98 protein-coding genes and 1 tRNA gene (1 of these 99 running past the window's edge) are annotated in these 115,343 nt (G+C 44.3%); 54 read left to right on the top strand and 45 right to left on the bottom strand.

Annotated features, from left to right (window positions below):
* The 3 genes from ACKX2L_RS07135 to ACKX2L_RS07125 all read left to right on the top strand — a co-directional run.
* Nucleotides 1-859, top strand: the 3' portion of a protein-coding gene (locus tag ACKX2L_RS07135; protein ID WP_497552143.1) for a cation diffusion facilitator family transporter. 332 nt of this gene lie to the left of the window's left edge; 859 of the gene's 1,191 nt are visible here — the last part of the coding sequence; its start codon lies beyond the left edge, outside the window; its stop codon occupies nucleotides 857-859.
* A 240-nt stretch (nucleotides 860-1,099) separates the two neighbouring features.
* The gene (locus ACKX2L_RS07130; protein WP_497552144.1) at nucleotides 1,100-2,389 is read left to right on the top strand and encodes a homoserine dehydrogenase; all 1,290 of its coding nucleotides are present in this window, start codon (nucleotides 1,100-1,102) and stop codon (nucleotides 2,387-2,389) included.
* A 6-nt stretch (nucleotides 2,390-2,395) separates the two neighbouring features.
* On the top strand, nucleotides 2,396-3,142 hold the full coding sequence (locus ACKX2L_RS07125) for an NUDIX hydrolase (protein ID WP_497552947.1): 747 nt from the start codon (nucleotides 2,396-2,398) through the stop codon (nucleotides 3,140-3,142).
* Nucleotides 3,143-3,232: 90 nt separating this feature from the next.
* Here ACKX2L_RS07125 and ACKX2L_RS07120 read toward each other — a convergent pair whose 3' ends face one another.
* Together ACKX2L_RS07120 and ACKX2L_RS07115 are read right to left on the bottom strand one after the other, a co-directional pair.
* Entirely contained in the window at nucleotides 3,233-4,021 is a 789-nt protein-coding gene (locus tag ACKX2L_RS07120) for an HAD family hydrolase (protein ID WP_497552946.1), read from the bottom strand.
* A 132-nt stretch (nucleotides 4,022-4,153) separates the two neighbouring features.
* Nucleotides 4,154-4,894 (bottom strand): YdcF family protein, encoded by a 741-nt coding sequence (locus ACKX2L_RS07115; protein WP_497552945.1) that lies wholly within the window; start codon nucleotides 4,892-4,894, stop codon nucleotides 4,154-4,156.
* Between the two features lie 185 nt (nucleotides 4,895-5,079).
* On the opposite strand from ACKX2L_RS07115, the gene ACKX2L_RS07110 reads away from it, so the two are divergent.
* The 11 genes from ACKX2L_RS07110 (at nucleotide 5,080) to ACKX2L_RS07060 (ending at nucleotide 18,105) form a co-directional block, all read left to right on the top strand.
* Nucleotides 5,080-5,667: a GNAT family N-acetyltransferase gene (locus ACKX2L_RS07110; protein WP_497552944.1), complete on the top strand. Its 588-nt coding sequence runs from the start codon at nucleotides 5,080-5,082 to the stop codon at nucleotides 5,665-5,667.
* 93 nt (nucleotides 5,668-5,760) lie between these two features.
* Entirely contained in the window at nucleotides 5,761-6,579 is an 819-nt protein-coding gene (locus ACKX2L_RS07105) for a zinc dependent phospholipase C family protein (RefSeq protein ID WP_497552943.1), read from the top strand.
* A 184-nt stretch (nucleotides 6,580-6,763) separates the two neighbouring features.
* Entirely contained in the window at nucleotides 6,764-8,656 is a 1,893-nt protein-coding gene (locus tag ACKX2L_RS07100) for an OPT family oligopeptide transporter (RefSeq protein ID WP_497551094.1), read from the top strand.
* On the top strand, nucleotides 8,643-9,002 hold the full coding sequence (locus ACKX2L_RS07095) for a PqqD family protein (RefSeq protein WP_497551095.1): 360 nt from the start codon (nucleotides 8,643-8,645) through the stop codon (nucleotides 9,000-9,002). The genes ACKX2L_RS07100 and ACKX2L_RS07095 overlap by 14 nt, the downstream gene beginning before the upstream one ends.
* A gap of 205 nt (nucleotides 9,003-9,207) precedes the next feature.
* Nucleotides 9,208-10,575, top strand: coding sequence for a sodium-dependent transporter (locus ACKX2L_RS07090; RefSeq protein ID WP_497551096.1), 1,368 nt, complete (start codon nucleotides 9,208-9,210; stop codon nucleotides 10,573-10,575).
* A 71-nt stretch (nucleotides 10,576-10,646) separates the two neighbouring features.
* Nucleotides 10,647-11,582 carry a carbohydrate kinase family protein gene (locus ACKX2L_RS07085; RefSeq protein WP_497551097.1) on the top strand — a complete coding sequence of 312 codons (936 nt, stop codon included), beginning with the start codon at nucleotides 10,647-10,649 and terminating at the stop codon, nucleotides 11,580-11,582.
* A gap of 25 nt (nucleotides 11,583-11,607) precedes the next feature.
* On the top strand, nucleotides 11,608-14,049 hold the full coding sequence (locus ACKX2L_RS07080) for an adenosine deaminase (protein ID WP_497552942.1): 2,442 nt from the start codon (nucleotides 11,608-11,610) through the stop codon (nucleotides 14,047-14,049).
* Between the two features lie 3 nt (nucleotides 14,050-14,052).
* Nucleotides 14,053-14,796 (top strand): NAD-dependent protein deacylase, encoded by a 744-nt coding sequence (locus ACKX2L_RS07075; protein WP_497552941.1) that lies wholly within the window; start codon nucleotides 14,053-14,055, stop codon nucleotides 14,794-14,796.
* 191 nt (nucleotides 14,797-14,987) lie between these two features.
* Entirely contained in the window at nucleotides 14,988-16,373 is a 1,386-nt protein-coding gene (locus tag ACKX2L_RS07070; RefSeq protein WP_497552940.1) for an MATE family efflux transporter, read from the top strand.
* Nucleotides 16,374-16,411: 38 nt separating this feature from the next.
* Nucleotides 16,412-16,927, top strand: coding sequence for a hypothetical protein (locus tag ACKX2L_RS07065; protein WP_497552939.1), 516 nt, complete (start codon nucleotides 16,412-16,414; stop codon nucleotides 16,925-16,927).
* A 41-nt stretch (nucleotides 16,928-16,968) separates the two neighbouring features.
* On the top strand, nucleotides 16,969-18,105 hold the full coding sequence (locus ACKX2L_RS07060; protein WP_497551102.1) for a DNA/RNA non-specific endonuclease: 1,137 nt from the start codon (nucleotides 16,969-16,971) through the stop codon (nucleotides 18,103-18,105).
* Between the two features lie 32 nt (nucleotides 18,106-18,137).
* Here the strand turns inward: ACKX2L_RS07060 and ACKX2L_RS07055 are convergent, their stop codons facing one another.
* Nucleotides 18,138-19,346 (bottom strand): aminotransferase-like domain-containing protein, encoded by a 1,209-nt coding sequence (locus ACKX2L_RS07055; RefSeq protein ID WP_497551103.1) that lies wholly within the window; start codon nucleotides 19,344-19,346, stop codon nucleotides 18,138-18,140.
* 278 nt (nucleotides 19,347-19,624) lie between these two features.
* Here ACKX2L_RS07055 and ACKX2L_RS07050 point away from each other — a divergent pair, with 278 nt between their 5' ends.
* The 10 genes from ACKX2L_RS07050 to ACKX2L_RS07005 all read left to right on the top strand — a co-directional run bounded on the left by ACKX2L_RS07050 (nucleotide 19,625) and on the right by ACKX2L_RS07005 (nucleotide 32,689).
* Nucleotides 19,625-20,176: an ECF-type riboflavin transporter substrate-binding protein gene (locus ACKX2L_RS07050; protein WP_497552938.1), complete on the top strand. Its 552-nt coding sequence runs from the start codon at nucleotides 19,625-19,627 to the stop codon at nucleotides 20,174-20,176.
* Nucleotides 20,177-20,227: 51 nt separating this feature from the next.
* Complete coding sequence (locus tag ACKX2L_RS07045) at nucleotides 20,228-21,982, top strand: ABC transporter ATP-binding protein (protein WP_497552937.1); 1,755 nt, start codon at nucleotides 20,228-20,230, stop codon at nucleotides 21,980-21,982.
* The gene (locus ACKX2L_RS07040) at nucleotides 21,979-22,806 is read left to right on the top strand and encodes an energy-coupling factor transporter transmembrane component T family protein (protein WP_497551106.1); all 828 of its coding nucleotides are present in this window, start codon (nucleotides 21,979-21,981) and stop codon (nucleotides 22,804-22,806) included. The genes ACKX2L_RS07045 and ACKX2L_RS07040 overlap by 4 nt, the downstream gene beginning before the upstream one ends.
* 729 nt (nucleotides 22,807-23,535) lie before the next feature.
* Nucleotides 23,536-23,706, top strand: coding sequence for a helix-turn-helix domain-containing protein (locus tag ACKX2L_RS07035; protein WP_497552936.1), 171 nt, complete (start codon nucleotides 23,536-23,538; stop codon nucleotides 23,704-23,706).
* A 23-nt stretch (nucleotides 23,707-23,729) separates the two neighbouring features.
* The gene (locus ACKX2L_RS07030) at nucleotides 23,730-25,307 is read left to right on the top strand and encodes a type I restriction-modification system subunit M (protein WP_497552935.1); all 1,578 of its coding nucleotides are present in this window, start codon (nucleotides 23,730-23,732) and stop codon (nucleotides 25,305-25,307) included.
* Nucleotides 25,304-26,635: a restriction endonuclease subunit S gene (locus tag ACKX2L_RS07025; protein WP_497552934.1), complete on the top strand. Its 1,332-nt coding sequence runs from the start codon at nucleotides 25,304-25,306 to the stop codon at nucleotides 26,633-26,635. Before ACKX2L_RS07030 ends, ACKX2L_RS07025 begins: the two co-directional genes overlap by 4 nt.
* Complete coding sequence (locus ACKX2L_RS07020) at nucleotides 26,632-27,267, top strand: restriction endonuclease subunit S (protein ID WP_497552962.1); 636 nt, start codon at nucleotides 26,632-26,634, stop codon at nucleotides 27,265-27,267. The genes ACKX2L_RS07025 and ACKX2L_RS07020 overlap by 4 nt, the downstream gene beginning before the upstream one ends.
* A gap of 28 nt (nucleotides 27,268-27,295) precedes the next feature.
* Complete coding sequence (locus tag ACKX2L_RS07015; protein WP_497551150.1) at nucleotides 27,296-28,375, top strand: Fic family protein; 1,080 nt, start codon at nucleotides 27,296-27,298, stop codon at nucleotides 28,373-28,375.
* A complete protein-coding gene (locus tag ACKX2L_RS07010; RefSeq protein ID WP_497551151.1) occupies nucleotides 28,375-31,512 on the top strand; it encodes a type I restriction endonuclease subunit R in 3,138 nt (1,045 codons plus the stop codon). Before ACKX2L_RS07015 ends, ACKX2L_RS07010 begins: the two co-directional genes overlap by 1 nt.
* A 271-nt stretch (nucleotides 31,513-31,783) precedes the next feature.
* Nucleotides 31,784-32,689, top strand: a complete 906-nt coding sequence (locus ACKX2L_RS07005) for an Rgg/GadR/MutR family transcriptional regulator (RefSeq protein ID WP_497551112.1) — start codon at nucleotides 31,784-31,786, stop codon at nucleotides 32,687-32,689.
* On the opposite strand, the gene ACKX2L_RS07000 is transcribed toward ACKX2L_RS07005, so the two are convergent.
* A complete protein-coding gene (locus ACKX2L_RS07000; RefSeq protein WP_497551113.1) occupies nucleotides 32,572-33,858 on the bottom strand; it encodes an MFS transporter in 1,287 nt (428 codons plus the stop codon). The genes ACKX2L_RS07005 and ACKX2L_RS07000 overlap by 118 nt on opposite strands.
* 488 nt (nucleotides 33,859-34,346) lie before the next feature.
* Here ACKX2L_RS07000 and ACKX2L_RS06995 point away from each other — a divergent pair, with 488 nt between their 5' ends.
* Genes ACKX2L_RS06995 through ACKX2L_RS06980 form a run of 4 tightly spaced genes read left to right on the top strand, consistent with a single transcriptional unit; the run spans nucleotide 34,347 to nucleotide 37,037 of the window.
* Complete coding sequence (locus ACKX2L_RS06995) at nucleotides 34,347-34,727, top strand: GntR family transcriptional regulator (protein ID WP_497551114.1); 381 nt, start codon at nucleotides 34,347-34,349, stop codon at nucleotides 34,725-34,727.
* Between the two features lie 38 nt (nucleotides 34,728-34,765).
* Nucleotides 34,766-35,677, top strand: coding sequence for an ATP-binding cassette domain-containing protein (locus ACKX2L_RS06990; RefSeq protein ID WP_497551115.1), 912 nt, complete (start codon nucleotides 34,766-34,768; stop codon nucleotides 35,675-35,677).
* A gap of 9 nt (nucleotides 35,678-35,686) precedes the next feature.
* A complete protein-coding gene (locus ACKX2L_RS06985) occupies nucleotides 35,687-36,343 on the top strand; it encodes a hypothetical protein (RefSeq protein ID WP_497551116.1) in 657 nt (218 codons plus the stop codon).
* Entirely contained in the window at nucleotides 36,330-37,037 is a 708-nt protein-coding gene (locus ACKX2L_RS06980) for a hypothetical protein (protein WP_497551117.1), read from the top strand. Before ACKX2L_RS06985 ends, ACKX2L_RS06980 begins: the two co-directional genes overlap by 14 nt.
* Nucleotides 37,038-37,158: 121 nt before the next feature.
* Here ACKX2L_RS06980 and ACKX2L_RS06975 read toward each other — a convergent pair whose 3' ends face one another.
* From ACKX2L_RS06975 to ACKX2L_RS06965, 3 genes are all read right to left on the bottom strand, one after another.
* Nucleotides 37,159-37,398 (bottom strand): helix-turn-helix domain-containing protein, encoded by a 240-nt coding sequence (locus ACKX2L_RS06975; protein ID WP_497551118.1) that lies wholly within the window; start codon nucleotides 37,396-37,398, stop codon nucleotides 37,159-37,161.
* Between the two features lie 114 nt (nucleotides 37,399-37,512).
* On the bottom strand, nucleotides 37,513-37,785 hold the full coding sequence (locus ACKX2L_RS06970) for a type II toxin-antitoxin system YafQ family toxin (RefSeq protein WP_497551119.1): 273 nt from the start codon (nucleotides 37,783-37,785) through the stop codon (nucleotides 37,513-37,515).
* On the bottom strand, nucleotides 37,778-38,074 hold the full coding sequence (locus ACKX2L_RS06965; RefSeq protein WP_497551120.1) for a type II toxin-antitoxin system RelB/DinJ family antitoxin: 297 nt from the start codon (nucleotides 38,072-38,074) through the stop codon (nucleotides 37,778-37,780). The genes ACKX2L_RS06970 and ACKX2L_RS06965 overlap by 8 nt, the downstream gene beginning before the upstream one ends.
* A gap of 271 nt (nucleotides 38,075-38,345) precedes the next feature.
* Here ACKX2L_RS06965 and ACKX2L_RS06960 point away from each other — a divergent pair, with 271 nt between their 5' ends.
* Entirely contained in the window at nucleotides 38,346-39,539 is a 1,194-nt protein-coding gene (locus ACKX2L_RS06960; protein ID WP_497551121.1) for a PucR family transcriptional regulator, read from the top strand.
* 144 nt (nucleotides 39,540-39,683) lie between these two features.
* The gene (locus ACKX2L_RS06955; RefSeq protein WP_497552933.1) at nucleotides 39,684-41,645 is read left to right on the top strand and encodes an oxidoreductase; all 1,962 of its coding nucleotides are present in this window, start codon (nucleotides 39,684-39,686) and stop codon (nucleotides 41,643-41,645) included.
* Between the two features lie 186 nt (nucleotides 41,646-41,831).
* On the opposite strand, the gene ACKX2L_RS06950 is transcribed toward ACKX2L_RS06955, so the two are convergent.
* The 4 genes from ACKX2L_RS06950 to ACKX2L_RS06935 are packed head-to-tail and all read right to left on the bottom strand — an operon-like array spanning nucleotide 41,832 to nucleotide 46,050.
* Nucleotides 41,832-43,094: an ABC transporter permease gene (locus ACKX2L_RS06950; protein WP_497552932.1), complete on the bottom strand. Its 1,263-nt coding sequence runs from the start codon at nucleotides 43,092-43,094 to the stop codon at nucleotides 41,832-41,834.
* Between the two features lie 16 nt (nucleotides 43,095-43,110).
* Entirely contained in the window at nucleotides 43,111-44,358 is a 1,248-nt protein-coding gene (locus tag ACKX2L_RS06945; RefSeq protein ID WP_497552931.1) for an HlyD family secretion protein, read from the bottom strand.
* Nucleotides 44,336-45,034: an ABC transporter ATP-binding protein gene (locus tag ACKX2L_RS06940; RefSeq protein ID WP_497551125.1), complete on the bottom strand. Its 699-nt coding sequence runs from the start codon at nucleotides 45,032-45,034 to the stop codon at nucleotides 44,336-44,338. The genes ACKX2L_RS06945 and ACKX2L_RS06940 overlap by 23 nt, the downstream gene beginning before the upstream one ends.
* A complete protein-coding gene (locus tag ACKX2L_RS06935) occupies nucleotides 45,031-46,050 on the bottom strand; it encodes an efflux RND transporter periplasmic adaptor subunit (protein WP_497551126.1) in 1,020 nt (339 codons plus the stop codon). The genes ACKX2L_RS06940 and ACKX2L_RS06935 overlap by 4 nt, the downstream gene beginning before the upstream one ends.
* Nucleotides 46,051-46,441: 391 nt before the next feature.
* On the opposite strand from ACKX2L_RS06935, the gene ACKX2L_RS06930 reads away from it, so the two are divergent.
* From ACKX2L_RS06930 to ACKX2L_RS06915, 4 genes are all read left to right on the top strand, one after another.
* Nucleotides 46,442-47,062, top strand: coding sequence for a DUF6088 family protein (locus ACKX2L_RS06930; protein ID WP_497551127.1), 621 nt, complete (start codon nucleotides 46,442-46,444; stop codon nucleotides 47,060-47,062).
* Nucleotides 47,049-47,957 carry a nucleotidyl transferase AbiEii/AbiGii toxin family protein gene (locus ACKX2L_RS06925; protein WP_497552930.1) on the top strand — a complete coding sequence of 303 codons (909 nt, stop codon included), beginning with the start codon at nucleotides 47,049-47,051 and terminating at the stop codon, nucleotides 47,955-47,957. The genes ACKX2L_RS06930 and ACKX2L_RS06925 overlap by 14 nt, the downstream gene beginning before the upstream one ends.
* A 257-nt stretch (nucleotides 47,958-48,214) precedes the next feature.
* On the top strand, nucleotides 48,215-48,994 hold the full coding sequence (locus ACKX2L_RS06920; RefSeq protein WP_497552929.1) for a ZIP family metal transporter: 780 nt from the start codon (nucleotides 48,215-48,217) through the stop codon (nucleotides 48,992-48,994).
* Nucleotides 48,995-49,078: 84 nt separating this feature from the next.
* Nucleotides 49,079-49,633 carry a phosphatase PAP2 family protein gene (locus ACKX2L_RS06915; RefSeq protein WP_497552928.1) on the top strand — a complete coding sequence of 185 codons (555 nt, stop codon included), beginning with the start codon at nucleotides 49,079-49,081 and terminating at the stop codon, nucleotides 49,631-49,633.
* A gap of 5 nt (nucleotides 49,634-49,638) precedes the next feature.
* On the opposite strand, the gene fliB is transcribed toward ACKX2L_RS06915, so the two are convergent.
* Nucleotides 49,639-50,700: a flagellin lysine-N-methylase gene (gene fliB / locus ACKX2L_RS06910; RefSeq protein ID WP_497552927.1), complete on the bottom strand. Its 1,062-nt coding sequence runs from the start codon at nucleotides 50,698-50,700 to the stop codon at nucleotides 49,639-49,641.
* A gap of 292 nt (nucleotides 50,701-50,992) precedes the next feature.
* Here fliB and ACKX2L_RS06905 point away from each other — a divergent pair, with 292 nt between their 5' ends.
* On the top strand, nucleotides 50,993-51,349 hold the full coding sequence (locus tag ACKX2L_RS06905; RefSeq protein ID WP_497552926.1) for a NifB/NifX family molybdenum-iron cluster-binding protein: 357 nt from the start codon (nucleotides 50,993-50,995) through the stop codon (nucleotides 51,347-51,349).
* 287 nt (nucleotides 51,350-51,636) lie between these two features.
* Here the strand turns inward: ACKX2L_RS06905 and ACKX2L_RS06900 are convergent, their stop codons facing one another.
* The 12 genes from ACKX2L_RS06900 to ACKX2L_RS06845 form a co-directional block, all read right to left on the bottom strand.
* Nucleotides 51,637-52,464: an exodeoxyribonuclease III gene (locus tag ACKX2L_RS06900; protein ID WP_497551133.1), complete on the bottom strand. Its 828-nt coding sequence runs from the start codon at nucleotides 52,462-52,464 to the stop codon at nucleotides 51,637-51,639.
* A gap of 95 nt (nucleotides 52,465-52,559) precedes the next feature.
* Nucleotides 52,560-53,465 carry a PPK2 family polyphosphate kinase gene (locus tag ACKX2L_RS06895; protein ID WP_497551134.1) on the bottom strand — a complete coding sequence of 302 codons (906 nt, stop codon included), beginning with the start codon at nucleotides 53,463-53,465 and terminating at the stop codon, nucleotides 52,560-52,562.
* Between the two features lie 102 nt (nucleotides 53,466-53,567).
* Nucleotides 53,568-54,695, bottom strand: a complete 1,128-nt coding sequence (locus ACKX2L_RS06890) for an aldo/keto reductase (protein WP_497551135.1) — start codon at nucleotides 54,693-54,695, stop codon at nucleotides 53,568-53,570.
* A 170-nt stretch (nucleotides 54,696-54,865) separates the two neighbouring features.
* Nucleotides 54,866-57,241 (bottom strand): ferrous iron transport protein B, encoded by a 2,376-nt coding sequence (gene feoB, locus ACKX2L_RS06885; RefSeq protein WP_497551136.1) that lies wholly within the window; start codon nucleotides 57,239-57,241, stop codon nucleotides 54,866-54,868.
* A gap of 359 nt (nucleotides 57,242-57,600) precedes the next feature.
* Complete coding sequence (locus ACKX2L_RS06880) at nucleotides 57,601-59,364, bottom strand: sensor histidine kinase (protein ID WP_497551137.1); 1,764 nt, start codon at nucleotides 59,362-59,364, stop codon at nucleotides 57,601-57,603.
* Entirely contained in the window at nucleotides 59,354-60,037 is a 684-nt protein-coding gene (locus tag ACKX2L_RS06875) for a response regulator transcription factor (protein WP_497551138.1), read from the bottom strand. Before ACKX2L_RS06875 ends, ACKX2L_RS06880 begins: the two co-directional genes overlap by 11 nt.
* On the bottom strand, nucleotides 60,034-60,720 hold the full coding sequence (phoU, locus tag ACKX2L_RS06870; RefSeq protein ID WP_497551139.1) for a phosphate signaling complex protein PhoU: 687 nt from the start codon (nucleotides 60,718-60,720) through the stop codon (nucleotides 60,034-60,036). The genes ACKX2L_RS06875 and phoU overlap by 4 nt, the downstream gene beginning before the upstream one ends.
* A complete protein-coding gene (gene pstB, locus ACKX2L_RS06865) occupies nucleotides 60,720-61,475 on the bottom strand; it encodes a phosphate ABC transporter ATP-binding protein PstB (protein WP_497551140.1) in 756 nt (251 codons plus the stop codon). Before pstB ends, phoU begins: the two co-directional genes overlap by 1 nt.
* Nucleotides 61,476-61,547: 72 nt before the next feature.
* Nucleotides 61,548-62,411, bottom strand: a complete 864-nt coding sequence (gene pstA / locus ACKX2L_RS06860; protein ID WP_497551152.1) for a phosphate ABC transporter permease PstA — start codon at nucleotides 62,409-62,411, stop codon at nucleotides 61,548-61,550.
* Nucleotides 62,412-62,511: 100 nt separating this feature from the next.
* Complete coding sequence (gene pstC, locus ACKX2L_RS06855; protein WP_497551141.1) at nucleotides 62,512-63,399, bottom strand: phosphate ABC transporter permease subunit PstC; 888 nt, start codon at nucleotides 63,397-63,399, stop codon at nucleotides 62,512-62,514.
* Between the two features lie 98 nt (nucleotides 63,400-63,497).
* A complete protein-coding gene (locus ACKX2L_RS06850) occupies nucleotides 63,498-64,406 on the bottom strand; it encodes a phosphate ABC transporter substrate-binding protein (protein WP_497551142.1) in 909 nt (302 codons plus the stop codon).
* A gap of 184 nt (nucleotides 64,407-64,590) precedes the next feature.
* Entirely contained in the window at nucleotides 64,591-65,097 is a 507-nt protein-coding gene (locus ACKX2L_RS06845; protein ID WP_497551143.1) for a tRNA (cytidine(34)-2'-O)-methyltransferase, read from the bottom strand.
* A 173-nt stretch (nucleotides 65,098-65,270) separates the two neighbouring features.
* Here ACKX2L_RS06845 and ACKX2L_RS06840 point away from each other — a divergent pair, with 173 nt between their 5' ends.
* Nucleotides 65,271-67,079, top strand: coding sequence for a hypothetical protein (locus ACKX2L_RS06840; RefSeq protein WP_497551144.1), 1,809 nt, complete (start codon nucleotides 65,271-65,273; stop codon nucleotides 67,077-67,079).
* Nucleotides 67,080-67,091: 12 nt separating this feature from the next.
* Here ACKX2L_RS06840 and ACKX2L_RS06835 read toward each other — a convergent pair whose 3' ends face one another.
* Complete coding sequence (locus ACKX2L_RS06835) at nucleotides 67,092-68,000, bottom strand: YitT family protein (RefSeq protein WP_497551145.1); 909 nt, start codon at nucleotides 67,998-68,000, stop codon at nucleotides 67,092-67,094.
* Nucleotides 68,001-68,206: 206 nt separating this feature from the next.
* On the opposite strand from ACKX2L_RS06835, the gene ACKX2L_RS06830 reads away from it, so the two are divergent.
* Nucleotides 68,207-69,619, top strand: a complete 1,413-nt coding sequence (locus ACKX2L_RS06830; RefSeq protein ID WP_497551146.1) for an alpha-amylase family glycosyl hydrolase — start codon at nucleotides 68,207-68,209, stop codon at nucleotides 69,617-69,619.
* Between the two features lie 116 nt (nucleotides 69,620-69,735).
* On the opposite strand, the gene ACKX2L_RS06825 is transcribed toward ACKX2L_RS06830, so the two are convergent.
* Nucleotides 69,736-70,776, bottom strand: a complete 1,041-nt coding sequence (locus tag ACKX2L_RS06825; protein ID WP_497551147.1) for an alpha-hydroxy-acid oxidizing protein — start codon at nucleotides 70,774-70,776, stop codon at nucleotides 69,736-69,738.
* Nucleotides 70,777-70,931: 155 nt separating this feature from the next.
* Between ACKX2L_RS06825 and ACKX2L_RS06820 the strand changes: the two genes are divergently transcribed.
* The 3 genes from ACKX2L_RS06820 to ACKX2L_RS06810 all read left to right on the top strand — a co-directional run bounded on the left by ACKX2L_RS06820 (nucleotide 70,932) and on the right by ACKX2L_RS06810 (nucleotide 72,819).
* Nucleotides 70,932-71,618: a methylated-DNA--[protein]-cysteine S-methyltransferase gene (locus ACKX2L_RS06820; RefSeq protein WP_497552925.1), complete on the top strand. Its 687-nt coding sequence runs from the start codon at nucleotides 70,932-70,934 to the stop codon at nucleotides 71,616-71,618.
* A 17-nt stretch (nucleotides 71,619-71,635) separates the two neighbouring features.
* A complete protein-coding gene (locus tag ACKX2L_RS06815) occupies nucleotides 71,636-72,130 on the top strand; it encodes a DNA-deoxyinosine glycosylase (protein ID WP_497551968.1) in 495 nt (164 codons plus the stop codon).
* Nucleotides 72,131-72,225: 95 nt separating this feature from the next.
* Entirely contained in the window at nucleotides 72,226-72,819 is a 594-nt protein-coding gene (locus ACKX2L_RS06810) for a biotin transporter BioY (RefSeq protein ID WP_497551969.1), read from the top strand.
* A gap of 54 nt (nucleotides 72,820-72,873) precedes the next feature.
* On the opposite strand, the gene rd is transcribed toward ACKX2L_RS06810, so the two are convergent.
* The 4 genes from rd to ACKX2L_RS06790 all read right to left on the bottom strand — a co-directional run bounded on the left by rd (nucleotide 72,874) and on the right by ACKX2L_RS06790 (nucleotide 75,894).
* Nucleotides 72,874-73,038, bottom strand: a complete 165-nt coding sequence (gene rd, locus ACKX2L_RS06805; RefSeq protein WP_497552924.1) for a rubredoxin — start codon at nucleotides 73,036-73,038, stop codon at nucleotides 72,874-72,876.
* A 103-nt stretch (nucleotides 73,039-73,141) separates the two neighbouring features.
* Nucleotides 73,142-74,575, bottom strand: coding sequence for an RsmB/NOP family class I SAM-dependent RNA methyltransferase (locus tag ACKX2L_RS06800; RefSeq protein WP_497552961.1), 1,434 nt, complete (start codon nucleotides 74,573-74,575; stop codon nucleotides 73,142-73,144).
* A gap of 26 nt (nucleotides 74,576-74,601) precedes the next feature.
* Entirely contained in the window at nucleotides 74,602-75,069 is a 468-nt protein-coding gene (locus ACKX2L_RS06795) for a C-GCAxxG-C-C family protein (protein ID WP_497552923.1), read from the bottom strand.
* 30 nt (nucleotides 75,070-75,099) lie between these two features.
* Nucleotides 75,100-75,894 carry a TraX family protein gene (locus ACKX2L_RS06790; protein ID WP_497552922.1) on the bottom strand — a complete coding sequence of 265 codons (795 nt, stop codon included), beginning with the start codon at nucleotides 75,892-75,894 and terminating at the stop codon, nucleotides 75,100-75,102.
* A gap of 168 nt (nucleotides 75,895-76,062) precedes the next feature.
* On the opposite strand from ACKX2L_RS06790, the gene ACKX2L_RS06785 reads away from it, so the two are divergent.
* The gene (locus tag ACKX2L_RS06785) at nucleotides 76,063-77,457 is read left to right on the top strand and encodes an MATE family efflux transporter (RefSeq protein ID WP_497552921.1); all 1,395 of its coding nucleotides are present in this window, start codon (nucleotides 76,063-76,065) and stop codon (nucleotides 77,455-77,457) included.
* A 49-nt stretch (nucleotides 77,458-77,506) separates the two neighbouring features.
* On the opposite strand, the gene ACKX2L_RS06780 is transcribed toward ACKX2L_RS06785, so the two are convergent.
* The 5 genes from ACKX2L_RS06780 to ACKX2L_RS06760 form a co-directional block, all read right to left on the bottom strand.
* Nucleotides 77,507-78,484 carry a C-terminal binding protein gene (locus ACKX2L_RS06780; protein ID WP_497552920.1) on the bottom strand — a complete coding sequence of 326 codons (978 nt, stop codon included), beginning with the start codon at nucleotides 78,482-78,484 and terminating at the stop codon, nucleotides 77,507-77,509.
* The gene (locus ACKX2L_RS06775; RefSeq protein ID WP_497552919.1) at nucleotides 78,481-80,160 is read right to left on the bottom strand and encodes a M20/M25/M40 family metallo-hydrolase; all 1,680 of its coding nucleotides are present in this window, start codon (nucleotides 80,158-80,160) and stop codon (nucleotides 78,481-78,483) included. The genes ACKX2L_RS06780 and ACKX2L_RS06775 overlap by 4 nt, the downstream gene beginning before the upstream one ends.
* 10 nt (nucleotides 80,161-80,170) lie before the next feature.
* A complete protein-coding gene (hisC, locus tag ACKX2L_RS06770) occupies nucleotides 80,171-81,244 on the bottom strand; it encodes a histidinol-phosphate transaminase (RefSeq protein WP_497552918.1) in 1,074 nt (357 codons plus the stop codon).
* Nucleotides 81,245-81,261: 17 nt separating this feature from the next.
* Complete coding sequence (locus tag ACKX2L_RS06765) at nucleotides 81,262-82,098, bottom strand: dimethylarginine dimethylaminohydrolase family protein (protein WP_497552917.1); 837 nt, start codon at nucleotides 82,096-82,098, stop codon at nucleotides 81,262-81,264.
* A 226-nt stretch (nucleotides 82,099-82,324) separates the two neighbouring features.
* Nucleotides 82,325-83,473: a PucR family transcriptional regulator gene (locus ACKX2L_RS06760; RefSeq protein WP_497552960.1), complete on the bottom strand. Its 1,149-nt coding sequence runs from the start codon at nucleotides 83,471-83,473 to the stop codon at nucleotides 82,325-82,327.
* A 299-nt stretch (nucleotides 83,474-83,772) separates the two neighbouring features.
* On the opposite strand from ACKX2L_RS06760, the gene ACKX2L_RS06755 reads away from it, so the two are divergent.
* The 3 genes from ACKX2L_RS06755 to ACKX2L_RS06745 all read left to right on the top strand — a co-directional run bounded on the left by ACKX2L_RS06755 (nucleotide 83,773) and on the right by ACKX2L_RS06745 (nucleotide 86,108).
* Nucleotides 83,773-84,579 carry a basic amino acid ABC transporter substrate-binding protein gene (locus tag ACKX2L_RS06755; protein ID WP_497552916.1) on the top strand — a complete coding sequence of 269 codons (807 nt, stop codon included), beginning with the start codon at nucleotides 83,773-83,775 and terminating at the stop codon, nucleotides 84,577-84,579.
* A gap of 100 nt (nucleotides 84,580-84,679) precedes the next feature.
* Nucleotides 84,680-85,387 carry an amino acid ABC transporter permease gene (locus ACKX2L_RS06750; protein ID WP_497552915.1) on the top strand — a complete coding sequence of 236 codons (708 nt, stop codon included), beginning with the start codon at nucleotides 84,680-84,682 and terminating at the stop codon, nucleotides 85,385-85,387.
* The gene (locus tag ACKX2L_RS06745; RefSeq protein ID WP_497551981.1) at nucleotides 85,374-86,108 is read left to right on the top strand and encodes an amino acid ABC transporter ATP-binding protein; all 735 of its coding nucleotides are present in this window, start codon (nucleotides 85,374-85,376) and stop codon (nucleotides 86,106-86,108) included. Before ACKX2L_RS06750 ends, ACKX2L_RS06745 begins: the two co-directional genes overlap by 14 nt.
* A gap of 132 nt (nucleotides 86,109-86,240) precedes the next feature.
* On the opposite strand, the gene ACKX2L_RS06740 is transcribed toward ACKX2L_RS06745, so the two are convergent.
* From ACKX2L_RS06740 to ACKX2L_RS06730, 3 genes are all read right to left on the bottom strand, one after another.
* Nucleotides 86,241-87,302 (bottom strand): GGDEF domain-containing protein, encoded by a 1,062-nt coding sequence (locus ACKX2L_RS06740; RefSeq protein ID WP_497551982.1) that lies wholly within the window; start codon nucleotides 87,300-87,302, stop codon nucleotides 86,241-86,243.
* 80 nt (nucleotides 87,303-87,382) lie between these two features.
* Nucleotides 87,383-88,783: a sodium-dependent transporter gene (locus tag ACKX2L_RS06735; protein WP_497551983.1), complete on the bottom strand. Its 1,401-nt coding sequence runs from the start codon at nucleotides 88,781-88,783 to the stop codon at nucleotides 87,383-87,385.
* A 111-nt stretch (nucleotides 88,784-88,894) separates the two neighbouring features.
* Nucleotides 88,895-90,892, bottom strand: coding sequence for a methyl-accepting chemotaxis protein (locus ACKX2L_RS06730; protein WP_497552914.1), 1,998 nt, complete (start codon nucleotides 90,890-90,892; stop codon nucleotides 88,895-88,897).
* A gap of 333 nt (nucleotides 90,893-91,225) precedes the next feature.
* On the opposite strand from ACKX2L_RS06730, the gene ACKX2L_RS06725 reads away from it, so the two are divergent.
* The gene (locus tag ACKX2L_RS06725) at nucleotides 91,226-92,413 is read left to right on the top strand and encodes an oxygen-binding di-iron domain-containing protein (RefSeq protein ID WP_497552913.1); all 1,188 of its coding nucleotides are present in this window, start codon (nucleotides 91,226-91,228) and stop codon (nucleotides 92,411-92,413) included.
* Between the two features lie 217 nt (nucleotides 92,414-92,630).
* Here ACKX2L_RS06725 and ACKX2L_RS06720 read toward each other — a convergent pair whose 3' ends face one another.
* The 3 genes from ACKX2L_RS06720 to ACKX2L_RS06710 form a co-directional block, all read right to left on the bottom strand.
* Nucleotides 92,631-93,569, bottom strand: a complete 939-nt coding sequence (locus ACKX2L_RS06720; RefSeq protein ID WP_497552912.1) for a hypothetical protein — start codon at nucleotides 93,567-93,569, stop codon at nucleotides 92,631-92,633.
* Nucleotides 93,562-94,326, bottom strand: a complete 765-nt coding sequence (locus tag ACKX2L_RS06715; RefSeq protein ID WP_497552911.1) for a ParA family protein — start codon at nucleotides 94,324-94,326, stop codon at nucleotides 93,562-93,564. The genes ACKX2L_RS06720 and ACKX2L_RS06715 overlap by 8 nt, the downstream gene beginning before the upstream one ends.
* A gap of 1,549 nt (nucleotides 94,327-95,875) precedes the next feature.
* Nucleotides 95,876-97,270, bottom strand: a complete 1,395-nt coding sequence (locus tag ACKX2L_RS06710; RefSeq protein ID WP_497552910.1) for a RepB family plasmid replication initiator protein — start codon at nucleotides 97,268-97,270, stop codon at nucleotides 95,876-95,878.
* A gap of 1,624 nt (nucleotides 97,271-98,894) precedes the next feature.
* Between ACKX2L_RS06710 and ACKX2L_RS06705 the strand changes: the two genes are divergently transcribed.
* The 5 genes from ACKX2L_RS06705 to ACKX2L_RS06685 all read left to right on the top strand — a co-directional run bounded on the left by ACKX2L_RS06705 (nucleotide 98,895) and on the right by ACKX2L_RS06685 (nucleotide 104,018).
* Nucleotides 98,895-99,374: an S-ribosylhomocysteine lyase gene (locus tag ACKX2L_RS06705; protein WP_497552909.1), complete on the top strand. Its 480-nt coding sequence runs from the start codon at nucleotides 98,895-98,897 to the stop codon at nucleotides 99,372-99,374.
* Between the two features lie 154 nt (nucleotides 99,375-99,528).
* Nucleotides 99,529-100,254: a 5'-methylthioadenosine/adenosylhomocysteine nucleosidase gene (locus ACKX2L_RS06700; protein WP_497551990.1), complete on the top strand. Its 726-nt coding sequence runs from the start codon at nucleotides 99,529-99,531 to the stop codon at nucleotides 100,252-100,254.
* Nucleotides 100,255-100,278: 24 nt separating this feature from the next.
* Nucleotides 100,279-100,449: a hypothetical protein gene (locus ACKX2L_RS06695; protein WP_497552908.1), complete on the top strand. Its 171-nt coding sequence runs from the start codon at nucleotides 100,279-100,281 to the stop codon at nucleotides 100,447-100,449.
* On the top strand, nucleotides 100,446-102,518 hold the full coding sequence (locus ACKX2L_RS06690) for a transglycosylase domain-containing protein (protein ID WP_497552907.1): 2,073 nt from the start codon (nucleotides 100,446-100,448) through the stop codon (nucleotides 102,516-102,518). The genes ACKX2L_RS06695 and ACKX2L_RS06690 overlap by 4 nt, the downstream gene beginning before the upstream one ends.
* Before the next feature lie 204 nt (nucleotides 102,519-102,722).
* Entirely contained in the window at nucleotides 102,723-104,018 is a 1,296-nt protein-coding gene (locus ACKX2L_RS06685; protein ID WP_497552906.1) for a C40 family peptidase, read from the top strand.
* 319 nt (nucleotides 104,019-104,337) lie between these two features.
* Here the strand turns inward: ACKX2L_RS06685 and ACKX2L_RS06680 are convergent, their stop codons facing one another.
* Both ACKX2L_RS06680 and ACKX2L_RS06675 read right to left on the bottom strand, forming a co-directional pair.
* Nucleotides 104,338-105,024, bottom strand: a complete 687-nt coding sequence (locus ACKX2L_RS06680; RefSeq protein WP_497551994.1) for a TatD family nuclease-associated radical SAM protein — start codon at nucleotides 105,022-105,024, stop codon at nucleotides 104,338-104,340.
* 437 nt (nucleotides 105,025-105,461) lie between these two features.
* On the bottom strand, nucleotides 105,462-106,355 hold the full coding sequence (locus tag ACKX2L_RS06675; RefSeq protein ID WP_497551995.1) for a pyridoxamine kinase: 894 nt from the start codon (nucleotides 106,353-106,355) through the stop codon (nucleotides 105,462-105,464).
* 739 nt (nucleotides 106,356-107,094) lie between these two features.
* Between ACKX2L_RS06675 and pdxR the strand changes: the two genes are divergently transcribed.
* Complete coding sequence (gene pdxR, locus ACKX2L_RS06670) at nucleotides 107,095-108,384, top strand: MocR-like pyridoxine biosynthesis transcription factor PdxR (RefSeq protein ID WP_497552905.1); 1,290 nt, start codon at nucleotides 107,095-107,097, stop codon at nucleotides 108,382-108,384.
* Between the two features lie 174 nt (nucleotides 108,385-108,558).
* On the opposite strand, the gene ACKX2L_RS06665 is transcribed toward pdxR, so the two are convergent.
* Both ACKX2L_RS06665 and ACKX2L_RS06660 read right to left on the bottom strand, forming a co-directional pair.
* The gene (locus ACKX2L_RS06665) at nucleotides 108,559-108,876 is read right to left on the bottom strand and encodes a rhodanese-like domain-containing protein (protein ID WP_497552904.1); all 318 of its coding nucleotides are present in this window, start codon (nucleotides 108,874-108,876) and stop codon (nucleotides 108,559-108,561) included.
* Between the two features lie 161 nt (nucleotides 108,877-109,037).
* Nucleotides 109,038-109,109, bottom strand: a tRNA-Glu gene (locus ACKX2L_RS06660).
* A gap of 707 nt (nucleotides 109,110-109,816) precedes the next feature.
* Here ACKX2L_RS06660 and ACKX2L_RS06655 point away from each other — a divergent pair.
* From ACKX2L_RS06655 to ACKX2L_RS06645, 3 genes are all read left to right on the top strand, one after another.
* Nucleotides 109,817-110,026, top strand: a complete 210-nt coding sequence (locus ACKX2L_RS06655; protein WP_497552903.1) for a hypothetical protein — start codon at nucleotides 109,817-109,819, stop codon at nucleotides 110,024-110,026.
* Between the two features lie 600 nt (nucleotides 110,027-110,626).
* A complete protein-coding gene (locus ACKX2L_RS06650; protein ID WP_497552902.1) occupies nucleotides 110,627-112,522 on the top strand; it encodes a hypothetical protein in 1,896 nt (631 codons plus the stop codon).
* Nucleotides 112,512-115,343 (top strand): Spy0128 family protein (locus ACKX2L_RS06645; RefSeq protein WP_497552901.1); only part of this gene is annotated, 2,832 nt, incomplete at its 3' end. The genes ACKX2L_RS06650 and ACKX2L_RS06645, both read left to right, overlap by 11 nt.

Raw genomic sequence — 115,343 nt, 5'->3', positions numbered from 1 at the left:
ATTAATCAAGGAGTCCCTTCTTCGCCTGATTCATCCCAAGGTTACGGTATTTTCGCCGATCTTGATTCTGGTTCTTTCTATGACCATTCTGGTGAAGTTTTATATGGCTTATTATAACCGGTCGATCGGACGAAAGATTCAGTCGCCGACCATCCAGGCAGTAGCAATTGACTCGCTCTCAGACTGTATCTCAACCAGTGTTGTCATCTTAACTACCTTATTATCACATTATTCGGGAATTCAATGGCTGGATGCAGTTGGCGGACTTTTTGTCGGTGTTTTTGTCCTCTTTGGCGGTGTGAAGTCGGCAAAGGATACCCTGAACCCCTTACTGGGGACTGCGCCGGATCCGGAATTTATCAAGGAAGTCCGCACCATCATGCGAGAGCAGGATAAAAGGATCACAGGAATTCACGATCTGATCGTGCATGATTACGGGCCCGGCCGCCGGATCGTTTCTCTCCATGCCGAAGTGCCGGCGGATGGGGATATTATCGAGCTTCATGACATCATTGATCATGCAGAGAGAGAACTGGAAAACAAGCTTCATTGTACCGCAACCATTCATATGGATCCGATTGTTACCGATGATCCAAGGGTATTAAAGCTTCAGGAACAGGTTCTTTCCATCCTGCAGGAGATCAGTCCGAGCCTTTCCATGCATGATTTTCGAACCGTTCCGGGATCCCTCCATACCACGCTGGTTTTTGATGTTCTGATGCCGTTTGGCTTTGAAATACCACCGGAGGAACTGGACCGGGAAATTCAACAAGAGGTTCACAGGACGATCGGGGAAAAATATATCTGCGATCTGCATTTTGACACGGACTATACCGTGCAGATGGTGAAGAGGAAGTAAGAGAATATCATGCAGATTGTGCAGAAGGGACAAATGCCGGCTGGGAAGCGCGAACTCCAGCGGTTTTACTATACAGAAATGTTCCTCTTGTAGTAAAATGATGAGAGGATTGTGAATCAGGGAAGCAATTTTCGGGCAAGATCAGTAATCAATATACTTTTGCCAGCCATACTGTAGAATAAAAAACAGGAAAAAGAAAAAGATCTCCATCAACAGAACCAAAGAATTGTGAGGACAGACATGAAGACTGTAAAAATCGGAATGCTTGGCATTGGAAATATAGGCCGTGGAACATATATGACCTTAGAGACGAATCGCCATAAAATCGAAGAAGCGACGGATCTCGATCTGCAGATCGTAAAGATCTTGAATCGTCATCCGGAAAAGGACCGCGGCATTGATATTCCCAAGGAAAAATATGTGACAGATATCCGGGATATCCTGGATGATCCTGAGATCCAGATCGTGATTGAACTGATCGGCGGTGTAGAGCCGGCCACAACCTATATGGCAGAAGCCCTAAAAGCCGGAAAGCATGTTGTCACAGCCAACAAGGCCGCCATTGCAAAGAATGGCAAGATGCTGCAGGAACTGGCTACCGAGAAACAATTAATGCTTCGTTTTGAAGCCAGTGTTGCGGGTGGTATTCCGATTTTAAATGCCATTACAAGTGCTTTGATCTGTAACGAATTTTCTTCCGTTCAAGGCATATTGAATGGAACCACGAACTATATTCTGACCCGGATGACCGAAGACGGCGCATCTTATGAAGACGTATTAAAAGATGCTCAGGCCAAGGGCTTTGCCGAGGCGGATCCGACAGCGGATGTCGAGGGCATCGATGCCGCAAATAAGCTGTCGATTTTGATCTCTCTGCTATTCGGTATCGGGGTAGCACCGGATGAGATCCCGACCCGGGGTATTTCGGATGTCAGCAGTAAGGATATCAATTTTGCCAGGGAATTCGGCTATACCATCAAGCTTCTGGCTTCTGCAGAGAGAAGAGATGGTGCCCTGACCTGCAATGTAGAGCCTTCTCTCGTGCCGATGGATCATCCCCTGGCAAATGTGAATAATGAATTCAATGCGGTCTACATTACCGGAAATGCAGTAGACAACCTGATGTTCTACGGACGTGGAGCCGGCCCCTTCCCGACCGGAAGTGCGGTCATCGGTGATGTGATTGGCGAAGCAAGAAAGATCGAGAAGGGCGCGGCCTATGATCTGACCCCGCATCTTCGCTATGATGCGGCTTTGGATTTTTTGGGGGAGGGACGGAATCCTTATTATATCCGCCTGAGCGCGGAGGACCGCCCCGGTGTGCTGGGACAGATCGCATCGACACTCGGCACTTATGAAATCAGCATCAAAACCATGACGCAGCAGACCGACCGGGAAGAGGACGGTATCGTATCGATCATTATTATTGTGCATGATGTGGAGCGCAATATCCTGGAAACTGCTATGGAAGTCCTGATGAAGAATCATTCGGTAAAAAATATTGACAATGTACTCCGTGTCTTGGAATAAATGCCTATGAATTTGAATCTTTTAACCTTAAGAAAACATACTCTGGAGCCGGTTGCCTGGGACCAGGGGAAAGCAGCCGTTTTGATTCCGCTTCTGCATGATACGCAGGTTCCGAAGGAGCTGAAATACCAGGAGTCCAAGGACGACCCGGACGAGACCTTCCATCTCCATCGGGAGAATGCCTACGCCGGCTTTGCCCAGCTTCTTCAGAAATCGGCTGACGATGACCATTCGACCGGCTACAATTTGCTTTTTGAAGTACGTTCGGAAAATATAAAGCAAGGCGGGGATATCTGTTTTCCAGGCGGGCATGTGGAAGAGGGCGAGAGTCCGGAAGATGCGGCATGCCGCGAAACGGAAGAAGAATTGGAGTTAAACCGGGTCAATGGACATAAGATCTGTATGATCTGCCCTATGCATGTCTTGCAGGGTCCCGGCGGGATCCAGGTAACTTCTTTTCTTGGAGAGCTGCAGAACTATCAGGGAAGTTTCTCAAAAGATGAGATCTCACGGGTCTTTGTTCTTCCCCTCGATTGGTTTCTGGAGCATGAGCCGGTGGTAGCAGGTGTGACCGCAAAGACCAGCCCGGATTCGGACTTTCCTTTCGATAAAATTCCGGGCGGCAGGGATCTGAAGTGGCGCGATGTACATCGGCCGGTTTATTTCTATGATACGCCGGAGGGCCTGATCTGGGGCCTGACAGCGGAGATCATCTGGAATCTCATGGAGGTCATTCGGCCCCGGCTGAAATAAGGGAATCAGGTCGGCCTGTCACGGCCCTACACCTAGAATGACTCGGAGAGCCTGTACTTTTCGACGGTCGCTGACATAGGACCCGTCTTATCACTTTCCCAAAATCACATCTACCATCTCATCCGGCCGGTCTACAATGACTCTGGAACCGAGGTCCTCCAGGAATTTCCTGCTCCGGAAGCCCCAGGTCACCGAAATGCAGTCGAGACCGGAATTTTTTGCTGTTCGAAAATCGATCTCCGTGTCTCCAATATAGACCGCATCGGAAGGATCGATATTCAGTGCTTTCAGGGACTGAAGCGTCATATCCGGAGCCGGTTTCCGCCGGGTCCCTTCCCTTTCACCCAAAGCGAAATCAAAGACACCCGGGAAATCAGAGGAAACCAGGCTCTGAACGGCAGGATCCGGTTTATTGGATACGACTGCGCAAGGAATACCAGCGGCGCGGAGTTTCTGAATGGATTCCGGAATGCCGGCATAAGGACCGGTCTTATCAGCACAATGTGCTTCATAATAGGGTTTATAGATGGCCTGAATGCGGTTCACTTCATTTTCATCAATGCCATCCACTTTATCATGACCGGTTGTGCCAATCAGCAGGAGATCCTGTTCGGCCATCCCATTTTCAATCGCCAGGGCTCTCTGAATGGCAACATGTACAGCGCTTCCGAAACAAAGAGCAGTTTGCTGCCGATCCAGGCGAATCTTATGCCCGCTTTTTTGCATGGCATAGTTTAAGGCATCCTTCAGATCCTCCAGGGTATCGAGAACTGTTCCATCCATGTCGAAAATCGCGGCCTTGTAGCGGGGGTGACGATCCATTTCTGTCTGCCTTTCCTTATTATTTTTATTGCTATCTGTTTGATTTTGAATCTTCATTTTTTTCTCCTTAGTAGCTCTTGTATTACATGAAATGCTTCGCCATCGTTACCTATCTCATGTGGGGCGTGTCAATAAGTCTGCTCACAGGGCATGCAAGCATGCCCTGTGGCAAGACTTTTGACACTGTAATCAAATATGCCCAACCATCTTATCCTTAATGATAGCCAGCGATTCGCGGAAGATGTTATTGGGAAGATACAGGGATTCGGTCGGCGCCGGCAAACCGGATACCTTGCGATATCCCTGTTTTTCGGCCAGTTTTACGCTCCGGAAGACATGGAAATTACTGGTGACAATGAAAACCCGGTCTGCATTTGGATCTAAAAGCCTCTGACTGAACAGGAGGTTCTCGTTCGTGTTCCGTGACCGGGTCTCGGCCTGGATCCGGGTCTTTGAAATGCCTCGGTCAAGGAGCCAGTTTTTCATGACTGTGGCTTCCGGCAGAGCTTCGTTGGAACCCTGGCCGCCGGAAACGATACACTTGGTCTTAGGATGCTCCTTCAAATAACTTTCTGCAGTTTCCAGGCGATGCAGGAGGACTCGGGAAGGCTTTCTGCCGCGGACCTGGGCGCCCAGAACGATGATGGTATCCGCTTCTGTCCCGGAAGGAGGCCGGAAGCCTGAGAAAATGCAGACCATGCTGGTTGCGATGAGAAAAACAAGGCAGACCAGAAGGATCCGATTCGTTCTACGGAGCCAGATGGGAATCCGGTCCAGCCAGTGGAAATGCAGGGCGAATCCATGGAAGAGGAAAAGCCCGCCGACAAGCAGCCAGACCAGAAAAAATCCGGTGCCGGAGCGGGCGGAGCCGATCAAGATTCCATAAAGAATGCAGATCGTGCCGAAAATCAGAAATAGAATGTATAGCATAGGTCAGTCACTCCATCATTTGAAAATTCATTTGAAAGATCTGGCATTTGCAGCCAGGAAAATGGCAAATCCTGCTCACAGGGTTCACAGGGCCTATAACAATAAGATACATCATTTCCCCTGAAATATGTTAAAATTTTCTTGTTTCCAGGAATGGGGAAATTTTGGAAGGAATTCTCTGATTTATGTGTACAAAAGAAAACGACATCACGGGAATTGTGATTCGCCCTGCGAAGATAACAGATGCGTCTGCAATCCTCGAAATCTACCGCTATTATGTTTTGAATACGGCGATCACTTTTGAATGGACCTGCCCTTCCTTGGAGGAATTTCAGGAACGGATGACAAAGACACTCCGTCGCTATCCTTATCTCGTAGCGGAAGAGGGCGGAAAGATTTTAGGTTATGCCTATGCCGGCCCTTTCTATGGGAGAAAGGCTTATGACTGGTCGGCAGAGAGCACGATCTATCTCGATCATACTCTTCGTCATCGGGGTCTGGGGAAGAAACTTCTCATGGCTTTGGAAGGTGCGCTTCAAGAAATGCATATCTTAAATGTTTATTCCTGTATCGCTTATCCTAAGACAGAAGATGAGACTTTGACAAAAAACAGCGCGGATTTTCATGCCAAAATGGGCTATCGCCTGATCGGATGTTTTCATGATTGCGGTTATAAATTCGATCGCTGGTATGACATGATCTGGATGGAGAAGATGCTGGGGCCTCATAGGGATGCACCGGATCCGCTTGTAGCATGGAAACCTGGAGAATAGACTGATATGAGTGGCAAAAGCCACTTTTGATACGTATATCATAGAATCATTTGAGGATAAAACCATCGGATCACATTGAAAGGAGCGTACTTTATGCCAGCAGGATTTGCACATACATTATTTGGGATTCGCGTTTTTCAGACGCTGCCGGATCCTTTGAAAGAAAGTATTCGTAGACATCGGGACCTCTATCTGGCAGGCCTCCAGGGGCCGGATATTCTTTTTTACTATCATCCTTTGAAGGCGAATGCTGTTTCCCGGCTCGGGAAAACCATGCATGAGAAGAGCGGGAAAAGATGGTTCTCGGATGCCTATCAGATGGAAGAGGGCGAAGACTATGAGGCCCGGCGGGTTTATCTCTACGGGGTGGTCTGTCATTTCACATTGGATGCCATGTGCCACGAATATATTGATTCGTATGCAGAGACAAGTTCCATCAGCCATTATGAAATCGAGGGCGAATTCGATCGAAGCCTTCTTGTAAAGGAAAAGAAGGATCCCCTGTCCTACAGCAGGATCCCCGGTTTTCCGTCAGATGCCTATACATCTGAAATCATCCAGGTCTTCTATCCCGGACTTTCTGCCGAAACGGTAAGAGAAGCCCTGGAGTCCTTTGTGAAATTTCATCAGCTTCTCCTTTGCCCCACAGATCATAAGAGAAACTTTATCTATTCGGCACTGCGTGTTTTGGGAAAGTACCAGACCTTGAAAGGACATATCATAAATAAGAAAGCAAATCTGTCCTGCGCTTCTTCCAATCAGGAGCTGACCCGGCATTTCGAAGAGGCCATACCCAAGGCAGCAAGCCTTATCCTTGGATTCTCTAAGGTTCTGTCGAAGGAGGAAAGCCTTGAAGACTGGGCAAAAGACCCGCTCCTTGAGAAGAATTTTGTCGGAAGATCGCTTATGTGAAACCAAATCGTGAAACCAATTCGTGAAACCAATTCACTTTAACGTGTTGACACATAAAAGAATCAGAATTATACTGTCTCTTGTATGTGAGATGGGAGGGGGAGAAATATAGACCGCTTTCATAGCGGTCTTTTTTCGTCTCTATCACAAGAGGAAGGTTTTAGAAAATAGAAAGGTTTTACAAATGACTAGTGAACAAAAGGAATTTAAACCCTTTGTTGCTGCAGACACAGCCATGCGGGAGTTGTCGCCGTTTTCCATTATCATCGGTATTCTTCTGGCAATTGTCTTCGGAGCAGCAAATGCTTATCTGGGATTGAAGATCGGAATGACGATTTCTGCATCCATTCCGGCCGCAGTAATCTCCATGGGTCTTATCCGTGTGATTTTGCACAGAGACTCCATTCTCGAAAACAATATGGTACAGACCATCGGTTCTGCAGGTGAGTCTGTTGCAGCAGGTGCAATTTTCACCTTACCTGCTATTTTTATGTGGGCAAATGATGGAAAGACTTCTTATCCTTCCTTTGCTCTGATTGCCGTCATCTGTATGGTCGGCGGTGTTCTGGGTGTGCTTTTCATGGTTCCCCTTCGGAATGCCCTGATCGTTCAGGAACATGGAACTCTTCCTTATCCGGAAGGAACTGCCTGCGCGGAAGTCCTTCAGGCCGGTGAAGAGGGCGGTGCTAATGCAAAGACCGTATTCTCCGGACTTGGGATCGCAGCTCTATTTAAATTCCTGGCAGATGGCCTGAAGATCTTCCCCAGTGAGATCACCTATGATTTTAAGAATTACAAAGGAGCCGGTATCGGTATGGATACCCTGCCTTCTCTTCTGGGTGTTGGTTTCATCTGCGGACCGAAGATCTCTTCTTACATGCTGACCGGTGGTCTGCTTGGATGGCTGGTTCTCATGCCTTTGATCTATGTTTTCGGCGGTGACATGGTTATCTATCCGGGAGCTGATCCGATCTCTTCCATGGCAGCACCTGTGCTCTGGAAATCTTATATCAAATACATCGGTGCCGGTGCCGTAGCATGCGGCGGTATTATCAGCCTTCTAAAATCTCTTCCCATGATGATCAGGGCTTTCTCCGGTTCTATCAAGGGATACGGCTCTAAGGTCGGTAATGCCATCCGTACCAATAAGGATATGCCGGCAAGAGCCCTGGTGATCGGTATCGTTATTGCAGCCCTTTTGATCTGGATCCTTCCGGTATTCCCGGTCGGCTTGGGCGGAACGATCCTTATCATTATCTTCGCTTTCTTCTTTGTAACGGTATCAGCCCGAATGGTCGGTATCGTCGGATCTTCCAATAACCCGGTTTCCGGTATGACCATTGCAACCCTTCTGATTGTTACCGCTATTCTGAAGGCAACCGGAAATGTCGGGATGAAGGGCATGACCGGTGCCATTGTCATTGCATCGATCATCTGTATCGCATCTGCCATTGCAGGCGATACCTCACAGGATCTGAAGACCGGTTATATCGTTGGAGCGACTCCCTGGAAACAGCAGATTGGTGAGATCATCGGTGTTCTGACATCTTCTGTTGCGATCGGAGGAACTCTCTATCTTCTGAACAGTGGAATGGGCTATGGCAGCCAGGCGCTTCCGGCTCCGCAGGCAGAACTCATGAAGATGGTCGTTGAGGGCGTTATGAAGGGAAATCTTCCCTGGGCTTTGATTTTTGCAGGCGTCTTCATCGGCGTGGTCGTTGAGATCATGGGCATTCCGGTTATGCCTTTTGCTGTAGGACTCTACCTGCCGATCTATATTTCCCTTCCGATGATGGTTGGCGGACTCATTCGTCTCTATGTTGATAAGAAGCGTACCCTGAGTGAAGAAGAGCGTAAGGCAGCGAATAACCGCGGTATCCTTTACTCCTCTGGTCTGATTGCCGGCGAGGGTCTGGTTGGTATTCTCCTGGCTGCATTTGCTGCAGCTAAGCTGAATATCGATGTCTCCTCCACTTTCAGTCTCGGAAGCATCGGCTCTCTGATCCTCTTCATTCTCCTGGCAGCTACCCTCTTACATATGGTTCTGAAAAAGGACAAATCCGATGAAGAAAAGTGAGAATCTACTGGATTTTAAACCTCATCGGAATGCGCTCTATTCCTGGAAACTGGCTGAGAATGGTCATGTCCTGGTCCGGATCGAGCATAAAGGGCTTGCCGACAAGCTGGTACAGGTGCTTGCGAAGAAGCCCCGCTTCTCCGATATCGAGCTGGATGACCTGGGATCCTTCGTCTGGCAGAAGCTGGACGGTGAGACCTCGGTCTATGAGATCGGGCAGATGGTGAAGAAAGAGTTCGGCGAAAAGGCGGAGCCGCTTTACGAGAGACTCGGCAAATACATGAAGACATTGCATGAGAACAAATTTATCGTCTACCAGGACCATTCGAAGAAAGAGAAATCCTGATCGCAGAATCCATTATTTTACAAGGCTCCTCCGGCCACAAGGCCGGAGGATTTTTTGAACTTGAAAAAAGTTGAAGGAAAATCACACATAGCTGTATTGAAATTCAACTGTCATTGAACGTATAATAATAAAGCTATATATCATAAATGGAAGGAGAAATGATAGAAGGTTGGTTACCTGCAAGGCCGATTATCACAGTTGACAAATGGAAACAAAAAAACGCAGTAAATTTACAGGAAAAATAGGTTATGTCTTGTCCGCAGCCGGCGCATCCGTCGGTCTGGGAAATATCTGGCGGTTCCCTTATCTTGCCGCGAAATACGGGGGAGGAATCTTCCTCGTCATTTATATTATTTTGGCATTGACTTTCGGCTATACCATGATCGTAGCAGAGACAGCGATCGGTCGTATGTCACAGAAGAGCCCGGTCGGTGCCTTCCGCTACTTCAGTAAGAAGCCCTGGTCACAGATCGGCGGCTGGATCAATGCCATTATTCCGATCCTGATCGTGCCCTATTATTCGGTGATCGGCGGCTGGGTCGTTCGTTATTTTATTGAATATTGTATCGGAAATTCGCATGATCTTGCCAAGGAGGATGCTTTTTCTTCCATGATCACCAGCGGACTGACATCGGAGATCTGGTTTCTGATCTTCTCTATTCTCTCTCTCTTCATTATTTTCATGGGAGTGCAGGGCGGTATTGAACGAGTCAGCCGGACCATGATGCCGGCTCTGGTCGTTCTGGCTGTGATCGTCTGCATTTATTCCATGACGCGTCCCGGCGCCGGTGCCGGTATCCGTTATTTGCTTGTTCCGAATCTGAAGAACTTCTCCTGGATGACGGTCGTATCCGCCATGGGGCAGATGTTTTATTCCCTGTCCATTGCCATGGGGATCCTGATCACCTTCGGTTCCTATATGAAGAAGGAAGTCTCGATCGAGGGAGCAACCCGTCAGGTGGAATTCTTTGATACTTTGATTGCCATTATGGCAGGTCTTATGATCATCCCGGCCGTCTTTGCCTTCTCCGGTGACAAAGCGGCAGAGAATCTCCAGGCCGGACCTTCGCTGATGTTCATTACTATGCCGAAGATCTTCGATTCTATGGGATTTGGAAATGTGATCGGTGCGGTCTTCTTCCTTCTGGTTCTGTTCGCAGCCTTGACCAGTGCCATTGCCCTGGAAGAGAGTGCTGTATCAACTTTTGAGGATCAGTTGGGCTGGTCCAGAAAGAAAGCGACTGTCATTATCGGCTGCATCATGATTGTTCTCGGATCTCTTTCTGCTTTGGGTTATGGCCCGCTTTCTAATGTGAAGATCATTGGAATGAGTTTTCTGGACTTCTTTGATTTCCTGACCAATTCCGTTATGATGCCGATCGCTGCTTTTGCCACCTGTATGCTGGTCGTCTTCGTGATCGGCAGAAAGAAGATCGCAGAAGAAGTTCTGGAGGCTGGTGCATTCCGCCGTCAGGGTATTTTCAACTTCACGATCAAATGGCTGGCACCGCTTTTTGTCTTGATCATTCTGGTATCCAGCGTGGCATCTGCATTCGGATGGATCCATATGTAAGGTTTTGGCGGAAGTTACCAAGCAAGGATACTATGCGTGAATCTGCCTGATCGAAATGGAGTTAGAGAAATATGAAAAACGGAATTGTTGTGATCGGAGCCACTTTTGTTGATATCAAGGGATATCCCAGCGGCCAGTACGTGCCGAACGGCCGGAATGCCGGCAATGTCATCGAAGTCCATGGCGGCGTCAGCAGAAATATTGCGGAAGATATTGCAAATATAGAGCTTCGCCCTACATTTCTCTCCATCGTCGATGAGAGTGCCCTGGGACAGGAAGTCATTGACAAGTTAACTCGTCATAAGGTGAATACGTCCTATATTCGTAAAGTCAAAGACGGGCTTGGAACCTGGCTTGCCATTTTTTCGAATGAGGGCGATGTCATCGCCTCCATTTCCAAACGGCCGGATCTGTCACAGATCCTTCGGATCCTTAATGAGGAGGGCGATGAGATCTTCGCCGAGGCAGACAGTATCTGTGTAGAATTCGATATCGAAGCTTTGATCTTAAAGAAAATTTTTGAGCTGGCGGATAAATACCACAAGAAGGTCTACTGTCCGATTTCCAATATGTCGATAGCGATTGAACGACGGGATCTGATCCAGAGGTCCGGCATTCTGGTCTGCAATGTGCAGGAGGCGGGTCTTCTCTTTTCGGATGACTACTGCAGCATGACACCGGAGGAATTGATGCCTGTCATTGACCGGAATGTGAAACGGGCCCATTATCCCGGCATGGTTGTGACCATGGGAGGAAAGGGTGCTGTCTATGCGGAACTAAATGGTGAGCCCGGCTATTGCCCGCCCATCAATGTCGGCGTTGTGGATACGACCGGCGCAGGCGATGCCTTCTTCTCCGGCGTGGCGATCGGTCTGACTTATGGGAAGACCTTGGGGGAGGCCTGCCGGATCGGGACCCGGATGGCAAGCTCTGTCATTTCAACAACGGACAATGTCTGCCCCCGTTTCTTACCGTCGGAATTTGACCTGGAATTCGGGAATCCGTAAGACAGCAGCATAAAGAGAGGAAACGATGACCTATTTTACAAGTTTTGCCTTGGATAATGAGAAAGATATTCTGGTGAATCTCTACTGGGACTTAGACCAGCTGCAATATGAGCTCGAGACGCCAAATCACCATTCCGGCAATCTCATCCGGAATCTGGCCCGCCTCTGTCAGCTGCCGCTTTCGACCAATGAGGAAGGCCTTCTTGTCATCCGGGGCAGCATTCCCTGTTTTATCGATGGAGAAAACCGGGAGGTCTACATTTTCCATATGGGTGCAACAAAGGTTGCAAATATCTACCGGGACGGCCGGGTGGAGCGGAAGGCGACCATTCCATCGATTGCAAAGACCTTGATGAGTCAGACCCGGGAGTACGAGCTGGATCTCTATGAGACCATTTTTAAGACCTATATCCCGCGGGATTTGAAGTTCTGTTCGGATCTTCATACCCACATGAATGCAAATCTGCCGGGGGACATTCTGATCGCGCTCGGCATTTTCCACGAGATCCGTTATCCCCTTTATTATATTCGAAAGCTGGACCTGGCGCTGACGCCGGCCCAGGAGGCCCTGCTTTCAGACCGCCGGGCTAAGGTCGAGAAGCAGTTTATTCATTCTGACCTGAAGGGCAAGTATCTGGACCGGAAGATCAACGACAATACCTTTCTTAATTTCGCCAGCCTGATTCTGGATAATCTCGATCATGCCGCCGAAAATATTGTAAAGATCCGGACCTCTCTCTCGATCTTGAAGGACGGCCAGGCTGTTTTCACCAATCTGGAGAAGGTTTACCTCTATCGTTACGTCTTCTGTAAGGGTCAGACGAGTGAGGATCCTTTTCCTCTTCGAAATGTAGACCAGATCCCCGATCGCGAGGTACGCCGGGCTCTGAAACAGATGCAGAAGGATCACGAAAATCCGGACTATGTCGAGAACAGCCTCTTTCAGGACTGTCTTCTCTGGATCGCCCGGAATTACAGACGACAGGGCATCTCTTATGCCGAGATCAGTGATACAACTCTTGTCAAGAAATATGAATCTCTTCGGATGCTGGAGGAGGTCCATAAGGTCATGCCGGCTATTTTCAAGGAGACCGGTGTCATGCTCCGCTTTCTTGCGGCCATCCGGCGAATCCCTTTGACCATTGTGAAGGACCGGGTGACGCCGAGTGATTACCTGGCCCAGAATGTGTCAGTTCTCCATGCAACGGCTCTGGATCCTTACGTTGCCGGTGTCGATTTCGTGGGCGAAGAGATCAATGATATTATCCAGTTAAAGCCGGTCTTCCGGGAAATCTTAAAGATAGCAGCTAAGGATCCGGATTTTGTGATCCGTGTGCATGCCGGAGAAAACGACAGCCAGAAAGATAACATTGCGCACTCCATCGCCTGTGTCAGAGATTCTCTGGCACCTGGTCAGGCTATGCCGCATATGAGAATCGGTCACGGCCTCTATACCTACAGTCTGACCTCCAGAAAGGGCAGAGAAGTCCTCCGGCAGCTTAGGGACAATCATATTGTTCTGGAATTTCAGCTGACTTCCAATGTCCGCTTGAACAACCTGAATTCTCTGAAGAATCATCCGCTGAAGCAGTATCTGTCTGCCGGGATCTCCTGTGTACAGGGAACGGACGGCGCGGCGATCTATGGGACAGATGCGATGGAGGAAGAACTGGCTCTGGCCCGTCTTCTCCATCTGAGTGGTGCAGAAATGGCTCGAATGAAGGCAGCAGAGACGGTCATTATCGAAAACAGCAAGGCTGCTTATCAGAGAAAGAAGAGAGCCTACGAAAATGCCCATTATACAGAGGAGAAACTGCTGAAACTGATGCCGGAGATCCTGCCGGCTTCCGGCATTCATGCAATCGCAGGCAGCCACAGTCGTCATTTCGATGCCAATACGGAATTGAAGGAAAAAATCCGGGAATTGCCCTGGGATCGGACCCCGATTATTCTCATGGGCGGAAGCTTCAATAGTGAGCGTCGGACGACCCGTCTCCGTGAGGATGGCAAGGCAGAGATTCAAAAGCTTCTGGCATCGATCAGTCCGGAGGAGTATTTCTTTGTGGTCGGTCATAAATTAACCGGATATGAGGGATTTCTTGTAGAGGAAATCTCGAATCTTCCGAAAGAGCGGCAATTTGAAGTCTTTGCTATGGTTCCGTCTCTCTTAACGGCAGAAGAGAAGAAGAGACTGAAAAGTGCGGATGTCAATATCCGTGTCAGCCCGGATCTCGAAGGCATGGGGATCTATAAGAGCTTTAATTATGAGATCTTCGAGCGTCGGCCATCGGTCCTTCTGGCTTTTGATGGCAATTCTGCCGGGGAGAATATGATCCAGGAAGCTAAGAATGGTAAGGGGCGTGCGAAGATCGAAGTCTATCTGCATGCCGGGTCCTTATTGAAGAAGGCCAGGTCTCTGGCCGGTTATGTCGCATATTTCGGTGATGGAGAAGATTTGGAGGTGTAGGGAATGGATGTCGAAGCCATACAAGCCTTACAGGAGGCGATTGACCAGTCCGAGCGGATCGTATTCTTCGGTGGTGCCGGAGTTTCCACAGAAAGCGGAATACCGGATTTCCGGAGTAAGGATGGACTCTATAATCAGCACGACGTGAATTTCGACAAGTACCCGCCGGAGTATCTCCTCAGTCACTCCTGTCTCATCGATCATCCCAAGATCTACTTCGAATTTCATCGGCAGAAGATGGATACAAGAAATGTAGAGCCAAACGCAGCGCACCGCTATCTGGCAAAACTGGAAAAGACAGGAAAACTTCTCGGAATCGTAACGCAGAATATTGACGGTCTCCATCAGAAAGCCGGCAGTCGGAAGGTTTTTGAGATCCACGGATCTGCGCTTCGTAATTACTGTATGAAATGCGGGAAAGTCTATCCGTCGGACTATATTTTCGAGTCAAAGGAAGCCGTTCCTCACTGCAGCTGCGGCGGTGTGATCCGGCCGGACATTACGCTCTATGAAGAATCTCTTCCGGAAGATGCGGTCGAGAAGGCCATTCGGGCCCTGTCCGAGGCGGATCTTCTGATCATTGGCGGGACATCTCTGACGGTCTATCCGGCAGCTTCTTTTATCCATTATTTCCATGGAGATACGCTTGCCGTTATCAATGAAAGTGATCTGTCAGTGCCCAGGGCCAAGAATACCATAGTGATTCACGACCGGATTGGGGAGGTCTTTTCGAGATTGCAAGCCTGACTTGTAAAAAAGATGTAAATAAGAGTATACTATTAGAGATCGGGAGAGTGGTGAGTCACATTCTCCCGATCTTTTTGCCTTGAAGATCAGTATCTTTCCCATTCCATGGTGAAATGAGATTGGTACAAGTGATTCGGGAAATGATATGGTATCCTAGTTCCAGATTAATATTTCAGATGAAATCGAGAAAAATGAAAAAAAGAAATGCAGAAACGCAGCAAATCGCATATGAGAAGCAATATCACCGCATGACGCAGGAGCCGGTCGGACGTCTGGTTCGGGAACTTTCGCTTCCGACCATTATTTCTATGCTGGTAACGAATATTTACAATATGGGGGACACTTTTTTCGTCAGCCAAATCGGGACAAGTGCCAGTGCAGCAACCGGTGTTGTTTTTGGTCTGATGGCGATCCTGCAAGCCTTCGGTTTCATGTTCGGCCATGGAGCGGGGACTAATATTTCCCGGAAACTCGGTCAGAGGGATCTTAAGTCAGCAAAGAATTTCAGTGCCTGCGGTTTTTACCTGTCACTTCTCACCGGTTCCCTGATCGGCCTTTTCGGACTGATCTTTTTGGATCCCCTCATGCGGCTTTTGGGCAGTACGAATACCATTCTTCCCTATGCGAGAATCTATGGGATCTATATCCTTCTGGCCGGGCCGGCCATGACGACAGGCTGTGTAATGAATAATATTCTCCGTTATGAAGGATTGGCTTTCTATGGCATGGTAGGTCTGACAAGTGGAGGAATCCTGAATCTCTTCGGAGACGCCTTCCTCATCAATGTCTGTCATATGGGCATTGCCGGTGCGGGGCTATCGACTATGGTGACCCAGTATCTGAGCTGTCTGATTCTGATCCTGCCTTTCCTTCGGGGCAGGACACAGAGCAGTTTTCATCCGAAATATTTCACATGGAAACCGGCCGTCGTGAAGAAGGTGATTTTTAATGGAATGCCATCTCTTGCACGAAACCTGTTGAACGCCTTGTCTACGATGCTGATCAACCATCTGGCGGGTGGTTACAGCGATGCGGCAGTTTCGGCCATCTCGATTGTAAACCGTGTTACATTTTTCCTGAACTGTATAACGATCGGCCTCGGACAGGCACTGCAACCCATAGCAGCCTATAATTATGGGGCGAAAATTTACTCCCGCTTAAAGAAGTGTTATTGGTATGTCTTCCGCCTGGCCAGTACTTTGCTTGTGATCCTGGCCATTCTTGCCTTTCTCTTTGCCGGCCAGATCGTTGGCTTCTTCCGAAATGATCCGGAAGTCATTCAAATCGGAAGCAGGATGATGCGTTTCATTAGTTTGAGTATGCCTTTCATGGCTATGTCCGTCTTTGGTGATATGATTTTTCAGTCGATCGGACAGGCTGCAAAAGCGACCCTTCTTACTTCCTTGCGCCGAGGTCTGTTTCTGATTTTCTATGCCTATTTACTGACTGCAATCTTCGGTCTGACGGGTCTGGAGATCTCACAGGGCCTCTCAGAGATCAGTGCCAGCCTGATTGCCTTTCCTATGACCCTGCACTTCCTTCGTCATCTGCCGGAAGATCGGATAGAGAAGGTATGATGGATTATAGATAAAAGAAAGACCATGAGGGAGAAAAGATGATAGCAATCGTATGTTTGTCAGAGGATCATGGAATGGCTTTTAACCACAGGCGGCAAAGCCGGGACGAAAAACTGATCGACTACTTAATCAGCCGTCTTTCGGGCAAAACCTTACGGATGGATCCTTACTCTGAGGACTTATTTATGAAATATAAGGCCTTACCGGCTTCCGGAGAAATACCGGGAGAATGCCCAATCAACGAAGAAAACCATAAAGAAGGATCTGATCTGAATCTTTTTACAGATTTGGGAGTCCACATGATCGTAGAAGAAGATTATTTGGAAAAGGCACAAGAAACGGACTATTGTTTTGTGGAAAGAGAAGATCTCCTGCCCTACAAAGACCGAATCTCCTGTCTCATCCTCTGTCGATGGAACCGGAAATATCCCATGGATCAGAAATTTGATCTGGATCTGTCGGAATACAAGCTTCGTTCTTCAGAAGATATTCCGGGAAAATCCCATGACAAGATCACAATTGAGGTGTGGGACAAGAGGCAAGATCTTCATTGACAGAAGATATTCAAATGAGAGCCTTCACATGAGAGAAGAAAATGCAGAAGAGAGAATCGAATGGAATGAAAGAGGAAAGAAAGAAGAAAAATCAATTTCGAAGACATAAGTCCGTTTTTGCCTTGCTTCTTGCGCTGCTTCTTGCTTGGAGCGGATGGAATCTGACTGCCTGCACAGAGCTGTCATCATCCGGACAGAAAGCGAAGACAGAGATCAGTGCATCGGCTGATACAGACCTGAAACAGGGGGAAGACGCCGGTCAGACCGGTGGCCAGTCGGCTGATACAGATCTGAAACAGGGGGAAGACACCGGTCAGACCGGTGGCCAGTCGGTCGATACAGATCTGAAACAGGGGGAAGACGCCGGTCAGACTGGTGGCCAGTCAGTTGATCAGTCGGTCAATCCGTCGGTCGATCTTTCCAATGGTTCTATACCAGCCTACGATGGGAAGGCCTATATTTCCATCCATCAGAATGTACCATCCTTTTCGGATGCGGATAAAAAGAGGACAGATCCTTTTGAAAGCTACAGTGATTTGGATCAGCTGGGACGCTGTGGTGTGGCTTATGCCAACATCTGTAAGGAAATCATGCCGACAGAGAAGCGCGGACCGATCGGTGTGGTCCGGCCCAGCGGTTGGCATACCGTGAAATATGATATCGTGGATGGGAAATACCTCTACAATCGCTGTCACTTGATTGGTTATCAACTGTCCGGTGAGAATGCAAATGAAAAGAATCTGATCACCGGAACCCGCTATCTCAATACTGAGGGTATGCTGCCCTTTGAAAATATGGTGGCCGATTATGTCAAAGAGACGAATCATCACGTTCTCTATCGGATAACGCCGATTTTTCAGGGGAATGATCTTGTGGCAAGCGGGGTCCAGATGGAAGCATGGTCGGTGGAAGATCAGGGCGCCGGAATCTGTTTCAATGTATATTGCTATAATGTCCAGCCCGGTATCACCATTGACTATGCAAGCGGAACCAGCAGCCTGGCCGGACAAGCTTCGGCAGCGACTGATTCAGACCGCACGGTTTATATTACCGGAAGCGGAAAACACTATCATCTGACACAACAGTGCAAGGGACTTACCAAGGCAAAATCGATCACTCCTATTTCAGAGAAAGATGCGATTGCAAAGGGTTATACCCTGTGTGGGCTTGAGAAATAAAGCTTGAGAAATAAAGCTTTTTTTGGCTTCGATCAATGCTGATCGATCCACTCGTATGTCAGATGACCGAGGATCTTGATCCCTTTTTCAATCTGTTCATCGGAGGGGGAGGAGTAGTTCAAACGGAAGCCATTTGATTTGCCGTTAGGATCTGCGAGAAAAGCGGATCCGGGAACACAGAGAACGCCTCGTTTGATGGACTCCCGAACAAAAGGATAGGCATCCATTCCTTCCGGCAAAAAGGCCATGACAAAGAGGCCGCCTTCCGGTTGGCCGAAGGAAACGGAAGGATGAAAGTATTCTTTCATTTTGTCAATCATCAGAGTGGCCTTGTGGCGGTAAACCTCTCTGGAATGCTTGAGGTGGGCATTCCAGTCATACTTTGTCATGTATTCATTGCAGATATATTGGAAGAGTACATTCGAATGCACATCCGTACACTGCTTTGCAACGCTGATGGGGCCGGTCAATGATTTGTCGAATACCAGAAAACCAATCCGGAAAGCCGGTGCCATAGTTTTCGAAAAGCTGCCGCAGTAGAGCACTCGTCCGTCTGTGTCCATCGATTTCATGGTGGGTACGTTCTGTCCGGCAAAACGCAGTTCCCCGTAAGGATTGTCTTCCAGAATCATAATGTCGTATTTCCTGCAGATCCGATAAACTTCCCGCCGCTTCTTCTCGGTAGAAGTAATACCGGTCGGATTTTGGAAGGATGGAATCGTATAGAGGAAACGAACGTGCTCCCCATCGCTGGTCAGCTGCTGTAGTCTGCTTTCCAGGGCTTCTGTGTCAATGCCGTCCATCTGCATAGGAATACCGACAAGTTTCGCGCCATAGGAACGGAAGGTATTCAGGCAGCCGACAAAAGCAGGTTCCTCCGTCAGGACGACATCACCTTCATTGACCAGAATTTTCGTCGTAAGATCTGCACCCTGCTGTCCGCCGGAAACGATGAAGAGCTCATTTTTCTCGAAATCAAATCCCTCTTTTTCGGAAAGATATTTTTTCAAAGTCTCTCTCAGCGGTGTGTATCCCTCGGTCAAGCCATACTGGAGTACAGAAACCGGATCGTCAGTCAGAACCTTTGATGCAATCTCTTCAATTTCACGGGTGGGAAAGGTCTCAACCGAAGGGTTCCCGCCACCGAAAGAAATCACACTCGGATCGGAACCAAGTTTAAAAAGTTCACGAATCATAGAACCGTGGAGATTTGCCATTTTATTTGAAATTTCAGCTGCCATAATAAAAACCATCCCTTCTAGTGACTTCCTTTAGCATGGATATGATCTTAATTTTTCCTATTATAGCATAACTCTCCTATAGCATAACCATCCTTTCCATACACCGGAGTACAATATTAACGGGGGAAAAGTCTGATACGACCGGACATAGGGCATGGCAGTGATTTCGATCTTTCTGGACGGCAATTGGCTCTTTTGTTATAATGGCTTCGAAGCTTTTCACGATGGCTTATATTTGAAAGAGGAATAAGTATTCACAGGAAATGGAGGAAAAAGAAATGGATAAGAAATTTGGCATCAAACAAGTGGTAGCAATGGGTATTGGTACGGCATTATTTGTCGTTCTCACGATGGTACAGATCCCTTTCCCCATTCCAAATACATCGCTTCAGCCCAGAATGGCGATTTTAGCCTTCTTTTCAGCAATTTTCGGACCTGTTGTCGGTGCAGTGATCGGACTTCTCGGACATGCGCTTGGTGATGCAATCTGGTACGGCAGCGTATGGTGGAGCTGGGTTTTCCCTGAAGCAGTTGTCGGAATCGCTGTCGGACTTACAGCAAAGAAACTGGCTGTTAAAGAGGGCGGGTTTACAGCTTCTAAAATTGTTCTCTTTAATGTCGTTCAGGTTGTAGCAAATGCTCTTGCCTGGATCGTAGTTGCGCCGGTTCTGGATATCCTTGTCTATGCCGAGCCGGCAAAAAAGGTATTCGTACAGGGTATCTTTGCCTTTATCGGTGATATCATCATCATCGGTATTTTGGGATCCATTCTTCTCGCAGCTTACTCAAAGATTGCAAGTAAGTCTTCCGGTCTGAAAGCAGAAGACTAAGTCTTAAGTATTCAGTAGCTATTGTTTTATTTCTTAGAAAGTTTTGTTTCCATGGAACCGATTATAGAATTTGAGAATTTTTCCTTCAAATATCGGTCTCAGGCAGAACCCACTTTACAAGATATCAATTTGAAAATCTATCCGGGTGAGAAGGTCCTGATTGCAGGCCAATCCGGCTCAGGAAAGTCAACCATTGCACATCTTGTCAATGCCCTGCTTCCCTGTTCCATCCCCGGTGAGAGCAAAGGTAAGCTCCGGGTTTGCGGGGAGGATCCCGCTAAGCTCGGAGTTTTTGGTATGTCAAAAAAGGTGGGAACTGTGCTGCAGGACACGGATGGACAGTTTATTGGCCTGACCGTTGCCGAAGACCTTGCTTTTGCCCTGGAAAATGATGCCATAAAACAGGATATTCTTTTCCAAAAAGTGAATGAGACTGCCGAGATCATAGGGATGACAGATTTCCTCGACCACTCTCCGGAAGAACTGTCGGGAGGGCAGAAGCAGCGCGTATCCATGGGCGGCGTTCTCGTAGACGATGTTGATATTCTCATATTTGACGAGCCTTTGGCGAATCTCGATCCTGCAACCGGCAAGAACACGATTGCTCTGATCGATGATCTCATGAAAAAAAAGGATCTCACGGTTCTTATTATCGAGCATCGGATCGAGGATGTCTTGTATAGAAATGTAGACCGTGTCTTAGTGATGGACCATGGACGATTAATTGCAGATCAGGATCCGGACAGTCTGCTGGAGCAGAATATTCTCTTAAATTTGGGAATCCGCGAACCGCTCTATATTTCCGCCATAAAGCATGCCGGTGGGGAGCTTTCTGCCAAGGATCAACCGGCTCATGTTGAGACGATGAATATCTCACCCTATGCCGAAAAAGTACGTCGGTGGTATCAGAAAGCCCCGATTCGAAAGAGAGAGAATACAAATGAATTTATTCTGGAAGCCCGGGGAATCACCTTCGCTTATGATAAAAAGAAGGTATTGAACAATGTTTCTTTCTCCATTCGGAAGGGAGAGATGCTTTCTCTCGTTGGAAAAAATGGGGCCGGAAAATCCACTTTGGCATCCATTCTCTGTGGTTTCTATAAACAGAATGAAGGTCTTATCAAGCTGGATGGAACTGACATTTCCGGACTCACCATAAAGGAGCGGGGCGAGAAAATCGGTTATGTCATGCAGAGCCCCAATCAAATGATCAGTAAGCCGATGATCTATGATGAGGTTGCACTGGGGCTTTCTGTCAGAGGTGTTCCGCAAGATGAGATCAAAAGAAGGGTCTATGAGACATTGAAAATTTGCGGCCTTTATCCTTACAGAAACTGGCCGGTAAGCGCACTTTCCTTTGGGCAGAAGAAGAGAGTATCCATTGCTTCCATTCTGGTTTTGAATCCCGAGATCATGATATTGGACGAACCGACTGCGGGCCAGGATTACAGTCATTATACGGAAATCATGGAATTCCTTAAGTATTTGAATGAGGAAAAAGGTCTGACCATTATCATGATCACACATGATATGCACTTAATGCTGGAATATACCGATCGGGCTTTGGTTCTCTGTGATGGACAACTTCTCGCCGATACCTATCCGGAAAAGGTTCTGACAGATCATGAACTGACCGAGAAAGCTTATTTAAAACGGACATCACTTTATGATCTTGCGATCAAATGTGGTATCAAAGATCCTTCTGATTTTGTGGCTAGATTTATTGAATTTGAACGGCAGAATCCGGATGACGTCAGGAAAAAAGCTGTGGAAGAGCGAAGAAAGCTCGAAGAGGAAAATAAATGACAAGAATGATCTCATATTCGGACAAAGGCACCTGGATCCACAAATTGAGCGGGTTCACCAAGCTTTTGTTTTTCATTTTATGGTGTACTGTTAGTGCTTTGACTTATGATACGAGAGTTCTACTTCTCATGATTCTGGTCGGCATCTATATTTTTATCGCATCAAAGACCGAGTGGAAACAGATCAGCTCTGTATTCAAGGCCGTCATGTTTTTTATGATCCTGAATCTGATTTTTATCTACATTTTTGCTCCAAATCAGGGGACAGCGATTTATGGAACAAGACATGTACTCCTTCGCCTGTCCGGGCCTTATTCTTTGACGAGGGAACAACTTTTCTACGAGTTCAACGTTATGATCAAGTACTTTACTGTTGTTCCGGCCGCCTTTATATTTCTCATTACGACGAATCCCAGTGAGTTTGCAGCTTCTTTGAATGGGGTAGGTATTCCTGCTTCGATTTCTTACTCCGTTGCGATCACACTGCGCTATATTCCTGATATTCAAGATGAGTATCATAAGATTCGGAATGCTCAGGAAGCCAGGGGAATCGAGCTTTCCTCCAAGGGAAAGGTCAAAGACAGAATCCGAAATACAGCTGCCATCATATTTCCATTGCTTTTTACATCTATGGAACGGATCGATACCGTCAGTAATGCAATGGAGCTTCGAGGATTCGGAAAGAAGAGAAAAAGAACCTGGTATTCCAGAAAAGCACTGTCTCGAAATGATATTTTGGTCCTTGTATTTATTATTGTATTCTCTGTAGCCGCACTGGTTTTCACCTATTATGATGGTAGCAGATTCTATAATCCCTTTCATTAACAGGGCCCGTTACCAGATCATTTGGTAATGATGCTTGCAGCGCGAAAATGGTGGATACGGAAAAGACGTCTATAACGATCATGTAAAAAGTTACTTAAGAGAGGATGAATGGGGTAAATACGATGTCACTGGCACAAAATATGGAGGAGCCAAGCTGATCATCTATCCGCAAACAACAAAGTTTTATCATTCCAGTGTCATAGTAACAAGCTAAACGAACCATATTTCGATACCGTGGAATCATGGTGTTCCATAAAGGAGATCAAGATTGTTTAGAATACTTTTCGTCTGCCACGGCAACTGATTCCACGATTCTCTTAAAGTCAGTAATAGCAAGGCTTGTGGGGATTTTTTGGTGGATTTGTAACCCACTTTTAACCCAGGCAGTTTTTGTGCAAATGTGACAAAGCAGTAAAATAACAATGATTTTGGAGATGTGACATATAATTACATATGGCGAAGCGCACTTAATCTTAAGTGTGCTTAGCCACCAATAAACAACCCCATCGGGACGTGTCAAAAGCAGTAAAGATGTGCTGGAGTTTGACGCGGGCTGGAGGGGGTGTTATTTGTCACGAATTATCACTTTGGAAAGAAATAAACACTAAACAGAGAGGATACATTAAGAACGTTTTCAGTTTTTGAAAGCGTTCTTTTTTCTTGTAAATGTTCGCTGCTACGAATATAATAAAATTGTTGGATTTTAACTTAATCTAATAGGAGAAATCTATGGAATATTTAACAACTTCAGAAATTGCAAAGATTTGGGGAATAACCGCGCGTAGAGTACAGGTTCTATGCAAAGAGGGTCGCATTGAGGGTGCTATTAATAAGGGGATATGGCTTATCCCGGACAATGCGAAAAAACCGGAAGATCCGCGTAAAGCGAAGAAGAATTAATCCTACTTGGAGGAATTACCATAATGGCAATTGATAACAAAAAAGAACAGGAACGTGAAGAATTACATCGTGCAATTTGGGCGATTGCAGATGAATTGCGTGGAGCAGTAGACGGATGGGATTTTAAGAATTATGTCTTGGGTACCATGTTCTATCGCTATATATCTGAGAATATTGCGTCTTATATCAATCAGGGTGAGATAGATGCAGGAAATACAAGTTTTGACTACGCAAAGATGAGCGATAGCGAAGCAGAAACAGCAAGAGACGGCCTCGTAGAGGAGAAGGGATTCTTCATCCTCCCAAGCGAGCTCTTTTGTAATGTATTAAAAAGATGTGATGACGATGAAAACTTGAATGAGACTCTGGAAAAGGTATTCCGTCATATCGAGGAATCTGCCAAAGGAAGTGCATCTGAAAGCGACTTTGAAGGCTTGTTTGACGACTTCGATGTAAATAGTAATAAATTGGGCTCTACAGTCGCAAAGCGTAATGATAAATTGGCAAAGCTTCTTCATGGTGTTGCAGATATGAACCTCGGCGATGTTAAGGATCATGATATAGATGCCTTTGGCGATGCTTATGAGTACCTTATGACAATGTATGCTTCCAATGCGGGTAAATCCGGTGGTGAGTTCTTTACTCCGGCAGACGTGTCTGAACTTTTGACTCGTCTTGGAACTGTTGGAAAAACTGAGATAAATAAAGTCTACGATCCTGCTTGTGGTTCCGGTTCGCTTCTTTTAAAGGCTGAGAAGGTACTTGGAAGAGATGCGATTCGTAACGGATTCTATGGACAGGAAATCAATATTACGACGTACAATCTTTGCCGTATCAATATGTTTTTACATGACATCGGATTTGATAAGTTTAATATTGCTTGCGAGGATACACTTGTATCTCCACAGCATTGGGATGATGAGCCGTTTGAGCTTATCGTTTCAAATCCACCATATTCTATTAAATGGGAAGGGGACGCGAATCCACTTCTTATTAATGATCCTAGATTTTCACCTGCCGGAGTGCTTGCACCAAAGAGCAAGGCAGATATGGCATTTATTATGCATTCTCTTTCTTGGCTTGCACCAAACGGAACAGCAGCTATCGTATGCTTCCCGGGAATTATGTATCGTGGTGGGGCGGAACAGAAGATACGTAAGTATTTAGTAGATAATAACTATGTGGATTGTATTATCCAGTTGCCAAGCAATCTTTTCTTTGGAACATCAATTGCGACCTGCATTATGGTTATGAAGAAAGGAAAGACAGACAATAAAACGCTGTTTATTGATGCTACAAACGAGTGTGTCAAGGTTACTAATAACAATAAACTTACAGAGGATAATATCAAAAAGATTGTTGACACGTTTGCTAATAGAGAAGAGATTAAGCACTTTTCGCATTTGGCTGACTATGATGAGGTTGCAGAGAATGGATATAACCTTTCTGTGTCAACTTATGTTGAGGCAGAAGATACAAGAGAAGAGATTGATATTGTAAAACTGAACGCAGAGATTAAAGAAATTGTGGTGCGTGAGCAAGTCCTTCGAGATGAAATCGATAAAATCATTGCTGATATTGAAGGAGGGCAGAATTCATGAGTAAACTAGACGAGTTAATAGCTGCGTTATGTCCGACTGGGGTGGAATATAAACAGATTAGTCAAATCGCAGATACTAATATTGGTCTTGCAACTTCTGTTACTGCAAATAAAGCGCAGTCGGGGGTTAGATTGATTCATAATTCGGATATTCAGCAGAATAGAATTGAAATCAAAAAGGACGAGTATATTACAGAGAGTTTTGCAAGAAAGAATGAAAAAAAGATTTTTAAATTACACGATATAGTTTCGGTGCATACTGGTGATGTTGGAACTAGCGCGGTGATTGAACCTGAGTACGTGGGAAGTATTGGGTTTACTACTATAACAACGAGAATACGTGATTTCAAAGAGGTGGATCCGTATTTTCTTTGCCATTACTTGAATTCTCATAAATGTAAATCAGATATTGCAAAGAATACAATAAGCGATAGAAGCAATTTAAACCAAAAATCATTTGATAAACTTACGGTCCCTGTACCTCCGATGGAGGTGCAGCGTGAAATTGTCCATATATTGGACGGGTTCACACTGCTTTCAGCGGAGCTTGCAGCGGAGCTTTCAGCAGAGCTTCAAGCTCGCAAAAAGCAGTATGAATATTATAGGGATACTCTTCTTGAATTTGATAATAAAATTCCAATGGTGACCTTGAAGGATATTGCGACAGAAATATATAGAGGATCCGGTATTAAGCGTGATCAGGTGACTGAGGAAGGTATTCCATGTGTTCGATATGGTGAAATATATACGACATATAATACATGGTTCAAGGATTGTGTATCTCATACAAAAGAAGAATATGTTTCATCTCCAAAGTATTTTGAACACGGCGATATCTTATTTGCTATTACTGGTGAAAGTATAGATGATATTGCAAAATCAGTTGCATATCTCGGGAATGAAAAGTGCTTAGCTGGTGGTGATATTGTTGTTTTGAAACATAAGCAGAACCCTCGCTATCTTGCTCATGTTCTTTCTACTACATACGCAAGACAGCAAAAAAGTAAGGGAAAAGTAAAGAGCAAGGTTGTTCATTCGAATGTTCCATCCATCGAAAGTATTACGATTCCGTTGCCATCGTTAGAAGTGCAAGAAAGATATGCAGATGTTTTAGATAATTTTGAAACTATTTGTAATGATTTGAGTATCGGTCTCCCAGCAGAGATAGAAGCCCGTCAGAAACAGTATGAGTTTTATCGTGATCAGCTCTTGACATTTGCTGAAACAGGCGACAGCATCTTGACAGACAGACAGACAGACAGACAGACAGACAGACAGACAGACAGACAGACAGACAGACAGACAGACAGACAGACAGACAGAGCATAATTAAGCTTTTACAGTATGTATTTGGATATGCAAATGTACAGCTTCGAGATATTGCTACAGTAACTCGTGGTGGAAATTTCCAAAAGAAGGATTTTGTCGAGAGCGGATATCCATGTATTCACTATGGCCAGATGTATACCCATTTCGGAATATCTGCGTCGGAAGTGATTAAGTATCTTAACGAGGATGTATATAAGAAATCGAAACATGCTGTGCAAAATGATATTGTTATGGCGGTTACAAGTGAGAATGTTGAGGATGTATGCTCATGTACGGCTTGGATCGGAGCAGATGATATTGCTGTTAGCGGACACACTGCGATTATTCATCACAACCAAAATGCAAAGTATTTAAGCTATTATTTCCATACGGCGCATTTCTTCACGCAGAAAAGGAAATTGGCTCATGGAACCAAAGTAATCGAGGTTACGCCGGATAAGTTGTTAGATATTATTATTCCGCTTCCTACAATGGAAAAACAAAATGAAATAGTTGATATTTTGGATCGTTTTGATGGATTGTGCAATGACATATCTGAAGGGCTTCCAGCGGAAATCGATGCCCGTCAGAAGCAGTACGAATATTACAGAGATAAGCTTTTAAATTTTAAGGAGAAGGAAGTAAGTAGTTAAGTATACAAGGAGGGAAAAGTTGAAGGATATCAAGAAAGACCCCTTTGAAGAATATATAAGGAATCTTCCTCCTACCAGAAAGGAACTGGGGCAAGCTTGGCAGACTGCGATTGGATTACAGGATGTGGATGGACTAAAGCCATCTGAATATCTGTATGAGACTGCAAAGAAGAACATTGATGGTGAAATCTCTGTGGATGAAGCAGGGGATTTGATCAATAGTTACTATGAGAGCAAAGATGGTCGCTCTGAGGTGGAAGCACGAACAGAAGAAGCGGATAAGGTGTCTGCAAGAATTGCAAAAATCTTATCAGAGAAGGCGTTTACTTTTTCGCCGACACAGTATTTGTCTATCCATCGTACATTGTTTTTAGGAATCTTTTCTCATGCCGGAAAGATAAGAGATTATAACGTTACGAAAAAGGAATGGGTTCTTGAAGGGGATACCGTATCCTATGGTGGTGCATCAGAACTTCGAGAAACGTTGGATTATGACTTTTCTCAGGAAAGAGAATTTCGTTATAACGGATTAACGATGGATGAAGTGATTCATCATTTAGCAGTCTTTATTTCCAGATTATGGCAAATTCATGTATTCGAAGAAGGAAATACAAGAACGACGGCGGTATTCTTAATCAAATACCTGCGTATGCTAGGATTTGAAGTTGAGAATGATTTGTTTGCAGAAAACTCTTGGTATTTTAGAAATGCCTTGGTTAGAGCTAATTATAACAACATTAAAAAGGGCGTCTATGAGACCACTGAGTTTCTAGAAAAGTTCTTAAGAAATCTTCTCCTGGATGAGAAGCATGAGCTTCATAACAGGGAAATGCATATAAGTGGTAAATTTTTATTGGGTCACGATGAACCGATAAATGACCCAATAAATGACCCAATAAATGACCCAATAAAATTGGATGATCGTGAACAGCAAATTATTGAGATATTACGAGAAAAGTCTGATTTAACACGTAAAGAAATGGCGGCTCGTTTAGAATGCTCGGATTCAACAGTTAAGCGTTGCTTACAGTCAATGGTCGAAAAGGGTGTGATCAAACGAATTGGGTCAAATAAGAAGGGTGGATGGATTATATTGGAGGGAAAATAATGCCATTTTTTAATATAGTAGCAGCTTCGAATGAGAATACAGTTGTTACAGAGTACGAACCGGTAAAGTCTCGTTCAGATAGCTATCAGAGTGAAGCTGAATTAGAAAAAGAGTTTATTCGTTTGTTGACCGAGCAGGGGTATACCTATTTACAAATACACAAAGAAGAGGATTTGATTCGAAATCTGCGCTCTTGCATGGAGGAACTTAATAACTATAAGTTCTCTGATGATGAGTGGAGCAGATTCTTTTCTGATGCTTTAGCAAATCCGAATGAGCATATTGTTGAGAAAACAAGAAAGATTCAGGAAGATAATGTTCAGGTTTTAAAAAGAGATGATGGATCATCAAAGAACATTACTATCATCGATAGAAAGAATATTCATAACAATAAGCTTCAGGTAATCAATCAATATGTGATTGGAACAGAAGAGGGGGCAAGGCACGATAATCGTTATGATGTGACCGTTTTGGTAAATGGTCTTCCGCTTGTTCATGTTGAGTTAAAGCGTCGTGGTGTAGCAATCCGTGAAGCCTTTAACCAGATCAATCGCTATCAGAGAGATTCATTCTGGGCAGGCTGTGGCTTGTTTGAATATGTCCAGATATTTGTTATCAGTAACGGAACAAATACAAAGTATTATTCTAACAGTACACGCTTTAATGCAATTAAGGATGCAAGTTCCGGGAAAACAAAGAAGGAAAAGACGAGCAACAGTTTTGAATTCACATCATTTTGGGCGGACTCTAATAATAGAGTGATTCCGGATTTGATTGATTTTACAAAGACCTTTTTTGCAAAGCATACAATTTTAAATATTCTTACGAAGTATTGTATCTTCACAGCTGAAGATACACTTCTTGTAATGCGACCATATCAGATTACGGCGACGGAAAGAATCTTAAATCGTATTGAGATTGCCAATAACTATAAAAAATATGGAGATATTGCCGGTGGTGGATACATTTGGCATACAACAGGCTCCGGTAAGACTCTTACATCGTTCAAAGCTGCAAGATTAGCTTCTCAGTTGCCTTATATTGATAAGGTTTTGTTTGTCGTTGATCGTAAAGATTTGGATTATCAGACTATGAAGGAGTACGACAGATTTGAAAAGGGAGCTGCTAACTCTAATAGTAATACTACAATTCTAAAACGACAGTTAGAGGATTCGAATGCGCATATTATTATTACGACCATTCAGAAGCTTTCTACATTCATTAAAAAATATCCTGGGCATGAAGTATTTGAAAAACATGTGGTTATCATTTTTGATGAATGCCATAGATCACAGTTTGGAGATATGCATGCAGCTATTGTAAAGAGTTTCAAAAAGTATCATTTATTTGGATTTACAGGAACTCCTATTTTTGCTGCCAATTCCGGAAGTGCAAGTAAGACGCAGTTTTTTACTACAGCACAAACCTTTGGTGATCAGCTTCATACTTACACAATTGTAGATGCGATTAATGATAAAAATGTTCTCCCATTCCGCGTGGATTATATTAAGACTATGGATATGGAAGAAGATATTACAGATGAAATGGTCTGGGATATTAATCGTGAAAAAACATACATGGCACCGGAACGTATTAAACTGGTTACAAAGTATATCTTGGACCATTTTGATCAAAAGACATATCGTGGCAATAAATCATATTACTACAATGCTTTGATGAATATCGGCGAGGTTGCGTCCGCTGCAAATGGTAAGGTTGAGGAAGAAAAGCGTAAGCAAAGATTATCAGGATTTAATTCAATCTTTGCTGTTGCATCTGTGGATATGGCAAAACTGTATTATCAGGAATTCAAGAAGCAGATGGAAGCTGATCCGACAAAGAAACTTCGAATTGCTACCATTTACAGTTATGGTGCAAATGAGGAAGAAACGGATGGAATCTTAGATGAGGAAAATCCGGAAGATACATCTGCTTTAGATAAGAGCTCGCGTGATTTTTTGGATGATGCTATAAAAGATTATAACGAGATGTTTAAAACAAATTATAGTACCGATGGTGACCGATTCCAGAATTACTATAAGGATGTTTCGCTTCGAATGAAGAATAAGGAACTGGATTTGCTGATTGTTGTAAATATGTTCCTTACCGGTTTTGATGCAACAACATTAAATACGCTTTGGGTGGATAAGAACTTGAAGATGCATGGATTGATTCAGGCTTTTTCGCGTACAAATCGTATTCTTAACAGCATTAAGACTTTTGGAAATATTGTATGCTTCAGAAATCTTCAAAAACGTGTTGATAGTGCAATATCGCTGTTCGGCGATAAGAATGCCGGTGGAATTGTTTTATTGCAGAGCTTTAACGATTACTATTATGGTTATGAGTCTGTAGACGGAACTCCAATGCCGGGATACGTGGATATGATAGAAGAGTTGACGGAGAAGTTTCCGTTAACAGATCCACGTATTGAAGGAGAACAGAATCAAAAAGAGTTTATAGCATTGTTTGGTGCTTTGCTTCGTATGCGAAATCTTTTGGTATCGTTTGATGAATTCGAGGGTAAAGAAATAATCTCGGAGCGCGATTTGCAGGACTATCTTGGAAGATACCAGGATTTGCGTGATGAATGGAAGCGTAAGAGAGAAAATGGTGAAAGCACCGATATAATTGATGATATTGTCTTTGAAATCGAGTTGATTAAGCAGATTGACATCAATATCGATTATATTTTGATGCTTGTAAAGAAGTACCATGATAGTCACGGAGAAGATAAAGAAGTTCTGATTACTATCCGTAAGGCAATTGATGCAAGTCCTGAACTTCGAAGCAAGAAGCAACTGATTGAAAACTTTATTATGGGTATCAATGAGGTTGATGATGTTCTAGTTGAATGGCAGGATTATGTCGTTCAGCAAAGGGAACATGATTTGGAAGCCCTTATCGAGAGTGAAAGACTAAAGCCGGATGAAACCAGAAAGTTCATCGAAAATGCATTCCGAGATGGTGAGATTAAAACGACCGGAACGGATATTGATAAGCTTCTTCCACCAGTATCACGATTTGGTGGTAGTAATAGAGCTGAGATGAAGAAAGGTGTCATCGACAGACTGATGGCTTATTTCGAGCGGTTCTATGGAATGACAAATGCGAAGTTTAATAAGGAAGATGAATAATCTTTGCAATAAATAAAGAAGTACAGACCATTGCTGGAGTATCCAATTAATGTAACAATTGATACAAATGTTTTTGATGCGTGTAAGTACAATTTGTCAAAGGATAGTACTTTACAAATTTTGGCTAATTATGTAAGGGACGGAAAGGTAAAGGTGTATCTTAGCAATATTGTTCTAGAATACCTGGTGACAGGAACAGTTAAACATAGAAAATAGCAGGATATAAGCTTTATATTTTTCCCAAAAGAGATTGAAATGATAGGAGTGTTCAATGTCAAAACTGGATTCGTTCAACCTCGGCGAATTATATCGAGATTTAAGAATAGCGAGAGGTTTGAAAATGAAAGATATCGTGAACCAAAACCTCTCCCAAGCTCAATTGTCAAAATTTGAAAATGGACTTACTATGCTCTCCGCTGACAAATTATTAATTGCTATTTCCGCTATTCATATGAGTTTGGCCGAATTCGAACATGCTTATAATCAATACGAAGACTCCAATTTTTTTAAACAAGCAAAGAAGATATCCAGTCTACATGGGAAAAAAGATGTGAATGGCTTAAAAGACCTCTTAAGCCATTATGATACATCTTCCGAATCCTATGATATTTATAATCAGCTCAATTGTTTAGTCATCAAATCAGCTATTAAAGATTTGGAAGCTGATTACCCTATTTCCGAAACAGAAGTAGAACAAATTACAGCATATTTGTACAGTATTGAAGACTGGACAGAATATGAGCTCTTTATATTTGGAAACACTTTACAGGTATTATCAACCAGTAATCTTGTATTCCTTGGAAAAGCATTTATAAAGCGTGATTCCATTTATTTATCTCTTCCAAATAACAGGCATCGGACTCACCTTGTTCTAATTAATATCATCTTCGAATTGATTAAAAGAAGTCAAGATAAAACAGCAGAATTATTTATCAAACATTTAGAAACTATCCTTGATTCTCAAGATATGTTTGCCAGAGCCTTTCTAATATTCTTTCAAAAAATACTAGATTTTCGTAATGGAAAGATAACACAGAGGGCATCTTTAGAAAACTATATTCAATCCCTTTGGTCTCTTGGCTTTAATAACATTGCTGCTTTTTTACAGGATAATTTAGAGGACTTATTACCAAATGATATGATCGACCCAGTGATTCCTATTAAAACAAGACCATAAACAATAAATGCCCAATAAACCGCACGCCTACTTGTTGTAGAAATGAAAGGAAACACCATACTGGTAATTGGCGGGGTTAAAACCAGTAAAGCATTTACGCTCGTAACTATACCACCAAGCCTTTCTATCGGATATTCATTCACTATTTCAGCGGAAAATTTTGGTGAAACAATCCCTAACAGCCATGATATCCCAGCAGTGGCAACATAAATCATCCAAATACTATTCATTAAGAAACCCACGCCGACAATAAGAATCAATAAATCCGCGATAAAATAATCTATGGAATACTTGATTGTGGTTTTATGATTCCTAACAGATACAGCATTTCCAAGAATCATAAAAACAGTTATAAGACCGGATAATATAGATATCTTCACCGGACGGCTTATGCTGTTTAATTCATTGTTCGAAAAAATAAATATTGCAAAAATTGGTGATAAACCGCCAAAAAATCCGTTCAACATTGCCAGCTGAACAATATCTATCAGTCTTCTTTTCCCTGATATAATCGACTTCAAGTTGTCTTTTATTGTGATAAGTGGATTCTCTTCATCGATTACTCGAATACGATTCTCATAAGTCTTAATTTTTGGGATCGCCATCCAATATAAAATTGATACAACAATAAATACGCCTGCGTTGAATACCGCCAATATACTTTCCGTACTAATTGTTAATACGAATGCACCTATAAATGTTGCTAGGACTGTTACTATTTGTGTACTAAGACTGATGACTCCTTGTGCTTTTTCCATCTGGTCTGCCGCAATCAAGGATTTAGTAAATGGCGAGAATAGTGCTGAAGAATAGTTTCCGGCCATATCTGACATAAAGTTGAAAATAGCGGACCAAATAATAATATAAAAAGTTGGCGTAAAGTGAAAAAGTATTCCTATTCCAAGATACATCAACGCCCGGAAGAAAGAACTTCTCACGATCTGTATTAATTTATTTTGCTTCTTATCCGCAATGACCCCGATGAATATACTCATCAAAATCGGTAATGTCTCTGAAACCGAAACAATCATTACTGCAAAACCAGCATTCTCTACACCACTTGATGCTGTAAGCAGGGCAGTATAAAACAGTTTATCTCCTATTTTAGATAATAAATTAATACCTGTTAGTTTTGAAAACAGGCGGTTTTCTTTCAAGAATTTGATCATTCGCTGCCACAATCCTTACTACTGTTAAAAGCTGAATTTGGTAAATATTATTGTTACCAAATTCAGCTTCCACAAAAAAACCAATATAGGATTAATCAAAAAAATGCTGAACCCCAGAGTTCCTGTCTGCTGCAATTTCTTTAATTTGTTCTAGTTTCATAATCATCACCTCGCTGTGCATATCCTATCATAAGATATGCATTATTCACGGAATATTCAAATATGAATATTCCGTGGTGAGGCATGCCATAAAACATGCAATTCACACCCTAGAAATTTACACATGGCCTTTTGTCACCAATCTATCGTGAATTGAAATATCTAGTGACAGGCACTGCTAAGCAGATGGACCAGAAGAAGAGAATATCCTGCTTCGTAAAATTACGAGGCAGGATATTTTTTTATAAAAACCTATTGACATTCAGCTGTTCTAACTGTATATATAACATATAAACAGTTGGCACCGAAATAAAAAAGGTGGTGAGACTTTGAAAATCTTACAGAATAATGGCGTTCCAATTTATCAGCAGATTGCTGATGACTTCAGAGAACAGATCATGAATGGAAAGATCAAGGAGGGTAGCTACCTCCCATCCATTCGTTCCTTGGCCAAGGACTTAAAGATTAGCGTCATTACAACCATGAAGGCCTATGAACTCCTCCAGGAGGAAGGCCTAGTCTCTGCAATACAGGGCAAGGGCTACATTGTGAATCCCCAGGATACAGAGATGATGATGGAGCAGCAGATGAGAAAGGTAGAAGCGGCATTATCAGAAGCCATTAAAGCTGCTGATGTGGCAGGAATTACCGATCAGGAATTGATGGATACCCTACAGATGCTTCTTAAGATTAACCGTGAGGACGTATAAGATAACATGGTTTATATTTCCAAAAGAAAGGGATTGTTATGGAGTTTGAAAAAGTTATAGATGGGAAAAATATAAGTAAGAAATATAAGAACTTTGCCTTAGACCTTCCGAAGCTGGAAGTACCCAAGGGATTTGCAACGGCACTGATTGGAGAGAATGGAGCCGGTAAAACCACCCTTCTAAATATCCTGTCTGGTATTCGCATGGACTATAAGGGAGAGTTAACCTTCTTCGGAACAGAGAAGGCTGGTGGATTTTCAGAGAATCAGGCTATGAGAGAGCGGATTGGTTATACCGGTGCCAACGATTACTTCATGCCAGAGTGGTCCATTAAGCAGGTATTAACTGCCAATGAGCTTCTCTTTGATGGCTTTCATAAGGATCGATTCATGGCCCTGATGAAGGAGCTAAATATTCCATCCGATCAGGGAATTAAGGGATGGAAGAAGGTATCCAAGCTATCCGATGGTAATCGGATGAAGCTTGAGATTGCATCGGTGCTAGCGAGAGATACGGATCTCTTAATTATGGATGAGCCAGCATCTCCGTTGGATCCTTTGATGCGAGACAAGCTATGCGACCTGATTCGTGACTATATCGAAGATGGGGAGGGAGAGAAGTCTGTATTCTTTTCTACCCATAACATTGCAGACATGGAGAATGTCACCGATTATGTGATCCTGATGGAAGAGGGCAGAATTGTAGAGCAGGGCTTTACAGAGGAACTAAAGGAAAAGTACATCATGGTTCGTGCAGATGCAGACCAGAGTGACCGCTTGAAGGATAAGATTCTAGGCGCGCACAGATCCTCCTTTGGTATCGATGGCATCATGCGTAGAGAGGATATAGATCTGGCAGAGTCCTGTGGAGCTGCCATTGAGACAGCGAATTTGACTGAGATAGTTGTTGCACTGATGAAAACCTATACGAGCCTGGAATTAGGAAAGTAGGAGGGTGCTATGAATGGACGTACTCAAAATAGCCTTCGACATTACCTGGTCTTTTGCACGGGACTCTTTCGTCTTATCACTTTCCTTGTCTATCCTCTATCTGCACTTGGCATGTTCCTTTACATTCTAGTAAGAGGAGCGAAAGAAGCAGAGGGGTTTACCTGTGTGGCTTGTATCTTTGTCCTGTCCTTAGCAGCAGGCTTAGAGGTCGTTTTAGATGTGCTCTATATGAGCGGTATGTCAGGGAAGAGACTGCATGGGATGAATCTTTTCTTGACAAGTACCAGGGGAATTAAAGTGTGGAAGCATGCTGTTATACTAGAGTTTCTGCGGAAAATTCTATATGTGGGAATCTGTTATGTGATTACGGTTTGCTCCGCGCTGGATGAATTCCGGAGAGTGGAAGCGAAGGCTGTATTGTATTTCTTCGCAATTCTAGGATTTGTTGCGGCAGGTATTCTGATTAGCCGAGCTTTGATGATGGCTTGGTGGAATATGATATTTGGTATGTTTGTACTAAATGCATCCATGTTTCTAGGCTTGATGATTTTCTTAGTCCCTATGTGGACCATGGTACTCTTAGGAATCCTTGGGGTTGGTTTGATGGGCTTCTTACTGATTACAAGTCTTAGAAAAGGAGAGAGGAGCTATTATGAAGAATCTTAGGAATTATTTGAAACTATGGCCCTTAAGTCCACGATTTAAGACCATGATGATACTTGCTTCCTTTTTTATTATCCTGGGTATTGGATTAGATATCACCCAGTTTATTATTTTGCCCGATACAGAAGAGGGCTCGCCAGTAACTATATTTTCCATTTTCTACATGCTGGCTGGTATGTTTATTATGCAGTGCAGCATGCTTTTAGGGATGTCTCAGATGGTTTTAACTTCTCCTAAGAAGAGAAAGATCTTCTTCACTTATCCCGTGGTCCTTACCGTACTAATGAATCTCTGCATGTATGGAATCGGAGTGGTGATTCGTGTGATTGGTATCCAAAAGACTCCAGAACTTACCAATGTTATGGGTTATACCCTTTTATTTGCCGGCGGATTTACCCTGCTGATTGGTATCGTTAATGGGTTGACCTATAAGTACTATTGGGCTTCCTTTATCCCATTTTTGATTATCTGGGTTCTGGGGTATTATCTCCTGGGGAATCCCATGGAACTAGAGCACAACCAGATGGGTACACGGGTATTAGAAGTCATTGGAAATTGGTCCTTTACAGAGAGAGCCTGGATTGGTTTTGCTATGTGTCTTGTAGGTAATGTACTATTTATCTTCTTCACACGATTGGTTTACAGAGCCCCAATCAGCCAATATATCTTCCGCACTATGGCAAGGAAGTCTGTCTAAGAGCTTAGATAATGTAAACCATGCTTTAACATACAGTGAATGCTTACGATAAAATATCTGGTGACAGGCACTGCTAAGTGATGACGAAATTGAATAAGATGAAGCCTCTGAGGGACAGCCTTCAGGGGCTTTTGCTTTGGAGGGTCAAGTTTGGAGAAGATTTTCCTGATTCAATCCTGGCAACGGATGAGTGTGGAAGACCGCACATCTCTGCAAGGTCACGCTGAGAAAGGTTTAGATTATGGCGCTGGTCGATTATGGTGCTGACAATCTTAGCTCTTTCTTCGACTTCATCCATATCCCTGCCGATTTCGGGATTTGATTCACGCACATGTTTTTTATAATCGTTCCATGTTGCCATAGCATTCACCTCTTTTCATGCCGTGATTTCCAGTCGTCTCTTTCGGCAAGAGCCTGATTGATCTCACGTTGGGGAGACTTTTGGGATTTCTTACAGAACAGGTGTAGCAGAACATTAGAACAGATCCGAATGGCTTCCTGTCCTGGAAGCAGTAAGAATCAGTTCTTCTTTATTAATTGCATATACAAGGAGCCAGTCCGGCTGTATGTGGCATTCCCTGAATCCGATATAGTTACCGGTCAGGGCGTGGTCACGGTACTTTTCTTCCAGTGCTTGTTCTTCCCGGAGAGTCTGAAGGACATCTTTAAGCAGGGACAGATCTTTGCCCCGCTTATTTATACGCTTCAGATCTTTTCTGAACTGGGTGGTCATTACCAGATCAAGCATGCACAGTATCCTCCGCAAGAGCATCTTTAAACATGTCATCGACGGAAGTATAGCGTTTGGCTGGTAATGAACCGTCCATAATCTTGCGGGTCTCCTCAATGGCAGCTTCTGTTTCCGCATTGTATCTGGGTTGACGGACTTCAAATGGAAGGCCGCCCTCCATCAGGGAAACATGCAGAAAGATATTGATAGCATCAGTTACGGAAAGTCCGAAACTTCCATAAAGCTTCTCGACACGGGCCTTGAGATCGGGATCAATGCGAATATTTATATTTGCAGTCTTAGACATAAGATCACCTCCTGAATAGATTGTATTGCAAATGTTAAACAAACGCAAGCGTCTTTAAACAAAGGAGAAAAAGATGATGTAAGACAGAGATCTTAAAAGAGTGAAATGGAATTCAGCAGCCCGGGGCTTTTGTCGTCTCAGGTATCATGGTAAACTGAACAAACAGATAAAAAATGTACATTTGCCAGGCCGGTTGCAAAGAATTGCCGGAAAAGATACACGTTGGTGACAGGCACTGTTAACGGTTAAACTCTTGGAGTAACAAATCATTATGGAAAATTATTACAGAAAAGATGCAATATTAAATGCTCTGATTGAGCGTAAAGGAATACAGTATCTTACAGATATTGCTGCGGAGATGCTTGGGAATCCTATGCTTTTGTATGACATAAGCGGCAAAGTTATCTCTTACAGCCATTGCAATGGAGATGATGAAATATGGAAAGTGCTTCTGCATGAAGGCAATCTGATTGCGGAATACACAAAGGTTACTGAAGAAACAGGAATCTTTGAGGAACTGCTCAATAGTGATGAGCCACTGATAAGCAAGCTCCCATTCAGTCCATATCGCATTATGGGTTGTCGTGTCAGAGATATAGATGGACCAATAGGCATAGTCACTATTGTCGAAAGGAATCCCTTCAGGGGTGAGGATGAAGAATTACTGGTTATCATCTGCAAATCCATTCTTTTTGAGATGCTTTATAGTGAGAGAACAGCAATGCAGGCTGTTCCTTATTTCAGTATATTCAAAGACATAATTGAGAAGACTGCAAATGAACAGGACATAATCGAGCGCTGCAGGATATCAGGGATAACCTTTCCGAAATTCATGCAGCTTGTTGCGGTAAAGAGCATAGACCTGCGCAATAGTTTATCTTTATATCTTATGCGGGATACGCTGGTCCATACATTGCCGACATCTTCATACTGTGTCATCTATGACGGGAGCCTTATTATTGTTCTCGATAAAAAATATGTAACAACGGATATGATCAGTACCATTCAATCAGTTGTTGGCGGACGCGATACTCGCATTGGCATAAGCAGGCCGTTTGAAAACATCATGAGTCTTTCTGCTGCATTCGGTGAAATGAAGGCGATTCAGAGGGTATATCAGAAGCTGGAGGTAGACAGCCTTATAATCTATTACGAAGATATACTGCTTTATCATTTTATGGAACTGGCATCGCAGGGAAATGACCTTGAACAGTTTTGCCGGCCTGAGATTCGTATGATGGAAGAATATGATCAGAAATACAATGCATCTCTGAAAGAAAGTGTGGAGATGTATCTTGAGTCTGGACGTAATGTACAGCAGGCTGCCAGAAAAATGAACATCCATAAAAACACTCTTAGGTACAGGCTTGAAAGAGCTGAAGAGCTGTTCGATATAGATCTTACTGACGAAAACACATGCTTCAACCTGCAGTTTTCTCTTCGCATGTATAGGATGATTCGCTGATTGTACAAAAGAACGAATATACCTTCATATACTTGGACCGATGACCATATAGTGGCATCGGTCTTTTTGTTATAATTTAGTTAGGAAATAACTACACTTTAGAATGTATATCGAAGAATAAACTAAAAAAGGAGATAAGCAGATATGAAGAAGTATCCCAACCTCAGTAAGCCTTGCACTATCCGCGGAGTCACCTACAGAAACAGAATATTCAGCACTCCTACAGGACTTACATATCCTGATGAGTACAGCGGGGCACCAGATTTCCGCACAGTGCTTTTCTATGAAAAGAAAGCTCGCGGCGGAGCGGCAAGCGTAAACTACGGTGAGACACCGGTGAATAACGTAGACGCAGTAAGAAGGCCGAACGTTGATGTAATTAGACCGGATTTCTCAAGAATGATCCTTCCAGCAAAAGACTGGATCAAGTATACAGATGCAATCACAAGACACGGAGCTAATCCGTGCATTCAGCTTGCTCATGCCGGACTGTTTGCAGAACCTTTCTTCAACGGGCAGACCACAGGAAAAGTTATCGGTCCTGTAGATATGGACAAGGAGAACGGCACTCATGTTTCCGCAATGGACGAAGAGGATATGGCCCGAATTGCTAATGACTTTGCTGAAGCGGCACTTTGTGCTGTTCAGGCAGGCTTTAATCAGGTAATGGTTCAGTGCTGTCACGGATGGCTGCTTGCACAGTTCCTTTCGCCAGCATGGAACACAAGAACAGACGAATACGGCGGATCAATTGAAAACCGCGCGAAGTTCCCGCTTCAGGTACTCAAAGCGGTAAGAGAAAAGGTCGGACCGAGAGTAGTTATCCAAATCCGTATCAGCGGCGACGAGCATCAGGAGAATGGATGGTCACTTGAGGACTGTGCCGCATTCTGCAAAATGACAGACGGTATAGTAGACATCATCGAGATTTCATCCGGTGACTATCACAATTCGGAACATTACTGCTGGGTGAACCCGCTCATGGGTCACTTTGTAAATATACCTATCGCAAGAGAACTTAAGAAAGCCGGGGTACAGGCTAAGCTGACTGCCGTAGGAGGACACAATGATCCTGCAAAGATGGATCAGCTGATTGGTGAAGGTGTTGTCGATTTCTTCTCAATCGGTCGCGGTATCCTCGCGGACCCGGATCTTCCTAAGAAGTTCCTTACAGGAAGGGAGGGGGATGTCAAACCATGCATTCGCTGCAGTGACTGCATGGCAGGACTCTATACAGGATTCTACCAGTGCAATATCAACCCGACAGCCGGACAGGAAGCATATCTTCTCAATACACCTGCTCCAAAATCATGCAAGAAGGTCCTTGTTGTTGGTGGTGGTGTAGGTGGTATGGAAGCAGCTATAACAGCGTTCGACAGAGGACATGATGTAACTCTGGTGGATAAGGGTGAAAAACTCGGCGGAACACTTCTGTTTGCAGATCATGGCCATAAGGAAGACCTTAGAAAGCTTAAGGATTACTATGTTCGTCAAGTTGAGAAGAGAGATATAAAGGTCATGCTGAATACCGTAGCTGACACAGCGCTTCTGAATGAACTTCAGCCAACTGATATCATAGTTGCTGCAGGCTCTACCCACAGAGTTCTTAATGTTCCTGGAGTAGAGAATGCAAGATATGCAACAGCTGCATACTATGAACCTGAGACCATCGGAGAGAAAGTAGTTCTTATAGGCGGTGGAATGATCAACTGCGAAATTGCTGTCAGCCTCGCTGATGCTGGTAAGGATGTAACTGTTATTGAACTCCTTGACGGGACTGCAAGAGACGCGAATATGTTTATAAAGCCGACTCTGGACGAACTGTTCGCAGAGAGGGCAAATTCTATCCATGTCATCACAGAAGCAGCTACTAAGTCGATTTCTGAAAATTCCGTAACATATGCGGATAAGGAAGGAAATGAATTCGAAATTCCTGCAGATACTGTACTCTACGCAGTTGGCAGCATCCCGAATTCAGCTGTAGTGGAAGAAATGCAAGACTGGCCTGAGTGGGAAAGCTTCCGTGCTATCGGCGACTGCACAGGAGCAAACATAGTCAAGAAAGCTATCCATCAGGGATACTACGCTGCAATGGATATACTTTAATACATAATGGATTGCTAAATAGCATATAGTGAAAATTTTAGGGAGTCCGCGAGGACTCCCTATTTTTGTATTGAAATATCTGGTGACAGGTACTGTTAAGCCACAATCGTAAAGAGTCTAGAAGGAGCCGTATTACAGCATCCCAATGCACTTCTCACTCCATGCGATCCTGCTCATTCCGACCCGTCATTCTCTCCTCAGCGCATCAATCGGATTCAGCTTGGAGGCCTTGCTGGCCGGGGCCACGCCAAAGAAGATTCCGATAGCAAGAGAGAAGGCGAGGGAAATCAGAACCCAGGGCAGCGGTACAGCAAATTCCAGCTGAAGCAACATGGAAATGATCCGGGCTATGATAATTCCGATCAGAAGCCCGATCAGGCCGCCGACACCGGTCAGAACAGCAGATTCTGTCAGAAATTGGGCCAGGATGTCCCGTCGTTTGGCACCCAGCGCCTTCTTCAGTCCGATCTCCGCCGTTCGTTCAGATACCGATACCAGCATGATGTTCATGACGCCGATGCCTCCGACCAGAAGGGAGAGAGAAGCGATGGAAACCAGCATGGCCGTAATGGCAGTCGTGAGCGTCTTCAGGGAATTGTCATCCGCCGCTGTCGTCTGTGATTTGTAGGCATATCCGTCAGGAACAGCTTCCATGTTCAGGATGTCGGCAGCCTGGTTTCCGACCGATTTCATGAGCTTCGTATCGCTGACACGGATAGCGACGCTCTGGGCCGCATCGAAGCTGACCGGGATGGCGAATGTCTTCATGGGGAGATAGATGCTGGTATTGTCGGAGTAGAGGCTGGATTGATAGTCATCCACCGACTCAAAATCCTGCTCATGATCATCAGAATTCTTTCCGATTACGCCGATGATGGTAAAGGGCTCGCCCTTGATTTCCAGCACCTGACCGGTCGGGTCATTGCCGTCAAAAAGGGCCGTGCAGACCTTGTCATCAATGATGCAGACCTTGTCTGCAGAGTCATATTCCTCCTTGGTAAAGTTCCGCCCATAGTCCAGCCGGCTTTCGATGGTCCGGAAATAATCCTTGGAGACACCGTAGACATTGACCGTGGAACTGTTGAAGGCCGTATCCTTATAGCTGATTCCGTCATACATCTGAGTCGAAATATAGACCGATGCGTCCTCAACCCCGGAAATGCTCTTGATTTCCTTCATCGAAGAGGAGGAGACCGGCGTCAGACTTGTGATCAGGGAATCGCTGTCATAGGATTCGTCGCTCCCATCTTCGGAATGCTGCAATGTCACATTGGTCACGTTGTTTCCGGCTCCGATCAGGCTTTTCTGCAGCTTTTGCGATGTCCCCTCAACGATGGAAACAATGGCCAGAATCGATGCGATTCCGATGATGACTCCGAGCATGGTCAGAAAAGAACGCATTTTATGGGAAAAGATGCCCTTCAGAGCTTCTCTTAAATTTTCAATCATAAAGCAGTTCCTTTCATTAATAAAGAATTCTCTCGACAATGGACCGCTGGGACTTCCTGGTGGTCTTGTTTCCGACATAACCGGTCTTCGAATACGGGAAAGCGATGAGATCACTGTTCTTCAGACCGGAGACAATCAGAATTGTACCGGGAACCATGGTTTTCTGCGTTTCCACATAGACCTTTTCCAGACGGCCCTTCCGGCTGACCAGGCAGTAGGAACCCTTTTTATCCTTCCGCACATAGCCCCGGCTCAGGGCAGATGTCTTCTTACTGCTGATCCGAGAAATGGATACGCCGTCATCGGGATTGAAACCATTTCCATCCTTCAGATAGGCATCGAATTCATAATAGGATACGTTATTGATGGAGGAAGACTGAGGCGTATTTTCGTCCGTAGACGGGAAGTCGGAAATATAGGTAACGGTCGCCTTGGAATTCGAATCATTCATATAATTCGTGACCTTGATCTGATCTCCGGCCTTGATTTTATTCTTGGTAAATTCATCGACATAGCCCCTGACGGCAGTTCCAGTCTCGGAACTGATCGTGATAAAGGGAGTTCCGGAGGAAACCGAAGTCTCGGCGTCATTAATGGATGCGATCTTTCCATCGACCAGAGCCTTGACTGTGCAGTCATCGATCTTCTGCTGAAGGGACTGGAGGTCGATTTTAGCGGAATTAATGCTCTGCTGGAGATTATTGATGTCCTCGGTCGTACTTTTGATCAGTTCGGCCTTTTCTTCTTCGGTGACGGCGTTTGGATTAACAACCTCGGATTCGTCGGAAGGGATGGTATCATCTCCTTCTGACTGGGTGGTTTCATCCTGATCATCGATATCTGTATTCGCCTCTTTTACTGGCTTCAGGCCTTTGTAATAGGCGAGAAGCTTGTTCTGGATGTCCAGCTGAGCGGTGGAAGATGAGATAACCTCATTCTGAGCATTGAGCTGGCTGGTCAGATCGTCGGAATTGTAGGAGAAGAGGCGGTCGCCCTTTTTCACCGTATCGCCGGCCTTGACATAGACCTGTCCGACCGTTTTCTCCGGATCCAGAGTGATAGACTGGGCGTTTTCATTGGTTACTGTTCCGTCCAGAGTGTCTGAGAAATCATCCCCGGACATCTTCAGATCGGAAAAAGGCTGAACATAGGCATAAGAACGCTGCCTCTGGATCGAAACCATTTTTACAATGAGAAAAATGACCAGAACAGCGACAATGCAGAGAAAGATAAAGAGTTTTTTATGCTTTCGAAGGGTCTTCATTTTCTACCTCCTCCGCCTTGATAATTCTTCCGTCGATGATGTGAATGGTTTTCTGGGCATGCTTTGCGATATTGGCGTCATGGGTAATCATGATGATGGTGATCCCGCTTTCGTTCAGCTCGGAGAAGAGGTCCATGATCTCGGCGCCCGATTTCTGGTCCAGGGCTCCGGTCGGTTCATCCGCCAGGATGATCGATGGCTTGTTAATAATGGCACGGGCAATAGCAACACGCTGTTTCTGGCCGCCCGAAAGCTGGTTGGGAAGGTGATTCACCCGATCCTTCAGACCGACCCGCTCCAGAGCTGCCTCTGCAATGTCCCGCCTTTCCTTTCTGGGAACTTTCGCGTACATCAGTGGAAGGACAACGTTGCTTAAGGCCGATTCCTTGGGAAGAAGTTCAAAATTCTGAAAGACGAAACCAATCTTTGTGGCCCGGATATCTGCCAGCTTGTTTTCGCTCATTTTCCCCACATCCATGCCATCGAGAAGATAGGTCCCGGCCGTCGGCATATCCAGACAGCCGATGATGTTCATAAGTGTTGATTTTCCGGAACCGGAAGGGCCCATGATCGAGAGATACTCGCCATCCGATACAGAGAGAGAAATATCATGAAGAACCGGAACCGGATTGGTATCGAGCTGATAGCTTTTATCAATATGGCTGAGTTCTATCATTGTTCTACCTCTGTATTTCCGTCTGCAGTATTTCCGCTGTCTGCTGTTCCTTCTGATGTAGATATACTTCCTTCTGCAGTTCCTTCGGTAATATCTGCTGAATCATCTGTTTCGGGTTCTACAAAAACATGCTGGCCGACGATCAGACCGTCCGGATTATCAATAGATACATAGAAATAATATTTGGAGGCCGGCGTATTGCTATTCTTACTGTCGGACGAATCCGTACCGGAGTTTCCATTGTCAGCCGTCGATTTGGTATCGATTTTAGTGATTTTTCCGGTGTATTCCTTGTCATTGACACGGGTTGTGATCTTCGCAGCCATGCCTTCCTTCAAGGAACCTACATTCAATTCATCTACTGTTGCCTTTATCCGAAAGGTGGTGTCGGACAGGATAGTGATAAAGGAGCCGTCAGAAGATGCAGATCCGGTAGCAACCTTTGATACAATACCGTCAATCGGAGAGGTTACGGTGGAAGAGGAGATCTTCTTATTTAAGGAATCGATTTCTGCCTGCTTAGTCTGCTGATCCAGCTTCGCCTGCTTCATCTGAGAGGTCAGGTCCTGAATCTGCGAATCATACTGAAGCTTCATATCAGCGGAAGCGGCTGCCTTCTGCTTGGTCAGATCGGTGATTTGATCCTGGCAGGACTTGATGGTCTCGCTATAGCCCTGGATTTCCAGCTGATCCTGCTGTACCTGGAGAGAGTAATCCTTGCTCTGGTAGGTGAAAAGCTTCTGACCTGCTGTGACGGTATCACCGGCTTTAACATCGATAGATTCGACCGTCCGGTCCGAATCCAGATTGATGTTATAGGACTGTTCCGGTTCGATCACACCAGCATAAAGGGTCTTACCTTCAATCGTATCATCCGAACCGTAATCATCAATGAGACCTGTATCGGATGAAGCCGAATTGCCGGATCTTTTCTTCAGGAAAAACACAAGGAGAAGTGCTGCCAGAGCAAGGCAGACGATGAGAATGATAATGATACGTTTCTTATGTTTTTTCATAATTGCTCCCTTTCCTGTCAAACATAATTCGGATTTGAATGCAACTGTCTGTTCTATCTGTATTAATTATACTATTACAGTTGTTTCGCGTCAAGAAGATTCCGATAGAAACCAGGGAAAAATCTATATCTGGTGGCAGGTACTGTTAAGCCAGTAAAGGTGCTCCGGAGACAGAATAAAGAAAACAGTCAGTAATATGTAAGTGAGACCGCTACTGGCTGCTGATTGGTTGAGTGTCAAAAAGGCTGGAAGTTAAGAATAAAGGGTTTATTAGTTTCGGGGATATAAATATTATCACCCAACGTTCCTTGACATAGATAGTTAAATGACGTTATACTACATTTAGAAACGATTATTAACTTGAAAGGTCAAGAAGCGTTGGAGTGCAGTTATGCTATACGATTATTTGATTGAAAATTATAAAGCCTATGAACCAATTTTTACATCAGATATAGACTTAGGTATTCCTGGTAATTCGTTACGCCCAAAGCTGAAGGAACTAGTAGATGCAGGAAAGCTTTGCCGATATGATGCTGGAATCTATTATCTACCAGGGAAATCGAAGTTAAAAGGATTAGTACCTATATCAGCTAGTACTGTTGCAAGATGTAAGTACGTTAGACGGCGAGGTAAGGTGCGTGGGTACTATGCTGGATTTACATTTGCCAATCAAATGGGGCTTTCTCTACAGGTTCCGTATGTTCAAGAAATAGTTTCAAATGAGGCCAGTGCTAAGGTTCGAGAAATTGAAATAAAGGGGCAGAAATTTTTACTTAGAAAGCCAAGAACCGTCATTACTGAGGAAAACTACAGAGTTTTACAGTTTCTGGATTTTTTGGTAGACTTTGACAAATATATGGACGGATCTGTTGAGAATATTCCGGCTAGGTTGGTTCAGATTATTAAAGATGAAAATATTACAAAAAAAGGAATTGATGTATACATCAGCTTGTATCCTACAAAGGTATACAAGAATTTGTATGAAACAGGAGTAGTATATGCTATTGCATAAAGATAGAGAGCAATTTATAGCTATTGTAAACGCTGTATCAAATGAGTTGTCTATTCCTGTACCAATTGTGGAGAAGGATTATTATGTGACTATGATTTTAAAACAGCTTTCATTGAATGCCAAAAACTGTGTGTTTAAAGGTGGAACATCGCTATCCAAATGCCATCACGCTATAGATAGATTTTCAGAAGACATTGATATTACTTTCTCCGATACCTTAACACAGGGTGAGAGGAAAAAGTTGAAAAATAATGTAATAGCTGGAATAAGCGAATATTTGGATCTGCCTATTCCAGATTGGGATAAAACTCGTAGTCGTAGAGATTATAATTGCTATGTATTCCAGTATGCTCCGATAGAAGGATATATTCCTGAGAGTCTTATTGACGGTGTAAAGATGGAAGTGGTCTTAGGATCTATAGCTTTTCCAACGGTTGAGATGGAAGTAGATAACTATATTTATCAGGTTCTTAAGCGAGATAATATGGATTTAGTCGAGCAATATGAATTGCAGCCATTTACAATGACAATACAGAGTTTGGAGAGAACTTTCATTGATAAAGTGTTTGCATTATGCGATTACTACATCAAGAGCGATTATAATAAACATTCGAGACACATTTATGATTTGTATATGTTAATGCCTAAGATGACTTTTGATGAACGCTTCAAGCAACTTGTAAAAGAGGTTAGAATCGAGCGACAAAAGAAACCTGAAATATGTCCATCATCATTGGATGGTGTAGACATAAATGATATGCTTGAGAAAATAGTCGAAGAGGCAATTTACGAGAAGGACTATGCAGCAATAACCTCATATTTTCAAAAGACGCGTGTTGAATATGACAAGACAATAGAGGCTGTGAAAAAAATAATAGAATTAGATATTTTCTAAATAATATAGATATGTGATGCAGCAGGTTCTTTACCTGCTGTATTTTTATGGGCGAAAAATAATTTTTCGTCCTTATAGATTAGGGGGAGTTCCGTAGGGTTAAGTGAGAGGATATTTTTTTCGCTTACTTTATAATGTACATTTGCCAGGCCGGTTGCAAAGAATTGCCGGAAAAGATATAATTCAACAATCCGGTATCATCAAGAATCAAGCATGTGGTACATGTTTTTATGACAGATAGAATAAGGAGGCTGTAAATGCAAATCGTATGGCCGGGAATTCTGATTCCCTTTTTAGGAACGACGCTTGGAGCTGCCACAGTCCTCTTCCTTAAGAACGAATTAAAAGAAAATCTACAACGTTTTATGACCGGTTTCGCAGCCGGTGTCATGACAGCAGCATCTGTATGGAGCCTGCTGATTCCGGCTTTGGATCAAACCAAAAAAATGGGACGGTTTTCCTTTGTCCCCGCGGTCATTGGTTTCTGGGTCGGTATTTTGTTTCTGCTTTTGATCGATCACATCACACCTCATCTGCATCGTTTCGCAGAGCATGCAGAAGGACCGGAATCAAAACTTTCCGAGACGACCCTTCTCCTTCTGGCAGTCACCATCCATAACATCCCGGAAGGTATGGCTGTCGGTGCTGTGTATGCAGGCTTACTTGCGAAGACTTCCGATATCACGGCTTCTGCGGCCCTGACCCTCGCTTTGGGAATTGCGATTCAGAACTTCCCGGAGGGTGCCATTATTTCCATGCCCTTGCATGCAAAAGGAGAAGCGAAGATGAAATCCTTCATCGGCGGTGTCCTGTCCGGCGCTGTAGAACCGCTTGGCGCCATTCTGACCATTCTTCTGGCCGGCGCCATTGTCCCCTTGATGCCGTATTTCCTGAGTTTTGCAGCAGGAGCCATGCTCTATGTTGTTGTCGAGGAATTGATCCCTGAGATGATGGAAGGCGAACATTCGCATATCGGCGTCCTCGCTTTTTCCTTTGGATTTACCCTGATGATGATATTGGATGTGGCACTCGGATAATCAAAAGTAATGCTGCTTTAGCCAAGGCAAATATAGACCATGGCCCAGGCAGGAGAAAATCAATTAAAAAGGGGGAAATGCTAAATGACACAAATCGATTATCAAATTTTATTATTTATCCAGGAACATCTGCGATCGGATGTGCTGACACCAATTTTTAAGGCCATTACCTCTCTCGGAAACATGGGATGGTTTGGCATTGCCGTCTGCCTGATTCTACTTATTCCAAAGAAGACACGGAAGATGGGCATGGCAGGCCTTCTTGCAATCATTCTCGCTGCAGTCATCGGAGAGGGTTTCATCAAACATATCGTACAACGCCAGAGACCCTACTTAAGTTTCTCTGATCTACAACGACTGATTGCTCCGGAACGCACAAGCTCTTTCCCATCCGGTCATTCCTCATCCGCCTTTGCCTGGACAACCGCCATCTATTGCTGTCTGGATAAGCCCAGGAAGAAAAAAGGCCTGCTCCTTTTCCTTCTGCCTGCTTTGATTGCCTTCTCAAGACTCTATGTCGGCGTCCACTATCCGAGCGACGTCCTCGTAGGATGCCTTCTCGGCATCTTCTGTGGTTGGCTGGCTACCTGGCTTTTGAATTGGTATTTGAAGCGGCGGAAGAACCAATCGATTCACTAGGTATTTTACAGCCAGTCTTCCAGTATGGAGATATTGAGGTCCGAGTGTTCTACTTCCCGGGAGAAAATGTAGACCGCACGGATCAGTGCCTCCATATCCGGCTCCTTTTCCTGTGCTGAAAGGAAGTCGCTTCCATTACCCTGATCCGAAAAGAAGACAAAAAAGGTCCATCTGACGCAGTAGACAGAGAAGGCCAGTTTTGCGTAGATCTTATCATCATAAACCGCGCCGTCGAAATAGACATAGATCATATAGCGTAAGACGCGGCGAACAAACGAATCATACTTTTCCAGTTCCAGACATGCCTTCCGGTAATTTTCCTCCGATGCAAAAATGGTCTTGTAAGTCCGGTCAACGGTTTCGATCCATTCCGAACGCAGAAGTTCCAGATTATAAAGCTTGGAGAAGAGTCTTTTTTCTTCCTGCCAGGAGAAGAGAGACTTGTCTTCTGTTAAGGCATGGTCTTCATTGATCTCATAGACACGATCATGATCCAAACAATCCTGCCAGATTCGGCCAAGAGAAAGCATGGCCTGCATCAGTTTCTCAATATTCCCTTCACCGGAGATCATAGAGAACAGTTTTTCTCTGGCATCATACAATTCGGTGTAGAGGAAGTAGTCGAAGTCTTCGTAATCTTCATTTTCCTCGAGATCGTCATCATAGCTTATGAAACTTCCGTCTGTATCCTCTAAAACCATGCGGGCTCCCTCCGGGCAGGATAAGTCAATCGAAAGTTCGCGTTCTCCATCGAACTCCTCTACATGACGCGGGAATTTCTGACAGACCTGACAGAGGCTGTCGAATCCATATTTGACCTGCATTTCGCAGAGTCCGTCAGAAGTCAAATGCATGCATTTTTTATCTTTTAACTTATAAGTAGGGCCTTCCTCACTCGCCTGCCAGTCGATGGAATCTTTGACATAGTTCCAAAGGACCGGATCAGCCTTATATTTCTCAATCGCTATATCATCAATGATGATCTGCCAGCCCTGGCAGCAGGTATCAGGACAGTCGCCAGCCGTACAGCGGAATTTATCATAATAGGAAGGTTTGGTGTAGTGCATTGCGTGCTCCTTGTTGATCCATAAAAAGGAAAGCCTCAGAGACCCCTCAAATTCCGGAGGATTTCGAATCTCTGAGACCATTGGTACAAAACGATAATTATTGTAACTGAATTGATTTTTATTTACAATATTTACAATTTACAATATTTACATTAAGCAACGAAAAAATTTTTTTGCATAGTATATTATTTGATGTCAAGCTTTCATTCCGTTGGATTTCAAACGAACAATTTGAAATTCATATGATAGACTGGTTTCAGTTTTATAGAGAACCAGAAAGGAGAAGACTACTATGACTAGAGTAGCAGTTGCAATCAATAACGAAGACGAAAACACTTTTTGGCATTTCGGCCATGCTGAGCGTTTTAAGATTTTCGACGTAGAAGATCATAAAATCCAGAGTTCCCATTATGTAACGATTCCGGAGGGCCATGGTCCGGATAAGCTGAACGGTCTGATCAATGAGAATGTCAATGTCATTATTGCAGACGGCCAGGGGCCTCAGATCGTACCTATGGCAAACGAAGCCGGCATTCAGACTTTCTCCGGATTCAAGGGGAATGCGGATGACGCAGTTCAGCAGTTTATGGACGGAAGTCTGGTCAATAACGATTCTGCTGTAAAACCCTGCAGCGGTAGTCACTGCTGATTGGGGTTATATTTGATTGGCTGAAAAGAAGAAGTCATATGATTTACGTTTCCTGAATTTCCGGGACGATACTTCTGAAGAGATAGAAAAAATAGAAAGGCATCTGTTGCAAGAAATGCAGCAGGTGCCTTTTTCAGTAGTAGGATATTGATCTATTTATCGGAAAAATATCGATTTTTCGGTAAAATGTCATATGCCCGTGATCCTCTAATTCTCTATATTCCTTCCTCATTTTGTGTGAAATGTTGGTATTATTTTCGGGGAGGAAAAAAGGAAAATATCCCGGTCTATATTTCCATCTCCAAAACTAATGGCGTATGGTCCTGTCTGGGGCCGGAATCCAGCATTTCCGACCGCTTAATCTGATCCTTGATCCGGTCGCTGACCAGGAAATAATCGATTCTCCATCCGGAGTTGTTGATCTTTGATGTTTTGATCCGCTGAGCCCACCAGGAATATACCGAAGGTACATTTCCATGCAGATAACGGAAACTGTCGACGAAGCCGTGATTCAAGAGATTCGTGAAGCCTTCCCGTTCCTCATCGGTAAAACCTGCTGAAAAATGATTGTTTTCCGGATGTGCTAGGTCGATTTCCTCATGGGCACAGTTGAAATCACCGCAGGCAATGACCGGTTTTTCCTGATCCAGGGATGACAGATAATCTGCATAAAGCTTATCCCAGACCTGACGATCCGGCAGCCGTTTGAGTTCGCCGCCTGCATTCGGTGTATACACATTGACGAAATAAAAACCGCCGAAATCGATGGTTAAGATCCGTCCCTCAGCATCCATGGTATCCGGTGCACCCAGCTTTGGCTGAGACATGGTTCCGGTCAGATCTTCCTTATAAAGAATCATGGTTCCGGCATAGCTTTTTCTTGCCGGCGCAACCGATGAAACCCATTCCACCTGATATCCAGGGAAAAATTCCTCCAGCGCCGCCTTATGTTTCTTATTGGGACCGGTTGCCGGAAGCTTGGTTTCCTGAATTGCGATTACATCCGGATCTTCCAAAGCGATCGTTCGAAGTACATTTCTCGACAGCTCCGCCCGTGGCGAATCCGATGTCAATGCCGCATTCAGAGAGTCGATATTCCATGAGATGAATTTCATAGCTGATTGTCCCTTTTATGTCCATTTCTATAAAGTAAGATCCGAGTCAGCAAGGCAGTTGCATTCCGTCCTTGCCTACAAGCAATCCGTCCTGCCTACAGTTCTTTCTCGATTTGTTTCTTCAAAGTCTCGAATTTCTCCAGCCTTTCCTTCGTGACCTCAGGATAATGGGGATCCATGTCTTCCAGGGTCTTTCGGATGATTTCACTGACCAGATAGCGCATATACCATTTATGGTCGGCCGGAATGACAAACCAGGGCGCATCCTTTGTCGCGGTTTCATTGATGGCATCCTCGAAGGCCTCCTGATAGGCATCCCAGTAGCCCCGCTCTTCCCAGTCGCTTTCGGAGAACTTCCAGTTTTTCTTCGGCTCCTCGATCCGGGACAGGAAACGCCGTGCCTGCTCTTCCTTTGAGACATGCAGGAAAATCTTCACGGTACGGATACTGTTATGGTAGAGATATTCTTCGTAATGGCAGATATCCTTATAACGGTTCTTCAGGATCTCGTCCGGATTCAATCGGTCAGCATGGGCCTGAGAAAGATAGAGCTTCTTGACCTTTGCGATCAGGACGTCTTCATACTGGGATCTATTGAAGATGGCGATTTCGCCCTTGGCCGGAACCTGCTGTTCGATCCGCCAGAGGAAATCATGGGCCAGGTCCTCCGAGGACGGAGCCTTAAATGCTGCCTCATGAACTCCGTGCGGACTCAGGCAGGTCAGAACCGAACGGATGGTTCCGTCTTTTCCAGCCGCATCCATTGCCTGGAAAAGGAAGATCACGCCTTCTTTTTTCGCAGCATAGAGCTTTGCCTGGAGATTATCCATGACAGCATCATTTTCCGCCATTTTCTTCAGTGCCTGCTCCTTATCCGGACAGAGACTGGTCTCATTGGTGGATGAATCCTTGATTGAGAATTTCCGGCTTCCGTCGAAGCGGTATTTCTCAAAGAGCTTCTTTTCAAATTCCGTATCGTTTTTCTTTCCGTCATTTCCCATGGCTCGCACCTCCTAAGAACATTCCACGATTCGTGGGCTTTTTACTTTTTAAATAAAAAGCTGGTGATGTCGACTGTTGCAAATTCCTGAGAAATTATGATATTACTCGAACCTTTCCGCAATCTCCCTCAGGTTGTCGATGATCGGCAGATGCTGCGGGCAGATGCCTTCGCACTGGCCGCAGGCAATGCAGGCGGATGCAGGATTTCCGTTCTTGGAAAGCTCCTGATAGCGCTTGAGATCGGCTGCATGGTCGGAACCCTCCCGCTTCTCCTGATTGTATACAGAGAAGAATTCCGGAATGGTGATATTCATCGGACATCCCGGTGTGCAGTAATGACAGGCCGTGCAAGGGATTGTGATACCGGAATTGATAACATCCGCTACCGCATGAACGGTGGTCAGTTCCAACTCGTTCAAGGGCTTGAAATCCTCCATAAAGGAAGTGTTGTCTTCGAGCTGGTCTATATTTGACATACCGGAAAGAACCATCTTCACATTGGGAAGGCTGGCTGCAAAACGGATGGCCCAGGAGGGAATGGACATCTTGGGATCCAGATTCCGAAGCATGGTCTCTGCTTCCGCGGGGACTTTCGCCAGAGTTCCGCCCTTGACCGGTTCCATGACAATCACCGGTTTATTGTGCTTGACACAAACTTCATAATTCTTTCGGGACTGGATCTTCTCGGACTCCCAGTCGAGATAATTGATCTGAAGCTGAACGAATTCCATCTCCGGATGCTTTGTCAGGATCTCATCCAGAAGTTCGGCATCCGCATGGAAGGAGAAACCGATATGACGAACAAGGCCAGCCTTCTTCTTGTCCTGGATCCACTGGAAAACATCGAGATCTTCGTATTTCTGAATATTTTCCCGCTCGATATCATGGATCAAATAATAATCGAAGTAGCTGACGCCGGTTTTCCTCCGTTGTTCATCAAACACCTTGTCCCGCTCTTCTTTGGTATTGAAGAATCCGGCATGGAGCTTAGTGGTCAGGGTATAGCGATCCCGAGGCACCCGCTCTACCAAAGCTTTTTTAATTGCATTCTCACTCTCAAAGCTGTGATACATCCAGGCCGTATCAAAATAGGTGAAACCCTTTTCCAGAAAAATGTCGACCATTTTTTTCACCTGTTCGATATCGATCGTTTTGTCATCTTTCGGGTCAAGGAGCGGCAGCCGCATCAATCCAAACCCCAGTTTCTTTCCGTGAAATATTTCTTCCATTGTACTACCCCTCTTATTTCTTTCTAATATTTGCGTTTCTTTCTAATATTTGCGGACCGTTTTCAAAAATCTGAAAATGTCGGTCCGGATTCAATTATACCATAGAAAAATCATATCCTATCTTATCTTAAAATTCCTCTTGGTCTGGCCTACAGACGAAAAGCTTCGCATTAGATCCATAAAGTCACGACATGGACAAGAAATGCCAAGACCCAGGCGATAAGGCACTGGAACAAAACGATCTGCAAAGCCCATTTCCGGCCAAGTTCCCGCCGAATGGAAGCAATGGCTGCAACACAGGGCGTATAGAGAAGGCAGAATACCAGGAAGGATGCTGCCGTTGCCGGAGTCAAAACCTTCTGTAAAGCAGCTACGCTTCCAAAGAGAATACCTAAAGTGGATACCACACTCTCTTTGGCAAGGAAGCCGGAGATCAGGGCAGTGACCATTCTCCAGTCGCCAAATCCCAGCGGTTTGAAAATCGGAGCGATGGCACCTGCAAAGACGGCAAGCATGCTTTGTGACGAATCATGGACCATAGCAAAGGACGGGGAGAAGGTCTGGAAAAACCAGATCACGATCGATGCCAGGAAAATAACGGTAAAAGCCCTTTGAATAAAGTCCCTGGACTTTTCCCAAAGCAGCTGTCCGACATTCTTCGGGCGCGGCATGCGATAAGTCGGAAGCTCCATAACGAAGGGAACGGCTTTCCCCTTAAATACTGTGTTTTTAGAGATTACTGCGGTCAGAATGCCGACAAAAATACCGGTAAAATACAAAAGCAGCATGACAAGAGCTCCTTTACCGGGAAAGAATGCCGAGATAAAGAAAGAATAAATCGGAAGCTTTGCCGAGCAGCTCATGAAAGGAATCAGGATCACCGTCAATTTCCGATCTCTTTCTGACGGCAGGGTCCGGCTGGACATGACAGCAGGAACCGAGCATCCGAAACCAATCAGCATGGGCACAATACTTCTGCCGGAAAGCCCTAATTTTCTTAAGATCTTATCCATGACGAAGGCAATCCGGGCCATATAACCCGAGTCTTCGAGCAAGGACAAAAAGAAGAAAAGAGTCACAATAATGGGCAGGAAGGAAAGCACGGAACCTACGCCGTTGAAGATCCCATTTACGACAAGGGAGTTCAATACCGGATTCACTCCGGCAGCATTCATCGCATTTTCCGCCGCATGACTTAAGGATGTGATTCCACTGTCCAGCAGGTTTTGAAGGGTTCCGCCGATCACGTTAAAGGTCAGATAGAAAATCAGGGCCATGATCAGAACAAACATCGGAATCGCGGTATACTTTCCGGTCAGCACTTTGTCGATCTTACTGCTTCTGGTCTGCTCTTTACTCTTTTTTGGTTTCACAACGGAGGATGCTACCACTTTTTCAATGAAGTGAAAGCGCATATCGGCTATGGCAGCCGAGCGGTCTAAGCCACTCTCCTTCTCCATCTGTCTTACGATATGTTCGACCGTCTCCTTCTCATTTTCATCCAATTTCAAGAGATCGATGACCGTCTTGTCGCCTTCGATCAGTTTCGTGGCTGCAAATCGGATCGGGATTTCGGTCTCATTTGCATGATCTTCGATCAGATGCATAATTGCATGAATCGACCGGTGGACTGCTCCGTTTTTCTCATCCGGGTCGCAGAAATCCTGACGAAGCGGTTTCTCCTGATATTTCGTTACGTGGATGGCATGGCTGACCAGTTCGTCGATTCCTTCGTTCTTCGCAGCTGAGATGGGAATGACCGGTACGCCCAAGAGCTGCTCCATCTTATTGATATTGACGGAACCTCCGTTGGCCTGAACTTCGTCCATCATATTGAGGGCAACGACCATCGGAATATTCAGAGTCAGAAGTTGAAGGGTCAAATAAAGATTTCGCTCTATATTTGTCGCGTCAACAATATTAATAATGCCTTTCGGTTTTTCATCCAGAATGAACTGCCTGGATACGACTTCCTCGCTTGTATAAGGCGACATGGAGTAAATTCCCGGAAGGTCCGTGACCAGGGTATCCTTATGACCGCGGATCACACCGTCTTTCCGATCGACTGTAACACCGGGGAAATTTCCGACATGCTGATTGGAACCTGTCAGCTGGTTAAATAAGGTGGTCTTTCCGGAATTCTGGTTTCCTGCCAGAGCGAATGTCATGACCGTTCCCTCCGGAAGCGGGTGTTCCGTTTTCTTATCATGGAAGAGGCCGCCCTCGCCAAGTCCCGGATGGTCAATGAATTCGTCTCGATTGGCCGTGTTCGGCAGGGAGGAGATCCCGGCCAGGGACCGGGCAGCTTCGCTGGGATCATGGACATCCCGGACTTCAATTTTCGCTGCATCATCTAAGCGAAGGGTCAGCTCATAGCTCTGGACCTTTAACTCAATCGGATCACCCATCGGTGCATACTTGATCAATTGTACCGGAACTCCGGGTATGACACCCATATCCAGAAAATGCTGTCGCAAGGCTCCCTCGCCACCAACTGCTGCAACCGTGGCAGCTTGCCCGATTTTCAGATCCCTTATGGTAGACATGTTTTTCCTTTCTGAAATGACTTTTCCTGTTTTGGCGTTGTGTCTTTATTTTATAGAAATAATTATTCGAAACGATTGAATGAACTGGTTTTTCTAAAACCGTTCTTATGCTATATGATTAAATTTAATATAACTAAAATTTAATATACCTTTTTTTCTAGTACTTTTCAAATTTCCTTTCTTTTTTGCCTGTTGCTGCCCTTTGCCTTTGTTTTCCTTTGCCTGGCATTTCCAGCCGGAAAATGGCCTATCTAGAAAAAATCGATATAACGAAATGAGTGTCAAAAGTACCTTTTGACACTCATTTCATCTTGTCAGATACCGATGAAAACGAAGGCCATTCCAAGCTTGCAGAATGACTAGACCGCTTCATTCTTCGGCAGCCGGACAATAAATTTCGATCCCTGTCCCGGCTGACTTTCAACATCAATGCTTCCGCCATGGATCATGACCGCATGTTTTACAATGGAGAGTCCCAATCCGGTCCCGCCGATCTCCTTCGAATGACTCTTATCGACCCGATAAAAACGCTCGAAGATCCTCTTCTGATCCGCCTCGGGAATCCCAATTCCATTATCCGAAACCGTAAGGATCACATCCTGATCGTGAGCCTTTACCTCAACATGGACCTTGCCACCCTCCTGGGTGTACTTAATGGCATTGTCAACCAGGTTGGAAATCATCGTCTGAAGGAGGGGCTTCTTTCCGTGAAGCAGGGCCTTTTCTCCCGACAAATGCAGACCGATTCCCTTCTTTGCCGCTTCATCCAGAAATTGCTCCACAGAAGTTTTGGACAGCTCATAGAGGTCGACCTCTTCCCAGTCAATATCACCTGCACCTTCATCCAGATGTGAGAGACTGATGATATCCTGTACCAGACGGATCATCCGCTGCGATTCCTGATAGATCCGTCCTGCACACTCGGGCAGATCATTGTCCTGTATCATCCGGTTCATCATGAGTTCCGCATAACCGGAAATCGCATGCAAGGGAGTCTTCAATTCATGTGATACATTGGCTGTAAATTCCCGGCGCATGGACTCTGCCATTTCCCGATCTGTCACATCATTCATCATAACAGCCAGTCCAATGACTTGAGAGTCACCTTCCCTCGTGATCGGTGCAGCATTGATCTGATAATTTCTCTCGTGAATGGTGAGAAGCCGCTCTGCTTCCCGGCCTTCTATGGCCGACTCGATGAGGTTGATCAGATCCAGGTTCCGGCAGATGGTCAGGAAATTTTCGCCCTTATGGGCCTGAAAGGAAGTTCCATTCGTCTTATTTTTTCCTTCCTTCAGATTTGTCAGATTCGTCGAATCAACCATCTCTCCCGGCACGGCATCCCGGATATCCAGGATTTTTCCGGCTGCCTGGTTTAAGCTTACGATCTGGCCGTCCCGGCGGAGGATGATCATCCCCTCACTCATATTCGAAAGAATGGTATCCAACTCTCTCTGCTTCTGCAAAAGGTCTGTCTCTTTATCCCGGATCTCTGCCTGCTGGCCGGCGATCCGCCGAAGAAGCGGCGACAATTCATCATATTTCTCATTTTCCAGAGGATGATCCAGATCCAACTCATTCAGGGGTTCTACGATCTTCTTTGCCAGCCGGCTGGAAAGGAAGAGAGAAAAGATTGCAAGAAGGATCAAAATGATAACCACCGGCTGCAGCATACCGAGAAGCAGAGTCAGAACAGAATTCTGCGTCAGGGAAACTCGTAAAACAGTTCCATCACTGATTCGTTTGGCTGCATAAAGCATCCGTTCTGTTAAAGTCTTGGAATAACGGGTGCTTTCTCCATAACCGGATACCGAGTTCATCGCTTCTTTTACTTCTGCCCGATTTTTATGATTGGGCATGGTTTTCGGATCCGATGCGGAGTCATAGAGAACAGTACCATCTGAATCAATCCAGGTCAGTCTCAAATCATCTTTCTTGACCTGTTCCAGATAATCTATGCCCGAATCCTCGACTCCCTGGGCTGACAGATCCAATTGAGAAAGAAGCTGGCGATGGGAGATATTTCCCATATAATCATAAAGAATTCCGAAGATCAGTCCGATTGTGATCAAAAGGACCAGAATCGAAGTCCAGAAAATGGATCGAAAAATCTTACGACTCACGCGGCACCTCCATTCTGTAACCGATTCCCCGCACCGTTTTAATCATACTCCCGGCATCAGAAAGCTTGGTGCGGAGGGTTCCGATATGGACATCGACCGTCCGGGACTCTCCCTGAAAATCTTCATTCCATACAATGGTAAGGAGCATTTCTCTGGAAAAGGCCTTGCCCGGATTCGTCATGAAAAGGTGGAGAAGATCATACTCTTTTAAGGTCAGTTCCACTTCCTCCCCATCTACTCGAACCGTATGCTCAACGGTATTCATTTGAATAGAGCCGATTGTTAAAAGGGATTGATGAGCCGTTGCCTTCTTAGACCGTCTCAGGACTGCTTTGACCCTGGAAATCATCTCCATCATGCCAAAAGGCTTAGCCAGGTAATCATCTGCGCCCAGATCCAGCCCGATGACCTTATCATATTCCGTGCCCTTGGCTGTTGCCATAATAACAGGGATATCCTCTGTCGTTACGAAGGAACGAAGCTTTTTTAAGACTGAGATCCCGTCTTCACCCGGCATCATGATATCCAGAATGATAAGTTCCGGTATCGTATCCTTCATGGCTTCCCAAAACTCCTTGGCATTTGCAAAGCCTCTGGCCTGATAGCCAGCCGTTTTCAGGGTATATACCATAAGTTCTCTGCTGCTGACATCATCCTCCACACAGAATATCATTCGTCTGACTCCTTTTTATCTTCTCTTGTTCCCGTGATGGCAAATGTAACCCAGCCTGCAATTCGTACTGCGTGATCACCGATCCTCTCCAGATATTTGGCAATCATAAGCAGATCTAAGATACTGGTTCCATAGGCTTTATGCTGACTCGGATCCACCTTCTCATTCATATTTTGAATTTCCGTAATCAGAGCTTCCCGGACATGATCAAAACACAAATCGACCTTATCATCGGATGCAATCACCCTTCTTGCCAGATTTGCATCCTGATGGACGAAAGCATCCATGCTCTTCGAGACCATTCCCATCACGTTTTCCGCCATTTCATGCATACCTACATTATCGTCTACCTGACGGATGGTGTCCATAGTAACAATCTCTGCAATATCTGCTGCCTGAACACCAATTCTTCTCATATCGGTAATCATTTTCAATGCCGAAGAGATTCTCCGAAGATCCCTGGCAACCGGTTGCTGACGAAGAAGGAGGCGGAGACACAGATTCTCGATCTTACGATCCTCTTCATTGATCTGCTCCACCAGGTCCGGCACTTCCTTCGCCATCATAAGATCATGCTGAAGAAGAGATACACAAGCCTTTCGGATCGCATATTCACACATCATACCCAGTTTTGTCAGCTCCTGATTCATTTCCTCAAGCTGCTCGTCGAAAACAGAACGCATTAGCCAAACCTCCCTGTAATGTAATCTTCGGTTCTCTTATCCTTGGGCATCGAGAAGATGGTCTCACTCTTTCCGAATTCCACCATTTCACCCAGAAGAAAGAATGCACAGTAGTCTGAAATACGGACCGCCTGCTGCATATTATGGGTTACCATAATGACCGTATACTTCTTTTTCAGTTCCAGACAGAGTTCCTCGATCTTTCCGGTAGAAATCGGATCCAGGGCTGAGGTCGATTCATCCATCAGAAGAATATCCGGTTCTACAGCCAAAGCCCTTGCAATACAGAGTCTCTGCTGCTGACCACCTGACATGCCGAGAGCGCTTGTTTTCAGCCGATCCTTCACTTCATCCCAGATGGCAGCCCCGCGAAGGGACTTCTCTACGATCTCATCCAGCTTGATCTTCGAATGAATGCCGTGGATCCTCGGACCATAGGCGATATTATCGTAAATACTCATAGGAAATGGATTGGCTTTCTGGAAAACCATGCCAATGCGCTTCCGAAGGAGCGTCACATCCACTGCTTTATCATAGATATTCTGTCCTTCATACTTAACCTCTCCGGTGATTTTCACATGATCCACCAGATCATTCATCCGATTCAAGGTCTTAAGGAAGGTCGACTTTCCGCATCCGGAAGGTCCAATTAAGGCAGTGATCTGCTTCTCCGGGATCTGGATCGATACATCCTTCAATGCATGGTGATCGCCGTACCAGAGATTCAATTTGTTTGCTTCAATTGCATACTTCATAATTCTTTCCTTGCTATTCGTGCCTTTCTTTCCTGCATACCGATTTGGTCTATATTTCCGCCGGAATTCGAATCACTTTCGAAGTTTCTTTCCGGCAAAATCCGCCAGGAAGTTGATAAACAGTGTCAAAAGGATCAGGATCACTGCGATGGCAAAGGCGACATCTGTCTTACCCCGTTCACTGGCGTAGACATAGAGTGCAACCGTAAGGGTTGCGGATGAGGAGGTTAAGGCCCGGAAAAATCCATTCAGAACCAGTCCGAAGCCGGCGGTAAAGAGAAGGGCTGCCGACTCACCGACAATTCTTCCGATGGCCAGGATGCAGCCGGTCACGATTCCGTCGATGGAATTGGGAAGAACCACAGTCCTTATCATGTACCACTTGCCTGCGCCGAGTGCCAGAGACCCTTCCCGATAGCTTGCGGGAACCGTCTTCAGGCTCTCCTGTGTGGTTCGGATAATGGTCGGGAGAACCATCATCACCAGAGTCAGACCTCCGGCCAGAATACCTTGCTGCAATCCCATGAGCTGGGTGAAAAGCAGCATACCGACCAGACCGAAAATAATGGATGGAATTCCGGTCAGGATCTCGGTTGCGAATTCGATCAGAGAAACCAGCTTTCGGTTCTTCGCATATTCCGTGAGATAGATGGCAGCTCCGACACCGATGGGAAGGACAATGACCATGGCTACGACAATGATATAGATGGTGTTTAAAATATTCGGAAGAATACCAATCGTGCCTTTGAGATAGCTGGTCTGCGATTTCAGCAGTTTCCAGGTCAGATGCGGTATGCCCCGATAAAAAATGTAACCCAGAAGAAAGAACAGGAGTGCCACGGTAATAAAGGAACACAGATAGAGAAGCCCTCGAATGGTCTGATTCCAGATTTTCCGGCTGACCCTTTTCCCATAATCTCTGGTAATGGAATTCATACAGCTGCCTGTATCGATTGTTTCAACTTTTGTCATGTCAAGCTCCTTCCTCTATTTCGAAAAAGCCTCTTGTATCTTCTATCACGAATGTCCCGAATGATCATTCTGTATCCTCCCTGCCTCGGATCAGAAGATTTAAAATTGCATTAATCAGCATAATAAATAAGAAGAGGACCAATCCGATAGAGAACAGTGCGTTTCGCTGAAGGGAACCATAGGAAGCATAGGACATCTCCGATGCAATCGCGGTTGTCATGAATCGAACGGATTTTAAGAGACCCGGCATATTCGCAACATTTCCGGAAACCATGATGATGGCCATGGCCTCTCCGATGGCACGACCGACTCCCATCACAATGGATGCTGCAATACCGCTTCTTGCGGCATGAACGGAAACCTTCATATAGGTTTCTGTTTCCGTAGCTCCGAGTGCCAGAGATGCATCTTCATATTCCTTCGGAACTGCATTCAAAGCTGTCACTGACACATTAATGATGGAGGGTAGGATCATAATGGCCAGTACAATAATAGCTGCAAGGAGGGTTGCGCCGGACGACAGCTTGAATGCTTTCTGAATCAGAGGAACCAGAACAATCATGCCAACCAGACCATAGACAACGGAAGGGATACCGGCAAGGAGCTGAACTGCCGTCTGAATGACCTTGGCCGGTCCGCTCGGTGCAATCTTCGACAGATAGATTGCCGTCATAAGTCCAACCGGAACACCAATGATTACAGCTCCGGCTGTTCCATAAACCGAGGTCAGAATAAAGGGCAGGATTCCGAACTGGGGATTGACCTTGGCGGTGGACTTCCAGACCTTACCAAAAAGGAATTTGACCAGACCAATCTCACGAATGGCCGGAATTCCGGAAATAATCAGATATACTGAGATCGCCAAAACAAATGTGACGGCACAGAGTCCGCAAATCAGGAAAATGATCTGGGGAATCCTCTCCAATATTTTTTTGTTGTCTTTCCTTGTCATAGTTCTTCCATTCTTTTTACTTAAAGCATTCCTTATAGAAATAGACGAGGAAATGGTCTACATTTCACCCGTCCATCTCGAAGTCATATGTCTCTTTCTTACTTTGCAGTCGGAACAGCACCGGCCTTAGTGATCAGCTTTTCTACGTCCTTGGACTTTGCGAAATCGAAGAAAGCCTGAGCGGTATCGGAAAGCTTGGTATCTTTCTTTGTGATCAGGTTGAAATCACGCTGTACCTTGTAGCTTCCGTCCTTGATGTTCTTCTCATTACACTCTACACCGCCAACGGTCAGAACCTTGACATCCTTGTTGTTCTCAACAGCAGAGAAGGAGGCATAACCAATCGCACTCTTACTGTTCTTAACAGCTTCAATGACTGCACCGGTTGAAGTCAATTCCTGAGAATACTTGCACTTGTCGGCAGTCTGGGTTACAGTCTCAAAACCATCTCTGGTACCTGAGCCTGCTTCACGGCCGATGGCTGCGATCTCACCGGCTTCGCCGCCAACCTTTGACCAGTCCGTTGCCTGACCGGTATAGATCTGCGCAATCTGATCCAGGGAGATATCCTTCATCGGATTATCCTTATTTACGATGATTGCGATACCGTCCAGAGCAATGGTCGTCTGCTCGAGTCCCTTGGACTTCTCCTCGTCCTTCAGATCTCTGGAAGCCAGGCCGATATCGCAAGATCCGTTGGAAACTGCCTCAATGCCGGAACCGGAACCGGTCGCATCATAGGTGACCTTTACATTGGGATATTCCTGCATGAAGGACTCCGACAGGGCTCCGATGACTTCTTCCATCGAAGTGGAACCGTTGGTGGAGACATTACCGGATAAGTTCTTGGCTTCTGTCTTCGCAGCCGAACCGGTGTCCGAGCTGCCTTTATTCGTATCAGCAGCTTTTGAGCTTCCGCATCCTGCCAGAAGAGATGCTGCCATAAGTGCGGTCAATCCGATCACTGCAGAACGTTTGCCAACAGACTTGAAACTACATGTTTTCATTTCTTTCCTCCTCGTAATTCAAACGAAAAACACCTGTAAGTTTCTTACGCTTACAGGTGTTATCTTAAAGAATGAATGTGAAGTCTATTATCGGTTGTTTGTAAAGTTTATGTAAAATCATAAACCGGCGACGGAATGAGACGGAAATCCGAACGATAGATAAGAGATCGTCCATTCCAACAATCTACATATCTTCCGGCTTCCACTTATGGTTATGAAGCTGCCCCTTCATGGTAAGCCCCGAAAAATCATGCTGGCGCAGGGCTTCATACAGCACAATGGCAACTGAGTTGGACAGATTCAAGGATCGCTCTTCGCCGGCCATGGGGATCCGCACACACCTTTTGGGATGCTGCATCAAAATCTCCTCCGGGATCCCTCCGCTTTCTCTCCCGAATACGATATAGGCGCCTTCCGGATACTTCACATCGGAATATACATGACGACCTTTTGTCGTTGCGAAATATAGATCAGCTCCGGGATTTTTCGTAAGGAAATCATCCCAGTCATCGTAGTAACTGACATCCAGCCTTGGCCAATAATCCAGGCCGGACCGTTTCAGCATCTTATCATTGATAATGAATCCAAACGGACGGATCAGATGCAGGCGGCAGTCGGTTGCGACGCAGGTACGCCCTATATTTCCTGTATTTGCCGGAATCTCCGGTTCGAGTAAGACAATATTAAACATTTCATGGAATCTCTCTTTACTTCGTATCTTCTTTTCGTATCTTATCATTTGAATGATTACCGTGTCAAAAGTACCCTTTGCTTTGTCAGCGAAATGGGACTTCTCTGTTTTACGAACTTGCCTTTCATGATAAAATATCTCTCGTATCCTAAAATTTATCGAGTATATATTTCATGAAACAGAATCGATTTTCTACCAACAAATTTTCCAAAAAGATCCGGCATTTGTTCCAGCAGCACATCTTGCCGGTCCTACTGATCATTTTATCCCTGCTTCTTTTTCTTCGTCCCTGGATCATCTCTCCCGTCATTGCAGCTTACGGCGGTGTCTTCCAGGATGCCACGGAATTGACCGGAAGTATATCCAAACTGATCTACAGGAACACCGGCGTCAACCTGCCTGTTGCAGACAAGGCTCTGGACGAGATCTCGGACGGTGCCTTCGGCCCTAAGGAAATTTTCACCAGTGCAGGGGATCTTCGAAAGACCCTGCTTCGTTTAAGCGGAGATAAGGATGCGCTGAAACTGTCCGATCTTATGGATGACAGGGATATCAACCGGATCTTACTTGTCCTTCTGGCTCTGGAGATCCTGGTCCTCGTGGTCTTTTTCCTGGCTCTTCTACAGATTGGTCTCTATTTCATCCGGGGAGAGAAGACCTCGATTCCGGTCTACTTTATCGGAAATGCAGTCCTGTCGGCCGTCTTCATCGCCGCCGAGGTCCTGCTCTTTCGTAATTTCCCGGTCTTAAAGTTCCATCTGACCGGCTGGCTTTTCATCAGTCTGGCCCTGTCCCTGCCCTACCGTTTCTGGATCTTTGCAGGAAGGAAAGTCCGGCTTTTGGCTGTGATCCTGAAAAACAGAAAGCGGAAAACACCTCCGGCGGTCCGACGGAAACGTCTGCTTCGCTTCGGATCGATTTTCCTCGTCATCCTTCTAATCCTCGGTTTGGAATACTATTTTGCCTATGTCTATCCCAAATATCACGAACCGGTGACAGACGAGGATTCCACCAGTACCGATCCCCTTTACAGCGACGAACAGATCAAGAAGATCCTGCGAAATTATGGTTTTACGGACGAAGTCATGCTGAAACATATTCTTCGTTCCAGCTATGTCATTCCGGGCCTGAAGACGACGGAAACGCTTTCGAACAATAAGAATCCGGACATCTGCACTTCCATGACGCCCCAGGGTGTCACGCCGGCAGGCGAATACCTTCTGATCTCCGCTTATTGCGGCTCCGGAAAGCATAACAGCGTGGTCTATGTTTTAAATAAGGCCTATCATACCTATGTGAAAACGATCGTTCTCCCAAACAGGCCTCATGTCGGTGGCATCACCTACGATCCCATACACCGCAATATCTGGATCTGCGATTATATGAGGAAAACGAAAACGGCCTATGTCAGCGCCTTTTCCATGGATCAGCTGGAAAAATATTCCCTGAATGACAAGGCGGAGCCCATCGCTTTCCGCTACTCCATGCCCATCTATTCCATGAAACGGACTTCCTTCCTCGACTATCATGACGGCAAGCTTTATATCGGAAATTTCAAGGCCGGAGGCGACAGTGTATCGACTGTCCAGACCTTTGCCATTGATGAAATGTCCGGTGACATCCGTTCCGATTCCAATGATGTCTCAAAGGTCTTGAAATTGAACAAGAAGATCATTGTTCCCTCCGGCATCACACTGATCAATGGAGGTATCCAGGGATTTACGGTCAATAATAAAGTAACGGCTCTCTCCCAGTCCTTCGGACCGGTCGACAGCCGTCTCATGGAATTTGAAAATTATGGAACTTTCATGGACTATATCCGTCTGTCCAGCGTCCCGGACCGAAGCTATACCCTGCCGCCCATGCTGGAGCAGATCACAGCCGACCAGGGGAAACTCTACCTGTGCTTTGAATCCGCAGCCTATGCCTACCGGAGCCGGTGGAATCCGAAAATCGACCGGATCCTGGTGCTGGACCTCTGATCTCTGTTTCGACTAGTCCATCTGCTTATAATAGAAGTTTCCGCGCAGTTCTTTCGTCTGAACCGAATTTACAAAGGCATGGGGGTCGATCTTATAGATCTCCTGGATGACCCGGTTACTTTCCGGTGCATCGATGACGGAATAAACCACCGTCCGGTCGCTGCCCTTGTAACCGCCCTTTCCTTCAATCCTGGTCGAACCATGCCGGCAGACCTCATAGATCATCTTACTGACCTCATCCGGATAATCCGTGACGATGAACATTGTGACCTTCTGATAGTTCCGATAGAGAAGATGCAAAACCTGGGTGGAGAAATACTGGAAAACGATCGAATACAGTGCCTTGTCCCATCCGAAATTCAATCCGGCAATCGCCAGAATACAGACATTCATGCCAAGGATGATATTGAAAGCATCTTTTCCGGTTTTCTTCGAAATGTAGATCGAGATGAAATCGGTTCCTCCGCTGGTCGCCCCGACCATCAGACACAAGCTGATGGCCAGGCCATTGATCATACCGCCGAAAATGGCAATCAAAAGAGGATCATAGGTGATGGCATGGGCCGGAATCAGATCCACCAGAAGAGAGTTCGCCACGATCATGACAAGAGAGAAGCCCGTGAACTTTTTTCCGATGAAACGGAAACCGATATAGACCGGGATTGCATTTAAAATAATATTGACCGGAGCATAAGGAAGGCTGATCCCGGCAAATTTCTTCAAAAGGCGGATAATTAAAAGTGACAGGCCGGTTGCTCCGCCGGGGTATAGATTTCCCGCCCGGACAAAGGTTCGTATATTGAAGGCCATTAAGAGGGCTCCTAAGAGGACAAAAACCAGCCGCCCAAAATCCTTACGAATGGTCCCCCGCTCTCCGGGATCCTTCTTGTCCAGTTCCATAATATGATCGGTTACACGCATGCTCACTATCCTCGAACTTTTCTGTTTCCAAGACTAAATTTTCGTTTCCATACATCATTCAATGATTTGGGATTTCTATCGATTCCGACCAGTCGAAAGCCTCGAAAGGGTCTTCGTCTCATGATTTCTCTTTGGTTCGAAATCGTCTTGTGGTATCATCATTGTAGCATATCCGATTTGAATTACTAGCAGAAAGGAGCCTTGTCGTGGCTATTGATACACCAAAATCTCTCCGAAATCAGATCCTCTATTCCGTATTCATTCGAAATTACAGTAAAGAGGGCACCTTCGATGGCGTCCGGAAGGATCTCTCTCATATCAAGTCTCTCGGAACGGATATTGTCTGGCTTATGCCCATCCATCCGATTGGAAAGGTAAACCGAAAGGGAAGTCTGGGTTCTCCCTATTCCATCTCGGATTATCGTGATGTGAATCCGGAGTTCGGAACAAAAGAAGACTTCCGCCGTTTGGTCGATGCCATTCATGAAATGGGAATGAAAGTCATTATTGATGTCGTATACAATCATACCTCCCGGGACAGCAAGCTTTCCAAGGAACATCCGGACTGGTTTTATCACAAGGAAAACGGTGATTTCGGAAACAAAGTCGGTGACTGGTGGGATGTCATTGATCTGGATTACTCCAATCCGGATCTCTGGGATTACCAGATCGAAACCTTAAAAATGTGGGCAGGCGATTATCATGTAGACGGTTTCCGCTGTGATGTGGCACCCATGGTTCCGGTCGAATTTTGGAAAAAAGCCAGACAGGCCGTTTCAAAAGTACACCCCGGTGCCATCTGGCTGGCTGAATCCGTCGAACCGAATTTCATCGAGTTCAACCGGTCCAGAGGAGTCTATTGCGCTTCCGATTCCGAACTCTACCAGGCTTTTGATCTCTGCTATGAATATGACAGTTACTGGCTCCTGGATGGTTTCCTCAGTGGAAAAAACAGCCTGGCGGATTATGTCGATCGCCTGAATCTCCAGGAAAATATCTATCCGGATAATTATTGCAAGCTTCGTTTCCTGGAAAATCACGACCGACTTCGGGCTGCTTTCCTTCTTCGCGATCCGAAGATGCTTCGAAATTGGACTGCATTTACTTACTTCCTGAAAGGCACGACTCTGATCTATAACGGGCAGGAAGCCGGGATCGGCCACACACCGACCCTCTTCGATAAGGATCTCATCCCATGGGGATCCGATCCCAAAGATGATTGCCGAAAGATCAATAACACTTTGGAAGAAAAAGCTTCCGATCAAACGAAAGCCAAAGAAGATTTAAGAAAACTCCAGGATCTGATGCTGCATCTTTCTGCTTTCAAGAAGAATCCCATTCTGACAGACGCAAGCTTCCATGTTGAGATCCTTTCCAAGGACCTGCTTGTCGCTGTCCATCAGGAAAATGCCAAAACCATCAATGGAAAACCAGGCCGTCGCCTGATCGGATTCTTCAGCACCAAGGGTCAGCCTGCATTGGCTCACGTCGGAGACCCTTCCTCTGATCTCCATCTGGCAAACGGGATCTACACTAATTTAGCCAATGGCCAGTCTGTCGAAATCGATTATGGAGAAATCTCACTGGATGGAGAACCGGTGATCATAGAGGCGGAGTAAAACCGGTGAACATAGTGGTGGAGTAAAATAGGAGAAAAACAGGGCGTGTAAATCACACGCCCTATTTTTCTACCCAAAAAGTATTTTTAAAATTTCATTTCCAGGGAAAGCCGGGATCAAAACATTACATAGTGACTTGTCGGCATAAAGAGACAGTCACGATTGATCTCCGACAGACTGTGTACGCCACACATTTTCATCGTGGAAACCAGCTCATTCTTCAGCTTTTCCGTCAGAAGCCGAACACCTTCCGCTCCACCGCCATAAACTGCAGTCACAAAGGGCCGGGCAATTAAAACGGCATCTGCACCTAGAGCCAGTGCCTTGAAGACATCTACACCGGTTCGAATACCGCCATCTACCAGAACCATCATGGAATCCCCGACCGCATCCTTAATGGATTCGAGCACTTCAGCTGTGGAAGGGGTCTGATCCTGTACACGACCGCCATGATTGGAAACAACAATTGCGCTGGCACCGGCTTCCTTTGCAGCAAGCGCACCACGAACGGTCATAATTCCCTTAATAATAAAGGGCTTTTCTGCCATGCGGATCACTTCTTTCAATTCAGCTACGGTCTTAGAACCGGCCGGCGGTGTTAGTCCCTGCAGAAAAGGAAGACCGGCTGCATCGACATCCATCGCAATCGCCAGAGGGTCTGCCTCTTTTGCAAGAGCAAATTTCTCTTCCAAAGTATTCGGATCCCAAGGCTTAATGGTCGGGATCCCCATACCCCCATTCGCTTTGATCGAAGCGCTGGCAGCTTCTACGACCTTTGGATTCGTTCCATCACCGGTAAAGGCCAGAATGCCCTCATCAGCTGCCGCCGGAACCAGGATGTCATTATAAGCGACATCGTCATATTTATCCCCGTAATGCAGCTGAACTGCACCAACCGGTCCGGCCATGATCGGCAAAGCAAGTTTCTTACCAAAGAAATCAAAGGTCGTATCCACGTCTCGATTTTCGCAGATCGTATTCATGTTGATCCGGATCTTCTGCCAGGCCTCATAATTTCTGATTGCAACATCGCCGGAGCCCTTAGCCCCAGGACCCGGCATCTGATTTCCACAGGCCCTGCCATTACAAACAGGACATGCCTTGCAGGAAGGTCCACTACAGGTCCTGGCATTTTTCAATACTTCTTCGTAAGTCATAAATACCCCCAATCATCAACTCTTGGATTTTATCACCAGTACTTTTTATTATAGTACAAATTCAGGAGAAAGATATCACTTTGAGGCCCTTGCGAATGACGATTCCTTGGTCTATCTTTGTAATTGATCATAAAGATTCAAAAGGAGCATTCTTCATGACAAATACAGACCAACCCCAGAATAGGGATCTTTTCATGCGATCCTTGATCCTAAAGCAGATAGAGAGCCAATACCATGCCATCATAGAACATCCCTGGCAGAAATATCCGGACTATGTCACTGCTAAGGAACCTTTGTCCGGGAAATGGTTTGCTGTTTTCATGCTGGTTCGTGGGGATCAGATCGGCCTACTCTCTTCGAATCTGATTCCCATTATGGATGTCAAAGCAGAGCCTGACTTCATCCATATCCTTGAGAAAAGCGAAGGATTTGCGCCTGCCTATCACATGAATAAGGAACACTGGATCACCGTACGCCTGGATGGCAGCATCGCTATGGAGCAGGTAATGCGTTTGATCCGGGACAGTTATGAGATGCTCTGCAACACACCCACCCGACGGATCTATGAGGCTGTAAAGAAAATCCCACGTGGAAAAGTCGCAACTTATGCCCAGGTGGCAGAGATGGCCGGAAACCCTCGTATGTCCAGAGCGGTCGGGAATGCCCTCCATAAAAATCCGGATCCGGACCATATTCCATGCTACCGGGTTGTAAACTCGAAAGGAGAACTCGCCAGCCACTTCGCCTTCGGCGGCCAAGATGTGCAAAAGAAACTCCTGGAAGCAGATGGAATTGAAGTCACAGATGGTCGGGTTGACCTGGACCAGTACGGAATATCGTAAATGACATAGGTAAAAATATGCAAGAACAAACTCTTCTCCATCCAATCCAGCCGGTCTATGACCAAAACTCTCATATCTTGATCCTTGGTTCCTTTCCCTCCGTCAAGTCCAGAGAAACTGCCTTCTTTTACGGACATCCCCAAAACCGCTTCTGGAAGGTTCTGTCTTCGATCTACGGAGAGACTCTGCCTATAACGATTCCAGAGAAAAAAGAATTCCTTCTTCGAAATGGCCTGGCCTTGTGGGATGTCATAAAATCCTGCACGATCACCGGATCCTCCGATGCAAGCATTAAAAATGTGAAGCCAAATGACCTTGGTCCTATTCTGCAAACCTGCCGAATTCAACTCATCATTGCCAATGGAAAGACAGCTGATAAATTATATCGGAAATATATCGAACCTGTCACTGGAAGAAGCGCACTCTGCCTTCCTTCCACCAGCCCGGCCAATGCTGCCTGGACCTTACCAAGACTCACAGCAGCCTGGAAGGCAGGCCTGGAAAATACTTAGTTGACAATATGATCTTCATTCTATAAAATATTGCTTGTTTGTGAGCTAGTCTTATTGAATACAGGGTGACAATATGTGCCCAGGGAGGATTATTTATGTCAACAATGAATTCTAATGTATCCGATTCACTTGCCAAGGGTGATCGTCAGAATCTTAAGATTCGCAAAATGACGACCACTGCGCTAATGACTGCAGTGATCTGTATCCTTGGTCCTCTTTCCATCCCCATCGGACCGGTTCCGATTTCTCTTGGTAACTTTGCATTACTGCTTACCATGTATGTCTTGGAATGGAAAAGCGGCGTGGTTGCTTATTTTCTCTATCTCTTGATTGGCCTGATCGGTCTTCCGGTCTTTTCCGGATTTGGAAGTGGACCGGCAAAGCTTCTCGGACCGACCGGCGGCTATATTCTCGGTTTTCTTCCTATGATCCTGATCACAGGACTTTTCCTTCGAAAGCACTGGCAGAAGCGAATTCTCTCCATTCTTATCATGGAAATTGCAACCTGGGTTCTCTATGTCTTTGGCACCGCTTGGCTGGCTTACTCCATGCATCTGACCTTTGCACAAGCACTAGCGACCGGTGTTATTCCATTTATTGCAATTGACCTTGTAAAAATTGTCATTGTTTCCTTGATTGGACCAATATTAAGAAAAAGACTGGCACCTTTTTCCGGTATTCAGCTGTAATCATCAAATAAATTTCATAAAAAAAGGACTGGCAGCCGCCAGTCCTTTTTTTTGTTACTCCTCAACCGGAACGAACATATCCTTGCCTACGCCGCAAACCGGGCAAACCCAATCGTCCGGAAGATCTTCAAAAGCTGTTCCCGGAGCAACGCCATTATCCGGATCACCAAGCTCAGGATCATAAATATAGCCACAGGGTTCACACTGATACTTCTTCATAGTCATGTCTCCTTTCAGACATCAATTAATTTCTGATGTCACTATACCATTTTTCTCTCATCCGGACATCATTTCAGAATAAAATTTATAAAACTTTCACTTATCACTTGGATAGCGATAGTCTGAGCCCCTTCGGATAATGATTCTTCAAGATCCCGCCGGAAGCCTTGCCCCAGCCCAAGGGATATCCGTCCACCAGAACTGCCATCCATCCCTTACCCTGACAAGGGATGCTCTCTCCCCGGAGATAGGCGAAAACCTCCTCGGAATCCGCTCTGAGATTCAGACAATGCTGCAATTCCTTTTGATTCAAAGCCAGAGCCAAGGCATGATCCGGCTCAAAACGATTTTTCTTCACTATGCCCAAATGCAAACCGGCCCGAATCACCTTAATCGAATCCAGATTTACATTCTCCGGCAAGAGATAGAGATCCTGTCCGAATTGTCGAAGCTGTCCCTCCTCTTCGAAACATAGGGCATCCTCAGAGAATTCCTTCCATAGCCTGCCAGCCTCCGGATCGAAGAGGCCAAAAGATTTCCCATCTCGATTTTTCTTGTTCTTATTCTTTTTATTCTTTCTGAACTTTTCTTCCTCTAAAACAGGGTCCGTCCTTCCTGCATCTTCAAAATCCGAACCCTTTTTTCTTAGTATTGCAAGAAAGTGTCCTTCCCCATCCAGCCTGTGCGGCCAGAGCCGAATACTCTTCCCGTCCGATCCGGCAGCAAAACCATATGTTTCCATGTCTTGGCCTAATTCCTCCGGCAGGTTTACCTCTTCATAATCCTTCCTTTCAGCCAGGAAACGCTTTATGTTTCCCTCATTCTCTGAAGGCGCAAAGGTACAGGTCGAATAGACCAGGTATCCTCCAGGTCGAAGCATCCGGTCTGCCTCTATCAGGATCCCGGCCTGACGCCTGGCACACAGGTCGACATTCTCCGGGCTCCAGTTCGGGATCGCCTCTTCTTCCTTTCGAAACATTCCTTCACCGGAGCAAGGGGCATCCACAATGATCCGGTCAAAAAAGGCCGGGAAATGCCTTGCCAGATCTTCCGGAGCTTCATTGGTAACGATGGCATTCCGTATGCCGAGACGCTCTATATTTCTAGACAGAATCCTTGCTCTCTCCGGATGGATCTCATTGGAGATGAGAAGTCCCTTTCCGCCCATCATCCCAGCCAGCTGGGTAGACTTCCCGCCCGGCGCCGCGCAGAGATCCAGGACCCGTTCCCCCGGCCGAACGCCGGAAAGTGCTGCAACAGCCATAGCGCTCGGCTCCTGGATATAATATAAACCGGCTTCATGATAGGGGCTTTTGCCCGGTCGTGCTTCGGGATTGTAATAGAAACCGTTGGGGCGTGCCCAGGGAACGGGGCGAAGATGATAGGGAACCAGAGCTTGAAATTCCTGGGGCCTGATCTTCAAGGGATTGACCCGGAGGGCCGGATGGCGCGGCTTGTCATAAGACAAGAGGAAGGCATCAAAGTCTTCCCCAAGCATGCCCTGCATCCGATTCAGAAAAGCCTGAGGCAAAGTGATCTTCAAGTGTTTCTCCTTTCCGCCTGTCAGGCCTTAAGATTTCTCTCTTTTAACATGTCTTCAACGATTTCGACCGCTTCATAGACCATATTGTCACAATGTGGTTTCTTCTCGGCCGGCGAATGGACCTCCTCACGAAGGAGGTCTCTGCAATCGATCCGGTTCCCATGCTTTTCCTTCATGCGGCGGACAAATTCAGCCGCATCTCTCGGATCATCTGCGCCATAAAGCCCCAAGGCCATAAGGCCGCCGGTGATTGCGCCGCAGGTCGCCCCGACCCGCATACCTCCACCGAAATTGGCAGTCATTGCTTTGGCTGCATCAAAAGGCATCCCCTTCTTTTCAGCAAAAGGAATGAAAACACCCTGGGCACAATTATAATGGGTTTCCGGGTCATTTCTGATTTCCCGGCTTCTGGCTAAGATTTCTGAGTCGTTCTTTTCTACACTTCCTGCGCTTGATATGGATACATGTTCTATTGTATGATTTGTCATTTCGATCTCCTTTATTCTAACTCAGGCCATTTACCATTGGATCCACCCCAAGCCATGTCCGATCCCGGCAAGAATCAAAAGATGAGCCGGATAGAAAATGTAGAACAAGTATTTCATCTTCCTTCCCTGCCAACCATGATAGAAGTAGAGGGGAATCAGATTGATAAGTGCCACAAATTCCAGCATCCCACAGGTCAAGCCAAGCCAGAGCACAGAAAATAGATAGCCAAACATCTTCTGACCCGGCATGAGATATAAAATCAGGATAGCGAGAACACCGGCAACTCCATAATCGCTTCGAACCAGATTCTTCTCTAAAACATAGTCCATGAGGAGAACCAGTACGATCGCACAAGCGAACCAGGCATATATCCTTCGATCATCCCCATATTTCCTACGAGCTTTCTCTTCTACCATATCCAGGATCCAAATGGAAAGAAAGCCCAAAAGCAGGGTGAAACCGACATTATTATAACCCCATTCGAGATATTTGCCATTAAAAGCCATATCAAAAGGGATCTCGGAAACCAGGGCGAAAATCAAAAGCCGTATGGCATATTTCATCCGATTCTTCGTATAATGAAACCCTTCTACTAAAAGAAAGCAAAATAATGGGAAAGCCAACCTGCCGATACCTCGACATAAGACATCGACTTTCCCGACAGTAGAAGTCCCAGGAGATGCAAAACGGGTGAAATCTGTAAGATATGGACTGTGTTCCAGAATAACCGCACCGATATGATCCAATGCCATCGTAATGAGAGCTAATAATTTCAGTTGAAAAGCAGAAATGCCATCTATTTTTCTATCTATTTTTCTATCCATTTTTCTCCCCAACCTTATGATTGATTCTACTTTTCTATCTTTACATAAATTCAAGCAAAAGTCACCTCGTAAGATCCAAAAGGCATCCCCCTGTTGACGATTCATTGAAAAGCATCTAGAATTACATGGTTGTCGTTTGAAACAGATAGAAAGGAAGCCTGAAAGCACATGGGAGATACACAGAAAGGAAATACAGCCTTCAAAGAAAATAAAATGGGCGTTATGCCGATTCAGAAGCTGATCGTGAATATGTCCGTTCCTATGATGATCTCCATGCTGGTGCAGGCTCTTTACAATATTGTAGATTCGATTTTCGTTGCACAGATCAGTGAAGATGCTCTGACAGCCGTCACTCTGGCTTTCCCTTTGCAGAATCTGATGATCGCGGTTGCTGCAGGAACCGGTGTCGGTGTCAATGCTCTTTTGTCCAAGGCTCTAGGCGCCAGAGAGTTTAAGCGATCGGATAAGGCTGCCAATACGGCTGTTCTCCTCGCACTGTTAAGTTATGTGGTCTTTGCTATTCTCGGCCTGACGATCACCAATTCCTTTATCCGAAGTCAGACCGGTGATACCAGCATTATTCAATATGGAGATGCCTATCTCGGCATCGTCATGACTTTGTCCTTCGGTTCCTTCCTCCAGATCACTTTTGAGCGTCTGCTGCAATCGACCGGTCAGACCTTCTATAGCATGGTTTCCCAGTTGACCGGTGCCATTATCAATATCATCATGGATCCGATCATGATCTTCGGTTTGGTCGGTTTTCCTAAACTCGGCGTTGCCGGTGCAGCTTACGCTACCGTCATCGGACAGATCATCGCCTCCATGGTCGGACTTACCTTGAACCTCCGCTTAAACCATGAAATCCATCTGTCGCTCCAGTCTATCTTTCAGCCCGATTTTTCGATCATCCGCCGAATCTACTATGTCGGCATCCCTTCGATCCTCATGATGAGCATCGGATCCGTCATGACCTACCTCATGGATCTGATCCTGATTGCCTTTTCCTCTACAGCAACCGCCGTCTTCGGAGTCTATTTCAAGCTGCAAAGTTTCTTCTTCATGCCGGTTTTCGGATTGAATAACGGTCTGATCCCCGTTCTGGCCTTCAACCTCGGAGCCCGACATAAGCGCCGGATCAAAAAGGCTCTGAAATTTGCCCTGATTCTGGCAGTCTGCGTTATGCTTTGCGGAACCTTGACCTTCGAATTGATCCCGGGAACGCTCCTGTCCCTTTTCAACGCGTCTGCAGAGATGAAACGGATGGGTATCATCGCCCTCCGAATCATTGCCCTGCATTTCCCGATCGCAGCCTGCGGCATTGTCATGGGATCCATCTTCCAGGCCTTTTCCAAAAGCTTTTATTCTCTTTTGGTATCCCTCGGACGCCAGCTTGTCGCCCTGATCCCTGCCGCCTGGCTTCTTTCCCTGACCGGAAATGTAAACCATGTCTGGTGGTGTTTCCTGATTGCCGAAGGAGTTTCCTTCACCCTGTCCCTGACCTTCTTCCGTAAGGTTTATCGGACTGTTGTTGAACCACTTCCGGATGATGAAGTGGAATAAAACAGCAAAGCATTTCAAATCGGTCAAAACAGGTTCCGTTCCGGCAATTCTAACCTTCCTGCAATGTTAACAAGGGCGGCTTGTTCGCGGACAGACCTTCTACCAAGTGCTCCAGGCAGCGCCTTTTTGCTTCGTAATAGGAATCTTCTGACAGGAAGGCTGAGTGCGGTGTCATAATGCAGTTATCCAGGCCAAAAAGAATACTTTGGTCATTGATTTCATCTTCGATCACATCCACTGCAGCAGCACGGATCTTTTTATGTACCAAAGCATCATACAAGGCTTTTTCATCAACGACAGAACCTCTGGCCGTATTGATAAGACATGCATCTTTTTTCATAAGTGAGAACTCACGCTCTCCCAACAGATGATAGGTCAAACCCTCGATCAGCGGACAATGTAAAGAGATAAAGTCACTTTCAAGTAAAAGCTGGTCCAGTGTTTCTGCTTTCTCACAGCCGTATCGCCCCAGCTCATTTGCACTTTTTGTTGGCGCATAGACCAGGACCCGCATTCCCAACGCCTTGGCAATCGGTGCAACTCGTTTCGGTATTTCCCCGAAAAATACAAGGCCAAGAGACTGTCCCGACAGTCTGTGCATAGGATAAGACAGCATAGGATCCCATTTTCCTGCCCTAACCGTGCGGTCCAAAAATGTAATGCTTCTTGCCAGATCCAAGATCATACCAATGGTATGTGTTGCCACTTCTTCCATACAATAACCCGGGACATTGGTCACTGCAATACCATATTGTTTTGCTGCATCGATGTCGATTGCGTCACAGCCGATACTCTGTAAACTGATCATCATAAGGGTTGGACAGGACTCCATGATCTCTTTCGTCACATGATCGTAAGCCACAACCAGTCCTTCAGCGTTTGTATTACGGATCGAAGCCGCCAGCCCCCTCTCCCTGTCAGGATCTTTGATCTCACACAGATTCAAATCATGCACACCCCATTTTTCCAGAAGTTCCTTCTCATAGGACAAATTGCCATCAATATTATAGTAAAGAACATTTCTCATAACATTCCTCGCCCATCCGTGGAAAGGACCCTATTCAGCACTTGTCTGACCAATTCCGGAAGAACCTGCATGGTCAAAGGAACATTGACACGTTCGGTCCATTTATGCGCATCCTTTCCGTAAGTTCCAAGATTGATTGCCGGTATATTAAGCCTTTTGATCTGATCTATCGGCAAAGGATATAATTGATCCATCGCCGGAAAGTTCATTTTCAAGGCAGCAATGGATGCATCGTCATCATCAATTTTTAAGTAACTGCTATCCGAGAGACTTGGGTAATAGGGATGGATCTTGTATTTCACTCCGAATTGATTCTCAACAGACATTGCAGATTCCCTTAAAAGCTGCAATAACTCCGCGTCACTTTCCTTCAAAGTATTGTGAGGACAATAAGGCGCCGCATAATATAAGACGACCGCCGGTTCCGTTATCCCGGCCGTTTCTATGAGGAAACGTATCATAGCAATCGGGATCTCTCTTAAATCTGTACCACGATCCTTTTCCTCTTCACAGATCTTTTGTAGTGCAGAGTCAATGTCCTTACGGCTACATCTTTCCTTGGCATATTGATATAATCCATCATAGGTCATAATCCGTCTTTGATAATGAATGTTGGAAAAGGATTCCCCCTTCTTCTCCAAATACCACCTGGCTTCTGAATTCAGATGATCTTCCACCGCATCGTAAGCAGCTTCTGCAGCCTTCAACAGCTTTTTCGTAATGGAATCCATGGACTCCTCATGTACATAATAATTGAAATAAACAAAAGCCTCTCCTGCTGTCTGAACGTTATACCATTTCTTTAGATCCTTCAGTTTCAGAACAGACGGCGGACAAGTGATCTCACTTCCTGTCGTATCACAGAAGTCTCGTGACAACTGAATCTTTTCCAAAATTTCTGCCGCTATGTGAGATGCATCCATACCTTCAAAGCACTGTCCTACATGCGTTTCTCTGCCATGGATATAGAAGGCAGGCAGAATCTTCCCACCAACCCCGGTATAGAGATGCAAGAAATCATCTTCGGATGACAAAGGGCAGGTAAAATCATTATTGATTGCCAGAATATAATCCAACTTGTATTTGTCCCGAATTTCCAAAAGAAGATCTATAGAATCGATCACACCAGTATGGAGGTTTTCCTCCACCGGATTCAGCATCAAAAGCAGGTTTCCATGGAATGCATCCGACTTCGCCAATTCCTCGAGCAGGACGATAAAAACCGCATCCCCGCTCTTCATATCACTGCTTCCCCGTCCAAATAGATATTCTCCAGAATAAAGGTCTCTTCTTACTTCTTCCGTAAGATCCAGCATAGAAAGCTCGTCCAGCCGCTTCATTTCTGCCATCAATCGATCCGGATCACAAGCCAGATCTGATAATTTTCCATAACCTGACAAACCGACGGTATCGGTATGACCATGAAGGATAACCGTCTTCCCGGATTCTCCCTTTCCCCTCAGCAAGGCAAATACAGACCGTCTCGACAGTGGATCCTGATCGATCACCTTACTGATCACCTGATCCGGATGTTCTCTAAAATAAGGAATCTCTCTAAGACGTTTCTCTAAGAAAAGCCCGATCTCCTTTTCGCCATCGGTTCCATTAATGCTCTTGATCCGAACCAAATCTTTCGTCAGATTCAAGATTCTCGAGGTTTCCTTTAAATCTTTCATGGCACTTCCCTCACGCTGCATCCGAAACGCCGATGATCTGTCTGATTGCAACAAGAACATGTTCCATCTCGATTTCCGTACCAATCGTGATCCTTACAAAAGTATTCAATCTCGGTTCGTTATAATACCTTACCAGGATCCCCTTTGCTTTCAATTTTGCTGTAAGGTCTGCAGCACGGATTCCCTTGGGCTGGAAAAAGACAAAATTCGTCTCCGTCCGATAGACATGAAATCCAAGCTTTTCCAGCTCATCTTCAAACCACTCTCTCGTATATTTCACCTTGCCGACGCAAAGCGCAGTATATTCCTGATCCAATGCTGCTGCCCTTCCACCGGCAATTGCAAGAGTACTGATATTAAAAGGATTGAAGGAAAATTTCACTCTTTCCATATCGTCAATAAGACCCGGTTGGGCAAGTGCAAAGCCGATTCTTGCTCCAGGCATATTTCTGGACTTGGAGAAGGTCTGTACAATAATCAAATTGGAATACTTCCGGATGAGTGGAACACACGATTCCATTCCATAATCGACATAAGCTTCATCCACAAGAACCATTCTCCTGGAGTTGGCTGCTACGATTCTCTCGATCTCATTTACAGACAAAGCCTGACCGGTCGGATTATTGGGATTGGCCAGTATGACATCACGGTCTGTATCGATATAATCATCAACATCGATCGTGTAGTCCTCCCGAAGTGGAAACTGCTTATAATCCAGACCATAGGTCACTGCATAAGTGCGATAAAAATCATAGGTGATATCCGGAAAACACACCTTCATCCCACGTCGGAAGAAACTCATCAGAGCAAAACTTAAAACCTCATCCGCTCCATTTCCGACAAATACATTCCGATAATCCAGATCATAAATACTCCCGATCGCTGATCGAAGAGAAATATAGTGCGGATCACAATAATGCGTCACACTGTTTACTGCTGCAATTGTCATTGCATCCAAGACCTTCGGAGAGGGAGGATAAGAAGACTCATTGGCATTCAGTTTCAAATACTCTCTGTCCTTCGGCATCTCACCCGGTTGGTAGGGCATCGATTGTTTAAATTCATCCAGAAGAAAATAACTCATGTATTACCTCCTAACTTTCAGCCTCTCTCAATTGGAAAAGTCATACAATGCGGACCGCCGCCAGCCTTCAGGATCTCCGTCACCGGAAGTTCGATCACATCCATGCCATGCTTTGCCATAGCTTCATTCACTTCACGATTCCTCGCAAGTGATAGTACTCTATGATCTCCGAGTGCCTCGAGATTGCATCCATGAAGATAAATGGCCTCTTCCGGAACATGGATCACATCAATATCAAGTTTCGTCAGAAGTCCTTGAAAGTCCTCCGGAAGTCCCTCATAATAGGCAACTGCCAGATGTTCATCCACGAGATTAAAGCACATATCCATATGAAGATATTCTTTCTTCAGCGGAACCAGAACCACCTTATAGCCATATTTTTCTAAGGCTTCCTTCACTTCTTCTGCTCCCTTTGCATTTGTTCTGTCTGCCATACCAAGTGCGATAAGATTTTCCCTTAAAAATACAAAATCGCCGCCTTCAAAGATTCCATCCTTGACCTCGGCAATACAGGGCACCCCGAGATCCTCCATTTTCTTCTTATAATCCTCATGTTCCTTTCTTCTGAGGTCCAGCTTAAATCTGCCCAGAATATATCCTTCGCGAACACATCCGCCAAAATCTCTTGCAAAAACTGAATTCGGTCTATCTTTATCCGCTTCCAAGAATTCGGTTTGAATACCAGCTTTATGATAAGCATCCACTACACACTGGAATTCTCTGGCCATCCGTTTCTTATCAAGAACCGTATCCTTCCATTTCACCGCAATCTCATTGATCGGTGCTGCCTCCAGATAATCCGGTGGCGATAATAATACACGGTGCAGAGTACTCACTCCATCTTTTACAAACATAAGCTCAGACCTCTCTTTCCTGTTCTAAAAAAAAGAAAAGGCAAGGAGACTTCGAAAAAGCCTCTTTGCCTTGTTGAGCTAAGTATAATTTGACTTGATTCCGTCTTCTATGTAATTTTTACAAGGTTTTCTCCTTTTCTTTGTAGTTTTATCACACCAGCCAGCTACTCAAATGCACGGATGCTATCTGCCGGGACAATCTTAAGATTAATAAGACACATCCAAATCAGGCAATCTCATCCGACAAATTGAAAAGAACGGCAAGGACTATGGCTTCTTGAAATTCCGCTGGCCGACTTTCCAGCCCTAATATTTCACATGCCCTGGAAATTCGATATCTGACAGAATTCTGGTGCAGTCCCATATATTCCGCTGTTTTTGCAACCGACAGCCCATTCTTGACATAATGAATCACCGTCTTCAACAGTTCTGAATCGTCATTTTGATCATAGTCCCTGAGCTTTTGAAAGACATTCGTACAATAGGAGCGAATCCAGAAATTATCCTTATTAGGTAGGATGATCTGTTGAATCCCCAGATCATCGAACATGGTTACATTTTTCCGATGCTTGATGCCATAGCGGGCAGCAAAGATACTCTCGCGGATTTTATGAGATAGACATTCCCTCATCCTACTCTCCCGGCTCACCCCCAGGGCCACTTCCGTCGTGCTGATACCAAGCGATCCTTCCAGATTTTCCACGGTGATATCCGGATCCCCGAAAACTGTGGCCAGCACTCCGTACCGGTAAGGAAGGATACGGACATTTTCCGGTGAATGCTCATCCATCATTTCTACTCTGTGATAAAAGGCATATTCCCCCGTCTGCTGCTTGAGAAGGAAATAAAAACAACGGTAAGGTTTCCTTCTGTCCGGGAACAACTCATCCGAAACCGCATCCCGGTTCATCTGCCCCAGATGGGGCTCCAGGAAAAATGACAACCGCTCTTCCAGATAGTGCATATTGTCCGATTTCTCAATCGTTGTTGCTATCCCAATAACGACATTTTCCAGGAAGGTGTCCCGTTTGGGAAAAAGAAAGATTGGAAACTTATGAGAATCAGAAAATTCTATCACTTCATCTGGCAGATGCTCAAAACACACCAGCTGAATCGCCAAAGCACTGACACCATCTAAGAACAACTGCTTTATCACCGGCAGAATCTTCTCTTTGGACTTTCTGGAAAAAAGAAAACTAGTTACAACGATCGCCTCTTTATCAAAAAGTCCATCCGGTTCCATTCCATCGGGTATCGTGGAATCATATTCTGAATCCATTAGATTCACATGTCTCACATTTCGTGACATTCCGTCTTGCCCGGCTACAAGTTTGAAATCTTTACAAACTGGAAGATTTAAAATATTTTTCACCATATAAGCCATTTCAAAACTCCCCTTTCTAAAAAAGGCGAGCAGTAAAAATACTGCTCGCCTTTAAGCCAATCATCTTCTTCCTAAAGAATACTTTAAAACAAAACGCTTTGCAATCCTCACATCTTGTAAATTTTATAAATATTGATCATGATTTTGGTAAATTTTCCATCGATTTCAGTCTTCTCTCGGATTATGCTATGAGAAATCAAGAGAAAAGAGTCAAGGGAGACAGATCTAATTGATCGGTCTCCCTTTTTTACACTCTTTTTCCCTAGGATAGGTACGAAAGGAGTCACATTATGAAAAAAAATTTCAACAAATTTCTCGCTGTCTGTCTTGCTGCTGGAATGGCGCTTTCCCTGGCGTCCTGCGGATCTGCTTCTTCTAAGTCTCAGAGTCAGAAGAGTGCAGTGGACAGCATTAAAAAATCCGGAACACTTACTATGTGTACCAATGCAGAATTCGCACCCTTCGAATATAAAGAGGGAAATAAGATTCAGGGTATTGATATTGAGATCTCTAAGGCTGTCGCAAAAGATCTCGGTGTAAAATTAAAGGTTAGCGATATTGCATTCGATTCCCTGATCCCTTCACTTCAGGCAGGAAAGGCAGATATGGCTGCAGCCGGTATCACAGTCACAAAAGACCGGAAGAAGAATATCGATTTCTCTGATACCTATTTTGATGCCTCTCAGGCCATCATTGTTCCCAAAGATAGTGCCATCAAGTCCAGAACTGATTTGAACGATAAAATCGTCGGGGTACAGACAGGTACGACCGGTGATACCTACTGCACAAATCAGGATGGTAAATCCGATATTAAAGTAAAGGAAGTCAGACGTTACAATAAAGGTATGGATGCAGTCGCAGACCTGATATCCGGAAGGGTTGACGCCGTTGTCATTGATAACTATCCTGCAAAGAAACTTGTAGCACAGAATCCGGATAAAACTCAACTGCTCTCTGATTCTCTGACAAGTGAGTCCTATGCCATTGCTTGTCCAAAGGACTCCGACCTTACTAAGGAGGTTAATAAAGTCCTGAAAAATCTGAAAGATTCCGGTGAACTGCAAAAGATCATGGAGCAGTATATCAGTGTGGAATAATCCGGAACTCCCAGGGAAGTCTTATTCTGCTGGTCTTCTGAAGCCGGCGGCCATAACCATTCTTACTCTAAGACATTCCAGATGGAAAGGAGAACATCCCATGTCTCTGGCAGAGCATTTCTTTCAGGATTTCATAGCCGAGAAGAGATATCTGTATCTTGTTGACGGCTTGAAAAATACCCTGATCATCACCGCAGGAGCCCTGGTACTTGGCATTATCCTGGGTATTATCGCTGCAATCATTCGCGTGAATCATCATAATAGAAAAATGAATTCAGCGAAAGTCGGTCCTGTCCTCTTTCTTTTAAATGTGATTGTCAGCATTTATCTGACTGTCATTCGAGGTACCCCAACGATCGTACAGCTCATGATCCTTACCTTTGCAATATGGAAGTCCGGACAGCCGATTCCTGTTGCAATCGTCGCATTCGGAATTAATTCCGGTGCCTATGTAGCAGAGATCATACGTTCCGGCATCCAGTCCGTAGATACCGGTCAAACGGAGGCCGGTCGCTCTCTTGGTCTCAGCGCAAGAATGACTTTGCAGAAGATCATTCTTCCACAAGCATTTAAAAATGTTGCTCCTGCGATATTTAACGAGTTTATTTCCCTCGTGAAAGAGACATCCGTTGCAGGATATGTAGGGATTCAGGATCTGACAAAGGGCGGTGATATTATACGGTCACAAACCTATGACGCATTCCCGCCTCTTCTGGCGGTAGCGCTCATCTATCTCATCATCGTCATCGGACTGACACAAATACTTGGGATTATAGAAAGGAGGATGGACAGATATGATATCCGTTAAAAATTTGCATAAATCGTTCCATACGAAAAAAGGTACGGTAGAAATTTTAAAGGGAATCAATTTCGATATAGCGGATGGGGAAAAGGTCGTTATCATCGGTCCATCCGGTTCTGGAAAATCCACTCTGCTTCGTTGTCTGAATCTCCTGGAAAAGCCAAGCGAAGGCGAAATCATGTTCGGCGGTGAGAATATTACATCCCCTGCTGTAGATATCGATAAAATCCGTTCGAAAATGGGGATGGTGTTCCAGCACTTCAACCTCTTTCCCCATATGACCGTCCGGGAAAATATTACCCTTGCCCCGGTACTTTTGAAATTAAGAACACAGGAAGAAGCCGATGAAGAAGCATATGCTCTTTTGAGCCGCGTTGGTCTGTCTGATAAAATGGATGTTTACCCCTCTTCTCTCTCCGGAGGACAAGCCCAGCGAATTGCAATTGTTCGGTCCCTTGCCATGCATCCATCTATGATGCTTTTTGACGAACCCACATCTGCTCTCGATCCTGAGATGGTCGGTGAAGTTTTATCTGTTATGCATGAGCTGGCGGATGAGGGAATGACAATGGCTGTTGTCACCCACGAAATGGGGTTTGCCAGGGATGTTGCATCACGAGTTATATTTCTTGACCAAGGACAGATCCTAGAAGAGAATACACCAGAGGCATTCTTTGATCACCCCAGGAATGAACGGACCAGACTCTTTCTGTCAAAAGTCCTTTAATGCCTGAAACCTTAGCCTCCCAGAAGTCAAAAGAGGTCAACTCCATTTGAGTTGACCTCTTTTTGGTATGATTCATAGTTTATTTTTATGAAACAAGTGCAACAAACCAAGTGAAACAAAACCCACACGGAATCAATCCTGCACCAGGATCCGGTAACTGTTCTTGCCATGCTCCTTGGCCTCATACATCTTCTGATCTGCCAGGCGAAGCATGGTATCGAGATCCTGACAGCCGTACTTTGCAATCAGACAGCCAATACTGGCGGTCATATAGAGAGGGCTCTGCCCCTCCTTCGTGACAGAGATCTTCCGCAAATCATAAAGAAGCTCATTCAGTCTCTTTTCCATCAATAGTTCATCCCAGTCTCCACGCGTATAGACTGCAAATTCATCGCCGCCATAACGCATGATGATATCGTCATCGCGAAAATTCTTCTGCAAGGTTTTCGCAACCTCCCTTAAGACATCATCACCTTTTGCATGCCCATATCCATCATTCACATGTTTAAAGTTATCCACATCAATAAAGATCAGCACACCGGCGCAATGCGGATTGATATAACGCACACCGCCATCACGATTATAAAGTCCGGTCAATGGATCGTGCTCAGATTTTTTCTCAAAATGTTCGCCAAGCTCTACATTTCGAATCCGGATAGACAGGGAATAACTATTGACCAGAAGAGACAGACCATAGGCATCCAGAAGATGCATGATCTCGATGGGAAGATCCGAATGATCCTCTATAGCCAAAATTGCAGCAAGATAAAGCAAGGCGTAAAGACTAATAACAAGGAGAACACGTTTGGGCCGATCGAGAATGAAAATAGGAATCACAATCAGAAGGCAAAGATAGGCAACCCCTTCCGCTTGCTTATGCAAGGCCAGTTCACTAATCAAAGGCATGATAAAGCATGGAATCATGAATGTATAGCAAAGCGGTGTATAATCCAAATGCCGATAACGGCAGAGACAACGTGCCCCATAAAAAAGGAGCAGATTCGCCAAAACGAATATGAAATTCATGATCACCCCAGGCGTACCAATCAGAGCCAGAATGACAAAGTTCAAAAGACTGATCAAAAAATTCGTAAGAGCCAAATAATAGAGACCATGATTATTTGCCCGATTGATCGGTTCCAAATAATTCTCATAATCTTCAAACTTAATATATTTCTTAAAGTCCTCCATCATAACGAAAAGCAGCCCCCTTTTAGCGACTTTAATTTATGTCATGATTATAATATCTAAATCCGCAGATGTATACTAAATTTCTAAAAAATCAATCCCCAGAATCCCGTCGATTGCAGGAAGAGAATTGCCATCACAATCGGTGCTACATACTTAATGATAAAAATATAGAGACTCTTCCTGGGGAATTTCTCGCCATTCCTCTGTACTTCGTCCGTAACCCAACGGGGGCCAACCACCCAGCCAATCAAAATGCTGGACAGCATGGCAATAAATGGCATCATGAAGCTGTTACTGATGTAATCCATGATATCCAGAAGCTGACCGACGGAACCATTCGGCAGCTTAACCTCCACATAGAAGATACTGTAACCCAGCGCAATCACCGCCGTTGCAATGGCATAAATGAAGGTCAAAACCAAGGTGGTCTTTTTTCTTGTGCTGTGGAAGATCTCCATGCAGTTCGCAACAATGGCTTCCAGAACTGAGATGCAGGAAGTCAGTGTCGCAAAAATAGCCATAATGAAGAAAGCAGCGCCAACAAAGGTGCCGGTATGCCCCATGGCAGCGAACACCTTGGGAAGAGAGACAAACATCAATCCCGGCCCTGCTCCCATTCCATCCGTACCGGAGAAAACATAGATCGAAGGAATGATCATCATACCGGCCAAAAAAGCCACCAGGGTATCAAAGATTTCGATCTGGCTGACCGACTTACTCAGGTTCACATCCTTTTTGACATAGGATCCATAGGTGATCATGATTCCCATGGATACGGAAAGAGAAAAGAAGATCTGACTCATGGCATCCAAAAGAACATTTAAGAATTTCCCAATTGTCAGTCCTCTGACATCCGGTTTTAAATAAATCAAAAGACCTTGCAAGCCGGTTCGAACCCTGCCGTCCTGATCCGTATGCTGTAAGGTCAATGCAAAAATCGAGACCACAACGATCAGAATGAGAAGGAATGGCATCAGCCATTTGGACACCCGTTCGATTCCACCTTCCACACCCATATAGACAATGATCCCGGTGACCACCATGAAGATCAGACCATAAATAAGCGGGGCAACAGGCGAAGTAATAAAAGAGGTGAAGAAATGATCTCCGGCAGCTTCTTTCGCCTGTCCGGAAAAATAGACCACGGCGTAACGAGTGATCCAGCCGCCGATCACTGCATAATAAGTCATGATCAGAACCGGGACAAAGAAAGTAAGAATACCTAAGAATTTCCAGCGCGGCCGCATGGATTCATATGCCTTGATCGCGCTCTGTCTGGTTCTCCGGCCAATCGCAATATCCGAAGTCAAGAGAGTAAATCCGAAAGTTAAAACCAAAATCAGATAGACAATCAGAAATAGTCCGCCCCCGTCTTTGGCTGCAAGATATGGGAAACGCCATAAATTTCCGACTCCTACGGCACTTCCGGCTGCTGCCAGAACAAAACCAAGCTGACCACTGAAATTACCCTTTTTTTCTGCCATTTGTCCTCTCCCTATCCAAAGAATCATATTTTAGTATAGCAGTTCTAATGACAAATGAACATAAAAAAATCGGAGAGCAGAGACTTTTCTCTGCTCTCCGACCTGAATTGTCTACTCGTGTTTTTCGTCCAATTTGAAGGCACCAACCAGTCCTTTCATGGTTTCGGCCTGAGAGGACAAAGCTTCCGCAGCGGCAGCAGACTCTTCTGCCGTAGCCGAATTGGTCTGAACAATCGCAGAGATCTGATTGAGGCCATCGGTCACCTGTTTTACACTATCACTCTCTTCCACAGATGCCGACTGGATCTTCGAGATCAAGCGGTTAATTTGACCAAAGCTCTCGGATACATTTCCCAGGGCTGCCTCCGTATCGCTTGTGATCGTTGTGCCCTTACCAACTGCTGTAATGGTATCATCAATCAATTTTGCCGTACCCTGAGCTGCCTCCTGAGATTTCTTAGCGAGATTTCCGACTTCGCCGGCAACAACTGCGAATCCCTTTCCTGCCTCACCTGCTCTGGCAGCCTCAATCGAAGCATTCAATGCCAGAATATTGGTCTGAAAGGCGATATCATCGATAATCTGGATGATTTTACCGATCTCGTTGGCCTTGCCGGTAATATCTCTCATCGACTCGGTCATTTCCTTCATTTTCTCATTGGTCAAAGTAACAGCATCCTTGGATTCCTGACTGATCTTGGCAGCTTCATTCGTCATGTCTGCAGTTTCTGAGATCCGGTTTGAAATCTTTAGCATGGACTGTGACAACTCTTCAATAGAAGAAGCCTGTTCGGTCGAACTCTGAGCCAGAGACTGGGCACCGGAGGATACCTGGCTGCTTCCGGTAGCCACCTGATCCGAAGCACGGCGAATTTCTGAAATGGTATTGGTAAGACCCGCTGAGATCTCTTCGATGGACTGCTGAATCGATGCGTAAGAACCGATATAATATTCTTTGTCCATCTCATCCATGGTCAGATCACCATCCGAGAAATCTCCCAGTCTTTTCCCGATGTCCTGAATAATATAACGAAGTCTGTCAATAAAATCCTGTAAAGCAACAGCCAGACGACCGATCTCATCTTGTTTCTGATATTGAATGGAAATATCAAAATTTCCCTTGGAAATCTCCGTTGCAACTTCCTGGATATTGGCCAGAGGTTTCAAAGATTTCTTTATCATCTGTCGAATCAGAATCGTAAGAGTCAAGAGTGCAATGATTCCAAGAATGGTAATCATCACTGCGACCGGAAGTACTCGACTTCTGACTTCATTATAGGAGATCCGTCCAACCAGCCAGACACTTCGACCTGCAGCATTCATAGGCACATAATAGGCCCACTCCGTCCTGGTCCGTGTTTTGAACTGGGCACGACCCCTCAGACCGGAAATGACACGGTTCGAAGTCTTCGGCATGATCTCTGCGCAGTTTTTCTTGATTTCGTCTTTGTTCTCACTATAGAGAAAGTCACCGGTCCGGTTCATGACCGCCATGCGAAGCGAAGGGAAGTCGGTACTCTTATTGGTAACCAGAGAGAGGAATTTCGTGTCGAAGGACTGCCCTGGTTTTAACGTAAGAAGGTTACTCTCCAGCTTAACACTCGAATTATTGACCGTGAGATACATCTCACGATTGATATTTTCCTGAATGATCTTCGTGGTCATCACTTCAACTACGATAATAAAGACCGCAAAGCTAATAAAGATCATGAGACCTGCCGTCACAGCAAGACGTTTACTGATGTCATCCTTATGCCTCTTCTGCCGGACGTCTTTTGCATCCTTCTTTCGCTTTGCCTTCAAAGAACTTCCAAGTCCCTGATCCTTTCCTTGCTCCTTTTCTTGCTCCCTTCCTTGATCCTTTCCTTGCTCCTTTGCTTGCTTTTTTTCTAGTTTCAGCCCTTTCTTCTTTTCCAGTTTCGCCTTTTTCTTCAGGGCCTTCTTCTCTCTTGCCAGGCGCTTTTTCTCAGCTTTCCACGCATGTTTGTCATTTTTTATATTTTCCTTCTTAATATTAGAAGGTTCTCCAATGATCGATTCGGCTTTTTCTTTGCTGACATTCCCCTCATTCTCTAAACGATCGGCTTTGCTTTCTTCGAAATTATTCATGATTTTCCCCGCATTTCTTTTGTGATCTTTCTTATTCGATCTTTCTTATTCTTAGAAGAACTCCCCTTCGATATGCAGACTTCTCCCAAGCCAACTAGTATAATTATAATTTCGGATATTTTCGGTGAAATATAAATCGATTTGACGAATTGCTATCATATTTTCCCTTCTGCTTTTGTAGAAAATGTATAGTTTTTTGCACTCGGTCTTAAGCTTGCAGTCACTGTCGCCATGGTCTATATTTAACATGAACCGAAAGGAGATGAATCCAGGTTCATAGATATCGCACATTTCTATTGTTCTTTTTTGAATGACTCTTGAAAGGAGAATTTAATGAAAAAACAAGTAAAAAACAATGTTTACTGGATTGGCTATCTCGATTGGGATCTTAGAAAGTTCCATGGAGATGACTTTACCATCCATAATGGCAGCTCTCAGAATGCTTATCTCATTCAGGAAGAGAAAACCGTTCTCATTGATACCGTTTGGGCGCCGCACGATTTTGAGTTTATCGAGAATCTGAAATCCGAAATCGACCTTCATTCCATCGACTACATTGTTGTAAACCATGGTGAAAATGACCATTCAGGAAGTCTTCCTGCTTTGATGAAGGAAATTCCCGATACCCCGATTTATTGTACCGCCAATGCAGTCAAGTCTCTGGAAGGTCAGTACGGTAAGCTCGGCTGGAATTTCCACGTTGTTCACACCGGAGACACTCTGGATGTCGGAAACGGAAAGAAGCTGATCTTCGTCGAGATGACCATGCTCCACTGGCCGGATTCCATGGCTGAATTCCTGACCGAGGATAACATCCTCTTCTCAATGGATGCCTTCGGTCAGCACTATGCCGTTGCAGAAATGTTCGCAGACAAAGCCGATCAGGAAACTCTTTGGTCAGAGGCAATGCGTTATTACGCAAATATCGTTGCTCCTTTTGCACCCATGGTCACAAAGAAAGTGAAGGAAATCAAAGCCTTAAATCTTCCGATCGAAATGATTGCTCCAAGCCACGGTGCTATCTGGAGAGAAAATCCTATGGCAATTATTGATGCCTATGCGAAGTGGGCTGATAAGTATCAGGAAGATCGAGTTACCGTAGTCTATGGTACCATGTGGCATGGTACAGAAAAGATTGCCCATGCAGTCGTCGATGAAATCCATCGCCAGTCTCCTTCCACTGTTGTCAAGGCCTTTAATGTTGACCACACGGAAAATGACGATATCATCAATGAAGTCTTCCGCTCTAAAGCAATTGCCGTCGGCTCTCCTACCATTTTGAACGGTGTTCTCGAGGGCATGGCAGGTTTTCTCTACTATCTCAAATCCCTTAAGTTGAAAGGTAAGAAAGCCTGTGTCTTCGGCTGCTATGGCTGGAGTGGTGAAGGAAATAAGACCCTTCGTCAGATGCTGACGGATGCTGGATGCCAAGTAGTAGAACCCGAAGTCAAATCCTACTGGAATCCTGAGAAAGATGATTTCGATAAAGTTCCGGAAATGGTAAAAGAACTTCTGAAGTGATGAAAAGAACTTCTGAGGTAATGTAAAAGAACTTCTGAAATGATTTAAAATATCTTCTGAAGTAATGTAAATGAACTTCTGAAGTCATTTTGAGTCATCCCATTGCCCGGTTATCGTAAGATTGAGCAAGTTGAAAAAATCCGATAGTGAAAGTCAAACTTCACTATCGGATTTTTTATTATCCCTTGTATTACGATATTTTGTTCATTTTCACTTTTTACTGTTCTTCGTTCTGGATGGCTCTCCAGGTATCAATGGACTGTCTTGGGCCGTTTTCCTTCTCCTCTTTTCTCTCATTATCAAGCATCCAGTTAATGAACTGGGTCATCTTCATACCAAGATTGGAGGATGCGCTCCTTAGAAATTCCATGTTATGTTTCGTAAGGACAAGAGCCTTGATACTGGTACTCTCCTTCTTCGGAAGTTCAATCGAGAAGGGATCCAGTTCTTCTTTGGCCTCTCTCTTCTCCTCTTCTTCCAGAAGAAAGTTGATATATTCCATCTGACTGACTCCAAGTTGTGCTGCACGAATCTCGAAATATCTCTTATTTCTTGCATAAAGTCTTACAGAAGTATTCTCATTTTCTGAGCTCTCCTCATTCATGGAAACTGCTGGTTGACTCTTCGAGGAAGAGGCACCGGTTTTCTTCTTTCCTCTCCTTGCAGCAGATTTATTAGAAGTATTTTTTGTCTTTTTACTATTTGATCCGGAATCAGTAACGGTGCTCGTTTCCTGTTTTGATATTTTGCTCACGGAAGTTTGATTCGAGATCTCACTATCATTATCTGATATCTCTTCAGGGCTCTTCCTTGTCTCCTGATGGATTGGTTCTCTTTCTTCTCTTTCCTTACCATTTTCCTTACCATCAGGTAGCGACTTTTGATCCTTAAGATCTTGATTCGTCTGATCCTCTTCTAAGTTGGACTCATTCTTTTCAATGGATTCCTTACCATTACTCTCAGCTTCTGGCAGATCCTTCGTTTCTTTATCTTGCTTAAGATTCTCAGCTGCTTTCCCTTCTTCCACAAGATTCGTCTGAGCAGCTGTCTCTTCCTTGGTAGAATCACTTCCTTTTTTGGGCTTAGAGTCCATTCCAAATCCGAGACTGGCAAACATATTATTAAAGCCTTCTGCTTCTCTCATGCTCTTAGCCATTCTGAATATCCTCCTCAAACTCTTCTGCAAGGCTCAGAAAATCCTGCTGTGCTTTGCTTCCCTTATAGTCTTCAAAGATAGATTCATCTCTTGTCTGAGCTTTCGGGATGGTTTGATCGGTACGAATTTTGGTCCGAAATACATGAAAAGCTTTTCCATCCAATTTCTGGAATTGCTCATTTGCTTGTCTCTGATCGCCCATTCTCATATCCAGTTTGTTAATTAAAACACCGTATAGGCGAAAATCTTCATTCAAATCTCTGAAACTTTCCATTGTTCTCATGACATCTGCCAGACCGTCAATGGCATATTTTTCAAAATTCATAGGAATGATAGCACCATCTGCAGCAGCATAAGATGCCTTTACACAGAAGCCGGTCCCCGGATTTGTGTCAATCAGAATATAATCATATTGATCCTTGACCTTCTTCAACTCATGCTGAAGTCGTGTTATTTTCTCCGGGCCAATCATGTCTTCCTGAGATTTCAAAACCTTATCTCCCGGCAGAAGATCGATCCCATTTTTCTTGATGATACAATTTTCAATAGGTTCACGGTTCACAATCAAGTCATATAGGGTGGCAATACCGTCCGTATCCACCTGAAATGAGCTTGTCGTATTCGCCTGTGGATCACAGTCGACCAATAGAACCTTCTTCCCCAGGTAACGAAAGGCTTCCGCCAGGCCAAGACAGGTGGACGTTTTACCAACACCGCCCTTCTGATTTGTGAACATTATCGTCACTGCTTTTCCCATATTTTCCTCATTCCTATACATTCATACGATCTATTACTTTTTCATTATCCAAATAATCAAACGAACTTCTTAATGAACTTTATCTATTTTATACGTTCTATCAGAAATAGTCTATACTACTCTTCTATTTTTTCTTTCTTATATTTTATCTTTATCCAATATGGCTCCCTTGTTCTAGTCAGTTCTATTAGTTGTTGAATTTATTATGGTTCTTATGTTCCTAGTATTTTTTATAGTTTTAAAGCTTTTTAACATTCTTATGTTCTTTATAGTTTATAAAACTTTATTACGTTTTTAAATTCTTTTGTTTTTTATCACTTTATTGGTTTTAAAAGCTTTATTACTCCTTTCGTTTTTAACAGTCTTTAAGGCTTTAAAAGTCTTTATATTTTTCATGATTCTTATGACATTTTTAGTCCTTCTGTTCTTATTAACCTTCTTGTTTTTAATAATTTTTAATGCTTTTTTATTTTATTTGGTCTTAATAGTTTTATTATTCCAAATATATTTTAAGGCTTTTATTGTTATAATTACCTTAATGTTTTTTATGTCCTTTAAGCTCTTTTTATCTTTTAAGCTTTTTATAGCTTTTATAGTCTTATTGTATATAATATCTTTTATAACTTTTTTATCTAATATAGCCTATCTATCATATCTATCGTATCTATCATATCAAATCAAAAGGTTAGTAAATGACATTTATAACCAGATAAGAAAATGCGGAGGCTATGGCCAAGATAACGCATTAAATCTCATTCATTTTATCACAATATCAAGAGACCGAAAAGAATAAGAGAAAAAACATAATATTCTTTTCAGCAATTATATATAGATTGTACTTATTGTATTTAAAGAGTATTATAGATAGATATAATATATAAGACAGAAAAAATAGAAATAACATATTGTATGTCTCTACAAAAAGGGGTATACTCTATATAAGAAAGCCGACGTATTCCTAATTCAAAAAGCAATAGCCAGATCAAAACCGGGAAGACATTGGCCTCAAAATCACAAAAAAAGAACTAAATAGAAAAAAAGATCAAAAATAGAAGTTCTTTTGCCAATAAAGAAGCAGCAGAAAGAAAAAAATAAGTAGAAATTAAAATCAACAAGTTCGTAATTTTATCAAAGACAAATTCCCAATCGAAAAGCGGAAAAATAGATGGAAAAAACGGCTATAAAATTGAATGTACGTTTCATACATTTATCTGAATTTGGAAGGAAATAAGTCTTGATAGATAATTTTTGGGCATTTTCTTGCAGAATATAATCTGATAACAATATCAATCAATAACGAATAACTGTTTATTTTAGGATAATATAATAGAAGTCAAATATTTGAATAAAAACTATCATAGTTCATATAAAATGCATTAATCTATGTCATTTCACTTATTTGAATAGCAAAAAATACCCCCACAGCATTGAAGGTGCTGTGGGGGTATTAAAATGAAAGAGATTATAACGATCAAAAGGAAGAGGAATAAATCAAAGAACTTATAAAAACATGATTCAGAAACCAAAGTATTGAATCAAGGAATTTGAATCAAAGAATCGAATTATGTTCCTTCTTCCAATTGACAAATTCCCGATTTCTTTCAGAGAGAGAGAAGGTCAACTCATACATCTCCAAGGTCACTCCCTGATCCTCCAGATACTTGATAAATTCGGCAAATTCAGGCTTCGTCTTATTCTTTTCCCATACCTTCTGGGCGATTTCGCCATTCGGTTCATGGATGCTTTCCTTCATAGACTTCATAGCATCGGAACTTTCCGTAGATCCAAAAACAGTAGATTTATTCTCGGTGATAAAATCATCGCCTTTCTTCAGTAAAGAGATGACATAACCGACAAAATTGTCAATATTCGGCTGCTTACTGGTATATTCGATTGCCTGATTAATACGCTCGATATCGCCTTTTCCGGTCTGCAAAATCAATTTTGCTTCCTCATAAGAAAGGTTCGCAAAGGGATTTAAGGACTGAACCTTAAGAATATCCTTATTGGGGATAAAATCATCTTTATCTTCCGGAGTCTTGGTCCAGACATGCGTTCGAATATAATTTAAATTATTAGCAATATAAAAGGTGATATACTCAACCTTTCCGCCTTTTCCGACCTTATCCTCATAGATATGATCAATATAAAGATCAGACCGTGAGTTGATCTCTTCAATACTCGGCAGAATTACCTTATTCTTAAAGTCACCATAACGCTTGTATTTCGGTTTTTTCTGCGCCTTTTCCAACTTTTCCCACTTGGGATGACTCTTAGAAGCCTCCTCATAAACCTGATCGTTATCCTCCAGAGAAACGAAACCCAATGCGACCCGAAGCTCTGAAACACCAAAGCGTACTGGATAGGTCTCCAAATCCTCCTGAGTCGAAGTATGGTTCGGATAAGACTTAATATGGAATAACTCACTCTTCAAATGAGAGTAGAGCTGGAAGGCACCATTACTCTCAAAAGACCAGAGAATGGGGAAATCCATCTGCGTATAACCGATTTTCTTGATCTCATTACGGACGTAGGGCAGCATCACATTTTCAAAAGCAACCGTAAACTTACCGTTCTTGTAATCGACGCTATGATAAAAATGCTGCACACTAAATTGACCCTCACTATCCGTAAGAATCACCAGACGCTGAGCCATTCGAATAGCAAGACTACGGAGCCTGTTATAGAAACTACCGGAAGGTTTGCCTTCAGTGTCATCCGGCGTTAAGGCATGACGCATTTCATTGGTAGTAAAAGAAACCGCATAGTAAGTATATTTCTTACCCTTACTATCCGTTGCTTCTAAATCAAAACCATCCGACTCGGCTTTCTTAATTGCCATTACATTGACCTTACTTTCGGCAAGATCACTTTTCATTTTCTTACGGGCCAGGACATTTGAAATATTAACATGATCCTCAGCCAGATTAATTTCCTTCTCCATAAACCTCACACCAAGATAGAAAAACTAAATTTTCAAGTACTATTAAAACGCAAGCCAAAGAAAAAAGCAAGCTTTTTAACGACAATCCTGGAGTTTTTATTAGAGGATATCGGAGATTATGAATGAAGAAGTAGGAGATTTCATATTTATTTAACGAAAATAAAGGAGTTATTAAAAGAAGAAATCGGATATTCAGACGAAAGGAAATGAAAAAATTATGAAATAAGACGTCATCGAAAAAAACGGAGTTTTAAATATAAATTAACGAAAAATACAGAGTTTATAGGAGAAGATTCCGGAGATAAAAAAGTGAACAGGTTAGTTGATTCATATTTCTTCGCCAATGCAGATCATACGAAAAGTACGAATCAAAAGACGTAAGTTAACGAAAATATCGGAGATAGCTAAAAAATACCATCGAATCAGAGAGGGAAAGAAAACGAAAAAAACGGAGAATACCATGATTTGAAACTGAATTCAACGACAAAACAGGAGAAAACATATGTACGATTTTTCATTTATCATCTTGCAAGAAGATATGAACGAAAAAAAAGGAGTTTGTAAATCGTTTATGGAAAAAAATCATGAAAGATAACGAAAATAAGGGAGCAATATAGAAGTAGGATGCGAAATAGGATCCAAAGAAAGAAGAAAGAATCACCGATATCTTCGTAGAGTAAATCCAAAAGGACCATAAACCTCAGTAAGAGTCAGAAGGATCAAGAGATAAAAAGGTAATCGTAAGACTCAGGTTAAAAGAATCACACCATATTTCACCATAAAAATCTTAGAAATCAGAAATAAGAACATATAAGAGCAAATAAGAAACGAAGAAACAGGAAGAAATAGCTTAAAAAAGGCAAAATCCTAAGAAAAAACTTAACGAAAAAACAGGAGCTAAACAATTCCATAATCTATGATAGAATAGCAATATAGAAAAGACACATCGTATTGGAAGACTTCTACTCCGAGATTGTCGTTAAGAAAAAGTATTTTAATAAGAAAGAAGTCATAAATGCTCCGAATTTTTCGTTAAATTCATGCCATTCAAAACAAGCAGGAGATGAAATCGTAAGAAATCATGAAAGAGCTGACCTACATTTAAGAATAGAGGAAAAGAGAAGAGAACACGGTCGAATCTCCGTTTTTTTCGTCATGTTCTAGGGAAAGAAAAAAACTCCGATTTATTCGTTAAAAACAAAATAGGCAGCAAAAGACAAAAAAGGCTCCTATTTTTTCGTTAATTTTGATCGAAAGCTCCTGAAAAATCATAGATTACGAAAGAAAAGACGTGAACTAACGTCAGGAAATATGGCCGATTGCTCCAAAAAATACGAACGGAAACGACGAAAGAAGCGACAAATAAAGGAGCGAAGCCTTGAAAACAAAGGCTTTCAAGGACTCTAAATAAAAAAAAAGTAAAGTAGTTGTTATTCATTTCTTTAGAATCATATATCTATTAATAAAGCTCCAAAAAGGAAGTATCCTTTTGATCCAATGGCTAGCGTAAAGTTTTAGTCTGAAAAAAATATAAAAAGAGAACCATTGATACAATTTGCAGGCAAAGCCGAACTCATGCTATAATACATGGACTTGTACCGAAAGGATTAGGAGATAGAAAAGTATGGAAAAGATCACGAGCTTTACGATCAATCACTTAAAGCTGGAACCGGGAGTTTATGTTTCCAGGGTAGACCACTACAATGGAACAGCGATTACGACATTCGACCTTCGTATGACTGCACCGAATCGGGAACCGGTTATGAATACGGCGGAGCTTCATACGATCGAACATCTCGGAGCCACTTATCTTAGGAATCATCATGACTGGGCAGACAGAGTGGTATATTTCGGACCCATGGGATGTCGGACCGGTTGCTACATGCTTTTGGCAGGAGAATTAACATCCGAAGATGTACTTCCACTCGTCATTGGCATGTTTGAATTCATTCGCGATTTCGAGGGAGAGATCCCTGGCGCCAAGGCCAGAGATTGTGGCAATTATCTGGATCAGAATCTCTCGATGGCGAAATGGCTGGCCAAGCGATATTTGGATGATACGCTTTATCATATTACAGAGGATCATCTGAAGTACCCGGAGTAATGGATGATCGGAGAAATATAAACCGTTCTTTTCTATGAAATGACCAATCAGAAATGCAGTAAACCATCGAAGCAATAAGATGTAGGAAAAATAGAATAGAACACAATCATGAAAAAGGAAGAACTCAAATAAAACGAAAAAATAGGAGGATAAAATGAAACTCGGAATTATCGGAGCAATGGAAGTAGAAGTTCAGAAGTTAAAAGCAGACATGGAAATTACCCGTGTTGTAAAAAAGGCTTCCATGGAATTTTGTGAAGGCAAGCTGGAAGGACAGGATGTTGTCGTTGTAAAATGCGGGATCGGTAAGGTCGACGCTGGTATCTGTGTTCAGATCCTGTGTGACCTCTTCGATGTCACCCATGTCATTAATACCGGTGTCGCCGGATCCCTGGATGCTTCCATTGATATCGGAGATATCGTTGTTTCAGAAGATGCTGTTTTCCACGATGTCGATGCAACCGCAATCGGATATCCGATCGGAGAGATGCCTGACCTTGGGATACGTTTCTTCCCGGCAGACAAAGAGTTAGTCAATGATATTAAGAAGGCTGCAGAAGCCATTTCCGCAAAAGTCGGAGAGGGTGATACCGTAGCTGACAAGATCACGCTGCATTTCGGACGGATCTGCTCCGGTGACCAGTTCCTGGCGGATGATGCGAAGAAAAAATGGATCGTTGATACCTTCGGTGGAAAGTGCGGAGAAATGGAAGGCGCTGCCGTAGCACAGGCCGCTTACTTAAATCACATCCCTTATGTTGTCATCCGTGCAATTTCCGATAAGGCAGACGGATCCAGCTCCATGGATTATCCGGAATTCGAGAAGCGCGCCGCAAGAGACTGTGCAGCAATTGTGGAAGAAGTTCTGAAGCTTATCTAAATGAAAAGTGGAAAGAAGACTGCTATGACAAAGAGAAAAAAAACGAAGGCAGAATACAAGAGAAAACTGGTGGATAAGTTTTTTACCCTGCTCCTACTGATTATTATTTTTGCCCTGTTTCTTTATATCGGTTACTCTTTTAACAAGGAAATTCAAAAAACAGATCAGATCGTAAAGGAAGTGAAGCAGCAGTGAGTAATGGTAAGAACAACGGATTTGGAAGGATCCTTCTTATTTTCTTCGGTTCCGTTCTGAAAACAGTGAAATATCTGATCCTGATTGGCATCATCGGACTGCTGCTTCTTGTGATCCACTTTATGCCGGAATTAAAGAATGACTATGAGGACGCGGTGAAAACCGTTGCAGCCAGCAGCTCTTCCACTTTCAGCCCGGACATGGCTTCTACCGTCTATGACAAAAACGATCAGATCATTGCAGAGCTATCGAACGATAAGAAGAAATACGCATATCTGACCTATGATTCGATTCCAAGCAATGCGATCAATTCTTTCATAGCAATTGAGGATCAGGATTTCTGGACCAATAAGGGTTATGATCCCTTTGGCGTTTTTCGTTCGGTTTTCCGTTATGTCTCCAGTCGGGGACAGGTAATCAGCGGTGCATCGACGATCACACAGCAGCTTTGCAAGCTGACTTTTTTAAATGCAGATCGGACGCTCACACGTAAGATCAAAGAGATCATGTATGCAGACCGGATGACGAAAACATATACCAAACAGGAGATTATGGAGTTCTATATCAATAACTGCTGTTTTGCAAATGGAATCTATGGGATCCAGGAAGCATCCAAAGATTATTTCGGTATGGATGCGTCACAGCTCAGTTTGTCCCAGATGGCCTATCTCTGTGCAATTCCCAATCATCCGGAATATTACGATCCATGGAAGGATGCTACCAAAGCCCTGAAGCGGAGAAACAAGATCTTGAATGATATGGAAAAGTGCGGTTTTATTTCTTCTCAGGATGCCCAGACTGCCAAAGCAGAAACCATCACCGTTCAACCGAAAACCCAGGCATTTCTAGAGGATGATACGGATCAGAGCAATACAGGAAATGGTGATGTATCAGCGCAGATTGCCAGTGCAACGCGGGATTATCAGACCTCTTATGCCGAAAAATGTGCAACCGAGGAACTGATGAAGAGGGCTGGGTTTACATTTCAATATTCCTTCAATTCGGAAGATGAATATAATTCTTATAACAAGAGTTATGCATCAGCTTATAAAACTGCCCATGATGCTCTGTACAGTCAGCGCTATGAGATTCACACCTCTCTGGACACCACGCTCCAGAATACGCTTCAGGGTCAGCTGGACGAGACAATGTCAAATAATAAAAAGAAGGCGGACAGTGGAGTTTTTGCTTTCCAGGCGGCTGAGACAGTGATCGATAATAATACGGGAAAGGTAATCGCAGTGATTGGCGGGCGTTCTCAGGAGGGAATTACGACCGGAGGCAGTTTAAACAGGGCTTTTCAGGCATACCGACAGCCGGGGTCTACATTTAAACCGATCCTTGTCTATGCACCTGCCATTGATACGGGTGAATATAATGCGGATTCGGATCTGAAAAATATCAATGTGAAGCAGGCTAAGACATCGGATGACGTAAAAAGCATGAACGGTTCTACTATGAAGATGCGTTATGCAGTGACGCATTCCATCAATGGACCGGCTTACTGGCTGGCAAGTCAGATCGGCATAGACTATGGCATGCAATTCATCCACAAGATGTGTTTTGCCAGAATTGTGCCGAGTGACTATAATCTGTCGTCGGCACTGGGAGGTCTGACCCACGGTACTACAACCATGGAGATGGCGAGTGCCTATCGTACTTTCTCCAATGGCGGATACTATCGTTATCCGACTTGCATTACTTCGATGAAAGATATGAACGGTACCGAGCTTTTCTCAACATCAGATGAAGTCGAGGTCTATAAGCAGTCTACCGTTTCTGAAATGACCAATATTATGCAGGGCGTTTTCTCCGATGGCGGAACGGCGTCAAGTATCGGCTGGCAGAATAAGGATATCGATGCCGCCGGTAAGACCGGTACGTCAAATGACGACCGGGACGGTTGGTTTACCGCTTTCACTCCTTATTATACGATCAGCGTTTGGACCGGATATGACGATAATCGGGAGAATAACAATAGCGGTTTGTCGCATTATTCGCTTAATATCTGGAAGAATGCCATGGAAAAGGCAATCGAAGGGCAGGCACCGGCGCATTTTTCGAAATGATTGGTTACCCTTCCTACGATCCAAAAGATCTGTATATAGATTAATCGATCCAAAAGATCTGTATAGTGATGAATCATTGAACAATTTGTGAAAATCCTGTAACACTCTTGACAAAGTCCTCCAAGGGATTTAAGATAGCACTTGTAACAAAAGTAACAATTTTGTAACAAGTCAACATCGCATCCCTTTGGAGGCTTTCTTTTTATGAATTTTAATCGTAAAGCAGGTAAATTTACAGCACTGGCTCTTGCAGCAGGCAGTTTGATCGCCGGTAGCGGTATTACGGCAAATGCAGCTCCTCTGGCAGGCGCATCAAAGGCGACTGCTTCTACATTAACAACGATAACCGCTTCGGATCTTATGAAGAAGACGGATAACGCATCGAATACGATTTCCGGTGTCAGCGCAGTCCTTGCTAAGATGGTTTCTTCTTCCGAGCAGAGTGCCAGTAAAAAGACCAATACGGAGACCAAGGTAGCAAGCTCAGAAACAGGAAATACTACAGCAGCCGATACGAGTGCCAACAATGACAGCAGTGCAACAGCGACACAGGCTTCTCCATATGCACATATCGGAGTTGCAAATGTTTCAGATTATGCTTTTATTCGTACCGCTCCGGATACCAATAGTGATTATGCTGGAAAGATCTATCCGAATGAAGTCGCTACGGTCGATGGTGAAGAAGGCGACTTTTATCATGTGACTTCCGGCGATGTAACAGGATATATCTCCAAGGAATTATTAATCGTTGGAGATGAAGCAAAGGTCAAGTCCGTTGCCAAGACGCTGGCGACCATCAATACAACAACATTGAAAGTTCGTACCGCACCGGATGCCAATGCCTCCGTTCTCACTTTAGTTGCGGGAACGACGGAATATACGGTAACGGATACTTCGACACAGGGCTGGGTAAAAATTCAGACCGATGCCGGCGAGGGCTATGTTTCCTCGGAATTTGTAAGCATCGCGGAATCTTATAGCTATGCGGAGTCCAAGGCCGCTGAAGAAGCACGAATCGCACAGGAACAGGCAGCCGCACAGAAAGCTGCCGCTGAGAAGGCAGCTGCACAGAAGGCAGCCGCACAGAAGGCTGCACAAAAGTCAGCCTCGAAGAGTGCCTCCAGCAGTTCTTCCAAGACGGTCAGCGCTCCATCCGGATCCAGCGGATCTTCTGTTGTTGCCTATGCATCGCAGTTTGTCGGGAACCCTTATGTTTATGGCGGAAGCAGCTTGACCAACGGAACCGATTGTTCCGGTTTTGTGAAGAGTGTCTATGCACAGTTCGGTGTGAGCCTTCCTCATTCTTCTTCTGCAATGAGAGGCTGCGGAAGCGGTGTCAGTAAGTCGGATATGCAGCCGGGTGACATCGTCTGCTATAGTGGTCATGTCGGGATCTATGCCGGAAATGGCATGATTGTGAATGCTTTGAATGAGAGATCTGGCATTACATATACCAATGTAAACTATGCACCAATCGTAGCTGTTAGACGGGTGAAGTAAGATCAGGCCATGAGTCTCAGGAATGAGTTGATAAGCTGGTGAATGAGGCTTATATGACGATGGATGTATATAGCAAAAAGGCGGGCATGTATTGTGATATGTACCCTCTTTACTGGACAATGTAAAGTTCAGTAAGGAGGGTACAATCGCATTGCCCGTCTTTTTTACTTTGCTTTTTTACTTTGTTTTTTACTTTGTTGGAGGTTTTTTCAGATTTATCGTAATAAGGATGGTTTGGATCCCAGAGTCTCTGACCGATCACCCCTCCCAGGGCCGGATACGGTCGTCGTATTCGATCGGATCCAGGCCGGATCCTGGATCACCCCTCCCAGGGCCGGATACGGTAGATCACGCCAAGATCCTTACAGATCGCAGCACAGCGGTCCTCATCCGCTTTGCTGATCGTTGTCGAAACGGTAGACATAACGACGTTTGGTACATATTTCTTCGCTTCCCGGGCAAAATCCAGCATGGCCTGGAAGGAATCCGGTCCGAATTTTGGCCGGACGATGCGGTTATATTCTTCGGCATCCGGCGTATTCAGAGAAATGGAGACCGTATTGATTCTTCCCTCCAGTTCCGGACAGATGTCCCTCTTATTGATGAGATTGCCCAGTCCGTTCGTATTCAGGCGGATCGGCATGCCATAGAGAGCCTTTAACTGATCAGATACCTCTACAAGGACCGGAAAGGCCTCTGTAGGCTCTCCAAACCCGCAGAAGACTATTTCATCATATTGAGACAGGTCATGCTTCTTTACGGCGCTCAGGACCTCAGAAGCAGATGGCTCATGATCGAGCCAGAGAGAATCAGACTCTCCTACGGAATCTCTGGTCTGTCTCAGACAGAAAGAGCAGGCGCAAGGACAACGGTTGGTCAGATTCAGGTAGAGATTGTTATGAACCTTGTAGGCAATCTCTTCTTTCCGGTATTTTATTCCGGTCTTACCGGCCCCTGTAGTAACTTCCGGATCCTGTACAGTAGCATTTACAGTTTTTTTAGCCATGAGGAACCTCCTTTTATCGTGTTCACCGTATTTTGATCTATTGTCGATCAGCGATTGAGTTCAATTTCGATAGAATCTTTACTTGTCGTATCTAGCCAATTCATATCCAATCAATCAAATATATTCAATATATCTGGTACACCTAATATAATCAACCTATCTAATCTATCAAAACTTTAATATATACTTAATATAGCGAATCTATCACACTTGGCAGGATAGAGAAGGCGGCCTGGCAGCTTGCTCTGGAAACAGGTTGATTTCACTGGACCAACGCTTTGAAAATAAGAAAACACCCGTAGGACCTTCTGTGCACACTCATTCGATAACTACTGTAGATTTCTTAATTCCTCTTCGAATGCTACCCCACCCTCATTCGATCACTACCGTAGATTCCTTAATTCCTCCTCAAACGCCACCCCATCCTCATTCGATAACTACCGTAGATTTCTTAATTCCTCTTCGAACGCTACCCCATCCTCAGCCGGAATTTCGAGTTCCAGCGACCTAAGAATGCATTTTTGGATAAAGGATGACGCCTTTTTCACAGAAGTTTCCAGGGAAACCTGATTTACAGCATCTGCAATCAAAATCGAAGCAAAAATATCGCCGGTTCCATTTCTCGAACCGCCCAGCCTTGGCTTTCTGTCGCTTGAGGTTCTACCCTTGTCATAAATATAGTTTGTTACGAAATCGCCGTCCGGTATGCCGGAAATAACAACTTTCGAGGGACCGAGGGAAGCGATTTCCTTCGATAGATCCAGAAGCTCTTCCTCGTTCCAAGAACCTTCGTGCCAGTCATGACCAGTTAAGAGACAGGCCTCGGTCAAGTTAGGTGTAGTGAGATTCGAGAGCATGACAAGCTCCCGGATTCTCTGACAATGCTCGTCGGAAAAGACCGGATATCGTTTTCCGTTGTCTCCCATAACCGGATCGACCAGGACAAAAGTGCCTGCTTCACGGAACTCTTTGATAAAAGAAGCAGTCAAATCAACCTGTGGAATAGAGCCTAAGAAACCAGTTGCAATTCCGTTGAATCGGAGATGGAGCTTTGCCCATTCCTTGGCATAGCTGTCAAAATGCTTGGTGAAATCATAGAGATAATAGCTGTCGAAACCGGTCTGATTACTAAGGATCGCAGTCGGAAGGAAGCAGCATTGAATACCCATTTCCGAGATGATGGGCAGGGAAACCGCGACAGAACAACGTCCGAAACCAGTCAGATCATTGATCACAGCGATCTTCTTCTGGTGGTTGTGGATGTCAGGAATGTCATGGTTCTGTTGGATATCAGAGAGCTTCTTTGTTTCTGTTTGACTATGTAAAAGCATGTTGGCTTCTCCTGGTTATGGATCATATGTGGTAACAAATCGGAATGGTAGTTCATCTTGTTGGTAAGCAGGACCAGATTCCATATAATCTTTGGCATGGCTCTGACCTTCCTATAACACTTGATTATAATTCAAAACTGAATATATAATATATCCAATCAATGATAAAAATATAAGACCAAATATAAAGCGAAGCATATTCATATTCGATATAGAAATTCTTTTTGAAATCATGCGTGATTTTAGCCTGAAATGGCGTATTTTAGGGCTGAAAATTCGATATACAGAATCTTTTTAAAATCATGCTATAAATCTGCCAGAAAAACACGCATGATTTTGAAAAGATTCTGTATATCGAATAAAGAGTGCCTTGAGAGGCAACTTTGCAACAGAAAAAGCGCATGGTTTTGAAAAGATTCTATATATCGAATATGGAGTGGTTTGAGAGGCAACTTTGCAAGAGGAGAAGCGCATGATTTTGAAATGATTCTGTATATCGAATATGAGTGCTTTGAGAGGCAACTTTGCGACAGGAAAAGCGCATGATATTGAAATAATTCTGTATATCGAATATAGAGGATGCATGATGGGAAACAAGAAAAATAAGATCAATACATCAGGAAAGCAGGAAAAATCAAATATGCAGGAAACTATAAAATCAAGCTTACCAGAAAACGAAGAGACAGGTTTGTCCGGGTCTGCAAATACAAGCTTGCCAGCAAACGAAGAGACAGGTTTGTTGGAGTCAACAAAAACAAGCTTATCAGGATCAACAGACACAAACAAAAGAAGCCTTGCCTACATCAAGCTATATCAATACCTGCGTCAGCAGATCATTTCCGGAGTATATCCCTATGGATCGAAGATTCCGTCCAAGCGTCTTCTCGCTGCAGATCAGGGAGTGAGTGTGATTACTGTTCAACACGCCCTTGCTTTATTAGAAGACGAGGGCTTTCTCCTTGCGAAGGAGAGAAGTGGTTATTACGTGAGTTATAAGGCATCTGAATTCCTGACTTCGGAAGGCTTCCCTGGATCCACAGACCATGCAAAAACGCGAAATAAACTCACCATCCATAGCAATGCCCAGATCATAAGCAACTTCAAATCTGAACCCCAAGCTTCCACCTCAGCCAGCTTCGAATCTGAACCCCAAGTCTCTACCTCAGCCAACTTCGAATCTGAATCCCAAGCCTCCACCTCAGCCAACTTCGAATCTGAACCCCAGGCCTCCACCCCAGCCTACTTCGAAAGTGAAGAGGAATTTCCTTTTCCGACCTATGCCAGAACTGTTCGACGCGTTTTGAGTGAACGGCAGGAGAAAATTTTCAAGAAATCCGAAAATCAGGGCACGATGGAACTTCGCTCTTGCCTTGCCCGCTATCTGGAACGCACAAGAAATATGCATGTGAGTCCGGATCAAATCGTAATCGGATCCGGAGCCGAGTACCTGTACGGTCTGATTTCCATCCTGATCGGCCCCGGGCAAACCATAGCACTTGAGGATCCATCCTATCAGAAGATTCGCTGGGTCTATGAGACTCATGGCCTTCAGATCGAGCCTCTTCGCATGGGAGTAGACGGAATCCTGACCAGTGAACTAAAGCGTTCGCATGCAAAAGCCATGCACGTCACGCCTTTTCATAGTTATCCGACGGAGATCTCTGCCACCGTTTCAAAGAAAATGGAGTATTTAAGCTGGGCTAGAGAGAGCCATGCACTCTTAATTGAAGATGATTATGATTCGGAATTCTCCATGCTGGGAAAAAGCGAAGACACTCTCTTTTCCATGGAGCCGACGAAAACGGTCATTTATCTGAACACTTTTACTCGTACGATCTCGCCTTCAGTCCGAATCGGCTATATGATCCTTCCGGAATTCAAAACGAAGGAATTCCTCGATCGGATCGGTTTCTATTCCTGCACGGTTCCGGTTCTCGACCAGTATGTCCTGACGGATCTGATTGAAGAAGGCGACTTCGAGCGCCACCTCAACCGCGTGCGGAGGAAACGCCGGAGAGGGCGGATTTGAACCGGCTTCTCAGCCCAGGAGCTTTAGAAATGGATCGTTTACGTCTGGGAGCTTGCGATTTATCATTTGCTTCGATAAATCCGAGAGATAAAACCGAGAGATAAAACCGAGAGATAAACCCGAGAGATAAACCCGAGAGATAAACCCGAGAGATGGATCGCCCGGAAAGAAAACTTATGAGGGGTTTACATTGTGCTCTTCGAAAAAGCCACAGGAATGGACATTAGTAAAGCCTAGTTTCCGAAGCTCTTTTACGACCTTTTTTGGTTTGTGATAGTAACTTCCATAAATATAGACCAATCCGTCCTTCTTTCTTAATCTATGCTCTGCCAGGTCCAGACGGTTGTAAGGAATGTTGATTGCACCTGCAATGTGACGTTTCGTGAAATCCTCTTTGGAGCGGATATCGACAAGAACAGCACCGGGTGTGGTTCGGACGATATTAATTCCTTCATTGATGGTCTTCTTTTCCATACGATCAAATAGAGACATAGCATACCTCCGAGGTTCGTAAATTGATTTTTTCTGAACGGACAGTAATAAGCTGACAGGATTGGTTCGTCACAATATTAGAAAGCTGAAGCAATCCGGGAGCCGATACAATCAGCAAGTTGATACAAAAAAAGCACCGGAAACTCCGATGCCTGTTAAAGTAGTTCGTAGGGGAGTCGAACCCCTGTTTTCGCCGTGAGAGGGCGACGTCTTAGCCACTTGACCAACGAACCATGTCGGGATGCCAGTTAAAACATCACTTGTATCATCAAACAAGATTGTCCGGCGACAGAACAATAGATAATATAAAGGATTTTTTTATGGAATGCAAGTACTTTTTAACATCTTGAGTAAAATTTTGGAGCACCATTGTGATATGAATGATATACCAGAAATCCGATAAGCTCGCCTTGTTTGCCTAATCGGTAAATATCGTGACACAAATCATTTTTCAGGAAACGATAGTTGAAAGCCCTTTTCGATACTCAAAAAGGGTTAATTATCGTAATAAAAGTAACTTTCCAGAAATCCGATAGGGAATGCCAGATTTCACTATCGGATTTTTCAAACTTGCTTACTGTGAAGATAAAGTAACCGAATGAAGTGAGCTTGACTATCCTGTTTTTCAACTCCTGCTTCTATTATGATAAAGGAATCAAATCAAGTGAAAGAAGGATTTTTTTCTTTGCCTCTTATCATGAAAAGATGGCATAATAAAGCTATAGGCTGGATCGGATTGGATCTCATATGGATTTTGTGAACGAGGAGAAGGATGCAAGGCATCACCAGGCCTGGGAATAAAGCATAGTAATGGTATGCCTTGTTAGGCCTGGGGATAAAGCATAGTAACGGTATGCCTTGTTAGGCCTATGAATATAGCAATGTTAAGGATTATGTCATCAGGCCTATTGATACTGCAAGGAAGACGGAGGATAAGACAATGATCATCAATACAGAAGAAGAGAAGAAAATCGTTGAGACAGAGTGCAAGAAGCATTCGCACCAGCTCTTTTATTGCCTGGGAAGAAACGGGGCAGGCCGGCTTCTGGTCAAGTTCTTTGATCTCGAAGAGGATGCTGAGATCTGGGCAGAAATCAATGGCTCTGAAGTGGAGAAAAATCCCCTCTACAAGAAGCTCATTAAGAAATGAGTCGGAGTCGGGCAGAGCGAATCAGGAACAAAAACAAGCCTGGTATTACCGCTAGAGCGAATCAGGAACAAGTATTATCGCTAGAGCGGATCAGGAACAAAAACAGACCTGGTATTACCACACACTGTCCATGAAACGTGTCCATGAAACGCTCTAAAACTCGATTAAACGCGGAATCATACTTGTTCATTCTGCCGGAAACAGAACCAGAGAAGTACCAGAAATAAGGACAAGTTGATTAAACAAGTCAGATTTATCATGTGACGAGCCAAATTCTGCACAAAATTGCTGAAATCAAACTTATAAAATTGTTCAGACTGCATGATCAAGAGAATTCCTGGCCTTATGAAAAACGCTGAAATTTAATAAATTTTTTAGAGTTTCCACTTCACAAGATCAAAGTATCATTCGATCAAAAGGCCTGTAAACGTTGAATTTACGGGCTTTTCTCCTATCTTTAAATCAGTTGTGCATTATTACTGTAAAGAATCGTAAGCCTATTTCAGTTTCCATCATTTTTGCATATAATAATAAAGATAAATATATTTAAGTTAATGTAAATTTAATGGAAACGTTTCCAACGGTTTGGGGAGGAATTCAATGAGGAATAAGGATGGACGTTTTTTCCGCTGTTTCGCAGTGCTGGCTCTGACAGCAGTTTTTACTATAACATCACCGGTACAATTGGTATCAGCATCAACGATATCAAAGGCATCTTCTATCACGACATACACTCCGTCAACTGCGACAGAGGCGGATCATACTTGTGTTATAAAACTGGTTGACTCCGATTCCCATAAGACCTTAAAGACTTATTACGCAAACACAAATGATATCTATGGACCGGACGGCACCATTGCAATCCGTGATACCTATTATGATAGTGCCAGTGGTAAGGATTATGATCTCTGTGATGCGCAAGGGAAAATTCTGACAGCTGACCAGGCATCTTCTATCATCCATGGTACGATCAAGGATGAGAAGGAACTTACCTTTTATTACAAGGCTCACTCTGCGACAAATGTAGAGCCTTCCATTACTTTGCAGGCTGTTACCGAAGATGGCACGGTTTTGAAGGCTGTTACGATCAAGGTCGATCAGGATACCACCGTTGATCCTTCCGAAAAGCTTGGAAAATCCTTCCAAAGTAACGGAAACACATATGAAGCCCCTTCCAAGAGTTTTGTAGTTACCTATTCCGGTGATGATGTTCAAAAAGTTATTTATAAAGCAACAAAATCCGAAAGTCAATATTACGTCACCGTAAACTATGTAGACGACAAAGGAAATCTCATCACAAAGAGAACTTTCTATGTAAACAATAAGGACTATTATTTCACAGCACCAAAGGTCTTCTCCGTAGAGGAAAATGGTGAGAAAGCTACTTATATATATAATAAGAAGAAAAACGGTCAATCTTACACTATTCACCAGAAACCTGAATCGACAAAGCGTGAGTACACGCTTTATTATAATAAGGATGAAAATCAGTCCGAACCGATCACGTTCAGTGTTCTTCAATACGATTCCTATTCCAATGAGTGCATCGGAGTGATTTCGAAAGAAGTCAAAAAGGGACATAGCATCACCTTCAATCCTGCAGACAATCTGCCGAAGGGAACCGATGACTATAGCTACAAAGTTAATTCTTCTTTCAACAAGAAGGTAACTTATAAATATGGAAATCCGAACCGGACGGTTTACATTTATTACGACCGTCATGATCCGAAGGATCCGGATAAGTATTCGACCAAGACCAAGAGCCGCGATATCACGATTCGTTATCAAGTTGTCGATGAAACGGTCGAGGGACATGAGATCTTCCCGGATCAGGGACAGGCGAAAACGAAGTTTACGGTTTGGTCCGATAAGGAGATGAGCTACAGTCTGCCGCAGGAGATCACAGCGGGTGGTGAGACCTATGTCCTGATCCAGGGACAGACCAATCCGGTCGAACTCAGCTACTATTCACCGAGGGAGACCTATTCCTTCTATTATAAGAACAAAAAGGATGTCAATTTCTATACCATCCGGACTGAGACCACGGAAGAGGTCGAGGTCCTCGACAACAATGTCACCTGGACCATTCTTCCTGGCATCACACGAGTGATCATCACCAATCAGACAACCGGCGTTACAAACACCCTTGCGACGACGAATCTGAATGGTCAGCAGATTCGGGGCAATGCCGGCGGACAGAATGCAAATGGTCAGACGAACAATGCAGCCGACCAGAATGCCGTGAATAATCAGGACAATGCAAATAGTGATCAGAGCATCGATTCGATAGACAGCAATGAGATCCAGACACCTCGTGGAAATATAAAGCTAGACCAGAAAGAGACGAAGGGCCTTCGTTTCCAACTTGTCTTTGCAGTGATTGCTGCAGCAGTTGTTCTGGCAGCACTGGTCTTCTATTTCCTGAAGAAAAGAAGGAAAGCGGTCAAGATGGTAAGCGACCATAAGAATGGGGAGGAAAAGAACAATGAAAAATAAATTAAGAAAGGTTTTATCAAAAGAGATCCCGATCAGTGTTTTGAAGAAAACCCTTGCGCTCCTTCTGACTTTTCTCATGGTTGTGACCAGTGGGGATTTCTCGGGGCTGTATGCGAAGGCTGGGGGACCAAATTCCTCGGAAACAAATTCCTCTGAGGGAAAAATTACAGTTACTGGAACAAATGTTAATGGCAAGGAAATAACATTATCTGTACCTAAATCTAAAAATGCTGCATACAGACAGCTTTCTGCATATGATATTCTTGGAGAAGCCTGGAATTATGGCGTCACAGCGAATAATTTGAATACAACCAATGATTCAGAAACGAATTTTGCTGTAAAGAATGTAATAAAATTTCCAGATCAATCAGGTGTTACTGATAAGGGATTTTATAGTGAATCCTGTGATAGTTATATCGGACATATCGACGACAACTGTTCTAAACCACTGATAATTAAAGGCAATGGTCAAAATACTCAAATTCATCCAGTTCATCGTATTCATACGCCTTATCCGATGGCAGACAATAATGGCGAAATTTTTCGTGCTGCTGGTGTAACAATTCAAATTGTTCCAACAAGCGAAAGGGATGTATATTCCTATATAGATCAATTGATGAACGCAGTTAAAACGCAGGCAAAGTATTTATCTGACTCTGAAAGGAATTCTATTGATTCTACAAATTATTCTACCTTACAAAAGGAAATGGCAGGCGCAGGTGGGATAACGTTAGACATTAGCAAAGAAGAAGATGGAACATATTATTTCGATCTAGATCAATTTCCAGCCTTGTATAATGTACTCTCTAACCAAACTGGAGGTCTCACAATTACTAAAAAAGCAGGACAAAGCATAGTTTTTAATAGTAATAAGACTGAAATTAAAACTATGAAATATACAGTTAATCAAGATGGTGTTCCATATTACTCAGATGAGTTAGCATCTCCGAATAGTGAGAAAGCAAACACATATATGGAAATTGCTTCTAGTATAATTTTCAATTTTCCAAATGCTAGTCATGCAAATCTAGATAATATAAATGGTATAGTATTGGCACCCAATGCCACGGTGAATTCTACTGGTGTTGGATCTGGCTGGCTTGTTGCAGACACATTAGATGCAAGTAAAGAATGGCATTTTACTAATACAAAATTAACTACTGAAACCACAAGCGTTACATTTCATGCAAAAAAAACTATCAATAAGGAAGATCGGGGTCAAAATACACCAAACTTTTCCTTCTGTTTGCGGGAGCAGCAACCGGATGGAACGTTTAATGATCCCAATGCGGTATCTGTTTCAAATAAAGGTAGTCAAATCGATTTTCCGGAAATATCATATTCCGGTCAGGATGATGGTGTTCATATTTATCAGATTACAGAAAATTCTGGAACCTTAGAAGGCTATACTTATGATACAAGTGAGTTTTATGTTAAAGTTGATGTAAACACTAAAGTAACTGGTGACAAAGAAGTTACAAGTGCTACAGAGCCAAAATATTACTCGGATTCAGCATGTAAGACAGAAATACAGGGAATTCCTACTTTTAATAATACATACGAGAATGCATATGCAGCGAGCGGAAGCCTAGTGCTGCAAGGAACGAAGGTCGTCAGCGGAAGGAATACGCCGAACCAATCGTTCGAGTTCCAGCTGTCAGAGATTGGATCTGATGGAAAAGTAGTAAAAGACCATCAGTGGACAACCACATCCGATAAGGATGACGGAACTTTCCATTTTGACGCGATTCAGTACAAGAAAGATGGAGAGAAAGACGATACCGGAGATCACACCTATCAGCTGACAGAGATCAACACGCCAGCCGGCTATACCGACCAGACGAAGACGCAGACCTTGAAGGTGAATGTCGAAGATCAGAAGGACGGAACCTTAAAGGTGACCCAGATCGAAGGTAAGGGAACACTGACTCAGGATCCGACCAGCAAGAACTACACTTATGATTTCGGCAACTACGAGAATGCATATGAAGCGAACGGAAATCTGACGCTTGTAGGAAAGAAGGTCGTCAGCGGACGGACACTGAACAAAGCGTTCCAGTTCCAGTTGACGGAGGTCGATGACAAAGGGCAAGCAATTGACGGACAGAGCTGGAAAGCAACGTCTGATCCAAAAACCGGAGCCTTTCAGTTTGATACGATCATATATAAGAAAGAGAATGTTGGACCGCACACTTACCAGTTGAAAGAGACGAGTAAGGAGTCCGGTTACACCGACCAGACGAAGACACAGACCTTGAAGGTGGATGTCGAGGATCAGCATGACGGTACCTTAAAGGTGACTAAGACCGAAGGTAGCGGAACACTGACTCAGGATCCGACCAGCAAGAACTACACTTATGATTTCGGCGACTACAAGAATGCATATGAAGCGAACGGAAGCCTAGTGCTGAGTGGAAAGAAGGTCGTCAGCGGAAGAGCGCTTGACAGATCGTTCGAGTTCCAGCTGACGGAGGTCGATGGCCAAGGGAAAGCAATCGATGGAAAGAGCTGGACAGCAACGTCTGATCCAAAAACCGGAGACTTCCAGTTTAAAGCGATTCCGTACACGAAAAAGTACACGAAAGATGGACAGATAGACGATACCGGAGATCACACCTATCAGCTGACAGAGATCAACACACCAGCCGGCTATACCGACCAGACGAAGACGCAGATTCTGAAGGTCAAGGTAGATGATAAAGGCGATGGAACGCTTACGGTCAGCCAGCAGAAGACAAACGGATCACCAGAGCTCTTAAGCTTTGATCCGGATGCATCCGCCTATACTTACTATTTTGGTACGTACACGAATGAATATCAT

The sequence above is a fragment of the Porcibacter vitabionis genome, assembly GCF_046263795.1.
Taxonomy (GTDB): Bacteria; Bacillota; Clostridia; order Lachnospirales; family Lachnospiraceae; genus Lachnocurva.
This window is presented reverse-complemented; position numbering and strand designations above follow the sequence as displayed.

What these genes read in the sequence shown, in the direction of transcription:
- ACKX2L_RS06985 (WP_497551116.1), top strand. Translation starts at nt 35,687, where the DNA reads ATGAATGGACGTACTCAAAATAGCCTTCGACATTACCTGGTCTTTTGC.
- fliB (WP_497552927.1), bottom strand. Translation starts at nt 50,700, where the DNA reads ATGCACTACACCAAACCTTCCTATTATGATAAATTCCGCTGTACGGCT.
- ACKX2L_RS06710 (WP_497552910.1), bottom strand. Translation starts at nt 97,270, where the DNA reads ATGGAGAAGGAAATTAATCTGGCTGAGGATCATGTTAATATTTCAAAT.
- ACKX2L_RS06795 (WP_497552923.1), bottom strand. Translation starts at nt 75,069, where the DNA reads ATGACAAATCATACAATAGAACATGTATCCATATCAAGCGCAGGAAGT.
- ACKX2L_RS06980 (WP_497551117.1), top strand. Translation starts at nt 36,330, where the DNA reads ATGAAGAATCTTAGGAATTATTTGAAACTATGGCCCTTAAGTCCACGA.
- ACKX2L_RS07085 (WP_497551097.1), top strand. Translation starts at nt 10,647, where the DNA reads ATGAAAAACGGAATTGTTGTGATCGGAGCCACTTTTGTTGATATCAAG.
- ACKX2L_RS07050 (WP_497552938.1), top strand. Translation starts at nt 19,625, where the DNA reads ATGGATAAGAAATTTGGCATCAAACAAGTGGTAGCAATGGGTATTGGT.
- ACKX2L_RS06730 (WP_497552914.1), bottom strand. Translation starts at nt 90,892, where the DNA reads ATGAATAATTTCGAAGAAAGCAAAGCCGATCGTTTAGAGAATGAGGGG.
- ACKX2L_RS07065 (WP_497552939.1), top strand. Translation starts at nt 16,412, where the DNA reads ATGATAGCAATCGTATGTTTGTCAGAGGATCATGGAATGGCTTTTAAC.
- ACKX2L_RS06785 (WP_497552921.1), top strand. Translation starts at nt 76,063, where the DNA reads ATGGGAGATACACAGAAAGGAAATACAGCCTTCAAAGAAAATAAAATG.
- feoB (WP_497551136.1), bottom strand. Translation starts at nt 57,241, where the DNA reads ATGTCTACCATAAGGGATCTGAAAATCGGGCAAGCTGCCACGGTTGCA.
- ACKX2L_RS07070 (WP_497552940.1), top strand. Translation starts at nt 14,988, where the DNA reads ATGAAAAAAAGAAATGCAGAAACGCAGCAAATCGCATATGAGAAGCAA.
- ACKX2L_RS07035 (WP_497552936.1), top strand. Translation starts at nt 23,536, where the DNA reads ATGGAATATTTAACAACTTCAGAAATTGCAAAGATTTGGGGAATAACC.
- pstB (WP_497551140.1), bottom strand. Translation starts at nt 61,475, where the DNA reads ATGAAGTATGCAATTGAAGCAAACAAATTGAATCTCTGGTACGGCGAT.
- ACKX2L_RS06875 (WP_497551138.1), bottom strand. Translation starts at nt 60,037, where the DNA reads ATGATATTCTGTGTGGAGGATGATGTCAGCAGCAGAGAACTTATGGTA.
- ACKX2L_RS06940 (WP_497551125.1), bottom strand. Translation starts at nt 45,034, where the DNA reads ATGATAGAACTCAGCCATATTGATAAAAGCTATCAGCTCGATACCAAT.
- ACKX2L_RS07100 (WP_497551094.1), top strand. Translation starts at nt 6,764, where the DNA reads ATGACTAGTGAACAAAAGGAATTTAAACCCTTTGTTGCTGCAGACACA.
- ACKX2L_RS06815 (WP_497551968.1), top strand. Translation starts at nt 71,636, where the DNA reads ATGCAAGAACAAACTCTTCTCCATCCAATCCAGCCGGTCTATGACCAA.
- ACKX2L_RS06960 (WP_497551121.1), top strand. Translation starts at nt 38,346, where the DNA reads ATGGAAAATTATTACAGAAAAGATGCAATATTAAATGCTCTGATTGAG.
- ACKX2L_RS06840 (WP_497551144.1), top strand. Translation starts at nt 65,271, where the DNA reads ATGAAACAGAATCGATTTTCTACCAACAAATTTTCCAAAAAGATCCGG.
- ACKX2L_RS06820 (WP_497552925.1), top strand. Translation starts at nt 70,932, where the DNA reads ATGACAAATACAGACCAACCCCAGAATAGGGATCTTTTCATGCGATCC.
- ACKX2L_RS06850 (WP_497551142.1), bottom strand. Translation starts at nt 64,406, where the DNA reads ATGAAAACATGTAGTTTCAAGTCTGTTGGCAAACGTTCTGCAGTGATC.
- ACKX2L_RS06765 (WP_497552917.1), bottom strand. Translation starts at nt 82,098, where the DNA reads ATGTTTGTAAAAGATGGAGTGAGTACTCTGCACCGTGTATTATTATCG.
- ACKX2L_RS06790 (WP_497552922.1), bottom strand. Translation starts at nt 75,894, where the DNA reads ATGGATAGAAAAATAGATAGAAAAATAGATGGCATTTCTGCTTTTCAA.
- ACKX2L_RS06695 (WP_497552908.1), top strand. Translation starts at nt 100,279, where the DNA reads ATGACAAAGAGAAAAAAAACGAAGGCAGAATACAAGAGAAAACTGGTG.
- hisC (WP_497552918.1), bottom strand. Translation starts at nt 81,244, where the DNA reads ATGAGTTATTTTCTTCTGGATGAATTTAAACAATCGATGCCCTACCAA.
- ACKX2L_RS06720 (WP_497552912.1), bottom strand. Translation starts at nt 93,569, where the DNA reads ATGGCTAAGAGCATGAGAGAAGCAGAAGGCTTTAATAATATGTTTGCC.
- ACKX2L_RS07105 (WP_497552943.1), top strand. Translation starts at nt 5,761, where the DNA reads ATGCCAGCAGGATTTGCACATACATTATTTGGGATTCGCGTTTTTCAG.
- ACKX2L_RS06740 (WP_497551982.1), bottom strand. Translation starts at nt 87,302, where the DNA reads ATGATGGAGGACTTTAAGAAATATATTAAGTTTGAAGATTATGAGAAT.
- ACKX2L_RS06915 (WP_497552928.1), top strand. Translation starts at nt 49,079, where the DNA reads ATGACACAAATCGATTATCAAATTTTATTATTTATCCAGGAACATCTG.
- ACKX2L_RS06975 (WP_497551118.1), bottom strand. Translation starts at nt 37,398, where the DNA reads ATGGCAACATGGAACGATTATAAAAAACATGTGCGTGAATCAAATCCC.
- ACKX2L_RS07025 (WP_497552934.1), top strand. Translation starts at nt 25,304, where the DNA reads ATGAGTAAACTAGACGAGTTAATAGCTGCGTTATGTCCGACTGGGGTG.
- ACKX2L_RS07110 (WP_497552944.1), top strand. Translation starts at nt 5,080, where the DNA reads ATGTGTACAAAAGAAAACGACATCACGGGAATTGTGATTCGCCCTGCG.
- ACKX2L_RS06750 (WP_497552915.1), top strand. Translation starts at nt 84,680, where the DNA reads ATGTCTCTGGCAGAGCATTTCTTTCAGGATTTCATAGCCGAGAAGAGA.
- ACKX2L_RS06760 (WP_497552960.1), bottom strand. Translation starts at nt 83,473, where the DNA reads ATGGTGAAAAATATTTTAAATCTTCCAGTTTGTAAAGATTTCAAACTT.
- phoU (WP_497551139.1), bottom strand. Translation starts at nt 60,720, where the DNA reads ATGCGTTCTGTTTTCGACGAGCAGCTTGAGGAAATGAATCAGGAGCTG.
- ACKX2L_RS06735 (WP_497551983.1), bottom strand. Translation starts at nt 88,783, where the DNA reads ATGGCAGAAAAAAAGGGTAATTTCAGTGGTCAGCTTGGTTTTGTTCTG.
- ACKX2L_RS06650 (WP_497552902.1), top strand. Translation starts at nt 110,627, where the DNA reads ATGAGGAATAAGGATGGACGTTTTTTCCGCTGTTTCGCAGTGCTGGCT.
- ACKX2L_RS06745 (WP_497551981.1), top strand. Translation starts at nt 85,374, where the DNA reads ATGATATCCGTTAAAAATTTGCATAAATCGTTCCATACGAAAAAAGGT.
- ACKX2L_RS07000 (WP_497551113.1), bottom strand. Translation starts at nt 33,858, where the DNA reads ATGATCAAATTCTTGAAAGAAAACCGCCTGTTTTCAAAACTAACAGGT.
- ACKX2L_RS06970 (WP_497551119.1), bottom strand. Translation starts at nt 37,785, where the DNA reads ATGCTTGATCTGGTAATGACCACCCAGTTCAGAAAAGATCTGAAGCGT.
- ACKX2L_RS06675 (WP_497551995.1), bottom strand. Translation starts at nt 106,355, where the DNA reads ATGCTTTTACATAGTCAAACAGAAACAAAGAAGCTCTCTGATATCCAA.
- pstA (WP_497551152.1), bottom strand. Translation starts at nt 62,411, where the DNA reads ATGAATTCCATTACCAGAGATTATGGGAAAAGGGTCAGCCGGAAAATC.
- ACKX2L_RS07095 (WP_497551095.1), top strand. Translation starts at nt 8,643, where the DNA reads ATGAAGAAAAGTGAGAATCTACTGGATTTTAAACCTCATCGGAATGCG.
- ACKX2L_RS06990 (WP_497551115.1), top strand. Translation starts at nt 34,766, where the DNA reads ATGGAGTTTGAAAAAGTTATAGATGGGAAAAATATAAGTAAGAAATAT.
- pstC (WP_497551141.1), bottom strand. Translation starts at nt 63,399, where the DNA reads ATGACAAGGAAAGACAACAAAAAAATATTGGAGAGGATTCCCCAGATC.
- ACKX2L_RS06655 (WP_497552903.1), top strand. Translation starts at nt 109,817, where the DNA reads ATGATCATCAATACAGAAGAAGAGAAGAAAATCGTTGAGACAGAGTGC.
- ACKX2L_RS06845 (WP_497551143.1), bottom strand. Translation starts at nt 65,097, where the DNA reads ATGTTTAATATTGTCTTACTCGAACCGGAGATTCCGGCAAATACAGGA.
- ACKX2L_RS06705 (WP_497552909.1), top strand. Translation starts at nt 98,895, where the DNA reads ATGGAAAAGATCACGAGCTTTACGATCAATCACTTAAAGCTGGAACCG.
- ACKX2L_RS06950 (WP_497552932.1), bottom strand. Translation starts at nt 43,094, where the DNA reads ATGATTGAAAATTTAAGAGAAGCTCTGAAGGGCATCTTTTCCCATAAA.
- rd (WP_497552924.1), bottom strand. Translation starts at nt 73,038, where the DNA reads ATGAAGAAGTATCAGTGTGAACCCTGTGGCTATATTTATGATCCTGAG.
- ACKX2L_RS07090 (WP_497551096.1), top strand. Translation starts at nt 9,208, where the DNA reads ATGGAAACAAAAAAACGCAGTAAATTTACAGGAAAAATAGGTTATGTC.
- ACKX2L_RS06900 (WP_497551133.1), bottom strand. Translation starts at nt 52,464, where the DNA reads ATGAAATTCATCTCATGGAATATCGACTCTCTGAATGCGGCATTGACA.
- ACKX2L_RS06905 (WP_497552926.1), top strand. Translation starts at nt 50,993, where the DNA reads ATGACTAGAGTAGCAGTTGCAATCAATAACGAAGACGAAAACACTTTT.
- ACKX2L_RS07010 (WP_497551151.1), top strand. Translation starts at nt 28,375, where the DNA reads ATGCCATTTTTTAATATAGTAGCAGCTTCGAATGAGAATACAGTTGTT.
- ACKX2L_RS06955 (WP_497552933.1), top strand. Translation starts at nt 39,684, where the DNA reads ATGAAGAAGTATCCCAACCTCAGTAAGCCTTGCACTATCCGCGGAGTC.
- ACKX2L_RS07130 (WP_497552144.1), top strand. Translation starts at nt 1,100, where the DNA reads ATGAAGACTGTAAAAATCGGAATGCTTGGCATTGGAAATATAGGCCGT.
- ACKX2L_RS07055 (WP_497551103.1), bottom strand. Translation starts at nt 19,346, where the DNA reads ATGGCAGCTGAAATTTCAAATAAAATGGCAAATCTCCACGGTTCTATG.
- ACKX2L_RS07045 (WP_497552937.1), top strand. Translation starts at nt 20,228, where the DNA reads ATGGAACCGATTATAGAATTTGAGAATTTTTCCTTCAAATATCGGTCT.
- ACKX2L_RS07120 (WP_497552946.1), bottom strand. Translation starts at nt 4,021, where the DNA reads ATGAAGATTCAAAATCAAACAGATAGCAATAAAAATAATAAGGAAAGG.
- ACKX2L_RS06725 (WP_497552913.1), top strand. Translation starts at nt 91,226, where the DNA reads ATGAAAAAACAAGTAAAAAACAATGTTTACTGGATTGGCTATCTCGAT.
- ACKX2L_RS07040 (WP_497551106.1), top strand. Translation starts at nt 21,979, where the DNA reads ATGACAAGAATGATCTCATATTCGGACAAAGGCACCTGGATCCACAAA.
- ACKX2L_RS06965 (WP_497551120.1), bottom strand. Translation starts at nt 38,074, where the DNA reads ATGTCTAAGACTGCAAATATAAATATTCGCATTGATCCCGATCTCAAG.
- ACKX2L_RS07080 (WP_497552942.1), top strand. Translation starts at nt 11,608, where the DNA reads ATGACCTATTTTACAAGTTTTGCCTTGGATAATGAGAAAGATATTCTG.
- ACKX2L_RS06890 (WP_497551135.1), bottom strand. Translation starts at nt 54,695, where the DNA reads ATGGAAGAAATATTTCACGGAAAGAAACTGGGGTTTGGATTGATGCGG.
- ACKX2L_RS06835 (WP_497551145.1), bottom strand. Translation starts at nt 68,000, where the DNA reads ATGCGTGTAACCGATCATATTATGGAACTGGACAAGAAGGATCCCGGA.
- ACKX2L_RS06715 (WP_497552911.1), bottom strand. Translation starts at nt 94,326, where the DNA reads ATGGGAAAAGCAGTGACGATAATGTTCACAAATCAGAAGGGCGGTGTT.
- ACKX2L_RS06945 (WP_497552931.1), bottom strand. Translation starts at nt 44,358, where the DNA reads ATGAAGACCCTTCGAAAGCATAAAAAACTCTTTATCTTTCTCTGCATT.
- ACKX2L_RS06680 (WP_497551994.1), bottom strand. Translation starts at nt 105,024, where the DNA reads ATGGCTAAAAAAACTGTAAATGCTACTGTACAGGATCCGGAAGTTACT.
- ACKX2L_RS07115 (WP_497552945.1), bottom strand. Translation starts at nt 4,894, where the DNA reads ATGCTATACATTCTATTTCTGATTTTCGGCACGATCTGCATTCTTTAT.
- ACKX2L_RS07075 (WP_497552941.1), top strand. Translation starts at nt 14,053, where the DNA reads ATGGATGTCGAAGCCATACAAGCCTTACAGGAGGCGATTGACCAGTCC.
- ACKX2L_RS07060 (WP_497551102.1), top strand. Translation starts at nt 16,969, where the DNA reads ATGCAGAAGAGAGAATCGAATGGAATGAAAGAGGAAAGAAAGAAGAAA.
- ACKX2L_RS07030 (WP_497552935.1), top strand. Translation starts at nt 23,730, where the DNA reads ATGGCAATTGATAACAAAAAAGAACAGGAACGTGAAGAATTACATCGT.
- ACKX2L_RS06685 (WP_497552906.1), top strand. Translation starts at nt 102,723, where the DNA reads ATGAATTTTAATCGTAAAGCAGGTAAATTTACAGCACTGGCTCTTGCA.
- ACKX2L_RS06930 (WP_497551127.1), top strand. Translation starts at nt 46,442, where the DNA reads ATGCTATACGATTATTTGATTGAAAATTATAAAGCCTATGAACCAATT.
- ACKX2L_RS06665 (WP_497552904.1), bottom strand. Translation starts at nt 108,876, where the DNA reads ATGTCTCTATTTGATCGTATGGAAAAGAAGACCATCAATGAAGGAATT.
- ACKX2L_RS06935 (WP_497551126.1), bottom strand. Translation starts at nt 46,050, where the DNA reads ATGAAAAAACATAAGAAACGTATCATTATCATTCTCATCGTCTGCCTT.
- ACKX2L_RS07125 (WP_497552947.1), top strand. Translation starts at nt 2,396, where the DNA reads ATGAATTTGAATCTTTTAACCTTAAGAAAACATACTCTGGAGCCGGTT.
- ACKX2L_RS06810 (WP_497551969.1), top strand. Translation starts at nt 72,226, where the DNA reads ATGTCAACAATGAATTCTAATGTATCCGATTCACTTGCCAAGGGTGAT.
- ACKX2L_RS06920 (WP_497552929.1), top strand. Translation starts at nt 48,215, where the DNA reads ATGCAAATCGTATGGCCGGGAATTCTGATTCCCTTTTTAGGAACGACG.
- ACKX2L_RS06780 (WP_497552920.1), bottom strand. Translation starts at nt 78,484, where the DNA reads ATGAGAAATGTTCTTTACTATAATATTGATGGCAATTTGTCCTATGAG.
- ACKX2L_RS06700 (WP_497551990.1), top strand. Translation starts at nt 99,529, where the DNA reads ATGAAACTCGGAATTATCGGAGCAATGGAAGTAGAAGTTCAGAAGTTA.
- ACKX2L_RS06895 (WP_497551134.1), bottom strand. Translation starts at nt 53,465, where the DNA reads ATGGGAAATGACGGAAAGAAAAACGATACGGAATTTGAAAAGAAGCTC.
- ACKX2L_RS06825 (WP_497551147.1), bottom strand. Translation starts at nt 70,776, where the DNA reads ATGACTTACGAAGAAGTATTGAAAAATGCCAGGACCTGTAGTGGACCT.
- ACKX2L_RS06925 (WP_497552930.1), top strand. Translation starts at nt 47,049, where the DNA reads ATGCTATTGCATAAAGATAGAGAGCAATTTATAGCTATTGTAAACGCT.
- ACKX2L_RS07005 (WP_497551112.1), top strand. Translation starts at nt 31,784, where the DNA reads ATGTCAAAACTGGATTCGTTCAACCTCGGCGAATTATATCGAGATTTA.
- ACKX2L_RS06755 (WP_497552916.1), top strand. Translation starts at nt 83,773, where the DNA reads ATGAAAAAAAATTTCAACAAATTTCTCGCTGTCTGTCTTGCTGCTGGA.
- ACKX2L_RS06775 (WP_497552919.1), bottom strand. Translation starts at nt 80,160, where the DNA reads ATGAAAGATTTAAAGGAAACCTCGAGAATCTTGAATCTGACGAAAGAT.